The sequence below is a fragment of the Streptomyces rishiriensis genome, from assembly GCF_003112535.1.
In the GTDB taxonomy this organism is placed as follows: domain Bacteria; phylum Actinomycetota; class Actinomycetes; order Streptomycetales; family Streptomycetaceae; genus Streptomyces; species Streptomyces rishiriensis.
Genome location: NZ_BEWA01000008.1, coordinates 56,945 through 172,287 on the forward strand (window position 1 = coordinate 56,945; position 115,343 = coordinate 172,287).

Annotated in this window: 103 protein-coding genes, 2 tRNA genes, 1 pseudogene and 1 riboswitch (1 of these 107 cut by a window edge); of the genes and pseudogenes, 19 read left to right on the plus strand and 87 right to left on the minus strand. The window is 71.8% G+C overall.

Annotated features, from left to right (window positions below; translation table 11 throughout):
• The 8 genes from Sri02f_RS14505 to Sri02f_RS14540 all read right to left on the minus strand — a co-directional run.
• On the minus strand, positions 1–324 hold the start of the coding sequence (locus Sri02f_RS14505; RefSeq protein WP_109001588.1) for a hemolysin family protein. It extends 1,002 nt beyond the left edge of the window; the window shows 324 of its 1,326 coding nt (coding positions 1–324); it begins with the start codon at positions 322–324; its stop codon lies off the left edge, out of view.
• Between the two features lie 207 nt (positions 325–531).
• The gene (locus Sri02f_RS14510; protein ID WP_109001589.1) at positions 532–1,014 is read right to left on the minus strand and encodes a PH domain-containing protein; all 483 of its coding nucleotides are present in this window, start codon (positions 1,012–1,014) and stop codon (positions 532–534) included.
• 15 nt (positions 1,015–1,029) lie between these two features.
• The gene (gene hisG / locus Sri02f_RS14515; RefSeq protein ID WP_109001590.1) at positions 1,030–1,887 is read right to left on the minus strand and encodes an ATP phosphoribosyltransferase; all 858 of its coding nucleotides are present in this window, start codon (positions 1,885–1,887) and stop codon (positions 1,030–1,032) included.
• A gap of 69 nt (positions 1,888–1,956) precedes the next feature.
• Complete coding sequence (locus Sri02f_RS14520; RefSeq protein WP_018534786.1) at positions 1,957–2,229, minus strand: phosphoribosyl-ATP diphosphatase; 273 nt, start codon at positions 2,227–2,229, stop codon at positions 1,957–1,959.
• A gap of 33 nt (positions 2,230–2,262) precedes the next feature.
• Entirely contained in the window at positions 2,263–2,748 is a 486-nt protein-coding gene (gene ribH / locus Sri02f_RS14525) for a 6,7-dimethyl-8-ribityllumazine synthase (RefSeq protein ID WP_109001591.1), read from the minus strand.
• An 83-nt stretch (positions 2,749–2,831) separates the two neighbouring features.
• Entirely contained in the window at positions 2,832–4,121 is a 1,290-nt protein-coding gene (locus tag Sri02f_RS14530; protein ID WP_109001592.1) for a bifunctional 3,4-dihydroxy-2-butanone-4-phosphate synthase/GTP cyclohydrolase II, read from the minus strand.
• A complete protein-coding gene (gene pnuC / locus Sri02f_RS14535) occupies positions 4,118–4,759 on the minus strand; it encodes a nicotinamide riboside transporter PnuC (protein WP_109001593.1) in 642 nt (213 codons plus the stop codon). Before pnuC ends, Sri02f_RS14530 begins: the two co-directional genes overlap by 4 nt.
• A complete protein-coding gene (locus Sri02f_RS14540) occupies positions 4,756–5,379 on the minus strand; it encodes a riboflavin synthase (RefSeq protein WP_109001594.1) in 624 nt (207 codons plus the stop codon). The genes pnuC and Sri02f_RS14540 overlap by 4 nt, the downstream gene beginning before the upstream one ends.
• A 146-nt stretch (positions 5,380–5,525) precedes the next feature.
• Positions 5,526–5,656, minus strand: a riboswitch (FMN riboswitch).
• A gap of 261 nt (positions 5,657–5,917) precedes the next feature.
• Between Sri02f_RS14540 and Sri02f_RS14550 the strand changes: the two genes are divergently transcribed.
• On the plus strand, positions 5,918–6,898 hold the full coding sequence (locus Sri02f_RS14550; RefSeq protein ID WP_109001595.1) for an RNA polymerase sigma-70 factor: 981 nt from the start codon (positions 5,918–5,920) through the stop codon (positions 6,896–6,898).
• On the plus strand, positions 6,895–7,638 hold the full coding sequence (locus Sri02f_RS14555; RefSeq protein ID WP_109001596.1) for an SDR family oxidoreductase: 744 nt from the start codon (positions 6,895–6,897) through the stop codon (positions 7,636–7,638). The genes Sri02f_RS14550 and Sri02f_RS14555 overlap by 4 nt, the downstream gene beginning before the upstream one ends.
• On the opposite strand, the gene Sri02f_RS14560 is transcribed toward Sri02f_RS14555, so the two are convergent.
• Positions 7,611–9,059 carry an ROK family transcriptional regulator gene (locus tag Sri02f_RS14560; RefSeq protein WP_109001597.1) on the minus strand — a complete coding sequence of 483 codons (1,449 nt, stop codon included), beginning with the start codon at positions 9,057–9,059 and terminating at the stop codon, positions 7,611–7,613. The genes Sri02f_RS14555 and Sri02f_RS14560 overlap by 28 nt on opposite strands.
• 131 nt (positions 9,060–9,190) lie before the next feature.
• Here Sri02f_RS14560 and Sri02f_RS14565 point away from each other — a divergent pair, with 131 nt between their 5' ends.
• Positions 9,191–10,411: an MFS transporter gene (locus Sri02f_RS14565; RefSeq protein WP_109001598.1), complete on the plus strand. Its 1,221-nt coding sequence runs from the start codon at positions 9,191–9,193 to the stop codon at positions 10,409–10,411.
• On the opposite strand, the gene Sri02f_RS14570 is transcribed toward Sri02f_RS14565, so the two are convergent.
• Positions 10,371–10,829 carry an acyl-CoA thioesterase gene (locus tag Sri02f_RS14570; RefSeq protein WP_109001599.1) on the minus strand — a complete coding sequence of 153 codons (459 nt, stop codon included), beginning with the start codon at positions 10,827–10,829 and terminating at the stop codon, positions 10,371–10,373. The genes Sri02f_RS14565 and Sri02f_RS14570 overlap by 41 nt on opposite strands.
• A gap of 130 nt (positions 10,830–10,959) precedes the next feature.
• Here Sri02f_RS14570 and Sri02f_RS14575 point away from each other — a divergent pair, with 130 nt between their 5' ends.
• Positions 10,960–12,339, plus strand: a complete 1,380-nt coding sequence (locus tag Sri02f_RS14575) for a uracil-xanthine permease family protein (RefSeq protein ID WP_109001600.1) — start codon at positions 10,960–10,962, stop codon at positions 12,337–12,339.
• Between the two features lie 107 nt (positions 12,340–12,446).
• Entirely contained in the window at positions 12,447–13,169 is a 723-nt protein-coding gene (locus Sri02f_RS14580) for a DUF5995 family protein (RefSeq protein WP_281261892.1), read from the plus strand.
• Positions 13,170–13,188: 19 nt separating this feature from the next.
• On the opposite strand, the gene Sri02f_RS14585 is transcribed toward Sri02f_RS14580, so the two are convergent.
• The 8 genes from Sri02f_RS14585 to Sri02f_RS14620 form a co-directional block, all read right to left on the minus strand.
• The gene (locus Sri02f_RS14585) at positions 13,189–14,901 is read right to left on the minus strand and encodes a flavin monoamine oxidase family protein (RefSeq protein ID WP_109001601.1); all 1,713 of its coding nucleotides are present in this window, start codon (positions 14,899–14,901) and stop codon (positions 13,189–13,191) included.
• Between the two features lie 53 nt (positions 14,902–14,954).
• On the minus strand, positions 14,955–15,743 hold the full coding sequence (locus Sri02f_RS14590) for a carbon-nitrogen hydrolase family protein (RefSeq protein WP_109001602.1): 789 nt from the start codon (positions 15,741–15,743) through the stop codon (positions 14,955–14,957).
• A 183-nt stretch (positions 15,744–15,926) separates the two neighbouring features.
• Positions 15,927–17,078 (minus strand): MFS transporter, encoded by a 1,152-nt coding sequence (locus Sri02f_RS14595; protein ID WP_109001603.1) that lies wholly within the window; start codon positions 17,076–17,078, stop codon positions 15,927–15,929.
• Between the two features lie 64 nt (positions 17,079–17,142).
• Positions 17,143–18,606, minus strand: a complete 1,464-nt coding sequence (locus tag Sri02f_RS14600; protein ID WP_109001604.1) for an HAD-IA family hydrolase — start codon at positions 18,604–18,606, stop codon at positions 17,143–17,145.
• Between the two features lie 23 nt (positions 18,607–18,629).
• Positions 18,630–19,715 (minus strand): ABC transporter ATP-binding protein, encoded by a 1,086-nt coding sequence (locus Sri02f_RS14605; protein WP_109001605.1) that lies wholly within the window; start codon positions 19,713–19,715, stop codon positions 18,630–18,632.
• 3 nt (positions 19,716–19,718) lie between these two features.
• Positions 19,719–20,531: an ABC transporter permease gene (locus Sri02f_RS14610; RefSeq protein WP_109001606.1), complete on the minus strand. Its 813-nt coding sequence runs from the start codon at positions 20,529–20,531 to the stop codon at positions 19,719–19,721.
• Positions 20,519–21,415, minus strand: coding sequence for an ABC transporter permease (locus Sri02f_RS14615; protein WP_109001607.1), 897 nt, complete (start codon positions 21,413–21,415; stop codon positions 20,519–20,521). The genes Sri02f_RS14610 and Sri02f_RS14615 overlap by 13 nt, the downstream gene beginning before the upstream one ends.
• Entirely contained in the window at positions 21,412–22,572 is a 1,161-nt protein-coding gene (locus tag Sri02f_RS14620) for an ABC transporter substrate-binding protein (protein WP_109001608.1), read from the minus strand. The genes Sri02f_RS14615 and Sri02f_RS14620 overlap by 4 nt, the downstream gene beginning before the upstream one ends.
• Positions 22,573–22,783: 211 nt before the next feature.
• On the opposite strand from Sri02f_RS14620, the gene Sri02f_RS14625 reads away from it, so the two are divergent.
• Positions 22,784–23,524: a GntR family transcriptional regulator gene (locus Sri02f_RS14625; protein ID WP_109001609.1), complete on the plus strand. Its 741-nt coding sequence runs from the start codon at positions 22,784–22,786 to the stop codon at positions 23,522–23,524.
• Between the two features lie 79 nt (positions 23,525–23,603).
• Here Sri02f_RS14625 and Sri02f_RS14630 read toward each other — a convergent pair whose 3' ends face one another.
• The 6 genes from Sri02f_RS14630 to rpe all read right to left on the minus strand — a co-directional run bounded on the left by Sri02f_RS14630 (position 23,604) and on the right by rpe (position 29,779).
• Positions 23,604–24,056, minus strand: a complete 453-nt coding sequence (locus Sri02f_RS14630; RefSeq protein WP_109001610.1) for an Lrp/AsnC family transcriptional regulator — start codon at positions 24,054–24,056, stop codon at positions 23,604–23,606.
• A 10-nt stretch (positions 24,057–24,066) separates the two neighbouring features.
• Positions 24,067–25,542 carry an amino acid permease gene (locus Sri02f_RS14635; RefSeq protein WP_109001611.1) on the minus strand — a complete coding sequence of 492 codons (1,476 nt, stop codon included), beginning with the start codon at positions 25,540–25,542 and terminating at the stop codon, positions 24,067–24,069.
• Positions 25,543–25,958: 416 nt separating this feature from the next.
• Complete coding sequence (locus Sri02f_RS14640; protein WP_167467554.1) at positions 25,959–27,401, minus strand: GuaB1 family IMP dehydrogenase-related protein; 1,443 nt, start codon at positions 27,399–27,401, stop codon at positions 25,959–25,961.
• Positions 27,402–27,532: 131 nt separating this feature from the next.
• A complete protein-coding gene (locus Sri02f_RS14645) occupies positions 27,533–27,838 on the minus strand; it encodes a barstar family protein (RefSeq protein ID WP_109001613.1) in 306 nt (101 codons plus the stop codon).
• A 120-nt stretch (positions 27,839–27,958) separates the two neighbouring features.
• Entirely contained in the window at positions 27,959–29,002 is a 1,044-nt protein-coding gene (locus Sri02f_RS14650) for a sugar-binding transcriptional regulator (RefSeq protein WP_109001614.1), read from the minus strand.
• A 90-nt stretch (positions 29,003–29,092) separates the two neighbouring features.
• Positions 29,093–29,779 carry a ribulose-phosphate 3-epimerase gene (rpe, locus tag Sri02f_RS14655; RefSeq protein WP_109001615.1) on the minus strand — a complete coding sequence of 229 codons (687 nt, stop codon included), beginning with the start codon at positions 29,777–29,779 and terminating at the stop codon, positions 29,093–29,095.
• Positions 29,780–29,940: 161 nt separating this feature from the next.
• Between rpe and Sri02f_RS14660 the strand changes: the two genes are divergently transcribed.
• On the plus strand, positions 29,941–32,091 hold the full coding sequence (locus tag Sri02f_RS14660; RefSeq protein WP_109001616.1) for an MMPL family transporter: 2,151 nt from the start codon (positions 29,941–29,943) through the stop codon (positions 32,089–32,091).
• Between the two features lie 27 nt (positions 32,092–32,118).
• A complete protein-coding gene (gene argG, locus Sri02f_RS14665) occupies positions 32,119–33,573 on the plus strand; it encodes an argininosuccinate synthase (protein WP_109001617.1) in 1,455 nt (484 codons plus the stop codon).
• 133 nt (positions 33,574–33,706) lie between these two features.
• Here argG and Sri02f_RS14670 read toward each other — a convergent pair whose 3' ends face one another.
• Positions 33,707–35,134, minus strand: coding sequence for an RsmB/NOP family class I SAM-dependent RNA methyltransferase (locus tag Sri02f_RS14670; RefSeq protein ID WP_109001618.1), 1,428 nt, complete (start codon positions 35,132–35,134; stop codon positions 33,707–33,709).
• A gap of 291 nt (positions 35,135–35,425) precedes the next feature.
• Entirely contained in the window at positions 35,426–36,358 is a 933-nt protein-coding gene (fmt, locus tag Sri02f_RS14675; protein WP_109001619.1) for a methionyl-tRNA formyltransferase, read from the minus strand.
• A gap of 266 nt (positions 36,359–36,624) precedes the next feature.
• Between fmt and Sri02f_RS14680 the strand changes: the two genes are divergently transcribed.
• The gene (locus Sri02f_RS14680; RefSeq protein WP_109001979.1) at positions 36,625–37,212 is read left to right on the plus strand and encodes a hypothetical protein; all 588 of its coding nucleotides are present in this window, start codon (positions 36,625–36,627) and stop codon (positions 37,210–37,212) included.
• 103 nt (positions 37,213–37,315) lie between these two features.
• On the opposite strand, the gene Sri02f_RS14685 is transcribed toward Sri02f_RS14680, so the two are convergent.
• From Sri02f_RS14685 to pyrR, 14 genes are all read right to left on the minus strand, one after another.
• Positions 37,316–39,478, minus strand: a complete 2,163-nt coding sequence (locus Sri02f_RS14685) for a primosomal protein N' (RefSeq protein ID WP_109001620.1) — start codon at positions 39,476–39,478, stop codon at positions 37,316–37,318.
• 252 nt (positions 39,479–39,730) lie between these two features.
• Positions 39,731–40,939: a methionine adenosyltransferase gene (gene metK, locus Sri02f_RS14690; protein WP_109001621.1), complete on the minus strand. Its 1,209-nt coding sequence runs from the start codon at positions 40,937–40,939 to the stop codon at positions 39,731–39,733.
• 240 nt (positions 40,940–41,179) lie between these two features.
• Positions 41,180–42,382, minus strand: a complete 1,203-nt coding sequence (gene coaBC, locus Sri02f_RS14695) for a bifunctional phosphopantothenoylcysteine decarboxylase/phosphopantothenate--cysteine ligase CoaBC (RefSeq protein ID WP_109001622.1) — start codon at positions 42,380–42,382, stop codon at positions 41,180–41,182.
• 125 nt (positions 42,383–42,507) lie between these two features.
• Positions 42,508–42,780: a DNA-directed RNA polymerase subunit omega gene (rpoZ, locus tag Sri02f_RS14700; protein ID WP_003988945.1), complete on the minus strand. Its 273-nt coding sequence runs from the start codon at positions 42,778–42,780 to the stop codon at positions 42,508–42,510.
• A 70-nt stretch (positions 42,781–42,850) separates the two neighbouring features.
• Positions 42,851–43,444, minus strand: a complete 594-nt coding sequence (gmk, locus tag Sri02f_RS14705) for a guanylate kinase (protein ID WP_109001623.1) — start codon at positions 43,442–43,444, stop codon at positions 42,851–42,853.
• Positions 43,445–43,504: 60 nt separating this feature from the next.
• Positions 43,505–43,828: an integration host factor gene (locus tag Sri02f_RS14710; RefSeq protein ID WP_003977346.1), complete on the minus strand. Its 324-nt coding sequence runs from the start codon at positions 43,826–43,828 to the stop codon at positions 43,505–43,507.
• Positions 43,829–44,104: 276 nt separating this feature from the next.
• Positions 44,105–44,947: an orotidine-5'-phosphate decarboxylase gene (gene pyrF, locus Sri02f_RS14715; RefSeq protein ID WP_167467549.1), complete on the minus strand. Its 843-nt coding sequence runs from the start codon at positions 44,945–44,947 to the stop codon at positions 44,105–44,107.
• Positions 44,944–46,050 carry a quinone-dependent dihydroorotate dehydrogenase gene (locus Sri02f_RS14720; RefSeq protein ID WP_109001624.1) on the minus strand — a complete coding sequence of 369 codons (1,107 nt, stop codon included), beginning with the start codon at positions 46,048–46,050 and terminating at the stop codon, positions 44,944–44,946. The genes pyrF and Sri02f_RS14720 overlap by 4 nt, the downstream gene beginning before the upstream one ends.
• Positions 46,051–46,102: 52 nt before the next feature.
• Positions 46,103–49,417: a carbamoyl-phosphate synthase large subunit gene (gene carB, locus Sri02f_RS14725; RefSeq protein ID WP_109001625.1), complete on the minus strand. Its 3,315-nt coding sequence runs from the start codon at positions 49,415–49,417 to the stop codon at positions 46,103–46,105.
• Positions 49,410–50,564: a glutamine-hydrolyzing carbamoyl-phosphate synthase small subunit gene (gene carA / locus Sri02f_RS14730; protein WP_109001626.1), complete on the minus strand. Its 1,155-nt coding sequence runs from the start codon at positions 50,562–50,564 to the stop codon at positions 49,410–49,412. The genes carB and carA overlap by 8 nt, the downstream gene beginning before the upstream one ends.
• Entirely contained in the window at positions 50,561–51,151 is a 591-nt protein-coding gene (locus tag Sri02f_RS14735) for a PH-like domain-containing protein (protein WP_109001627.1), read from the minus strand. The genes carA and Sri02f_RS14735 overlap by 4 nt, the downstream gene beginning before the upstream one ends.
• Positions 51,148–52,434 (minus strand): dihydroorotase, encoded by a 1,287-nt coding sequence (locus Sri02f_RS14740; protein ID WP_109001628.1) that lies wholly within the window; start codon positions 52,432–52,434, stop codon positions 51,148–51,150. The genes Sri02f_RS14735 and Sri02f_RS14740 overlap by 4 nt, the downstream gene beginning before the upstream one ends.
• A 4-nt stretch (positions 52,435–52,438) precedes the next feature.
• On the minus strand, positions 52,439–53,419 hold the full coding sequence (locus tag Sri02f_RS14745) for an aspartate carbamoyltransferase catalytic subunit (RefSeq protein WP_109001629.1): 981 nt from the start codon (positions 53,417–53,419) through the stop codon (positions 52,439–52,441).
• 97 nt (positions 53,420–53,516) lie between these two features.
• Complete coding sequence (gene pyrR / locus Sri02f_RS14750; protein WP_109001630.1) at positions 53,517–54,107, minus strand: bifunctional pyr operon transcriptional regulator/uracil phosphoribosyltransferase PyrR; 591 nt, start codon at positions 54,105–54,107, stop codon at positions 53,517–53,519.
• Between the two features lie 240 nt (positions 54,108–54,347).
• Between pyrR and bldD the strand changes: the two genes are divergently transcribed.
• Positions 54,348–54,848 (plus strand): transcriptional regulator BldD, encoded by a 501-nt coding sequence (gene bldD / locus Sri02f_RS14755; RefSeq protein WP_030785871.1) that lies wholly within the window; start codon positions 54,348–54,350, stop codon positions 54,846–54,848.
• 226 nt (positions 54,849–55,074) lie between these two features.
• On the opposite strand, the gene nusB is transcribed toward bldD, so the two are convergent.
• The 18 genes from nusB to Sri02f_RS14850 form a co-directional block, all read right to left on the minus strand.
• Positions 55,075–55,503 carry a transcription antitermination factor NusB gene (nusB, locus tag Sri02f_RS14760; RefSeq protein ID WP_109001631.1) on the minus strand — a complete coding sequence of 143 codons (429 nt, stop codon included), beginning with the start codon at positions 55,501–55,503 and terminating at the stop codon, positions 55,075–55,077.
• A gap of 2 nt (positions 55,504–55,505) precedes the next feature.
• Positions 55,506–56,072, minus strand: a complete 567-nt coding sequence (gene efp, locus Sri02f_RS14765; protein ID WP_020117452.1) for an elongation factor P — start codon at positions 56,070–56,072, stop codon at positions 55,506–55,508.
• Positions 56,073–56,123: 51 nt separating this feature from the next.
• Entirely contained in the window at positions 56,124–57,230 is a 1,107-nt protein-coding gene (locus tag Sri02f_RS14770) for an aminopeptidase P family protein (RefSeq protein ID WP_109001632.1), read from the minus strand.
• Positions 57,231–57,377: 147 nt separating this feature from the next.
• Positions 57,378–58,256: a Pro-rich N-terminal domain-containing protein gene (locus Sri02f_RS14775; RefSeq protein ID WP_109001633.1), complete on the minus strand. Its 879-nt coding sequence runs from the start codon at positions 58,254–58,256 to the stop codon at positions 57,378–57,380.
• A gap of 225 nt (positions 58,257–58,481) precedes the next feature.
• Positions 58,482–59,576, minus strand: coding sequence for a 3-dehydroquinate synthase (gene aroB / locus Sri02f_RS14780; protein WP_109001634.1), 1,095 nt, complete (start codon positions 59,574–59,576; stop codon positions 58,482–58,484).
• Positions 59,573–60,088, minus strand: coding sequence for a shikimate kinase (locus tag Sri02f_RS14785; RefSeq protein WP_109001635.1), 516 nt, complete (start codon positions 60,086–60,088; stop codon positions 59,573–59,575). Before Sri02f_RS14785 ends, aroB begins: the two co-directional genes overlap by 4 nt.
• Positions 60,085–61,269: a chorismate synthase gene (gene aroC, locus Sri02f_RS14790; protein ID WP_109001636.1), complete on the minus strand. Its 1,185-nt coding sequence runs from the start codon at positions 61,267–61,269 to the stop codon at positions 60,085–60,087. The genes Sri02f_RS14785 and aroC overlap by 4 nt, the downstream gene beginning before the upstream one ends.
• A gap of 172 nt (positions 61,270–61,441) precedes the next feature.
• On the minus strand, positions 61,442–62,299 hold the full coding sequence (locus Sri02f_RS14795; protein WP_109001637.1) for a shikimate dehydrogenase: 858 nt from the start codon (positions 62,297–62,299) through the stop codon (positions 61,442–61,444).
• Positions 62,280–64,064, minus strand: a complete 1,785-nt coding sequence (gene mltG / locus Sri02f_RS14800; RefSeq protein ID WP_109001638.1) for an endolytic transglycosylase MltG — start codon at positions 64,062–64,064, stop codon at positions 62,280–62,282. The genes Sri02f_RS14795 and mltG overlap by 20 nt, the downstream gene beginning before the upstream one ends.
• A 123-nt stretch (positions 64,065–64,187) precedes the next feature.
• On the minus strand, positions 64,188–64,652 hold the full coding sequence (gene ruvX / locus Sri02f_RS14810; protein WP_109001981.1) for a Holliday junction resolvase RuvX: 465 nt from the start codon (positions 64,650–64,652) through the stop codon (positions 64,188–64,190).
• Between the two features lie 8 nt (positions 64,653–64,660).
• Positions 64,661–67,333 carry an alanine--tRNA ligase gene (gene alaS / locus Sri02f_RS14815; protein WP_109001639.1) on the minus strand — a complete coding sequence of 891 codons (2,673 nt, stop codon included), beginning with the start codon at positions 67,331–67,333 and terminating at the stop codon, positions 64,661–64,663.
• The gene (locus Sri02f_RS14820) at positions 67,333–67,665 is read right to left on the minus strand and encodes a hypothetical protein (protein ID WP_109001640.1); all 333 of its coding nucleotides are present in this window, start codon (positions 67,663–67,665) and stop codon (positions 67,333–67,335) included. Before Sri02f_RS14820 ends, alaS begins: the two co-directional genes overlap by 1 nt.
• A 9-nt stretch (positions 67,666–67,674) precedes the next feature.
• Positions 67,675–68,115, minus strand: coding sequence for a DUF948 domain-containing protein (locus tag Sri02f_RS14825; protein ID WP_109001641.1), 441 nt, complete (start codon positions 68,113–68,115; stop codon positions 67,675–67,677).
• A 202-nt stretch (positions 68,116–68,317) separates the two neighbouring features.
• Positions 68,318–68,932, minus strand: a complete 615-nt coding sequence (gene rpsD, locus Sri02f_RS14830) for a 30S ribosomal protein S4 (protein WP_019066381.1) — start codon at positions 68,930–68,932, stop codon at positions 68,318–68,320.
• Positions 68,933–69,231: 299 nt separating this feature from the next.
• Entirely contained in the window at positions 69,232–70,587 is a 1,356-nt protein-coding gene (locus Sri02f_RS14835; RefSeq protein WP_109001642.1) for a replication-associated recombination protein A, read from the minus strand.
• Positions 70,588–70,695: 108 nt separating this feature from the next.
• A complete protein-coding gene (locus tag Sri02f_RS14840; RefSeq protein WP_109001643.1) occupies positions 70,696–71,355 on the minus strand; it encodes a vitamin K epoxide reductase family protein in 660 nt (219 codons plus the stop codon).
• A gap of 202 nt (positions 71,356–71,557) precedes the next feature.
• On the minus strand, positions 71,558–72,820 hold the full coding sequence (gene hisS / locus Sri02f_RS14845; protein ID WP_109001644.1) for a histidine--tRNA ligase: 1,263 nt from the start codon (positions 72,818–72,820) through the stop codon (positions 71,558–71,560).
• A gap of 13 nt (positions 72,821–72,833) precedes the next feature.
• Positions 72,834–73,550, minus strand: coding sequence for an MBL fold metallo-hydrolase (locus Sri02f_RS14850; protein ID WP_109001645.1), 717 nt, complete (start codon positions 73,548–73,550; stop codon positions 72,834–72,836).
• Between the two features lie 179 nt (positions 73,551–73,729).
• Between Sri02f_RS14850 and Sri02f_RS14855 the strand changes: the two genes are divergently transcribed.
• Both Sri02f_RS14855 and Sri02f_RS14860 read left to right on the plus strand, forming a co-directional pair.
• On the plus strand, positions 73,730–74,548 hold the full coding sequence (locus Sri02f_RS14855; RefSeq protein WP_109001646.1) for a peptidylprolyl isomerase: 819 nt from the start codon (positions 73,730–73,732) through the stop codon (positions 74,546–74,548).
• Between the two features lie 167 nt (positions 74,549–74,715).
• Positions 74,716–75,945, plus strand: a complete 1,230-nt coding sequence (locus Sri02f_RS14860; RefSeq protein WP_109001647.1) for a DUF349 domain-containing protein — start codon at positions 74,716–74,718, stop codon at positions 75,943–75,945.
• 67 nt (positions 75,946–76,012) lie between these two features.
• Here Sri02f_RS14860 and Sri02f_RS14865 read toward each other — a convergent pair whose 3' ends face one another.
• The 15 genes and pseudogenes from Sri02f_RS14865 to pgsA form a co-directional block, all read right to left on the minus strand.
• Positions 76,013–78,547 (minus strand): RelA/SpoT family protein, encoded by a 2,535-nt coding sequence (locus tag Sri02f_RS14865; protein ID WP_109001648.1) that lies wholly within the window; start codon positions 78,545–78,547, stop codon positions 76,013–76,015.
• 171 nt (positions 78,548–78,718) lie between these two features.
• Positions 78,719–79,267, minus strand: a complete 549-nt coding sequence (locus tag Sri02f_RS14870) for an adenine phosphoribosyltransferase (RefSeq protein ID WP_109001649.1) — start codon at positions 79,265–79,267, stop codon at positions 78,719–78,721.
• Entirely contained in the window at positions 79,264–80,376 is a 1,113-nt protein-coding gene (secF, locus tag Sri02f_RS14875; protein WP_109001650.1) for a protein translocase subunit SecF, read from the minus strand. The genes Sri02f_RS14870 and secF overlap by 4 nt, the downstream gene beginning before the upstream one ends.
• Positions 80,377–80,379: 3 nt before the next feature.
• Entirely contained in the window at positions 80,380–82,161 is a 1,782-nt protein-coding gene (gene secD / locus Sri02f_RS14880; protein ID WP_174855652.1) for a protein translocase subunit SecD, read from the minus strand.
• Positions 82,162–82,295: 134 nt separating this feature from the next.
• The gene (gene yajC, locus Sri02f_RS14885; RefSeq protein WP_109001652.1) at positions 82,296–82,814 is read right to left on the minus strand and encodes a preprotein translocase subunit YajC; all 519 of its coding nucleotides are present in this window, start codon (positions 82,812–82,814) and stop codon (positions 82,296–82,298) included.
• Positions 82,815–82,989: 175 nt separating this feature from the next.
• Complete coding sequence (ruvB, locus tag Sri02f_RS14890) at positions 82,990–84,084, minus strand: Holliday junction branch migration DNA helicase RuvB (protein ID WP_109001653.1); 1,095 nt, start codon at positions 84,082–84,084, stop codon at positions 82,990–82,992.
• An 11-nt stretch (positions 84,085–84,095) separates the two neighbouring features.
• Positions 84,096–84,701 (minus strand): Holliday junction branch migration protein RuvA, encoded by a 606-nt coding sequence (ruvA, locus tag Sri02f_RS14895; RefSeq protein WP_109001654.1) that lies wholly within the window; start codon positions 84,699–84,701, stop codon positions 84,096–84,098.
• Complete coding sequence (ruvC, locus tag Sri02f_RS14900) at positions 84,698–85,246, minus strand: crossover junction endodeoxyribonuclease RuvC (protein WP_109001655.1); 549 nt, start codon at positions 85,244–85,246, stop codon at positions 84,698–84,700. The genes ruvA and ruvC overlap by 4 nt, the downstream gene beginning before the upstream one ends.
• Positions 85,247–85,407: 161 nt before the next feature.
• On the minus strand, positions 85,408–86,160 hold the full coding sequence (locus Sri02f_RS14905; protein WP_109001656.1) for a YebC/PmpR family DNA-binding transcriptional regulator: 753 nt from the start codon (positions 86,158–86,160) through the stop codon (positions 85,408–85,410).
• Between the two features lie 73 nt (positions 86,161–86,233).
• Entirely contained in the window at positions 86,234–86,845 is a 612-nt protein-coding gene (gene pdxT, locus Sri02f_RS14910) for a pyridoxal 5'-phosphate synthase glutaminase subunit PdxT (RefSeq protein ID WP_109001657.1), read from the minus strand.
• Positions 86,846–86,852: 7 nt separating this feature from the next.
• Positions 86,853–87,764 (minus strand): pyridoxal 5'-phosphate synthase lyase subunit PdxS, encoded by a 912-nt coding sequence (gene pdxS, locus Sri02f_RS14915; RefSeq protein ID WP_109001658.1) that lies wholly within the window; start codon positions 87,762–87,764, stop codon positions 86,853–86,855.
• A gap of 101 nt (positions 87,765–87,865) precedes the next feature.
• Positions 87,866–88,405 carry a LemA family protein gene (locus tag Sri02f_RS14920; protein WP_109001659.1) on the minus strand — a complete coding sequence of 180 codons (540 nt, stop codon included), beginning with the start codon at positions 88,403–88,405 and terminating at the stop codon, positions 87,866–87,868.
• 153 nt (positions 88,406–88,558) lie between these two features.
• The gene (locus tag Sri02f_RS14925; RefSeq protein WP_109001660.1) at positions 88,559–89,728 is read right to left on the minus strand and encodes a glycosyltransferase family 4 protein; all 1,170 of its coding nucleotides are present in this window, start codon (positions 89,726–89,728) and stop codon (positions 88,559–88,561) included.
• Entirely contained in the window at positions 89,725–90,642 is a 918-nt protein-coding gene (locus Sri02f_RS14930) for a phosphatidylinositol mannoside acyltransferase (protein WP_109001662.1), read from the minus strand. Before Sri02f_RS14930 ends, Sri02f_RS14925 begins: the two co-directional genes overlap by 4 nt.
• A pseudogene (gene pgsA, locus Sri02f_RS14935) lies at positions 90,639–91,407 on the minus strand (phosphatidylinositol phosphate synthase). The gene Sri02f_RS14930 and the pseudogene pgsA overlap by 4 nt, the downstream one beginning before the upstream one ends.
• Positions 91,408–91,628: 221 nt before the next feature.
• Between pgsA and Sri02f_RS14940 the strand changes: the two are divergent.
• Entirely contained in the window at positions 91,629–93,815 is a 2,187-nt protein-coding gene (locus tag Sri02f_RS14940) for an elongation factor G-like protein EF-G2 (RefSeq protein WP_109001664.1), read from the plus strand.
• A 207-nt stretch (positions 93,816–94,022) separates the two neighbouring features.
• Positions 94,023–95,684: an AbeC-like domain-containing protein gene (locus Sri02f_RS14945; protein WP_109001666.1), complete on the plus strand. Its 1,662-nt coding sequence runs from the start codon at positions 94,023–94,025 to the stop codon at positions 95,682–95,684.
• A gap of 156 nt (positions 95,685–95,840) precedes the next feature.
• Here the strand turns inward: Sri02f_RS14945 and Sri02f_RS14950 are convergent, their stop codons facing one another.
• Entirely contained in the window at positions 95,841–96,404 is a 564-nt protein-coding gene (locus Sri02f_RS14950; RefSeq protein ID WP_109001668.1) for an HIT family protein, read from the minus strand.
• Between the two features lie 67 nt (positions 96,405–96,471).
• Here Sri02f_RS14950 and Sri02f_RS14955 point away from each other — a divergent pair, with 67 nt between their 5' ends.
• Entirely contained in the window at positions 96,472–97,131 is a 660-nt protein-coding gene (locus Sri02f_RS14955; RefSeq protein ID WP_109001669.1) for a potassium channel family protein, read from the plus strand.
• A gap of 42 nt (positions 97,132–97,173) precedes the next feature.
• Here Sri02f_RS14955 and thrS read toward each other — a convergent pair whose 3' ends face one another.
• The 3 genes from thrS to Sri02f_RS14970 all read right to left on the minus strand — a co-directional run bounded on the left by thrS (position 97,174) and on the right by Sri02f_RS14970 (position 101,038).
• On the minus strand, positions 97,174–99,150 hold the full coding sequence (gene thrS / locus Sri02f_RS14960) for a threonine--tRNA ligase (RefSeq protein WP_109001671.1): 1,977 nt from the start codon (positions 99,148–99,150) through the stop codon (positions 97,174–97,176).
• An 89-nt stretch (positions 99,151–99,239) separates the two neighbouring features.
• A complete protein-coding gene (locus Sri02f_RS14965) occupies positions 99,240–100,475 on the minus strand; it encodes a hypothetical protein (RefSeq protein ID WP_109001672.1) in 1,236 nt (411 codons plus the stop codon).
• Positions 100,472–101,038, minus strand: coding sequence for a DUF4365 domain-containing protein (locus Sri02f_RS14970; protein ID WP_109001674.1), 567 nt, complete (start codon positions 101,036–101,038; stop codon positions 100,472–100,474). Before Sri02f_RS14970 ends, Sri02f_RS14965 begins: the two co-directional genes overlap by 4 nt.
• 168 nt (positions 101,039–101,206) lie before the next feature.
• Here Sri02f_RS14970 and Sri02f_RS14975 point away from each other — a divergent pair, with 168 nt between their 5' ends.
• On the plus strand, positions 101,207–101,932 hold the full coding sequence (locus Sri02f_RS14975; RefSeq protein WP_109001675.1) for a 3'-5' exonuclease: 726 nt from the start codon (positions 101,207–101,209) through the stop codon (positions 101,930–101,932).
• A 169-nt stretch (positions 101,933–102,101) separates the two neighbouring features.
• Here the strand turns inward: Sri02f_RS14975 and Sri02f_RS14980 are convergent.
• Positions 102,102–102,173 (minus strand) — tRNA-Val (locus tag Sri02f_RS14980).
• Between the two features lie 39 nt (positions 102,174–102,212).
• On the minus strand, positions 102,213–102,659 hold the full coding sequence (locus Sri02f_RS14985) for an SRPBCC family protein (RefSeq protein ID WP_109001983.1): 447 nt from the start codon (positions 102,657–102,659) through the stop codon (positions 102,213–102,215).
• Between the two features lie 100 nt (positions 102,660–102,759).
• Between Sri02f_RS14985 and Sri02f_RS14990 the strand changes: the two genes are divergently transcribed.
• Positions 102,760–105,147 carry an SCO7613 C-terminal domain-containing membrane protein gene (locus tag Sri02f_RS14990; RefSeq protein WP_245970638.1) on the plus strand — a complete coding sequence of 796 codons (2,388 nt, stop codon included), beginning with the start codon at positions 102,760–102,762 and terminating at the stop codon, positions 105,145–105,147.
• 7 nt (positions 105,148–105,154) lie between these two features.
• On the opposite strand, the gene Sri02f_RS14995 is transcribed toward Sri02f_RS14990, so the two are convergent.
• The 7 genes from Sri02f_RS14995 to Sri02f_RS15025 form a co-directional block, all read right to left on the minus strand.
• A complete protein-coding gene (locus Sri02f_RS14995; protein ID WP_109001678.1) occupies positions 105,155–107,890 on the minus strand; it encodes an exo-rhamnogalacturonan lyase family protein in 2,736 nt (911 codons plus the stop codon).
• Between the two features lie 106 nt (positions 107,891–107,996).
• Positions 107,997–108,596: a hypothetical protein gene (locus Sri02f_RS15000; protein ID WP_109001680.1), complete on the minus strand. Its 600-nt coding sequence runs from the start codon at positions 108,594–108,596 to the stop codon at positions 107,997–107,999.
• Between the two features lie 10 nt (positions 108,597–108,606).
• A complete protein-coding gene (locus Sri02f_RS15005) occupies positions 108,607–109,482 on the minus strand; it encodes a carbohydrate ABC transporter permease (RefSeq protein WP_109001682.1) in 876 nt (291 codons plus the stop codon).
• On the minus strand, positions 109,479–110,435 hold the full coding sequence (locus tag Sri02f_RS15010) for a carbohydrate ABC transporter permease (protein WP_109001683.1): 957 nt from the start codon (positions 110,433–110,435) through the stop codon (positions 109,479–109,481). Before Sri02f_RS15010 ends, Sri02f_RS15005 begins: the two co-directional genes overlap by 4 nt.
• A 14-nt stretch (positions 110,436–110,449) precedes the next feature.
• Positions 110,450–111,739, minus strand: a complete 1,290-nt coding sequence (locus Sri02f_RS15015; RefSeq protein WP_109001685.1) for an ABC transporter substrate-binding protein — start codon at positions 111,737–111,739, stop codon at positions 110,450–110,452.
• A 1,131-nt stretch (positions 111,740–112,870) separates the two neighbouring features.
• Positions 112,871–112,942: transfer RNA gene (locus Sri02f_RS15020), tRNA-Val, on the minus strand.
• Positions 112,943–113,032: 90 nt separating this feature from the next.
• Entirely contained in the window at positions 113,033–113,494 is a 462-nt protein-coding gene (locus Sri02f_RS15025) for a TIGR02611 family protein (RefSeq protein ID WP_109001686.1), read from the minus strand.
• Positions 113,495–113,685: 191 nt separating this feature from the next.
• On the opposite strand from Sri02f_RS15025, the gene Sri02f_RS15030 reads away from it, so the two are divergent.
• Positions 113,686–114,099 (plus strand): SsgA family sporulation/cell division regulator, encoded by a 414-nt coding sequence (locus Sri02f_RS15030; protein WP_004002642.1) that lies wholly within the window; start codon positions 113,686–113,688, stop codon positions 114,097–114,099.
• Positions 114,100–114,374: 275 nt separating this feature from the next.
• On the plus strand, positions 114,375–114,935 hold the full coding sequence (locus Sri02f_RS15035; RefSeq protein WP_109001688.1) for a CGNR zinc finger domain-containing protein: 561 nt from the start codon (positions 114,375–114,377) through the stop codon (positions 114,933–114,935).
• Positions 114,936–115,019: 84 nt separating this feature from the next.
• Here the strand turns inward: Sri02f_RS15035 and Sri02f_RS41710 are convergent, their stop codons facing one another.
• Positions 115,020–115,172: a hypothetical protein gene (locus tag Sri02f_RS41710; RefSeq protein ID WP_167467550.1), complete on the minus strand. Its 153-nt coding sequence runs from the start codon at positions 115,170–115,172 to the stop codon at positions 115,020–115,022.
• Positions 115,173–115,343: the final 171 nt, after the last annotated feature.

Consider the following 115,343-nt stretch of genomic DNA (forward strand, 5'->3'; position numbering starts at 1 on the left):
GACGACCACGGCGACACCGGAGACGGCGCCGCCGGGGATGCCGACCGCGGTGAACGGGCCGTGCAGCAGCTCCGCGAGCGCCGGTTCGGCGAGCATGCCGACGACGAGGGAGGTGATGGTGATGCCCAGCTGGGTGCCGGAGAGCTGGAAGGACAGCTCCTTCAGCGAGTCGACGACCGTACGGGCCCGTCGGTCGCCCTCGGCCGCGGCCTTCTCGGCGTCCGGGCGCTCGACCGTGACGAGGCCGAACTCGGCGGCGACGAAGAAGCCGTTGGCGAGGATGAGCAGGAACGCGGCTGCCAGGAGCAGCAAGGGATGGGTCATGATGCCGCCGCCTCCGAACCAGGTCGGACAGGGGCGGCGCAGGTACTACAGGACGAACCGTCCATCGCCGGAGGGAGTCACTCCTCGGGTAGCAGGAACCCCCCGTGAGCCCGGCAGGGCACGACGGGGGCGGAGGCGCAGGGGCAGCGCGTCCGTCACCAGATTAATCAAGACAGGGCCTCGAACGGCAGGGTGGACGGCCCCGAGTCAGCCCTGATCTTGTTCCGGGGGCGTCTCGGGGTCCCGGACCGACCGGGCTTCCGCGAGCACCCGCAGGCTGCGCGCGTCGGCGATGGCCTGCCGCTTGTCGATGCCGGGCTGGATGCCTAGGGCGGGCAGGCTGGTGCCGTCGCTGAGGTCGAGGAACACCCAGGGATCGCCCGGACGGAGGTTCACCCGGAGGATCTCCGCCCATGCCAGCCGCCGCCGGCCGGCGATGTTCACGACGGTGACGCCGGCGTCGTCGGCGACGACCCGCACCCGGGCGATCTGGGCCAGCACCCAGAAGATCAGGGCGCCGGTGAGGATGAAGCTGAGCCGCTCCCCCGGGCCGAGCTGCTCCAGCAGCATCGCCACGGCGGAGATGACGGCGAAGATCGCCACTCCTGCGGTGAGCAGCACCGCGCGGGTGCGGCCGGGCCGGAAGGTGACGGGGAGGGTGGGCAGGTCGCTACCCGTGAGATCGGACATGTTCCCGGGTGAGTTTCAGAGTCGGCAGGCGTGGATGGCCGTGGTCAGGATGGCGCGGGCGCCGATGTCGTACAGATCGTCCATGATCCGCTGGGCCTCCTTGGCGGGGACCATGGCGCGGACGGCGACCCAGCCCTCGTTGTGCAGCGGGGAGACGGTCGGCGACTCCAGGCCCGGGGTCAGCGCGACGGCCTTCTCCAACTGCTCGACGCGGCAGTCGTAGTCCATCATCACGTAGGTCCGCGCGACCAGGACGCCCTGCAGGCGGCGCAGGAACTGCTGGACCCTGGGCTCGGCGGCGTCCTCGGCGTCCGCGCCGGTGCGGCGGATGACGACGGCCTCGGACTGCATGATCGGGTCGCCGAACACCTCCAGGCCGGCGTTGCGCAGCGAGGTGCCGGTCTCCACGACGTCGGCGATGACCTCGGCGACGCCCAGTTCGATGGCCGTCTCTACCGCGCCGTCGAGGTGCACGACGGAGGCGTCGATGCCCTGTTCGGCCAGGTGCTTGCCGACGATCCCCTCGTAGGAGGTGGCGATCGTCCGGCCCTTGAGGTCTTCCAGGGTGTGCGCCGTGCCCGGCTTCGCGGCGAAGCGGAAGGTGGAGCGGGCGAAGCCGAGGGGGAGGATCTCCTCGGCTTCGGCGGCGGAGTCGACCAGCAGGTCTCGACCGGTGACGCCGATGTCGAGGCGGCCGGAGGAGACGTAGATCGCGATGTCGCGGGGACGGAGGTAGAAGAACTCGACGTCGTTGACCGGGTCGACGATCCGCAGTTCCTTGGACTCGCGGCGCTGCCGGTAGCCGGCCTCATGCAGCATCTCCCCCGCGGGGCCTGACAGGGAACCCTTGTTGGGGACGGCGATGCGCAGCATGAGGTCGGCTTCCTTCGCGTGGTACGTGGAGCAGGGGCGGGTGTGCGGAGCGGGGTCCGGAGAGCGTTTCTACAGGTGGGCGTACACGTCGTCCAGCGAGATTCCGCGGGCGACCATCATCACCTGAACGTGGTAGAGCAGCTGCGAGATCTCCTCGGCGGCCGCTTCCTTGCCCTCGTACTCGGCCGCCATCCAGACCTCGGCGGCCTCTTCGACGACCTTTTTCCCGATGGCATGGACGCCCTTCCCGACCAGTTCGGCGGTGCGGGACGTGGCGGGGTCGCCAGTGGCGGCCTTCTGCTGGAGCTCGGTGAAGAGCTCCTCGAAAGTCTTGTTCGACATGGTGAGGTCAGCCTAGCTCCAAGACCGGGTGGGTCAGTGCCAGGGTTCGGATACTGAGCGCAGGGTGGCCGCGGTCGCCACCGCCGCCGTCACCGCCTCGTGCCCCTTGTCCTCGTTGGAGCCCTCCAGGCCGGCCCGGTCCAGGGCCTGCTCCTCGGTGTCGCAGGTGAGCACGCCCATGCCGACGGGCACGCCGGTCTCCACGGAGACCTGGGTGAGGCCCTGGACGACGCCCTGGCACACGTACTCGAAGTGCGGCGTTCCGCCCCGGATGACGACGCCGAGGGCGACGATCGCGTCGTACCCGCGGCCGGCGAGCGCCTTGGCGACGACCGGGAGCTCCCAGCTGCCGGGGACCCGCAGCAGGGTCGGCTCGTCGATGCCGAGGTCGTGCAGGGCGCGCAGCGCGCCGTCGACCAGACCGTCCATCACCTTCTCGTGCCACTGCGCCGCGATGACGGCGACCCGGAGGTCACCCACATTGCGTACGGACAGTTCCGGTGCGCCCTTGCCGCTCACGTCTCTCCTCTGGTGCCGTGCTCGCTGGTCGTGCAGTGGGTCGTGCTACTGGTCGTGCTGTCGGTGTGCTCGCCGACCGCCGGTCACTGGTTGCCGCAGGGGGACACGGGGACCGCGTCCAGCCAGGGCAGGTCGTGTCCCATCCGGTCCCGCTTGGTGCGCAGGTAGCGGATGTTGTGCTCGCCCGCCTGGACGGGCATGGGCTCGCGCCGGGTGACCTCGATGCCGTGCCGGACGAGCGCCTGTGTCTTCTCGGGGTTGTTGGTCATCAGGCGGACGCTGCGCACCGCGAGGTCGTCGAGGATCTGCGCGCCGGCCGCGTAGTCGCGGGCGTCGGCGGGCAGGCCCAGTTCCAGGTTGGCGTCCAGGGTGTCGTGGCCCTGTTCCTGGAGCTCGTAGGCGCGCAGCTTGGACAGCAGGCCGATGCCCCGGCCCTCGTGGCCGCGCAGATAGACCACCACGCCCCGGCCCTCGCTCTGGATGCGCTCCAGGGACGCGTCGAGCTGGGGGCCGCAGTCGCAGCGCTGCGAGGCGAAGATGTCGCCGGTGAGGCACTCGGAGTGGAGGCGCACGAGGACGTCCTCGCCGTCGCCGATCTCGCCGTGGACGAGGGCGACGTGCTCGACGCCGTCGACGGCCGAGCGGTAGCCGTACGCGGTGAAGGTGCCGTGGACGGTGGGCAGCCGGGTCTCGGCCTCGCGGCGCACCGTGGGCTCGGAGCCGCGGCGGTAGGCGATCAGGTCCTCGATGGAGATGATCGTCAGGCCGTGCTTGCGGGCGAAGGGGATCAGCTCCGGCAGCCGGAGCATCCGGCCGTCCTCGCCGGCGATCTCGACGATCGCGCCGGCCGGCCGCAGGCCCGCGAGGCGGGCGAGGTCGACGGCGGCCTCGGTGTGGCCGTTGCGGGTCAGCACCCCGCCGGGCTTGGCCCGCAGCGGGAAGACGTGTCCGGGCCGGACGAAGTCGCCCGCCTGCGCCTGGCCGCCCGCCAGCAGCCGGAGGGTGGTGGCGCGGTCGGCGGCGGAGATGCCGGTGGTGACGCCGTGGGCGGCACTGGCGTCGACGGAGACCGTGAACGCGGTCTTCATCGACTCGGTGTTGTCCTCGACCATCTGCGGGAGCTCCAGCCGCTCCAGCTCGTCGCCCTCCATGGGGGCGCAGATCAGGCCGCGGCACTCGCTCATCATGAAGGCGACGATCTCGGGGGTGGCCTTCTCGGCGGCGACGACGAGATCGCCCTCGTTCTCGCGGTCCTCGTCGTCGACGACCAAGATGGGGCGGCCGGCCGCGATGTCGGCGATGGCCTGCTCGACCGGGTCGAGGGAGAAGTCCTCGACGCCCTCGGTGCTGTAGAGGATCGGTGCTGTGCTCATGCCGGCGCTCCTTCCAGAGCGGGTTGCGAGGCCTTGCGGGAGCGCAGCCACCAGTCGCGCATGCCCCACAGGACGAGCGCGCCGTAGATGACGTACACGAAGCCGGAGAAGGCGTAGCCGTTGGCGAAGTTGAGGGGGACGCCGACGACGTCCACGAGGAGCCAGGCGATCCAGAACTCGACCATGCCGCGCGCCTGGGCGTACATGGCGACGACGGTGCCGACGAAGATGTAGGCGTCCGGCCAGGGGTCCCAGGACAGCGACGGGTAGGCCTTGAAGAGCAGGGCGACGGCGACGGTGCCGAGGGCGGCGGCGCCGGCCATGGCAGCGCGCTCGGTCCAGGTGGCGAAGCGGGGGGTGATCTGCCCGTCCGCGGACCGCCCCTTGCTGCGGTTCCACTGCCACCAGCCGTACAGGGCGACGACCATCACGACGACCTGCTTGCCGGCGCTGCCGGCCAGATGACCGTAGAAGGCGACGAACAGGACGAGGCCGGAGAGGAACTGCACCGGCCAGGTCAGCAGCGAGCGGCGCCAGCCGAGCGCGAGCGTGATCAGGCCGAGGATGTTCCCGATCATGTCCGACCAGATGATGTGCTGGTCGAACAGGACGAAGGCCTGGGAGTTCAGCCAGTTCACAGCGCCGCTCCCCGCGTGCCGGCCGTGCCCTGCGTGCTCGCGAGCAGTCGCTCCACGTACTTGGCGACGATGTCCACCTCGAGGTTGACCGGGTCGCCGGGCTGCTTGATACCGAGCGTGGTCAGGGCGAGGGTGGTGGGGATGAGGCTGACGGTGAAGTGGTCGAGGCCGGCGTCGACGACCGTCAGGCTGATGCCGTCGACCGTGATCGAGCCCTTCTCGACGACGTACCGGGCGAGGCCGTCAGGCAGGGAGATCTTGATGATCTCCCAGTTCTCGGAGGGCTTGCGCTCCAACACCTCGCCGGTGCCGTCGACATGGCCCTGCACGATGTGCCCGCCGAGGCGGGCGCCGACGGCGGTGGGGCGTTCGAGGTTGACCGGGGAGCCGACGCCGAGCGCGCCGAGGCTGGAACGGTTCAGGGTCTCCGCCATGACGTCGGCGGTGAACTCGTCGCCCTCGTTCTCGACGACGGTGAGACAGACTCCGTTCACGGCGATGGAGTCGCCGTGCTTCGCGCCGTCGGTCACGACGGGGCCGCGGAGCCGGAAGCGAGAGGCGTCGCCGAGATTCTCGACGGCGGTGACCTCACCCAGCTCTTCGACGATTCCGGTGAACACTTCCCGGGTCCTCCTGCCTCTTCGGGCACGGACTCCGGGGCCTGTCGATGACGACAGCAGGTACGGGCGAGAGCACCGGGGGCGACGCCGGACAGACTCGTCCGCGGACGAGTACGTATACGGCGGCGCGCACGAATGCCCGCCCGCCGCGCACTGCCTCCCATCCGGACTTTAACCGTCGGTCCAGGAATTTCACCTGGTCAACCGGCCGCTGGAAGCGGCCGGGTCGCGGACTGTAACCGCCGGTTCGGACTTTCACCGACCCCGGAGTGCGCTGCTTTAGGTACAGGGCCAGTGTGCCACGCCCGATCGGGGTCCATACAGGTGAACTGTGTGGGGTGGCTCACAGAGCGTCGCGACGAAGCGCGCGTCCGTCACCACGGCGTTTCAGCCCTCGGCAATTGGTCCATACCTATTGACGCTTTGGTCTAGTCCTTTCTAGGGTCGAGGCGTGCGGCCCGGCGGCGGTGACGACGGCCCTTGCCCGCCGCCGGGTCCCCTCGTCCGGCCGCTCGCGCGGCTCTGGCAGGGTGACCCCATGACGACCGCGAGCGCCGACGAGTTCGAGGGCCACCGTCCCCGCCTGTTCGGGCTGGCCTATCGGATGCTCGGGTCGGCCCACGAGGCCGAGGACGCGGTCCAGGACGCCTATCTGCGGTTCAGCGGCGCCGACCGCGCGGGGATCGCGCACCCGGGGGCATGGCTGGCCAGGACCGTCGCCAACCTCTGCCTGAACCGGCTGACCTCGGCGCGGGCGCGCCGCGAGACCTACGTCGGCACCTGGCTGCCCGAGCCGGTGGTCACCTCCGACGGCACGCTCGGCCCCCTGGAGTCGGCGGAGCAGCGCGAGGCGGTCTCTCTGGCGATGCTGGTGCTGCTGGAGCGGCTCACGCCCACGGAGCGGGCGGTGTACGTGCTGCGGGAGGCGTTCGGGCACCCGCACCGCGAGATCGCCGAGGTCCTCGGTCTGAGCGAGGTCAACTGCCGCCAGCTGCACCGGCGGGCCGAGCATCGGCTCGCGGCCGCGGAACGGCGCTTCGAGGCTGCCCCCGCCCGCCGGGAGGAGCTGGTCTCCTCGTTCGTCACGGCCGCCCGGGACGGGGACCTGGACCGGCTGGAGAGACTGCTCGCCGAGGACGTGATCTGGTGGAGCGACGGCGGCGGCCGGGTCACGGCGGCCCTGCGGCCGATCCTCGGACGCGAGAAGGTGCTGCGCTTCCTGGCCGGCGTCTCCCGGGGCCTTCCGGCCGGCATCGCCTACGGCGTGGTCGAGCTCAACGGCACGCCCGGCGTGCTCGTCCGGGACGGCGACAAGCTCATGATGGCCCTCGGCTTCGAGATCCTCGACGGGGAGATCGCGGGGGTGCACGCGGTGCTGAATCCGGACAAGCTGGGCTTCGTGGAGCGCCAGTCGGGCCGGGCGCAGCGGCGGTTGTCACATTCCGTGGCGCCGCTCGGTCCCAGCTGCGAAGGGCGCTCCGACCGGGAGCGTCCGGCAACCGAAGGGACCGAACGATGACCACGATCCTGGTGACCGGCGGCACCGGCACCCTCGGCCGGCTCGTCACCGAGCGGCTGCGGGCCGACGGGCACGAGGTGCGGGTACTGAGCCGCCGCACCCCGCCCTACGCCGTCGACCTGCGCGAGGGCGGAGCGCTGCTGGACTCGGCCGTGGCGGGCGTGGACACCGTGGTGCACTGCGCGAGTTCGCCGCGCGGCGGTGACGAGCGGGCGGCCGGGCATCTGATCGCCGCCGCGCGCCGGGCCGGGGTGAGGCATCTGGTCTACATCTCGATCGTCGGGGTGGACCGGGTGCCGTACGGCTACTACCGGGCGAAGCTCGCCGTGGAGAAGCTGGTGGAGGAGTCGGGGCTGGGCTGGACGGTGCTGCGCGCCACCCAGTTCCACGACCTGCTGGTCCAGGCGTTCCAGGCGCTGGCCAGGGTGCCGGTCCTGCTGCTGCCCGCCGGGGTGAGCGCTCAGCCGGTGGAGGTGGCCGAGGTCGCCGACCGGCTCGCGGAACTGGCGGTCGGCGCGCCCGCCGGACGGGCCGAGGACATGGGCGGCCCCGAAGTGCGCACCGCGGAGTCGCTGGCCCGCGCGTTCCTGAAGGCGAGCGGCCGGCGGTGCGCCGTGCTGAACGTGCCCCTGTTCGGCGCTGCCTACCGGGGCTTTTGCTCGGGCGGTCATCTCGCCCCGGAGCGGGCCGTCGGCAAGGGCACGTTCGAGGACTACCTGGCGACGCGCATCCGTCGCTGAGCCGCCTCCGGCAGGCCGGGGGCTTCCCGCGCACCGCTGCCGAACAGTTCGTCCTGCGCGGACTCGCGGGCCGTGAGCAGCGCCCCGCGCAGGACCGCTCCGCCGCCGAGGGCGCTGGGGCGCACTTCCGTGGGCAGGGGAGCCATCAGGCGCAGCCGACGCGCCACCCGGAGCGCCAGCTCTTCGCCGCCGGCCTGGCCGACCTCCCCGCCGAGGACCACACAGCCGGGGTCGAGGACCGCGACGACGGAGGCGACGCCGAGGGTCAGACGGTCGGCGAGGGCGTCGAGGAACCGGTCGGCGCGCGCGTCCGGGCGCCGGTCGGCAGCGACGGGGCCGACAGCTACCGGGTCGGCGGGGTCGGCCCCGGGATCCGGGACGTCCGTGGCGTCCCGGAGCGGGTCGGCCCCGTCCTCCGGAGACCGGTCGGCGGGGGCAGCGTGCGGAGACCGGTCGGCGGGGGCAGCGTGCGGAGACCGGTCGGCGGGGGCGGGCGGAAGCCGGGGGGCCGGGGTGGTGCGGACCGTGTCCACCGCCCGGCGCACCAGCTCCGCCGCCACCGGCTCGTCGGCGCGCGCCCGTGCCGTCAGGCCGTGCTCCGCCGCCAGGGCGGTGATCGCCGCCGAGCCGGCCAGGGAGTGGAACCCGCCCTCGCACCCCGTGGCCGAGGGCAGGCCGTCGGTGCCGGGCACCGGCAGGAAGCCGATCTCGCCGGTGCCGCCGGAGGCTCCCCGGCGCAGGCCGCCGTCCAGCACGACGGCCGCGCCGATGCCGTGACCGAGCCACAGCAGGACGAAGGTGTCGCGGTCCCGGGCGCAGCCCTCGCGCTGCTCCGCGAGGGCTGCGAGGTTGGTCTCGTTCTCGACGTGTGCGCGGGCGTCCGGGAACCGTTCCTGCAGAGCGGCCACCAGCCGGCGGTGCCATTCGGGCAGCCCGCTGGAGTCGCGCAGTTCGCCGCTCACCGGGTCGATCAGACCGGGCGCGCCGATGCCCAGGGTGTGCAGCGGGTCGGCCCCGGCCTCCTTCGCCGCCCGCTCGACCAGGGTGACCGCCCGCTCGACGGCCGTCCCGGTGCCGGTGTCGCCGCCGATCGGCACGGACGCCTCGGCCAGCACCCTGCCGACGAGGTCGGAGACGAGCACCGCGACCCCCTCGGTGCGCACGTCCAGGGCGGCCAGATGGGCGCGCCCCGCGACGATGCCGTAGAGCTTCGCGTTCGGCCCGCGGCGCTGCTCGCCCGTCTCCCCCGCGACCTCGATCAGCCCGGAGGCGGTGAGGCGTTCGACGAGGTCGGCGACCGTGGGCCGGGACAGACCGGTGAGCTGTTTCAACTGCCCTGCCGTCAACGGGCCTTCGCGTTGCAGCAGCCGCAGGGCGAGCCGGTCGTTGATGACCCGGGCGGTGCTCGGGGATGCGGGCATGGCGGGAATCCTCCCACGGCCGGGGGGCTCGGCCGACGCGTCGCGACCAGGCCCTCTATTTATCAGGCAGGGTTCCTGATAGTTTACGTCGACGTCGCGACAAGGCCGCGCGGATCCGGAAAGGGCGAGGAATGAGCGGAGCGGGCGAGGTGGTCCACACCCCCACGGAGGTACGACGGGCCCGCTACGCCGTGGCGGCCGTGTTCACCGTGCACGGCGCGGTCACCGGTTCGTTCGCCACCCGGGTGCCGTGGATCCAGGACCACGCCGACGTCTCCACCGGGCAGCTCGGGTTCGCCCTGGCCTTCACCGCGTTCGGCGCGGCCTGCGCGATGCCGCTGGCCGGTTCGATCACCCATCGCTTCGGCAGCCGGGCCGCCCTGCGCGTGCTGCTGGCGCTGTGGACGCTGTCGCTGACCCTGCCCGCCCTCGCGCCGAACCTGCCGCTGCTGTGCCTGGCGATGTTCACGTACGGGGCCGCGGCGGGCATGGCGGACGTCGCGATGAACGCCCTCGGCGTCGAGGTGGAACGGCGGCTCGACCGGTCCATCATGTCGGGCCTGCACGGCATGTGGAGCGCGGGCGCCCTGGTCGGCTCGGCCGGCGGGACGCTCGCCGCGCACCTCGGCTCGGACGCACGGCTGCACCACACGCTGGCGGCGGCCGTCCTCACCGCGCTCGGACTCGTGGCCTGCCGATGGGTGCTGGACATCAGGCCCACCGAGGACGAGGAGCCGCCCCCGCGCTTCGCGCTGCCGCCCCGCTCGGCCCTGCTGATCGGAGCCGTCGGGTTCTGCGCGGTGTTCGCGGAGGGCGCCAGCCTGGACTGGTCGGCGGTGTATCTGCGCGACCGGCTCGCCTCCTCGGCCGGGGTCGCGGCCGCCTGCACGACCGGCTTCATGCTCACCATGGCGGTGGCCCGGATCGCGGGGGACGTGGTGGTGAACCGGTTCGGAGCGGTGCGCACCGTGCGCGCCGGGGGCGTCCTGGCCGCGCTGGGCGGTCTGCTGATCGTCGCCGCGGGGCATCCGGCGGTGGCGATCGGCGGGTTCGGGCTGATGGGGCTCGGCATCGCCGTCGTCGTACCGCTGTGCTTCGCCGCGGCCGGCCACAGCGGGCCCAACCCCAGCCAGGCCATCGCGGGCGTCGCGACCATCACGTACACCTCCGGACTGGTCGCGCCCAGCCTGATCGGCGGGGTGGCGCAGGCGACCAGCCTGACGGTGTCGTTCGTCGTCGTGACGGTGCTCACGTGCGGGCTGGTGGCCTTCGCCGGCGTGCTGCGCGGCGGCGAGCGCACGGGCGCGAAGGTCAGTCCGCGGGCCGAAGCAGTGCCCGGCCCCCGCTCCTGAGGGTCTCGCTCCACGGCGCGGGGCGCATGGTCGCCGCGTCCAGCCGGACGAGGACCCGTTCGCCGCGCGCGTAGGTCAGCGTCCCGTCCGTCGAGCAGAACCGGAAGCCGTACGTCAGCCCGGTGTTGCCGAGCCGCTCCAGCCACAGGTGCACGGCGTAGGCGCCCGGCTTGGTGACCGGGGCCTCGTAGCTGACGCGCAGCTCCTTGACGGCGTTGCAGGCGTCGCCGGCCGTGGCCCAGTCGCCCTCGAAGCGGACGCCGTACTCCTGCCACAGCTCGGTCCAGGCGCGTTCGACCATCAGCGGATAGCGGGCGTTGTGCAGCAGTCCGAGCGCGTCCAGGTCGTCGAAGTGGACGGTGACGGGGACGAGCCGGCCGTATGTCACAGCGGGGGCGGGCGGGGCTTCGGCGGTCACGGCGAGCACTCCTGGGCGTGTATGAGGAAACGACCACCATCCTAAGCCGCCCCTAAGCGGTCGCTCACCGCCCTCTCGCACGTGAGAATGACCGGGAGAGCCGCTCCCTCACGAAGGCGAACCCGCAACCATGGATCTCGGCGTCCGCTGGAAACTGCACGGCGACGGACGCACCCCTGCGCCCGGCGCGGTGGTCCGCCCCGACGAACGGCTGTCCTGGCCGCGCACGGCCGGCCTCGGCGCCCAGCACGTGGTGGCCATGTTCGGCGCGAGTTTCGTGGCGCCGGTCCTCATGGGCCTGGACCCCAACCTCGCCATCATGATGTCCGGCGTCGCCACCGTCGTCTTCCTGCTCGCGACCCGCGGCCGGGTGCCCAGTTATCTCGGGTGCTCCCTGTCCTTCGTGGGCGTGGCGGCGGTCATCCGGGCGCAGGGCGGGACGAGCGCCACGGTCACCGGAGCGGTGTTCGTCGTCGGGGTCGCGCTGTTCGCCGTCGGCCTGGCCGTGCAGCGCTTCGGGGCGCGGATCATCCACGCCGCGATGCCGCCGATCGTGACGGGCGCCGTGGTGATGCTGATCGGCTTCAACCTCGCGCCGGTCACCGCCTCGACCTACTGGCCGCAGGACCAGTGGACCGCGCTGCTGGTGATGGCGTTCACCGCCGCGGCCGTGGTGTGTCTGCGCGGGTTCTGGTCCCGCATCGCCATCTTCCTCGGGCTCGTCCTCGGATACGCCGTCTCCTGGGCGTTCGACCGGATCTTCGGCCGGATCCACTCCGCCGACGCGAGCGGCAAGGTCACCGACCACTGGCGGCTCGACCTGTCCGGCGTCGGTCACGCCGACTGGATCGGCCTGCCGCCCTTCCACGGCCCGTCCTTCGACTGGTCGGCTGCCCTGGTGGCCCTGCCCGTCGTCATCGCGCTGGTCGCGGAGAACGCCGGGCACGTCAAGGCGGTCGGCGAGATGACCGGCGACGACCTGGACGACCGGCTCGGCACGGCGATCTCCGCCGACGGCGTCGGCTCGATGCTGTCCACCGCCCTGGGCGGGCCGCCCAACACCACCTACTCCGAGAACATCGGCGTGATGGCCGCGACCCGCGTCTACTCGACGGCCGCCTACTGGGCCGCCGCCGGGTTCGCCCTCCTGTTCGGTCTGTGCCCGAAGTTCGGCGCGATCGTCGCCGCGGTCCCCGGCGGCGTCCTCGGCGGGATCACCGCCATCCTGTACGGCATGATCGGCCTGCTCGGCGCGCAGATCTGGATCAACGCCGGCGTCGACCTGCGCAACCCGCTGAACCTGGTGCCGGCCGCGGCGGGCATCATCATCGGCGTCGGCAACGTCACGATGACGTTCACCGACACGTTCTCGCTGAGCGGCATCGCGCTCGGCACCGTCGTCGTCATCACCGGCTACCACGCACTGCACGCGTTCGCGCCCGCCCATCTCACGACGCAGCGACCGCTGCTGGACGAAGGCACCAGCAGCTACGACGACGCCGGTTCGTAGGCGCGCGACGGGCCGAACCGGCCGGGGCGGCGGGCTCGTTCCCCCGTTCCGGGGAAGCGTCGGGCTCGCCGACCCGCGGGACCTCCCAGGACTGCGACCCTGCCCCCATGCCGCAATGGGAACAGTTCACGCCGCCCGTCGAGCCGGGCGCCGACACGGCCGGCCCGCTGGGCGCGAGCGTCGACGACGTGCTCGCCCGGATGCGCGCCCTCGACGCGACCCTGCCCGCCCAGGACGGGGTCGCGGTCTTCAACCGCGTCTACCTGGCGGTGACCCGGGAGGTGGACCGGCGCATCGACCGGGGCCGGTTCCCGGATCCGCGGGCCGCGACCACGCTGGACGTGCGGTTCGCGCAGCGCTATCTGGACGCCGTCGACCCGGTGCCGTCGGACCGGCGCGCGCCCGCCTGCTGGCGTCCGCTGCTGCAGTTCCGCCGCCATCCCGGCGTAAGGCCGCTGCAGTTCGCGCTCGCGGGCGTCAACGCGCACATCGGACACGACCTCGCGCTCGCCGTCGTGGACGCCTGTCACAGCCTCGGCTGCGAACCGGCCGAGCTGGAGGACGAGTTCGACCGCGTGGGCGATCTCCTCGTCTCGCTGGAGGAGCGCGTCCGCGAGGACCTGATGCCGGGCCCCGACCTGTTGCAGATCGCCGATCCCCTCACCCACCTGCTCGGCGCCTGGAGCCTGGAGCGCGCCCGGGACGCCACCTGGACGGCGGCCCGGGCCCTGTGGGCGCTGCGCCGGCTCCCGGGCGTGGCCCAGGAGTTCACCGAGCGGCTCGACACGGCCGTCGGCTTCGCGGGGCGGATGATGCTCACCCCGCTGTGAGGCCCCCGCAGGGCGGACCTCAGTCCTCCGGCAGCTCCACCGGCGCGATCTCGTCGTAGACGTCGCCGGGACCGGGGTTGGTCGCGTCCGTCGTCCCGCCGAAGTGGTGCATCACGCCCCAGACCGCGTTCAGCGCGGTCTGGACCGCGCCCTCGGCCCAGCCCGCCGTCCAGGAGATGTCGTCGCCGGCCAGGAAGATGCCCCGCTTGTCCTCGGGCAGACGGTCCTGCATGAAGTGCGTGAACAGGCGGCGCTGGTAGCGGTAGTGGCCGGGCAGGTTGGCCTTGAACGCGCCCATGAAGTAGGGCTCGTTCTCCCAGGAGACCGTCACCGGGTTGCCGATGACGTGCTTCCGGATGTCGACGTTCGGATAGATCTCGCCGAGCGACTTCAGCATGACCTCCATCCGTTCGTTCGCCGACAGCGGCAGCCACTTCAGGCTGTCGTCGCACCAGGTGTAGGACAGGCAGATGACCGCGGGCTTGTCGGGGCCGTCGTCGAGCAGGTACGTGCCGCGCGTCATGCGGTCGGTGAGCGTCATCGACATGACGTCCCGGCCGGTCGGGTTTCCCCTGTCGTCGACGGCCTTGTCCAGCCAGAAGGGCCGGTCGACCGGCACGAACAGCTTCGAGGACTCCATGTAGTGGGTGCGCTCGATGGCGGTCCAGTGGTCGATCGGGAAGAGCGAGTCGTCGCAGGCGATCTTCGACAGGAGCATCCAGGACTGGGCCGTGAAGATCGCCGCCCGGTAGGTGCGGATGTCGCCGGCCGCGTCCGTCACGGTGATCCGGTTGCCGGCGGTGCGGTGCAGCCGGGTCACGGCCGGGCGGGGCTCGCGGCCCTCGTGCAGGCTCGCCAGCGAGGTGCCGTGGGCCCAGTGGACGATCTTCGCCGGCTCGCGCTCCCAGAGCCGCAGCGGAAGCTGCTGGCTGCCGCCGACGATCCCGCGGTGATGGTCGTCGGCCTCGGTGTAGACGACCCGCAGGATCTCCAGGATGGAGTTGGGGAAGTCGGTGTCCCAGCCGCCCGTGCCGAAGCCGACCTGGCCGAAGATCTCGCGGTGGCGGAAGGACCGGAACGCCTCGGAGTCGCAGAGGAAGCCGTAGAAGGTCTGGTTGTCGAGCTTCTCGACGAGCTTCGCCCAGATCTCGCGGATGCGCGGCACGTCGCGCTCGCGCATGGCCTGATTCATGTCGGAGAAGTCCGCGCCCTCTTCCAGGCACTTGTTCCAGGCCGCGGCGACGTCACGGTAGACCTGCGGAAGGTCGTCGATCGTCTCGGCGTAGTGGGACTCGCCCTTGAGGTCGACGACCGTCGAAGGAGTCGCCTCGGCAAGGGGGTTGGGGAACGGCTCGGTCCGCAGACCCACCAGGTCGATGTAGTGCTGCAGCGCCGTGGAGGACGGCGGGAAGCGCATCGCGCCCATCTCGGCGATGAGGGAGGGGTCGCAGCCGTCGAAGCCGACGGTGCGCAGCCGCCCGCCGATCTTGTCGGCCTCGTAGACGACCGGCTTGAGGCCCATCTTCATCAGCTCGTAGGCGGCCACGATGCCCGACAGCCCGCCGCCGATGACGGCCACCTCGGCCCCGTGCTCGGTCGCGGGGATCTGGCCGAGCCCCGCCGGATGGGCGAGGAAGTCGTCGTACGCGTACGGGAAGTCCGGGCCGAACATGGTGATCGGCGGCTGCTGCTCGTCTGCGTGCTCGACGGCGTTGGGCACGGTGGACGTCATGGGGTGCGGACTCCTTGCGGCGAAGACGAACGGACTCGAAGGACGACGGGGCTTCAGACCAGGGACCCGTAGAGGCCGGGGCGACGGTCGTGCAGATACGGGTTGGCCGCTCGCGACGCCGCGAGCGCGACGGGGTCGACGTCGGCGAACACCAGTTCCTCGTCGCGTCCGGCGCGGGCCCGGACGACTCCGTCGGGCCCGGCCAGCGCGGACAGCCCGACGAACTCGTACTCGCCTTCCCGTCCGGCCCGGTTGACGTAGGCGACGTACATCTGGTTCTCGAAGGCGCGCACCGGGACCATCGACTCGGCGACGAACTGGAAGGGGTGCATCTGCGCGGTCGGCACGACGAGCAGGTCGGTGCCGGCCAGGGCGTGGGCGCGGACGTTCTCCGGGAACTCGACGTCGTAGCAGATCATCAGGCCCACGGTGAGGCCGTTCAGCTCGGCCTGGACCACCGGCTGCCCGCCCTCGCGGAAGTGGTCGCGCTCGAAGCAGCCGAAGAGGTGGGTCTTGCGGTAGTTCGCGAGCCGGACGCCCTCGGCGGAGATCAGCTGAGCGGAGTTGAGGACCGTCTCGCCGTCCCGCTCGGGGTAGCCGTACGCGATGGCGAGCCCGTGCCGTGTGGCGAGCCCGGCGATCGCGTCCGCGGAGTCGCCGTCGGCGGGCTCGGCGAGGCGGGCGACGTCGTCGCCGATCGCGTACCCCGTGAGGAACAGCTCCGGCGTGACCAGGAGCGCGGCGCCCGCGGCTGCGGCCCGCTCCGCGGCCTCGTCGAGCGCCTTGAGGTTCTCGACGACGGATCCGGGACGGCCGGAGCTCTGGAGCAGGGCGGTGCGCATGCGTGATCCTCACCGGGTACGAGGGGGGCGTGGGGGCCGCTGCGGGGGCCTCTGTGGAGGCGGTCGCGGGGGCCAGATAGACGGTACGGTCGGCCGCGCGGGCCGGACAAGGAGGAGCCGTTGCGCACCGGTGAGCGGAACGTTGCGTGCGCGGGGGCCCCGGCGGCGATTCGTTGCGCGCGCTCACCGCTTCCTCCCCCGGGCCGCCGCCAGGGCCACGGCCAGGGCCGTCGTCAGGTACGGCACCGCGCACAGGGCGAACGCGGCGCCGTGCCCGAAGGCGGACCCGAGGAACCCGTACGCGCCGTACACCGCGACGGTCACCAGCTCGGTGCCCAGGCCCGCGACCGAGGTCAGGGTGGCCCGGCCGGCGCCCTCGATGCGGCGCTGGAGCCGGACGTCCGCCAGGACCGTCGCGAGCTGGAAGCCGCCGAAGGCGAGGGCGACGAGGGCGATGCCCGCGGGCTTCCCGGTGAGGGCGCCGGCCGCCAGGGCGAGCGCCGCGCCCGCGAGGAGCGCGGCGAGCCCGGCGCGGCCCAGGCGTTCCGCCGGGCCGGACAGCAGGCTGCCGGCCGTGACGCCGGCCCAGACCAGCACGAGGAGGCGGGGGACGTCGGTGTCCGGGACGCCGGTCTCCTCGACCAGCAGCGGGGTGTACTCGTCGAGCGCCCCCCACACCGCCGTGACGGCCGGCACGAGCAGCAGGGCGCCGAGGACCGAACGGTCCCGGCGGACGTCGGCGAACCCCGCGCGCAGAGTGGCGGCCCAGCCGTCCTCGGACGGGGCGGCCGGGGCGCGGTGCTCGGGGAAGCGGGTGGCGACCGCGGCGCAGAGCAGGCTCGCCAGCACGCTGGCCGCGCCGACGGCCCGGTAGCCGCCGGCCGAGAGCACCGGCCCGGCCAGTGCCGTCGCCGCCATCACGGCCACCTGGCCCAGCGCATGGGCGCGGCCCATCACCCGGGCGTACCGGTCCGCCGCGCCGGCCCGTTCCAGCTCCTCGTAGACCAGCGCCTCCAGCGCGCCGGAACCCAGTGCGCCGCGCGCTCCCCACAGGACGAAGCCGGCCGCGAAGGCCCAGTACGACGGGACGAGCACCCACAGCGCGAAGCCGGCCGCGCCCAGCAGCGGGCCCAGCCACAGGAGCGTCCGTCGGGACACGGCGTCGGCCCAGGCCCCGGAAGGAACCTCCAGCAGGACGCCGGTCAGCGACCACAGGACGAAGAGGGAGGAGATCCGCCCGACGGACAGCCCGCTGTCCGCGAACAGCAGCACGTACACCGGGTACAGCAGCACGAACTCGTCGAGGAACGCGTACGCGTGGAGCGTGGCGGTCAGTCGACGGACGCCGGAGCCGGTCGTGGATCAATGTCGCCAGGTCATGCCACCGATGGTAGCCAGTTCAGGCCCCGCCGCCCACCGGTTTCCCGGCGAGCGCGAACGTGGTGATCACCGCCGCGTGGTCGGAGGGCCAGTCGTTGTCCTCGACGTCCGGCCAGGGCCGGGGGCGGCCGGTGACATGGGTGCGGGAGTCGAGCACCCTGAGGCCACGGTGGAGCACGAAGTCGATCCGGTCCTGCGGTTCGGGGCGGCCGCTGCCGTCCTCGTGCTCGGTGTGGACCGGCGACCAGGTGTGCCCGGGCTCGCGGACGGGATCGGGGTGCGCCTCGCGGTAGGAGTCGGCGAAGCCCGCCTCCTCGGCGGCCCGCGTCACCGGCCACGCCACGTCCGGCCGGTCCAGGTGGGAGGGGCTGTTGAAGTCGCCGACGAGGACGACCGGCACGCCCGGCGCGGCTCCGATCCGGCGCAGGGCGTCCCGCAGCCGGGCGAGCCGCACCCCCTCGTGGGCGATCAGTGCGTCCGCGCCGAGCCCGTCGAAGGCGGCCTCGTAGGGCCCGTACGGCGCGTAGTCCAGGTGGGCCGTCCACACGTCTACCTCGTGTCCGTCCGCCTCGATCCGGACGCCCGCCGCGCCGTAGAAGCCCACGCCGGGGTCGCCGAGGGCGGCCGTGATCGGGTGCCGGCTGATGATCCCGAGGTTGTCCCCGGCCCGGTGGTGGTGCCAGCCGAGGGCATCGGCGAGCTCCTCGGCCGCGGCGCCGTACGTCTCCTGGAGGCCGACGACGTCCACGTCGGTCTCGGTGAGGATCTTGAGCTGTTTGGCCCGGTGGTCGTGGACCTTCGTGCCGCCGTGCCAGAGGTTCCAGCTCATGACGCGGAGCCGGTGCGGCGTCAGGGAGCGCAGCCACTGCGGGGTGACGCCGTCCAGGCCGGCCACCACGGTCCGGCCGGGCGCCGTCCCGATCGGCGCGAGCGAGGGCACGGCGAGCACCGTGCACCCGGCGGCCTCGGCGGAGGCCACCCCGGTCTCGGTGTCCTCGACGGCCACACAGGCCGCCGGGTCGACGCCGAGGGCCCGGCAGGCGGCGAGGTAGGGGTCGGGGGCGGGCTTGGTGTGCTCGGTGTCGTCGGCGGTGACGGTGGCGGCGAAGCGGCTCGCGCCGAGCGCGTCGAGCACGACGCCGGCGACCGCCCGGGGCGACGCGGTCACCAGCGCCGTCGGCACGCCCTCCCGGGCCAGGGCGTCGAGCAGGGCGAGTGCACCGGGGCGCGGCACTATCCCGGCGCGGACACGGTCCGCGAAGTCCCGGTGGAGCGCCTCGGCGAGCTCCGGGGCGGGGCGGCCGGTGGCGGCGGCCAGCCAGTGCGCGGTGTGCTCGACGGGACGGCCGAGCACGTCCGGCCGGTCCGCCTCGGTCAGGGGTCGGCCGGCCGCCTCTTCCACCGCCTCCCACCACAGCCGCTCGGTGTCGACGAGCGTTCCGTCCATGTCGAACAGGACGGCCTGAAGGGGGAGTCGCGTCACGGTTGCCTCTTTCGGTGGGGGGATCAGGAAGTGCGTTCGGTGACGAGCACCGGGCGGTCGGGCAGCGACACGTCCACCGCGGCGCCGGCGGTGAGCCCGGCGGTCTCGTGCGCGGGCAGGTCGGCCTTGATCTCGGCGCCGTCGGCGAGCCGGACGGTGACCCGGACGGCGGCGCCCAGGAAGGAGGTGGCGACCACGCGCGCGTCCCCGTCGTCCGCGGCCCGCACCTGTACGGCCTCCGGCCGCACCAGGACGTCCACCTCGGTCACGGCGGGGATCCTGCCGTCGACGGGCAGTCGGCGCCCGAGCACGTCGACGGTCCCGCCGTCGAGGCGTCCCGGGATCCGGCTCGTCGTGCCCACGAACCCGGCGACGAAGGCCGTCGCGGGCCGTCCGTACAACTCGGCCGGGGCGGCGCACTGTTCGAGCCGTCCGGCGTGCATCACGGCGACCCGGTCCGCCATGGACAGGGCCTCTTCCTGATCGTGGGTGACGAACAGGGTGGTGATGCCGAGCTCCTGCTGGAGCCGCCGGATCTCCTCGCGCAGGGTCAGCCGCACCTTGGCGTCGAGCGCGGAGAGCGGCTCGTCCAGGAGCAGGACGCGTGGGCGCAGGGCGAGGGCGCGGGCCAGGGCGACCCGCTGCTGCTGACCGCCGGAGAGCTGGTGGGGGAAGCGTGCGCCCTTGTCGGCGAGGCCCACCAGGTCCAGCAGCTCGGCTGCCCGGGAGCGCCGTTGGGCGGTGCGCACCTTGCGCATCCGCAGCCCGAAGGCCACGTTGTCGAGCGCGTCGAGATGCGGGAAGAGGCTGTAGGACTGGAAGACCATCCCGGCGTCCCGGCGGTGGGCCGGGACCCGGGTGACGTCCTCGCCGTCGACCAGCACCTCGCCGGAGTCCGGGTGCTCGAACCCGGCGAGCATCCGCAGCGCGGTGGTCTTGCCGCAGCCGGAGGGGCCGAGCAGGGCGAGGAGTTCACCCGGCCGGACGGTGAGGTCGAGGCCGGCGAGGGCGACGGTCGGCCCGAACTCGCGCCGCAGGCGGCGGAATTCGACGGTCGCCGCCTGCGTCGCCGGCTGCGGCGTGGTCGCTGTGTTGTCGAGCACGGTCATGGTTCATCCCCGGGGAGTAGGACGGGTGCGCCCGCCGAAACCGGCGAGGACGAGGAGGAGCGCCCAGGTCACGAGCAGGCTGAGCACGGAGACGGCGACGGACAGCTGGGCCTGCGAACCGCTGACGTTGACGATCCAGACGGCGAACGGCTGGAAGCCGAGCAGCTGCGCCACGGTGAACTCGCCGAGCACCAGGGCCAGGGTGAGGAAGGAGGCGTTGAGCAGCGCGCCGCGCAGATTGGGCAGGACGGCCCGGATCAGCGCCTGCGGCCAGCCCGCCCCACAGCTGCGGGCGGCCTCGACGAGGGTGCCCACGTCGACGGAGCGCAGTCCCGCGTCCAGGGCCCGGTACACGAACGGCAGGGCCATGACGACGTAGGCCAGCACGAGGACCACGGGGAAGTCGGGGTTCTGGATGGCCACGAAGGTCTGGAACAGCGGGGTGCGCGACAGCTGCTCGGGTCCCCACTTCAGCACCGTCCCGATGCCCGCGACGAACGCGATCGGCGGGACGACCAGCGGCAGCGAGCACACCACCTCGACGACCGGCCGCAGGCGGGGCGAGCCCAGCCGCAGCGCCACCATGGCGGGCACCATCAGCAGCAGGACGACGGCGACGGTGACGGCGGCCAGTTCCAGCGAGAGCAGCGGACTGGAGCCGAAGCCGCCGGTGGAGAAGATCTGCGTGTAGGCGTCGAGGGTGACGCCCTGTCCGGGCACGTCGACGGTGAAGACGACCGACGCGGCGAGCGGCACCAGGAAGTACAGTCCGGCGAGGCCGAGGACCGCCCATCGCCACAGGTTCAGGCGAGCCATCGCGCGCTCCGTCGTTGCAGGGGCAGGTACACCGCCATGACCAGGCCCGCGACCAGGACCATGTCGAGGCTGAGCGCGAGGGCCACGTTCTCCTGGCCGACGAGCACGTTGCCCGAGAGGGCGTCGGCGATCTGGAGGGTGACCAGCGGGATGGAGCTGCCCACCATGGCGGCCGCGGTCGCGTACGCGGCGAAGGCGCTGCCGAAGAGGAGCACCAGGCCGCCGAGCAGCGAGGGCAGCAGGACGGGCAGGGCGACGTGCCGCCAGTACTGGGCGGGTGTCGCGCCGTTGTTCTGCGCCGCCTCGCGCCACTGGGAGCGCAGCCCCTCCAGGGCGGGGGTGATGGTGAGCACCATCAGCGGGAGCAGGAAGTACAGGTAGACGACCACCAGCCCCCAGAAGCTGTACAGGTCCCAGCCCTGGTCGGTGAGGCCGAACTGCCTGGTCAGCACACCGGCGTTGCCGAGCGTGGCGACGAAGGCGAAGGCCAGCGGGACGCCGCCGAAGTTGGCCAGCACGCCGGACGCGGTGAGCACGGCCTCGCGCAGCGCGCGGTGGCGGGAGGTCACCACGGCCTGGGCCAGCGGCAGCCCGAGCAGCGCTCCCAGTCCCGCGGACACGGCCGACAGCTTCACGCTGCCGAGCAGGGCCGTCAGATACGCGCCCCGCAGCGAGGCGGTCAGGTTGCCGGCCGTGTACGAGGTGGCGCCGGTGGCCGGGTCCCTGACGGTGAACGCGCCGTCGAGCATGGCCATGGCGGGCAGCCCGAAGGCGAGCGCGGTGAAGGCGAGCAGCGGGACGACGGCGAGCCAGCCCAGGGACCGGCGCCGCCGCTGGAGCCCGGCGGCGGGCGCCGTGTCGGCCCGTACGGCGACGGAGGTCATCCGGAGACGGCCTCGGCCCAGCCCTGCCCGAGGACCGTCTTGGCCTTGCTCTGCTGGGCCTCGGTCGGGAAGGAGGGCGTGCCGGAGACCTCGGGCAGCTTGGCCGCGGCCGTCTTGTCGAGGGTGCCGGCCTTCTCCATGGCGGTCATCAGGACCGGCCGCGCGTAGCCCTTGAGCCACAGGTTCTGGCCCTCGGCGCTGTAGAGGTACTCCTGCCACAGGCGGGCGGCCGCCGGGTGCGGGGCGTCCTTGTTGATCGCCTGGGAGTAGTACTGGGAGAACTGGCCGTCGCGGGGCACCGCCACCTTCCAGTCGACGCCCTTGGAGCCGAACTCGTCGGCGTATCCGGCGTTGAGGTAGTCCCAGTCGATGCTGATGGGCGTCTCGCCCTTCTCGACGGTGGCCGGCGTCGACTCGACGGGCGTGTAGTTGCCGTTCTTCTTCAGCTTGGCGAAGAAGTCGAGGCCGGGCTGGATGTCGTCGAAGGAGCCGCCGCTCGCGAGGGAGGCCGCGTAGACGCCGCCGAACGCGGAACCCGACTTGGTGGGGTTGCCGTTGAGGGCGACCTGGCCCTTGTACTGCGGCTTGAGCAGGTCCGCGAAGGTGGTCGGACAGACCTTCACGCGCTTGGCGTCGCAGCCTATGGAGAGGTAGCCGCCGTAGTCGTTGTACCAGCGGGCCCGGGCGTCCTTCTGCCCCTCGGGGATGTCGGCGTACGACGCCACCTTGTACGGCGCGAGCAGGCCCTGCTGCGCGGCGCTCAGCGCGAAGGAGCTGCCGAGGTCGAGGACGTCCGGTGCGCGGCCCTGGCCCTTGCGCGAGGTGACGGCGTTGATCTCGTCCTGGCTGGCGGCGTCGGGGTTCTCGACCGCGACCTTGACGCCGTACTTCTTCTGGAAGCCGTCGATCAGGGCGCCGTAGTTCGCCCAGTCGCGGGGCAGCGCGATGGCGTTCAGCGTGCCCTCCTTCCTGGCCGCCTTCACCAGGGCGTCGAGGCCGCCGAAGTCGGCGGCGGACGCGGCGGTGGCGGCGCTCTTGCCGTCGGCGGCGGCCGCGGCGCCGGTGTCGGGGGCGGCGCCACAGGCGCTCAGGGCGAGTACGGCGACGGCGGCGAGGGCGCCGCCACGAACGGCGGTTCTCGGCAGGGGCACGGTCACGGCTTCTCCAGGGGACGCGCTGGAATGCAGGAGGCGGGGTTGACTTGTCTGAACAAGTTGGCCCAAGTACGCCCGCCGTCGGTGTCCCCTTCGTGAACACCGGCGAAACCCTGAGCCCCTGTTTCCCGCACAGTTGTGGTCGTCACCGAACCGCGCCGCGAGTGGACTACGCTGGTCAGACTGTGTACAGCAGTCGAAGCAGAGGGGAATCATGGCCGCGCGACACGAGGAGATCGCCGACGAACTGCGCCGGGCGATCGACCGCGAGGAGTACGCGGTCGGCGCCCGGCTGCCCGCCGAGACCGACCTCGCCGCCCGGTACGGCGTCTCGCGCGGCACGGTCCGCCAGGCCGTCGCGGCGCTGACCGCCGAGGGCCTCATCGGCTCCCGCCAGGGCGCCCGCCGCGTGGTCCTGGCCAGTCATCGCAGCCAGAGCTTCGCCGAGCTGCGCAGCTTCGCCCAGTGGGCGCGCGCGATGGGCCGCCGGGCCACCGGCCGGGTCGTGCGGCAGGACTACCGACCGGCCGGCGCGGAGGACGCCGTGCGCCTCCAACTCCGCGAGGGGACACCGGTGTTGCACGTGCTGCGGCTGCGCGGCCTGGACGGTGAGCCGGTGCTTTTGGAGCGGACCGTGTACGCGGACTGGATCTCCCCGGCCGTCGAGTCGATCGAGCCGGACTGTCCCTCGGTGACCCAGCGCCTCCTCGACGACAGCGGCCTCGTCTTCGCCTACGGCGAGCACGTCATCGACGCGGTGGCCGCGGGCGCCCAGGACGCCGAGCTGCTCGGCGTGCGCCGTACGAGCCCGCTGCTGCGCGTCCGCCGGGTGACCACGACCCACGAGGGCCGCCCGGTGGAGTGGTCGGACGACCGCTACCGCTCCGACGCGGTCAGTTTCAGCGTGCACAACTCGATAGGCAACAACGCGCTGGCCCGCAAGACGGCCGAGTAGGACGCGCAACGGCCCGGGCCGGCCGCGGAGCGCGCGGGCAGGGGCGGGTGGGGGGCGGGTGGGGGGCGGGCGAACCGGCTCAGGCCGGCGAGCCCGAGGAGAAGCGGCGCAGGAGCGGGGACAGCACCAGGACCGACTTCGTGCGTTCCACGAAGGGCTCCCCCGCGATCCGTTCCAGGACGCGTTCGAAGTGGCGCATGTCGGCGGCGAATACCTGGGCGACCGCGTCCGCCTCGCCGGTGACGGTGGACGCCGCCACTACCTCCTGGTAGCGCTCCAGGCCCCGCTGGATGGTCTCCGGGGAGGTGTTGCGCCGGCAGTAGATCTCGACGAACCCCTCGGTCTCCCAGCCGAGGGCCGCCGGGTCGACCCGTACGGTGAAGCCGGTGATGGCTCCGGTGGCCCGCAGCCGGTCCACGCGCCGTTTCACGGCGGGCGCGGACAGGCCGACCAGGTGCCCGATGTCCGCGTAGGAGCGGCGGGCGTCCTCGGCGAGGGCGTGCACGATGCGTTCGTCGAGATCGTTCAGCACAGTGGGTCGATCACTTCTCAGATGGTGCGGGTGACGCGAGTCGGGAGCGGCGGTGGCCGTAGAGGAAGTAGACCACGAGCCCGACCGCCATCCAGACTCCGAAGACCACCCAGGTGACGGCCGACAGGCTGCCCATCATCCACACGCACAGGCCGAAGCCGACGGCCGGCAGGACCGGGGACAGCGGCACGCGGAAGGTACGGGGCATCTCCGGACGGGTCCGGCGCAGCACCACGACGGCGATGTTGACCAGCCCGAACGCGAACAGCGTGCCGATGCTGGTGGCGTCCGCCAGCTGGCCCAACGGGATCGCGGCGGCCAGGACGCCGCAGAAGAGGGACACGATGACCGTGTTGGCCCGCGGCGTGCCGGTCTTCGGGTGGACCTTGGAGAACACCTGGGGCACCAGGCCGTCCCGGGACATCGCGAAGAGGATGCGGGTCTGGCCGTACAGCACGGTCAGGACGACGCTCGCGATGGCGATGACCGCGCAGAAGGCGAGGAGGGTCCCCCAGAAGGACTGACCGGTCACCTCGCGCATGATCTGGGCGAGTGCGGCCTCGGAGTCCCCGAACCGCTGCCACGGCTTGGCGCCGACGGCCACGGCCGCGACGAGCACGTAGAGCGCGGTGACGATGACCAGCGACAGCATGATGGCCCGCGGCAGATCGCGCTGCGCGTTCTTCGCCTCCTCGCCGGCGGTGGAGGCGGCGTCGAAGCCGATGTACGAGAAGAACAGGGTCGCCCCGGCCGCGCTGACGCCCGCCATGCCCAGCGGCATGAAGTTCTCGTAGTTGCCGGAGCGGAAGCCCTGGACGCCGATGGCGCAGAACAGCACCAGCGCGGCGATCTTCACGGCCACCATGAACGTGTTGGCGCGGGCCGACTCGCGGGCGCCGCCCAGCAGGAAGGCCATCGCCAGCAGGACGACGATGAGGGCGGGCAGGTTGAAGACGCCCCCGTCGCCGGGCGGCGCCGACAGCGCGTCCGGGATGGTGACGCCGATGGTCCCGTCGAGCAGCTCGTTGAGGTACTCGCCCCAGCCGACGGCGACGGCGGCCACCGAGACGCCGTACTCCAGGACCAGACACCAGCCGCAGATCCAGGCGATCAGCTCGCCCATCGTCGCGTATGCGTACGAGTACGAGGACCCGGCGACCGGGATGGTGCCGGCCAGCTCCGCGTAGGAGAGCGCCGAGAAGAGCGCCGTGACGCCGGCGATCACGAAGGACAGGGTGACGGCCGGCCCGGCCTTGGGGACGGCCTCGCCGAGGACGACGAAGATGCCGGTGCCGAGCGTGGCGCCGATGCTGATCATGGTGAGCTGCCAGAGCCCGAGCGAGCGCCGCAGGGACCCGCCCTCGCCCTGGCCGCCCTCGGCGACCAGCCGTTCCACGGGCTTGCGCCGCATGAGGCGCGCGAACAGCCCCGGGGACGCGGGGGCGGTCCGACTTCTCTGGTGCGGGGGTGCGCCTTGGTCGAGCACGCGCTGACTCCTTCGTCGCTGCCTCTCGGCGCGGAGGGGACCGGCGGCGCGCCTGTGCGATCAGGGGCCCGCCGAGCGGGGTCCCCGCCACGCTACGTACAGCGCGTAACCCTACGAGCCCGGACGTTGCCGCTGTAATGCAGCAACCTTGCGCGTGCCCGCATGATCATTGCGTTCATCACGGCGCGGCGGGTGTTCGTTGCGCGCGCGCCGCCGGGTGTTGCACGGGCCCCGTCAGGAGAACTCCCCGACGAGGAGGACACAGGCGCCGGCGAACTCGTGCAGAGCCGATGTGCAGCTCCGGCAGCGGCAGGTCCGCCGACCCGCAGACGGTGATCTCCATGAGGCCGACCGCAGCGGCCGGGGCGGGCGCACGGCCCCCGGCTTCTCCGGGGGCCGTGCGGCGGGCGGGCGGCTCAGCTCCAGCTGGCGTGCAGCGGCTTGCCCTCGGCGTAGCCGGCCGCGCTCTGGACGCCCACGACGGCCTTCTCGGCGAACTCCTCCAGGGAGGCCGCGCCCGCGTACGTGCAGGACGAACGCACGCCCGCGACGATCGAGTCGACCAGGTCCTCGACGCCCGGGCGGGCCGGGTCGAGGAACATGCGGGAGGTGGAGATGCCCTCCTCGAACAGCGCCTTGCGGGCGCGGTCGTAGGAGGACTCCTCGGAGGTGCGGTTGCGCACGGCCCGCGCGGAGGCCATGCCGAACGACTCCTTGTACGGGCGACCCTGGGCATCCTGCTGGAGGTCGCCCGGGGACTCGAAGGTGCCCGCGAACCAGGACCCGACCATCACGTTGGACGCGCCGGCGGCGAGCGCCATGGCGACGTCACGGGGGTGGCGGACACCGCCGTCGGCCCACACGTGCTTGCCGTGCTTCCTCGCCTCGGCCGCGCACTCCAGAACGGCCGAGAACTGCGGCCGGCCCACGCCCGTCATCATGCGGGTGGTGCACATGGCGCCGGGGCCGACGCCGACCTTGATGATGTCGGCGCCCGCCTCGATCAGGTCCCTGACGCCCTCGGCGGAGACGATGTTGCCGGCCACGATCGGCACGCGGGGGTCGAGGGCGCGCACGGTGCGGATCGCGCTGATCATCGACTCCTGGTGGCCGTGCGCGGTGTCGATGACGAGGGTGTCCGCACCGGCGTCGAGCAGCTGCTTGGCCTTGCCCGCGACGTCGCCGTTGATGCCGACGGCCGCGGCGATGCGCAGCTTGCCCCGCGCGTCGACGGCCGGGGTGTACAGCGTGGCGCGCAGGGCGCCCTTGCGGGTGAGGATGCCGGCGAGCCGCCCCTCGGCGTCGACGGCGGGGGCGTAGCGCCGGTTGGCCGCGTCGAGGGTGTTGAAGGCCTCCCGCGGGTCGATCCCGGCGTCGAGCAGCAGCAGGTCACGGGACATGACGACCTCGAGCTGCGTGAAGCGGTCGACGCCGCTGAGGTCGGCGTCGGTGACGACGCCCACCGGGCGGAAGTCCTCGTCGACGACGACGCCGGCGTTGTGCGCGCGCTTGGGCAGCAGGGCCAGGGCGTCGGCCACCGTCTGGTGCGGGGCGAGCACGATCGGGGTGTCCAGCACCAGGTGGCGGCTCTTGACCCAGGTGACGACGTCGGTGACGACGTCGATCGGAATGTCCTGCGGGATCACCACGAGTCCGCCGCGGCGGGCCATGGTCTCGGCCATCCGGCGACCGGCGACGGCGGTCATGTTGGCGACGACCAGCGGGATCGTGGTGCCCGTGCCGTCCGGGGCGCTGAGGTCCACGGCCTGACGCGACCCGACCGCGCTGCGGCTCGGCACCATGAAGACGTCGTCGTAGGTGAGGTCGTAGGCGGGCTGGATGTCGTTGAGGAAACGCACGTGCTGCACATCCCAGTCGATCAGAGGTGACCCCCGGACAGGTCAGCCAGGGGGAGAAGCACGTACTTCATTCTCCCACGAAGGCCGGGATGCGATGCCCGGACGGAACGTCCAAGCAGCTCCTGGGAGTGCTAGGAGGATCCTCCGAGAGCGAGCACGACAGACAGCGCGGGCGCCCGGTCCACGGCGGCGGAGAACACCTCCTGGGCGATCTCCCACTCCTCGGGCCGGGACTTGGCGTACTGCCGCCAGTTCCGCACGACGACGAGCACCGGCCCGGACTCGGGTCCGTCGGGCAGGCCGGTGAGGCTGTCGGCGAGGGCGTCCCAGTTCCTGCCGAACCGGTCGGGCAGTTCGAGGTGGCGGGCGCAGCGGTCCATCAGGGCCGCCTTGTCCGTGACGCCGTCGAGGTCCAGTTCCAGCATGTGCTCCGTCATCCAGGCACCGTCCTGAGCGAGTCGTGGTCACGGCAGAGGGGGGCGGCCCGGAAGCCCGCCCCCCTCTCTGATCATCCGCCGGATCCCGCCGGATCCCGCCGGTACCCCGCCGGATCCCCGTCAGATCCCGTCGGGGTCCGACCGGTTGAGGGCGGGCTTGGGCGCCGGCCCGGCCGTCATCAGGTAGTCCGCCGCGGACGTGTCCGTCACCAGGCTGGTGACGAGCCCGGACCGCAGCACCGCGTCGATCGCGGCGGCCTTGCGCTGACCGCCCGCGATCGCGACGACCTCGGGGATCCGGCGCAGCTGGTCGGCCTTGACCGTGATGCACCGCTCGCCCAGGTCGCGTCCGACCCTGCGGCCCTCGGCGTCGAAGAGGTGGGCGGACATCTCAGCGGCGACGCCGAGCGAGGCGTAGTGACCCCGCTCCTCGTCGCTGAGCATGTCGTACACCGTCGAGATGCCCGGCTCCCAGGAGCCGATGGAGACACAGGCGACCGTGACCTTGTCGAAGTAGTCGAAGGCCCGGGCGATCCCGGTCTGATGGCGCAGCGCTATCGCGGTGGCCGCGTCCGGCAGCAGCATCGGCGCGTAGATGGGGTGCGCGTCGCCGCCGGACACCTGGGCGGCGCGGCGCACCGCCTCGACGGAGCCGCGCTCGGCGGTCCCGGCGTCGTACACGCCCGTCAGCTGCACGACCGTGCAGGGCGGCAGCCGGTCCAGCGCCGCCGCCATGTGAATCGTGGATCGGCCCCAGGCCAGTCCCAGTACGTCCCCCTCGTCGACCAGTTCGCCGAGCAGGTCGGCGGCCACTTCCCCCAGGTTCTCGGGGTCCGTGGTCTCCTCGGCCTCGGCCGGGGACTCGACCACGACGGCGTGCCTGAGGCCGTACCTGGCGCGGAGCGCGTCGGAGCGCTCGGCGTCCAGTTCGGCCGGCACGCGGATCTCGATCCGTACGAGATCCCGTTCGAGGGCGGTCTCCAGGACCCGGGCCACCTTGAAGCGGCTGACGCCGAACTCCTCGGCGATCTGGATCTTGGATTTCCCCTCGAGGTAGAAGCGGCGGGCCATGGCCGCCGCCTGCACCAGCTCAGCGGGTCCCATCCGCATGGCTGACCGGCCCGCCGACATACCCGACACGGCGATCTCCTCACTGCTGTTCACACTCTGGATACGCCGTTCATCCTCGCAGATCCGGCGCAGTTGATCAGCTCTGATGGGAGCCGTTCACATTCCTGTCGGTCAGCGGTCGGTTCAGTGTTCACAACCCCAGGTGGCGCCGGCGGTCGCCGCCTCCGCCTGAGCCCGCAGGCCACGGACCGCCTCGGCCGGGTCGTCGGCCCCGTACACGGCCGAGCCCGCCACGAAGACGTCCGCGCCCGCCTCGGCGCACCGCTCGATCGTCGCGGCCGAGACCCCGCCGTCGATCTGCAGCCACAGGTCGAGGCCGTGCTTGCTGATCAACTCGCGGGTGCGGCGGATCTTGGGGAGCATGATGTCGAGGAAGGCCTGGCCTCCGAAGCCCGGCTCGACCGTCATGATCAGCAGCATGTCCAGTTCGGGCAGCAGGTCCTCGTACGGCTCGATCGGCGTGGCGGGCCTGAGCGCCATGGAGGCGCGGGCGCCCTTCGCCCGGATCTCACGGGCGAGCCGCACGGGCGCGGCGGCGGCCTCGACGTGGAAGGTGACGGACGAGGCGCCCGCCTCGACGTACTGCGGGGCCCAGCGATCGGGGGCCTCGATCATCAGATGGCAGTCCAGCGGAGTGTCCGTCGCACGGGCCAGTGACTCTACGACCGGCACACCGAGCGTGAGGTTCGGGACGAAATGGTTGTCCATGACGTCGACGTGGAGCCAGTCGGCTCCTTCGACCGCCTTCGCCTCGTCCGCGAGGCGGGCGAAATCGGCGGACAGGATGCTGGGGTTGATCTGCACGGCCATGACCCAAGCCTGCCATGCTCCGCGGGGGTTGCGAGCACCGGTCCGAGAGGGCGAACACGGTTCGTCGTCCGCGGACCGGCCGGCGCCGATCGCGCGGTGACGCGCACCCCCCGGGCGACGCGGCCGCACCGGGCGTCGGCGGGCCGGCCCGGGGCATGGTCATGACGCAGCCGCGCGGGGTCGCGCACCTGGTCTGCGGGCGGCGGGCCAAGTGGCTGGTGCTGGGGTTGTGGGTGGTGGTGCTGTTCCTGACGGCGCCCTTCGCCTCGAAGCTCTCCGACGCCCAGGACAATGACGCGGCCTCCTGGCTGCCGGGATCGGCCGAGTCCACGCAGGTTCTGCAGATCTCACAGGGCTTCAGGCCCGAACAGATCCCCGCGGTCGTCGTCTACGCCCGCGAAGGCGGGCTGACGGCGAAGGACCGGGCCCGGATCGCCGAGGACGCCGCCGGACTCCGGAGGCTCACCGCCCACGGCATCCGGGGCGCCGAGACCCGCGGTCCCGTCTACGACCGCCCGAACGACCCCCGCGCCGCCCAGATCTACGTGCCGATCACCATGGACGCGAAGGGCTGGAAGCGCATCGCCCCGGCCGCCGACTCGATCCGGCACGTCGTCGGCGACGGCGGCGCAGGGCTCGCCGTGCACATCACGGGGCCCGGCGGCACCTCGGCGGACTTCTCCAAGGCGTTCAACGGCATCGACTCCACCCTGCTGGTGTCGGCGATGGCCGTGGTAGTGGTCATGCTCCTGATCACCTACCGCAGCCCGACGCTCCTGCTCGTCCCGGTGCTCGGCGTGGTCGCCGCGCTGCTCACCGCGCAGGCGCTGATCTACTACCTGGCCCAGCACGCCGGCCTGACGGTGAACGGTCAGAGCGCCGGCATCCTGACGGTGCTGGTGTTCGGCGCGGGCACGGACTACGCCCTGCTGCTCGTCGCGCGCTACCGGGAGGAGCTGCGCCGTCACGACGACCGGCACGAGGCGATGGCCCGTGCGCTGCACCGGGCGGGCCCGGCGGTGCTGGCCTCCGGCGCCACGGTCGTCCTGAGCATGCTCGTCCTGACCGTCGCCGAGATGAACTCCACCGCCGGCCTGGGCCCGGTCGCGGCCATCGGCGTGGCGGTGGCGCTGCTCGCGATGACGACGCTCTTCCCCGCACTGCTGGTGATCTTCGGCCGCTGGATCTTCTGGCCGGTGATCCCGCACTCCGGCTCGGCCGACCCGAGCGGGCAGGGCGTCTGGGCCCGCACCGGCCGGGGCATCGCCGGCCGCCCGCGCATGATCTGGGCCGTGACGACGCTCGTCCTGGCCGTCTGCTCCCTCGGCCTGCTCCAGCTGCGCGCCGAGGGCATCTCCAACGCGGACGCCTTCACCGGCAAGCCGGACTCGATCACGGGCCAGGAGGTGTCGGAGCGGTACTTCCCGGCGGGCAGCGGCGATCCGCTCGTGATCGTCTCCGACCAGGCACAGGCCCTGCAGGTGCGCCGGGCGGTGGCCGCCTCCGAGGGGGTCGTGCCGACGTCCCTGCGGGTGCCCCCGGGCACGAGGCCCGTGCACGACGGCAAGGTGCTGTTCGAGGCGACCATGACCGCCCCGTCGGACAGCGACGCCGCGAAGCGGACCGTGGAGCGGGTGCGCGACGCGGTGCACGCGGTGCCCGAAGCCGACGCCCGGGTCGGCGGCGGCACGGCGGCCCTGCTGGACATGGACGCGGCGACCACGCACGACAACCGCCTGATCATCCCGCTGGTCCTGGGCGTGGTCCTGCTGATCCTCTGCGGCCTGCTGCGCGCGCTGATCGCCCCGCTGATGCTGGTGGGCACCGTCATCCTGTCCTTCGCGGCGGCCCTGGGCATCAGCGCGCTGGCGTTCCGCCATGTCTTCGACTACGCGGGCGAGTCCACCGACTTCCCGCTGTTCGTCTTCGTCTTCCTGGTGGCCCTCGGCATCGACTACAACATCTTCCTGACCACCCGGATCCGCGAGGAGGCCGTCCACCAGGGCACCCGGCAGGGCGTGGTGACGGGCCTGGCGGCGACAGGCGCGGTGATCACCTCGGCGGGCCTGGTCCTGGCCGGAACCTTCGCGGCCCTCGGCACGCTCCCCATGGTCGCCTTCGCGGAGATCGGGTTCACGGTGGCCCTCGGCGTCCTCCTGGACACCTTCATCGTGCGCTCGATCCTGGTCACCTCGCTGTTCCTGGACGTCGGGCCGAAGGTGTGGTGGCCGCACCGGCTGTCCCGGGAGGACGACGCCGGCGGGCCGCGACCACCGTCGCGGCCGGAGGAGCAGAAAGAGCCCTTTGCATGACCATGCGAGTTCATGCATAATCTTCCTATGTCCAAGGTCCTCACCTCCCTCCCCGCCGGCGAGCGCGTCGGCATCGCCTTCTCCGGCGGGCTCGACACCTCGGTCGCGGTCGCGTGGATGCGTGACAAGGGCGCCGTCCCGTGCACCTACACCGCCGACATCGGCCAGTACGACGAGCCCGACATCGCCTCGGTGCCCGGCCGCGCGAAGACCTACGGCGCCGAGATCGCGCGCCTGGTCGACTGCCGCGCCGCGCTGGTCGAGGAGGGCCTGGCCGCGCTCACCTGCGGGGCGTTCCACATCCGCTCGGGCGGGCGCGCCTACTTCAACACCACGCCGCTCGGCCGTGCCGTCACCGGCACCCTCCTGGTCCGGGCGATGCTCGAGGACGACGTCCAGATCTGGGGCGACGGCTCGACCTTCAAGGGCAACGACATCGAGCGGTTCTACCGCTACGGTCTGCTCGCCAACCCACACCTGCGCATCTACAAGCCCTGGCTGGACGCGGACTTCGTGACCGAGCTCGGCGGGCGCAAGGAGATGTCGGAGTGGCTCGTCGCCCACGACCTGCCCTACCGGGACAGCACCGAGAAGGCGTACTCCACCGACGCCAACATCTGGGGCGCCACCCACGAGGCCAAGACCCTGGAGCACCTGGACACCGGCGTCGAGACCGTCGAGCCCATCATGGGCGTGCGGTTCTGGGACCCCGAGGTCGAGATCGCCGCCGAGGACGTGACGATCGGCTTCGACCAGGGCCGCCCGGTGACGGTCAACGGCAAGGAGTTCGCCTCCCCCGTCGACCTGGTGATGGAGGCCAACGCGATCGGCGGCCGGCACGGCCTGGGCATGTCCGACCAGATCGAGAACCGCATCATCGAGGCCAAGAGCCGCGGCATCTACGAGGCGCCCGGCATGGCCCTGCTGCACGCGGCCTACGAGCGCCTGGTCAACGCGATCCACAACGAGGACACCGTCGCCCAGTACCACAACGAGGGCCGGCGGCTGGGCCGCCTCATGTACGAGGGGCGCTGGCTGGACCCGCAGGCGCTGATGATCCGGGAGTCGCTGCAGCGCTGGGTCGGCGCGGCCGTGACCGGCGAGGTCACCCTGCGGCTGCGGCGCGGCGAGGACTACTCGATCCTCGACACCACCGGCCCCGCGTTCAGCTACCACCCGGACAAGCTGTCCATGGAGCGCACCGAGGACTCCGCGTTCGGTCCGGTGGACCGGATCGGCCAGCTCACCATGCGCAACCTCGACATCGCCGACTCGCGCGCCAAGCTGGAGCAGTACGCCGTGCTCGGTCTGATCGGCACCGGCAGCCCCGTCATCGGCGCGGCCCAGGCGGCCGCGACCGGTCTGATCGGCACCATGCCGGAGATGCCCGAGGGCGGCGCCGAGGCCATCGCCTCGCGCGGCGAGGTCTCCGAGGACGACGCGCTGCTGGACCGCGCCGCGATGGAGTTCGGCACGGACTGACCCCTACGGGACGACCCGCCCGCCGCCCTCGGCAGCGGCGGAAACCGTGGCTCCGTGAAGAAGGCCGGGCCGCACGCTGTTCGCGTGCGGCCCGGCCTTCTTCACGGTCCGGCGTGGAACTCCGTCGGGGGTCTCAGCCGGTCCTCTTGATCAACGCCAGGTACATCGCGTCGGTCCCGTGCACATGCGGCCACAGCTGGACGTCCGGGCCGTCCCCCAGCGCCGGCACACCCGGCAGCAGCGGCCGCGCGTCGATCAGCTCGGCCTGCGGGAACTGCTTGAGGACGTCGGAGACGACGGCCCTGGTCTCGGCGAGGTGCGGCGAGCAGGTGGCGTACCCGACGACGCCCCCGACCCGGACGGACTCGAGGGCCGTCCGCAGCAGCCCGCGCTGCAGCGGCCCGAACCCGTCGAGGTCCTCCGGCCGGCGCCGCCAGCGCGCCTCGGGCCGCCGGCGCAGGGCGCCGAGCCCGGTGCATGGCACGTCCATCAGGACCCGGTCGAAGGAGCCCGGCCGCCACGGCGGCCGCGTCCCGTCGGCGGCGATGACCCGGTAGGGCCCGGGGTTCCCGGCCAGCGCCCTGGCGACGAGGCCCGCCCGGTGCGGCTGCTTCTCCGAGGCCAGCAGGACGGCTCCGCGCTCGGCGGCGAGGGCGGCGAGCAGCGCGGCCTTGCCGCCCGGGCCGGCGCATCCGTCGAGCCACTTCGTGTCCGGCCCGTCGACCGGCGCGTTGGCCAGCGCGAGCGCCACGAGCTGGCTGCCCTCGTCCTGGACACCCGCACGCCCGTCCCGGACGGCGTCGATGGCGCCGGGCTCACCGCCCTCGGTGAGCCGGACGGCGTACGGCGACCAGCGCCCGGCGACCGCGGCCTCCTCCCGCAGGAGCTCCTCGGTCGTGGCCCGCCCCGGACGGGCGACCAGCGTCACCTCGGGCCGCTCGTTGTCGGCCTCCAGCAGGTCCTCGATGCCGGCCCGGCCGCCGCCGAGCGAGTCCCAGAGCGCGGAGACGACCCAGCGCGGGTGCGAGTGCACGACGGCGAGGTGGTCCTCGGGGTCGTCGTCGTAGGGCGGGGCGACCTTCTCGATCCACTCGTCCAGATCGTGCTGGGCGATCTTGCGCAGCACGGCGTTGACGAACTTGGCCCGCCCGTCGCCGAGCACCACCCGGGCGAGATCGACGGACGCGGACACGGCGGCGTGCGTCGGGATGCGCGTCCCCAGCAGCTGGTGCGCGCCGAGGCTCAGGACGTCGAGAACGGGCGGGTCGACCTCGCGCAGGGGCCGGTCGACGCACGCGGCGATGACGGCGTCGTACGTCCCCTGCCGGCGCAGCGTCCCGTAGACCAGCTCGGTGGCGAGGGCCGCGTCCCGCCCGTCGAACTTGTCGGGGCCCTCCTTCTCCCGTGCCTTGCGCAGCAGGGGCGGCAGCACGAGGTTGGCGTACGCGTCCCGCTCGTCCACGGCCCGCAGCGCCTCGAAGGCGAGGAGGCGGACGGGGTCCTTCTGGGGCCGACGGTAGGGCTTGCCCGGCTTGCGGGGACGCTGGGGCTGTTCGCTCACGAAAAGGTGCTCCGGATTGCAGGAGGGAAGACGCGCCCCAGCGTACGTCGACGCACACGCGGGCGGTTCAAGGGGCTGGGCGGGAGCCGGGTCGGTCCGGCCGGACGGGCGGGAGCCGTGCGGGAGCCGGGTCGGTCCGGCCGGACGGGCGGGAGCCGTGCGGGAGCCGGGTCGGTCCGGCCGGGCGGACGCGGCTCGGCTCGGCTCGGCCCGTCCCGCGCCCGCCCGCGCTGACGGTCGGACCGGCCGGGCCGCTTTCGGGGCGGGCCGGGCCGGGCCTGTGCAGGAGCGTTACGCCCCGACGGTCTCGCCGTCGCCGATCCGGACGCCGCGCGCCCAGTCGGCGGCCCGCATCGGCTTCTTGCCCTGGGCCTGCACCCACACCAGCTCGACCGCGTACGAGCCCGTGCCGACATGGACGCTGTTCTTGCCCGCGGACAGGGCGCCCGGCGCGAGATCGGTCCGCTCGGCCACGGGCCGGACCTGGATGAGCTTGAGCCGCTCGCCGCGGAACGTGGTCCACGCCCCCGGAGCCGGGGTGCAGCCGCGGACGACACGGTCGACGCGCAGGGCCGGTGTGGCCCAGTCGACCTGGGCGTCCTCGACGGTGATCTTCGGCGCGAGGGTGATCCCCTCCCCCGGCTGCGGCACGGCCTTCAGGGCGCCGTCCTCGATGCCGTCCATCGTCGCGGCGAGCAGCCCGCTGCCGGCGAAGGCCAGCCGGGTGAGCAGGTCGCCGCTGGTGTCGGTGGGCCGGATCTCCTCGGTCACCGTCCCGTACACCGGTCCCGAGTCGAGCCCCTCCTCGATGAGGAAGGTGGATGCGCCGGTGATCTCGTCCCCCGCCATGACGGCGTGCTGCACGGGAGCGGCCCCGCGCCAGGCCGGCAGCAGCGAGAAGTGCAGGTTGACCCAGCCGTGCGCCGGGATGTCGAGCGCCACCCGCGGCAGCAGCGCCCCGTAGGCGACGACCGGACAGCAGTCCGGCGCGATCTCCCTCAGCCGCTCCAGGAACTCCGGGTCCCGGGGCTTGGCGGGCCTCAGCACCTCGATGCCGGCCTCTTCGGCCCGCTGGGCGACGGGAGAGGCGACCAGCCTGCGCCCCCGGCCGGCCGGCGCGTCCGGGCGGGTGACGACGGCGGCCACCTCGTGCCGCCCGGAAGCGATCAGAGCGTCCAGTGCGGGAACGGCGACCTCGGGGGTGCCGGCGAAGACGAGCTTCATGAGTGGGCGGTGCCTCTCGGAGGGACGGACGGCGGGCAGCACACAAGTTTATGACGACCGCCGGAGCCGCCGCGGACGGCTTCCCGCCGACCGAAGGGGCCGGCCGCCGACGGCGGGAGCCCCACGGAAGCGGAGCCGCGCGCACCCTGTCCCAGGGGCGTACGCATATGCCCATACGCCCCCACACCGTGACCAGCGGAGCGAACCCGCGTTGTCAAGAAAGAGTTGACCACACCTTCTTCAACGCCGGTTCGAGAGGCTTGTTCATGGCCGACCATGCAACCCACGACGCCCAGGCCCGGGCCAGCCTGCACTTGCTGGTGCGGGACATCGAACGGGTCCGCCGGCAGGTGGACGCACTGCGCACCCTCACCGCCCAGCTGGGCAACGTCTACCGCCCGCGCCGTTCCGGCCCGTCCACGGGCTTCGTCGTCTACGGACGCGCCCCCGCCCCCACCGTCCGCCTCGCCCAGGAACTGCGCGACAGCGTCGAGACGCTGGTCACGGCGGCCGTGGACTTCGACCGTTCCCTCGGCTTCTCGTGGGACGCGGTGGGCTCCGCGCTCGGGGTCACCAAGCAGGCGGTCCACCGCCGCTACGGCGCCCGCCGCGCCACCGCACAGACCGCCGCGGCCACGGCCACGGCGACAGGCTCCGGCACCGCCACGGCCACGGCCGAGGCCGAGCGACCGACGGAGCGCGCGGACGCCCGCGCGCTCACCGTGAACACGGGCTTCCCGACCGTCCCCACGGTGCCGGCCGCCCGCTCGATGCCGACCCAGCCGACGGCCGGCAGCCCGGCCCTGCGCGACGAGGTGAGGCCGACCGCCTTCCCCAGCCCCCGCAACGGCTGAAGCCACCCCCGGACACCCCCCCATCTGCCCTCTCGGCCACCCCGAGAGGGCAGCCGCATGCCCCCACCCGAACCCGCAGGCCGCAGGCCGCAGGCCGCAGGGATTACCCGATGTCCGGTGGGTCGATCCTCACGCGTACCGCCTCCTCGCCGCCGCGGGCCATCCGGGCCGCCTGGGCCGCCTTCAACGCGGCGGCCAGCGCGGCGCCCCGGCCCGGCGGCACCCGGATCAGCGCACGCTCCCACTGCTCCCCCGGCGGCGGCGCCCCGGGCCGTCGGGGCCGGCCGGCGGGGGTGGGCGGGATCGGGACCGGTCCCAGCAGCTCTGCCTCCCGGGGCAGTTCGACCGCTCCCAGGAACGCGCTCACCGCCTCGGCGCTCCCCGACACCGACGCCATCCGCGACACCGGCGGGAAACCCAGTTCGGCCCGCTCGGCGAGCTCGCGCACCGCGTGCCCCACGGGATCCCACCGCACCAGCGCCTGCACGGGCCGCAGAGTCGGCTCCGCGACGACGACCACCGTCCCCCCGGCCTCCTGCGGGCGCACGAGCGCGGCGGCGGCGATCCAGCGACGCAGCGCGTCCTCCCCGGCCCGCAGGTCGGGACGTCCGAGCATGGCCCAGCCGTCCAGCAGCAGGGCGGCCGCGTACCCGCCCTCGGCGACGGGCTCGGCGCCGGGTGTGGACACGACGAGCGCGGGCGCCGCCGGCACCGTGTCCAGCACCTGCTCACGCCCCGACGTGCGCACCGGCACGGCCGGGAACGCCCGCCCCAGTTCCTCGGCGGTCCGTCGGGCCCCCACGATCTGGGCCCGCAGCCGGAACGAGCCGCACTCCGGGCAGTGCCAGGCGCTCTCCTCGCGCCCGCACCAGCCGCACCACAGCGCACCCCCGGCGTCCCCGTCGCGTGCCTCCAGCGGTCCGGAGCAGTGCCGGCAACGGGCCGCGGCCCGGCACTGCGCGCACGCCATCCGGGGCACGTATCCCCGGCGGGGCACCTGCACGAGCACCGGCCCGTGCCGCAGCCCCTCGCGGGCCGCCTGCCAGGCGAGGGTGGGCAGTCGGGCGGCCCGGGCCGCCTCGTCCCTCGCCAGGTCCTGGTCCCCCACCGTCCGCACCAGCGGCGCGGTCCGCCGCACCAGCTCCCGACCGGCGACCAGCGGTCGCGCCCACCCGCTCTCGACGAGCTGGGCGCCTTCCACCGTGCAGCTCCAACCCCCCAGCAGGAAGGCGCACTTGTCCTGCGCGGCCCGCAGCAGCAACACCTCCCGCGCATGCGGCTGCGGGGCGTGCTGCTCGCTGTGGCTGTCGTCGCCGTCGTCCCAGAGCGCGACCAGCCCGAGGTCCTGGACCGGCGCGAACATCGCGGCGCGCGTTCCGACGACCGCGCGCACGGACCCGCGCCGCACCGCCAGCCATTCCCGGTAGCGCTTCTCGGGTCCGGCGTCCGCGGTGAGCAGCGCGTGCCGCCCCTCCCCCAGCAACGCCGTCAGCGCGCCGTCGACCCGCGCGGCGGCCCGTCCGTCCGGCACGACGACCAGCGCCCCGCGCCCGGAGGCGAGCGTGGCGGCGACGGCCCGCGCCAGTTCCTCGCTCCACTCGGGCCCGGGCAGCGCGTTCCACACGGCCCGCGGCGTACCGCCGGACGCCAGCGACTCCAGGAACGCGCCTCCCTGCTCGTACCGGGCCCAGGTGCCGGTCCGAGGCGCCCCCGGCGGCGGCAGCGACGCCGGGGAGGGCCGCTGCTCGGCCCTGGCGTTGCGCGGTGGAACGGCCAGCTGCAGCACGTCGGCGAGGCTTCCCGCGTACCGGTCGGCGACGGCCCGGGCCAGGCCCAGGAGCTCCGGACCGAGCACCGGCTCGGGCGACACCACCTGGGCGAGCGCCGCGAGCGGTCCCGAGTAGTCCGACGCCGCGAGCCGCTCGACGAGGAACCCGTCGATCAGGCCGCCTCCCTCGCGCCGCCCGTCGCGCACCCGGCCGCGTCCGGCTCCGAACCGCACCCGGACCCGCACGCCGGGCTGCGCGTCCGCGTCCAGCTCGGCCGGGACGGCGTAGTCGAAGTAGCGGTCCAGATGCAGTACGCCCTTGTCGACGAGCACCCGCGCGACCGGCAGGTCCCCGGCCAGCGCGGCTCCCCGCCAGGTCCGGGGCTTGGCCCGGGGCGTCTTGGCCCGCCGCACGCTCTCCCGGATGAGCGCGAGCTGCTCCGGCGGCGCGCCCTCCCCGGCCGCCCCACCGCCCCCCTGCCCGTTCTCGCTGCTCACGCCTGCATTCTTACCAAACGCCACTGACATCGGTCGCGTGCGCGCCTGGCCCCTCGGCGGCTCCGGGGGTCGGTACCGGGCCGCCCGGGTGTCACGGTGGCGTCCGCCGGTCGCCCCGAGGAGGCGGACGCGACGCACGGGGCGGCCGTGGCACACGCAGGACGACGTCGGCTCCCGAGCCCGTCACCGGGTCTCGGGAGCCGACGTCCTGTACAGCCGGGCCGAGCGGACGGCTCGGCGCGGGTCGCGGTCCTACAGGCCCGCGGCCTTGCGCAGCGCGTCGACGCGGTCCGTGCGCTCCCAGGTGAAGTCGGGGAGCTCGCGGCCGAAGTGGCCGTAGGCGGCGGTCTGGGCGTAGATCGGGCGCAGCAGGTCGAGGTCGCGGATGATCGCGGCCGGGCGGAGGTCGAAGACCTCGTCGATGGCCTTCTCGATCTTCTCGGCGTCGATCTTGGCGGTGCCGAAGGTCTCGATGAAGAGACCGACCGGCTCGGCCTTGCCGATCGCGTAGGCGACCTGGACCTCGCAGCGGGCCGCCAGACCCGCCGCGACCACGTTCTTCGCCACCCAGCGCATCGCGTAGGCGGCCGAGCGGTCCACCTTGGACGGGTCCTTGCCCGAGAAGGCGCCGCCGCCGTGGCGGGCCATGCCGCCGTAGGTGTCGATGATGATCTTGCGGCCGGTGAGGCCGGCGTCGCCCATCGGGCCGCCGATCTCGAAGCGCCCGGTCGGGTTGACCAGCAGACGGTAGTTCTCGGTGTCGAGCTTGATGCCGTCGTCCAGCAGCGCCTTGAGCTCCGGCTCCACGACGAACTCGCGGATGTCGGGGGTCAGCAGCGAGTCCAGGTCGATGTCGGACGCGTGCTGCGAGGAGACGACGACGGTGTCCAGACGGACCGCCTTGTCGCCGTCGTACTCGATGGTGACCTGGGTCTTGCCGTCGGGACGCAGGTAGGGGATGGTCCCGTTCTTGCGGACGTCCGACAGGCGCTTCGACAGACGGTGCGCCAGGAAGATCGGCAGCGGCATCAGCGTCGGCGTCTCGTCGGACGCGTAGCCGAACATCAGGCCCTGGTCGCCCGCGCCCTGCCGGTCCAGCTCGTCCTCGTCGCCCTCGACGCGGTTCTCGTACGCCGTGTCGACGCCCTGGGCGATGTCCGGGGACTGCGCGCCGATGGACACCGACACACCGCAGGAGGCGCCGTCGAAGCCCTTCTTGGAGGAGTCGTAGCCGATCTCGAGGATCTTGTCGCGCACCAGCTGGGGGATCGGCGCGTAGGCCTTGGTGGTGACCTCGCCGGCCACATGGACCAGACCGGTCGTGATCAGGGTCTCGACGGCGACCCGGGAGGTCGGGTCCTCACGCAGCAGGGCATCGAGGATGGTGTCGCTGATCTGGTCAGCGATCTTGTCGGGGTGACCCTCGGTCACGGACTCCGAAGTGAAAAGGCGACGGGACACAACGCTCCCTGGGGTTGCAGCGGCTGCTGGCTGATCATGGGCGGACGCGACGGGAGCTGCGCCCGGCGTCGTCCGAGAACAGTTTATCGGTCATACCCCGCCACCGGCCCACCCGTCTCGCCTCTCGGGAGCGCTGTGACCTGCGGCACGGGCATTCTGCCGGAGGCCGAGCACGCTTGGCCAGGGGCGCCGCGCCGGAATCGAGCCGGGTGGGAGGCGACGACGAAGCGCATCAAACAGTCAGCTCAGCCGCCGCGTCACCAGGTCCCACACGATTTCGGCCAGGGCTTCCTTGGGGCCGTGGGGCACCGGCGTCTCACTGCCGTCGGCGCCCAGCACGACGGCCTCGTTCTCCTCGGAACCGAACGTTCTGCGCTCCCCCACCTCGTTCACCACCAGCAGATCACAGCCCTTGCGCCGCAGCTTCGTCCGGCCGTTCGCCAGGACGTCGTCGGTCTCGGCGGCGAAGCCGACGACCACCTGATCGGCGCGCACCCGGTCGGCGGACAGCTCCGCGAGGATGTCCGGATTTCGCACGAGGACGATCGGGTCCGGGTCCTTGCCGTCCTTCTTCTTGATCTTTCCGGCCGCGTAGGACTCCGGCCGGAAATCGGCCACGGCGGCCGCCATGACGACGGCGTCGGCGTCGGCGGCCGCCTTCAGGACCGCCTCGCGCAGCTGGACGGCCGTGCCCACCTGCACGACGTCGACGCCCGCCGGGTCGGGCAGGCCGGTGTTCGCCGCGACCAGGGTGACCCGGGCGCCTCGGGCGGCGGCGGTGCGGGCCAGGGCGTAGCCCTGCTTGCCGGAGGAGCGGTTGCCGAGGAAGCGGACCGGGTCGAGGGGTTCGCGGGTGCCGCCGGCGCTGACCACGACGTGCCGGCCGGCCAGGTCGGGTTCGCGCACGCCTCTGGCCAGGACACGGCGGCAGACCTCGAAGATCTCGCCGGGGTCGGGCAGCCGGCCCTTGCCGGTGTCGACGCCGGTGAGCCGGCCGACGGCCGGTTCGATCACGAGGGCGCCCCGGCGGCGCAGTGTCGCCACGTTCTCCTGGGTGGCCGGGTGCTCCCACATCTCGGTGTGCATCGCGGGAGCGAAGACGACCGGGCAGCGTGCCGTGAGGAGGGTGTTGGTGAGGAGGTCGTCGGCCAGGCCGTGGGCGGCCTTGGCGAGCATGTCGGCGGTGGCCGGGGCGACGACCACCAGGTCGGCGTGCTGGCCGATGCGGACGTGCGGGACCTCGTGGACGTCGTCCCAGACCTCGGTGGAGACCGGGTGGCCGGAGAGGGCGGACCAGGTGGCGGCGCCGACGAAGTGCAGCGCGGAGGCGGTGGGGACGACGCGCACGTCGTGACCCGACTCCGTCAGCCGGCGCAGCAGCTCACAGGCCTTGTAGGCGGCGATGCCACCGCTGACCCCCAGAACGACCTTCGGTGCGTCCACCGTCTCTCCCCGGACCTCGACGATTTCGTCCGCCGTGGGCTTCCGGCGTACGAGTCCATCACACACCACAGGCCCGGCAGTCGTGCTGCCGGGCCTGTGGAAAAACCAACTGCGAGCCGAAAATACTACTGGGCGGGGCCTTCGACGGCCTCGGACGTCAGCAGTCCGGCGTTGATCTCGCGGAGGGCGATCGAGAGCGGCTTCTCGTGGACGTGGGTGTCCACGAGCGGACCGACGTACTCGAGGAGGCCCTCGCCGAGCTGCGAGTAGTACGCGTTGATCTGGCGGGCCCGCTTGGCCGCGTAGATCACGAGGCTGTACTTCGAGTCGGTGGCCTCGAGGAGCTCGTCGATCGGCGGGTTGATGATGCCCTCGGGCGCGGAGATGGAAGAGGACACGCTCTACCTTCCGATGGATGGGAAAAGACCGGTCGTGATCACAGAGGCCGCGAAGAGCACGGATCCGCGATCACACAACATCCATCAAGGCTAGCAGCTCACGCGCCACGTCCTCGACGGAGGTGTTGACCAGGGTCTCGTCGAACTCCGGCTCGGCCGCGAGTTCGATCTTCGCCGCCGCCAGGCGGCGCTCGATGACCTCGGGCGGTTCGGTGCCCCGCCCGGTGAGCCGGCGCACCAGCTCCTCCCAGGACGGCGGAGCCAGGAACACCAGCTGGGCGTCGGACATGGACTCGCGGACCTGCCGGGCGCCCTGGAGGTCGATCTCCAGCAGGACCGGCTCGCCCGACTCCAGGCGTTCCAGGACGGCGGCGCGCGGAGTGCCGTAGCGGTTGCCGGCGAACTCGGCCCACTCCAGCAGCTCGCCGTTGGCGATCAGCTTGTCCATCTCCTCGTCGGTGACGAAGAAGTAGTGGACGCCGTGCCGCTCGCCGGGGCGGGGCTTGCGGGTCGTCGCCGACACCGAGAGCCAGACCTCGGGGTGTTCCTTGCGCATATGAGCGACGACCGTGCTCTTGCCGACCCCGGAGGGGCCGGAGAGCACGGTCAGCCGCGGACGTACGTCCGGGGGCTCGGGGGTCGTCCCCCGGAATGTTGCAGCCATGCAGCGATTATTCCAGCAATCCCGGAGTGCCCGGGACTCCCTACCGGCAAGACCCGGGAATCAGGAGCCGGTGCTGCCGAACTCCCGCTCCAGGGAGGCGATCTGGTTGGAACCGAGGCCGCGTACACGACGGCTCTCGGAGATGCCGAGTCGCTCCATGATCTGCTTGGCGCGGACCTTGCCCACGCCCGGGAGTGACTCCAGGAGGGCGGAGACCTTCATCTTGCCGATGACGTCGTTTTCCTGACCCTGCTTGATGACCTCGTGAAGAGAGGCGCCGGAGTGCTTGAGTCGATTCTTGACCTCGGCCCGCTCCCGGCGAGCCGCGGCGGCCTTTTCGAGCGCGGCTGCGCGCTGTTCGGGGGTAAGGGGCGGAAGAGCCACGCCTACGTCACCTCGGATGTCGAACTGTCGGATACGGACCGGTGAGGAACCTAGTCGCCCCTCACCAGGTGAGCCGGGCAACACGCTTGCCCGTTCACTCTCCGTCGGAGACTAGCGGCCAACTCCGCCAGAGTCAGCGAGAACAGAGGAAAAGTCCTGGTCAGCCTCCGTAGGGCCGGGCATTTAGGACATAGTGCCCCGGATTTGAGGATGTATCCAGGCTCAAGTCGACCGCCGGCCGCCCGACCGAGCCCCCGGTCGGGCGGCCGGCGCCCGTCAGACGGAGGTCACGGCCGTCCGCACTTCTCGCGCGAACCGCTCCACGCTGTCACGCAGAGCGACGATGTCGGGACCGTGACGCAACACACCCCGGCTCACGTTCGGCACCACGTTGCGCACCGCGGACCCGAAGACCCGCGGCAGATCGGCCGGAGTCGCCCCCTGGGCGCCGACGCCGGGCGCGAGGAGCGGCCCGTTGACGTCGAGGTCGTACGCCGAGAGATCGCCCAGCGTGGCGCCGACGACCGCCCCGAAGGAGCCCAGCGGCTCCTCCCCCGCGTTCTCCGCCGCCAGGTGCGCCAGCATGGTCGCGCCCACGTTCCGCCCGTCGGCGCGGACCGCGTGCTGCACCTCTCCGCCCTCCGGGTTGGAGGTGAGCGCCAGCACGAACAGTCCGGCGCCGCTCTCCCGGGCCAGCGCCACCGCCGGCGAGAGCGACCCGTAGCCGAGGTACGGCGAGACGGTGAGGGCGTCGGAGAACAACGGCGCGTCCTTGTGCAGGAAGGACTCGGCGTAGGCGGCCATGGTCGAGCCGATGTCGCCGCGTTTGGCGTCCATGACGACCAGCGCGCCGGCCGCCCGCGCCTCCCGCACCGTCTTCTCCAGAACGGCGACCCCCCGCGAGCCGAACCGCTCGAAGAAGGCGCTCTGCGGCTTCAGCAGGGCCACCCGGTCCGCCGTCGCCTCGACGACCGTGCGGCTGAACCGCTCCAGACCGGCGACGTCGTCGTTCAGACCCCACTCGGCGAGCAGGGACGCGTGCGGGTCGATGCCGACGCACAGCGGACCGCGCTCGTCCATGGCGCGGCGCAGTCGCGCGCCGAAGGGCTCCAGGGTCATGCCGTCTTCCTCACGTCGGCACCGACGGCGTCGGCGAGGGTGGCGTGCGGACTCGTCCGCAGGCGGGCGGCGAGCCCCTTGTGGACGGCGCGTCCCCAGAAGGGCCCTTCGTAGACGAAGGCGCTGTAGCCCTGGACCAGCGTGGCGCCGGCCAGGATGCGCTGCCAGGCGTCCTCGGCGTTCTCGACGCCGCCGACGCCCACCAGGGTGATGCGGTCGCCCACGCGCGCGTAGAGCCTGCGCAGCACCTCCAGGGAGCGTGCCTTGAGGGGCGCTCCGGACAGCCCGCCGGTCTCCTTCACCTGCGAGGGGCCGGACGTCAGCCCCAGGCCCTCGCGCGCGACGGTGGTGTTGGTGGCGATGATCCCGTCCAGGCCCAGCTCCACGGCCAGGTCGGCGACCGCGTCGACGTCCTCGTCGGCCAGGTCCGGGGCGATCTTCACCAGCAGCGGGACCCGACGTGTGCCCACCGCACGGTCGGCGGCCTCGCGCACGGCGCTCAGCAGCGGTCGCAGGGCCTCGGTGGCCTGGAGGTTGCGCAGCCCGGGCGTGTTCGGCGAGGAGACGTTCACGACCAGGTAGTCGGCGTAGGGGGCGAGCCGCTCGGCCGACTTCACGTAGTCGGCGACGGCCTCCTCCTCGGGCACGACCTTGGTCTTGCCGATGTTGACGCCGACCACGGGCCTGAAGACGGGGCTGCGGGAGGCCAGACGCGCGGCGACGGCCAGCGAGCCCTCGTTGTTGAAGCCCATCCGGTTGATGAGCGCCCGGTCCTTCACGAGGCGGAACAGCCGCCGCTTGGGATTGCCGGGCTGCGGCTCACCGGTGACCGTGCCGATCTCGACATGGTCGAAGCCGAGCATCGCCATGCCGTCGATCGCGACCGCGTTCTTGTCGAAGCCGGCCGCGAGCCCGAAGGGGCCGTGCATGCGCAGGCCGAAGGCCTCCGTGCGCAGCTCCTTGTAACGGGGGGCGAGGGCGGCGGCCACGAAGGTGCGCAGCACGGGGACGCGGACGGCGAGGCGGATCCAGCGGAAGGCCAGGTAGTGGGCCTGCTCCGGGTCCATCCGTGTGAAGACGAGCTTGAAGAAGATCTTGTACATGGTTCCCTCATGAAGAGGGGGACACCGTTTCCCGGTGTCCCCCTCAGGGCTGCTAGCCGCGGTCGCGGGCCGCGATCAGGTGTTCGGCGTGTTCCTGGAGCGAGCGCACGCCCACGTCGCCGTGGTTGAGCGCGTCGATGCCCTGGACGGCGGCGGCGAGCGCCTGGACGGTCGTCAGGCACGGCACGGACCGCGCCACGGCCGCCGTGCGGATCTCGTAGCCGTCGAGGCGGCCGCCGGTGCCGTACGGGGTGTTGACGATGAGGTCGACCTCGCCGTCGTGGATGCACTGGACGATGGTCTTCTCGCCGTTGGGTCCGGTGCCCTCCGACTGCTTGCGCACCACCGTGGCGTTGATGCCGTTGCGCCTGAGGACCTCGGCGGTGCCGGAGGTGGCGAGCAGCTCGAAGCCGTGGGCGACCAGCTCGCGCGCGGGGAAGATCATCGAGCGCTTGTCCCGGTTGGCGACCGAGATGAACGCGCGGCCCTTGGTGGGCAGCGGGCCGTAGGCGCCGGCCTGCGACTTGGCGTACGCGGTGCCGAAGACGGAGTCGATGCCCATGACCTCGCCGGTGGAGCGCATCTCCGGGCCGAGGACGGTGTCGACGCCGCGGCCGGAGGTGTCCCGGAAGCGGCTCCACGGCATGACGGCCTCCTTGACGGAGATCGGCGCGTCCAGCGGCAGCTCGCCGCCGTCGCCGGTCGCCGGGAGCAGGCCCTCCGCACGCAGCTCGGCCACGGTCGCGCCCAGGGAGATCCGGGCGGCGGCCTTCGCCAGCGGCACCGCCGTCGCCTTCGAGGTGAAGGGCACGGTGCGCGACGCGCGCGGGTTGGCTTCCAGCACGTAGAGGATGTCGCCGGCCATCGCGAACTGGATGTTGATGAGGCCGCGGACGCCGACGCCCTTGGCGATCGCCTCGGTGGAGGCCCGCAGGCGCTTGATGTCGAAGCCGCCGAGGGTGATGGGGGGCAGGGCGCAGGCCGAGTCGCCGGAGTGGATGCCGGCCTCCTCGATGTGCTCCATCACGCCGCCGAGATACAGCTCCTCGCCGTCGTACAGCGCGTCGACGTCGATCTCGATGGCGTCGTCGAGGAAGCGGTCGACGAGGACCGGCCGGGTGGGGCTGATCTCGGTCGACTCGGCGATGTAGGACGACAGCCGGGTCTCGTCGTAGACGATCTCCATGCCGCGGCCGCCGAGGACGTAGGACGGCCGGACGAGGACCGGGTAGCCGATCTCGTCCGCGATGGCCTTGGCCTCGGTGAAGGTGGTGGCGGTGCCGTGCTTGGGGGCCGGGAGGCCGGCCTCGGCGAGCACCCGGCCGAAGGCGCCCCGGTCCTCGGCCGCGTGGATGGCCTCGGGCGGGGTGCCGACGATCGGCACGCCGTTGTCCTTCAGCGCCTGCGCCAGGCCGAGCGGGGTCTGTCCGCCGAGCTGGACGACGACGCCGGCGATCGGGCCGGCCTGCGCCTCCGCGTGGACGATCTCCAGCACGTCCTCGAGCGTCAGCGGCTCGAAGTACAGGCGGTCGGAGGTGTCGTAGTCGGTGGAGACGGTCTCCGGGTTGCAGTTGACCATCACGGTCTCGTAGCCCGCGTCGCTCAGCGCGAAGGAGGCGTGGACGCAGGAGTAGTCGAACTCGATGCCCTGGCCGATGCGGTTCGGACCGGAGCCCAGGATGATGACGGCCGCCTTCTCGCGAGGGGCGACCTCGTTCTCCTCGTCGTAGGAGGAGTAGAAGTACGGCGTCTTCGCGGCGAACTCGGCGGCGCAGGTGTCGACCGTCTTGTAGACCGGCCGCACGCCCAGCGCGTGCCGGACCTCGCGCACCACGTCCTCGCGCAGCCCGCGGATCTCGGCGATCTGCACGTCGGAGAAGCCGTGCCGCTTGGCCTCGGCGAGCAGCTCGCCGTCGAGGCGGTCGGCGGCGGCCAGCTCGTCGGCGGTCTCCTTGATCAGGAAGAGCTGGTCGACGAACCAGGGGTCGATCTTGGTGAACTCGAAGACCTCGTCGGGCGTGGCGCCCGCGCGGATGGCCTGCATGACGGTGTTGATGCGGCCGTCGGTGGGGCGGACGGCCTCGCGCAGCAGCTCGTCCTTGTCGCCGGGCTCGCCGACGAACGTGAACTGGCTGCCCTTCTTCTCCAGCGAGCGCAGCGCCTTCTGGAAGGCCTCGGTGAAGTTGCGGCCGATGGCCATGGCCTCGCCGACCGACTTCATCGTCGTGGTCAGCGTGGAGTCGGCGCTCGGGAACTTCTCGAAGGCGAAGCGCGGGGCCTTGACGACCACGTAGTCGAGCGTGGGCTCGAAGGAGGCCGGGGTCTCCCGCGTGATGTCGTTGGGGATCTCGTCGAGGGTGTAGCCGACGGCCAGCTTGGCCGCGATCTTCGCGATCGGGAAGCCGGTCGCCTTGGAGGCGAGCGCCGAGGACCGCGACACGCGCGGGTTCATCTCGATGACGATGACGCGGCCGTCCTCGGGGTTCACCGCGAACTGGATGTTGCAGCCGCCCGTGTCGACGCCGACCTCGCGGATGATCGCGATGCCGACGTCGCGCAGCACCTGGTACTCGCGGTCGGTCAGCGTCATCGCCGGGGCGACGGTGATCGAGTCGCCGGTGTGCACGCCCATGGGGTCGAAGTTCTCGATGGAGCAGACGACCACGACGTTGTCGTGCTTGTCGCGCATCAGCTCCAGCTCGTACTCCTTCCAGCCGAGGATGGACTCCTCCAGGAGCACCTCGGTGGTCGGCGAGAGCGTGAGCCCCTGGCCGGCGATGCGGCGCAGCTCGTCCTCGTCGTGGGCGAAGCCGGAGCCGGCGCCGCCCATGGTGAAGGAGGGGCGCACGACGACCGGGTAGCCGCCGAGCTCGTCGACCCCGGCGATCACCTCGTCCATGGTGTGGCAGATGACCGAGCGGGCCGACTCGCCGTGCCCGATCTTGGCGCGGACGGCTTCCACGACGCCCTTGAACAGGTCGCGGTCCTCGCCCTTGTTGATGGCCTCGACGTTGGCGCCGATCAGTTCGACGCCGTACTTGTCGAGGACGCCGTTCTCGGCGAGGGAGATCGCCGTGTTGAGGGCCGTCTGGCCGCCCAGGGTGGGCAGCAGGGCGTCGGGCCGCTCCTTGGCGATGATCTTCTCGACGAACTCGGGGGTGATCGGCTCGACGTAGGTGGCGTCGGCGATCTCCGGGTCGGTCATGATCGTCGCCGGGTTGGAGTTGACCAGGACGACCCGCAGGCCCTCGGCGCGCAGGATGCGGCACGCCTGGGTGCCGGAGTAGTCGAACTCGGCGGCCTGGCCGATGACGATCGGGCCGGAGCCGATGACCAGGACGGACTGGATATCGGTGCGCTTAGGCACGCTGGCCCTCCATCAGGGATACGAAGCGGTCGAACAGGTAGGCGGCGTCGTGCGGGCCCGCTGCCGCTTCGGGGTGGTACTGGACGGAGAAGGCCGGCTGGTCGAGCAGCTGCAGCCCCTCCACGACGTCGTCGTTCAGGCAGACGTGCGAGACCTCGGCGCGGCCGAACTTCGTCTCGCTGACCTTGTCGAGCGGCGCGTCCACGGCGAAGCCGTGGTTGTGCGCGGTGACCTCGACCTTGCCGGTCGTGCGGTCCTGGACCGGCTGGTTGATGCCGCGGTGGCCGTACTTCAGCTTGTACGTGCCGAAGCCGAGGGCGCGGCCGAGGATCTGGTTGCCGAAGCAGATGCCGAACAGGGGCGTCCTGCGCTCCAGCACCTCGGTCATCAGCGCCACGGGGCCGTCGGCGGTCGCCGGGTCGCCCGGCCCGTTGGAGAAGAACACGCCGTCGGGGTTCACGGCGTACACCTCGTCCGCCGAGGCCGTCGCGGGCAGCACGTGCACCTCGATGCCGCGCTCGGCCATGCGGTGCGGGGTCATGCCCTTGATGCCGAGGTCGATGGCGGCGACGGTGAACCGCTTCTCGCCGACCGCCGGGACGACGTAAGCCTCCTTGGTGGCGACCTCCTCGTAGAGGCTCGCGCCCTTCATGTGCGGCTGGGCCTGCACGCGCGCGAGGAGCTCGCCGTCGGAGGCGATCGCCTCGCCGGAGAAGACGCCGGCGCGCATCGAGCCGCGCTCGCGCAGGTGGCGGGTGAGGGCGCGGGTGTCGACGCCGGAGATCCCGACGACGCCCTGCGCGACCAGCTCGTCGTCCAGCGAGCGCTTGGCCCGCCAGTTGGACGGCACGCGCGCGGGGTCGCGCACGACGTAGCCGGAGACCCAGATGCGGCCCGACTCGTCGTCCTCGTCGTTCCAGCCCGTGTTGCCGATCTGCGGGGCGGTCGCCACGACGATCTGGCGGTCGTACGACGGGTCGGTGAGGGTCTCCTGGTAGCCGGTCATACCGGTGGAGAACACCGCTTCGCCGAAGGTCTCCCCCACGGCCCCGTAGGCGCGGCCGCGGAAGATCCGGCCGTCCTCCAGGACGAGTACGGCGGGAAGCACCTTTTTCGCAAAAGCGATTCCCCTGGTGGAGGTCGTCATCGTGCGCCTTCCGTTTCCGTCGGAGTTTCCGTCTTGTCGGTCATTGAGTTGATGGCGGCGACCCAGGCGGCGTGCTCGGCCGCGTGGTCCGAGCGGAACCCGGAGTCGAGCAGCCGGTCACCGTGGGCCCACGTCACCACCAGCAGTCCGCCCTCGGTGAGGACCTTGCCGGCGATGCCCTTGTCGAGCCGGGCCTCGCGCAGTGCGGCGACCGGGACGAAGAAGTCGCTCGCGCCGGGACGGACGACGTCCAGTCCCGCGTCCGTGAGGGTCAGCTCGACCCGGCTGCGGGTGCCCAGGCCGTGCGCCACGATGCGGTCGAGCCACTGCCCCGCGGTGGTGGAGCCGTGGTAGCGGCCGCTCATCGACAGCACCGTCAGTCTGGCCTCGCCCGGCCCGGACGGCGCGGCGGGCAGCTCGGGCAGGTCGCCCTGGAGCGTGCCGCGCCACTTCCAGCCCTCCCGCATCAGCCAGTAGACGAGCGCGACGAACAGGCCGAGGCCGACCACCCAGCCGATCCGCGCGGCCCAGTCGGTCACGGCGGCCGATTCCTTCTCGGCCGCGAGCAGTAGTGCTGCAGATGTCACGTGAGCTTCCCGTCGACGAGCGTGGCCTTGCCCCTCAGCCAGGTGTGCGTGACACGGCCCGGCAGCTCACGCCCCTCGTACGGGGTGTTCCGGCTGCGCGAGGCGAAGCCGGCGGGGTCCACGGACCCACGGTATTCCGTGTCGACGAGTGTGAGGTTGGCGGGCTCACCAGCCGAGACGGGACGCCCGTGACCGCCGGCCCGCCCGATCCGGGCGGGCGTGAAGGACATGCGGTCGGCGACCCCGGCCCAGTCCAGCAGGCCCGTCTCCACCATGGTCTCCTGGACCACCGACAGCGCGGTCTCCAGGCCGACCATGCCCATGGCGGCCGCGGCCCACTCGCAGTCCTTGTCCTCGTGCGGGTGCGGGGCGTGGTCGGTGGCCACGATGTCGATGGTGCCGTCGGCGAGCGCCTCGCGCAGGGCGAGCACGTCCCGCTCGGTGCGCAGCGGCGGGTTCACCTTGTAGACCGGGTTGTAGGACCGGACCAGCTCGTCGGTGAGCAGCAGGTGGTGCGGGGTGACCTCGGCGGTGACGTCGATGCCGCGGGACTTGGCCCAGCGGACGATCTCGACCGAGCCGGCGGTGGAGAGGTGGCAGATGTGGACGCGGGAGCCGACGTGCTCGGCGAGCAGGACGTCCCGGGCGATGATCGACTCCTCGGCCACCGCGGGCCACCCGCCGAGCCCCAGCTCGGCGGAGACGACGCCCTCGTTCATCTGGGCGCCCTCGGTCAGCCGCGGCTCCTGCGCGTGCTGGGCGACGACCCCGCCGAAGGCCTTCACGTACTCCAGGGCCCGGCGCATGATCACGGCGTCGTCGACGCACTTGCCGTCGTCGGAGAAGACGGTGACGCCTGCGGCCGACTCGTGCATGGCGCCGAGCTCGGCGAGCTTCCTGCCCTCCAGGCCGACGGTGACCGCGCCGATGGGCTGCACGTCGCAGTAGCCGTGCTCCCGGCCGAGCCGGTAGACCTGCTCGACCACGCCGGCGGTGTCGGCGACGGGGAAGGTGTTGGCCATGGCGAAGACGGCCGTGTAGCCGCCGGAGGCGGCGGCGCGCGTGCCGGTCAGCACGGTCTCGGAGTCCTCGCGGCCCGGCTCGCGCAGATGGGTGTGCAGGTCGACCAGGCCCGGCAGCAGCACCTTCCCGGCGGCCTCGACGATCTCGGCGCCCTCGGCGGACAGGCCCGTGCCGACGGCCTCGACGACCGCGCCGTCGATCAGGACGTCCTGCGGCTCGCCGCCGAGCACCCTCGCACCACGGATCAGGATCTTGCTCATGGTCTTACTTCTCCTCGGTGGTGCGGGCGTGGCTGACGGCGGGTTCGTTGCCGCCCAGGAGCAGGTAGAGGACGGCCATCCGGATGGACACGCCGTTGGCGACCTGCTCGACGACGGTGCAGCGCTCGGAGTCGGCGACCTCGGCGGTGATCTCCATGCCGCGCACCATCGGGCCGGGGTGCATCACGATGGCGTGCTCGGGCATCCGCGCCATGCGGTCGCCGTCGAGGCCGTAGCGCCGCGAGTACTCGCGCTCGGTCGGGAAGAACGCGGCGTTCATGCGCTCGCGCTGCACGCGCAGCATCATCACCGCGTCGGACTTCGGCAGCGTGCTGTCCAGGTCGTAGGAGACGGCGCAGGGCCAGGTCTCGATGCCGACCGGCACCAGCGTGGGCGGGGCGACCAGGGTGACCTCGGCGCCGAGGGTGTGCAGCAGGTCGACGTTGGAGCGGGCGACGCGGCTGTGCAGGACGTCGCCGACGATCGTGATGCGCTTCCCGGCGAGGTCCTGGCCGATCCCGGCGTCCCGGCCGACGAGCCGGCGGCGCATGGTGAAGGCGTCCAGGAGGGCCTGGGTGGGGTGCTGGTGGGTGCCGTCGCCGGCGTTGACGACGACGGCGTCGATCCAGCCGGAGGTGGCCAGCCGGTAGGGGGCGCCGGAGGCCCCGTGCCGGATGACGACCGCGTCGACGCCCATGGCCTCCAGCGTCTGTGCGGTGTCCTTCAGGGACTCGCCCTTGGACACGCTGGAGCCCTTGGCGGAGAAGTTGATGACGTCCGCGGAGAGGCGCTTCTCGGCGGCCTCGAAGGAGATGCGGGTACGGGTGGAGTCCTCGAAGAAGAGGTTGACGATGGTGCGGCCGCGCAGGGTCGGCAGTTTCTTGATGGGCCGGTCGGCCACCCGGGCCATCTCCTCGGCGGTGTCGAGGATCAGGACGGCGTCGTCGCGGGTGAGGTCGGCGGCCGAGATGAGATGACGCTGCATCTGTCAGGCTCCGTAAGGCAGTTCAGGTTCGGGGAGATTCCGGGCAGGCGGAGGCGTGCCGAAGCGGCGTACGGCGGCGGCGTACGCGGTCCGTCCGCTACTGGGTCTGCTTCACGCCGAGCAGCACGGTGTCGCGACCGTCCTCCTCGGCGAGCTGGACCTTGACCGTCTCCCGCAGCGACGTGGGGAGGTTCTTGCCGACGTAGTCGGCGCGGATGGGCAGTTCGCGGTGGCCGCGGTCGACGAGGACCGCGAGCTGCACCGCGCGCGGGCGCCCGAGGTCGTTCAGCGCGTCGAGGGCGGCGCGGATGGTGCGTCCGGAGAAGAGCACGTCGTCGACGAGGACGACCAGCCTGCCGTCCAGGCCGTCGCCGGGGATCTCGGTGCGGGCCAGCGCGCGCGGCGGATGCATGCGCAGGTCGTCGCGGTACATGGTGATGTCGAGGGAGCCGACGGGGATCTTGCGGTCGGTGATCTGCTCCAGCTTGGCGCCGAGCCGCTGGGCGAGGAACACGCCGCGCGTCGGAATGCCCAGGAGGACCACGTCGTCGGCGCCTCTGGCGCGTTCGACGATCTCGTGGGCGATGCGGGTCAGCACGCGCGCGATGTCGGGGCCTTCGAGGACGGGCCGCGCGTCGGCCTGCCGGGGGTCCTGCTCGATGTCCTGCTCGATGGCACGCTTGTCCATACGAAACGGACCTCCTTCTCCGCCTCACGGGACGGACCTTAAAGGACGTCGGATTTGCGCCATCCACGGTAGCAGGCCGGGACGGCGTCCCGATCACCCCCTTGGCCTAATCGGCCGCCGCTACCACGGAAGAGTCGGTGTGGACCATTCGGCTTGACGCAGAAGAATCACGCTGCGTAACCTCACAGTGAGTTACCAGCACGCGGCTCGTGCCGCGTCGACCCAGTGCCGGGGAGCTATATGTCCAGCGAATACGCCAAACAGCTCGGGGCCAAGCTCCGGGCGATCCGCACCCAGCAGGGCCTTTCCCTCCACGGTGTCGAGGAGAAGTCCCAGGGACGCTGGAAGGCGGTCGTGGTCGGTTCGTACGAGCGCGGCGACCGCGCCGTGACCGTGCAGCGCCTTGCCGAGCTGGCGGACTTCTACGGCGTTCCCGTGCAGGAACTGCTGCCGGGCACCACCCCGGGCGGGGCGGCCGAGCCCCCGCCGAAGCTGGTCCTCGACCTGGAGCGACTGGCCCACGTGCCGGTCGAGAAGGCGGGCCCGCTGCAGCGCTACGCGGCCACGATCCAGTCGCAGCGCGGCGACTACAACGGCAAGGTGCTGTCGATCCGCCAGGACGACCTGCGCACCCTCGCCGTCATCTACGACCAGTCGCCCTCGGTCCTGACCGAGCAGCTGATCAGCTGGGGCGTCCTGGACGCGGACGCGCGTCGCGCCGTCTCCCACGAGGAGAACTAGCCGCTTCGCGGCTGAGCAGAAACGTACCCTCGCGGAAGTGGCCGGAACCCAGCGGTTCCGGCCGCTTCCGACGGGGGCGTGAACATGCCGGAGGGCCCACAGCGCGCGCTGTGGGCCCTCCGGCATGTTCACGCCCCCGCGAGTCGCGGAGCACCGCCACGAGCCGCTGACGGCCCGCAGACCGCCTGTGGCGGCCTGCGGTACGCGGGCCCGTCACCCGGCGGGGCTATTCGCGCCGCAGGGACGGCTTGAGCTCCTTGAGGCGGCCGAGCAGGCCGTTGACGAACGAGGGCGACTCGTCCGTCGAGAACTCCTTCGCCAGCTGCACCATCTCGTCGAGAACGACGGCGTCCGGGGTCTCGTCGACCCAGATCAGCTCGTAGGCGCCGAGCCGCAGGATGTTGCGGTCGACGACCGGCATCCGGTCCAGCGTCCAGCCGACCGAGTACTGGGAGATCAGGTCGTCGATGCGCCGCGCGTACTCCGCGTAGCCCTCGACCAGCTGCATCGTGTACTCGCTCACCGGCGGCTGCCGGGTGTCGGCCCGGGAGAGCCGGACCCAGTCCGCGAGGACCGTCAGGACGTCGGCTCCGCGCTGGTCGCCCTCGAAGAGGATCTGGAAGGCACGCTTGCGGGCCGTGTTGCGGGCAGCCACGGTTAGCTGTTCACCCGGCCGAGGTAGTCGCTGGTGCGGGTGTCGACCTTGATCTTCTCACCGGTGGTGATGAAGAGCGGGACCTGGATCTGGTGACCGGTCTCCAGGGTGGCGGGCTTGGTGCCGCCGGTGGAGCGGTCGCCCTGCAGGCCCGGCTCGGTCTCCTGGACCACGAGCTCGACGGCCGCCGGCAACTCGACGAAGAGCACCTCGCCCTCGTGCTGCGCGACGGTGGCCGTGAAGCCCTCGATCAGGAAGTTGGCGGCGTCGCCGACGGCCTTGCGGTCGACCATGAGCTGGTCGTAGGTCTCCATGTCCATGAAGACGAAGTACTCGCCGTCCATGTACGAGAACTGCATGTCGCGCTTGTCGACAGTGGCCGTCTCGACCTTGACGCCGGCGTTGAAGGTCTTGTCGACCACCTTGCCGGACAGCACGTTCTTGAGCTTGGTGCGCACGAAGGCCGGGCCCTTGCCGGGCTTGACGTGCTGGAACTCGACGACGGACCAGAGCTGGCCGCCTTCGAGCTTGAGCACCAGGCCGTTCTTGAGGTCGTTCGTGGAAGCCACGGTTGCGGAATCTCCTGGACTGACGTGGACGACCCCGGGGCACGCACCTGCCTACAGGGCGAGCAGCTCCTTGGTCGTGATGGTGAGTAGCTCGGGTCCGCCGTCCGCCTCGGGGCGCACGACGAGCGTGTCATCGATCCGGACGCCGCCCCGACCCGGGAGGTGGACCCCGGGTTCGACGGTGACCGGCACGCAAGCGTCCAGTTTACCCATGGCTGCGGGAGTCAACTGCGGGTCCTCGTCGATTTCGAGTCCGACACCGTGCCCGAGGAGCCCCGGGAGACCTTCACAGTGGCCCGCGGAACCCAGCACCTGCCGTGCCGCGTGATCGACGTCACGGCAGGCCACACCGGGCGCCAGGGCCTCGCGTCCGGCGCGCTGAGCGGCGAAGACGACGTCGTACAGCTCGATCTGCCAGTCGGCCGGGGAGGTGCCGATCACGAAGGTGCGGCCGATCTCGCAGCGGTAGCCGCGGTAGGCCGCTCCCAGGCAGACCGAGAGGAAGTCGCCCTCCTCCACCCGGCGGTCGGTCGGCCGGTGCCCGCGGCGGCCGGAGTTCGGGCCGGTGCCGACGGAGGTCGCGAAGGCGGGGCCGTCGGCGCCGTGGTCGACGAGGCGTCGCTCCAGTTCCAGGGCGAGATGGCGTTCCGTCCGCCCGACCAGGATGGACTCCAGGAGCTCCCCCAGGGCCTGGTCGGCGATCTCGGCGCCGATCCGCAGGCAGGAGATCTCCTCCTCGTCCTTCACCACCCGCGCCTGCTCCACCGCGCCGCCCAGGTCGACCATGCGCAGCCGGGGCGCGACGGAACGGATCTCGCGGTGCCGGGACACCGTGAGGTGATGCTCCTCGATCGCCAGGGAGTCGATGCCCCCTGCCACGAGGAGGTCGGCGGCGGCGACCGCGGGATCGCCTCCGGCGTGCGCCAGGGAGTGGACGCGCAGCGCGTCGTCCGGTCGGCCTTCGCCCGGCCGCTCGTCGAGCGGCCCGGAGCAGACGAGGAGGTCCTCCCGTCCGCCCAGCAGCAGAACGGCGCCGTTCGGGGCGGCGCCCGCGAGATACCTCACGTTGGCGGGACGGGAGATCAGCGCTGCCGCGCTGCCGGCCGCGCGGCAGCGTTCCCGTAGGCGGTTTCGGCGGGACTCGTGCACCTCTGACATGACACGAGCGTAGGAGCGCCGACCGGATCGCGCCGGTTGGGAAGGCGTTCGGGGGACGGGGCGCCACGCGCGGTCGGGCGTCGCCCCCGGCCCACGGGGTCCGCTCGCGCCGTCACCCGCGTCTGTGACGCCCCCCGGTCCCGCCGGCTACCACTTGGGCGGGCTGGCGATCGCCCGGGCCAGCACGTCGTCCAGGACTCTGGCCGTCGTCGGGACGTCCAGCTGCGAGTTGTCGATGATGGGCAGGCCGGAGCCGTACCAGCCGGCCATGCGGCCGTGGATGCGGGCGACCTCCTCGTCGGCGAGGCGGCGGTTGCCGGAACGCTCGGCGTTGCGCTCCAGGACGACTTCCAGACCGGGCAGCAGGACGACGGGCAGCAGGCCCGGGCCCACATGGCGTTTCCAGCCGCCCAGGCCCACGGCCGGGCGGTCGGGGAAGATCGCGTCGTCCAGGATGCACGAGATGCCGTTGGCCAGGAAGTTGCGGGCGGCGAAGCCGCAGGTGCGGCGGGCCAGCCGGTACTGGGCCTCGGAGTGGTCGTTCCATCCCGACTGCGGGTCGGCGAAGCCCGAGCGGACCCACTCGCGCACGTCGTCCAGGCTGACGTGGGCGGTGGGCACCCGGCGGTGGTCGGCCCAGAACTTGGCGACGCTGGTCTTCCCGGCGCCCGCCGGGCCGATCAGCAGCACCGCGAGCGTCGTGGCCGCCGGGTCGGGGACCGTCGGGGCGGGCGGCGCGCTGGGCATGGGGACGGGCGCGCCGGGCGGCAGCGGGACGTGCCCGGTGGTATCGGCGCTCTGCGGGACCGGGGCGTGCTGCGGGGCGGGCGGGGGCGGCACGGGCGGGACCGGCGGCTGGGGCGCGGGCGGGACGGGACCCGCGGGGGCGCCCAGGTGCCCCGGCTGGTGCGGGGCGCTGCCCGGCTGGTGCGGGCCCGGGTGTTGTGCGGCCGGCGACCAGCCGACGGCCGGACCGTGCCCCGGCTGGTGGGGCGGCGGCAGCGGAGAACCCACTGCGTGCTGCATCCGGTGCCACTCCGTCTCGTACAGGCAATGGGCGCTGGCTGTGGGGGCGCGGACCCCCGGTTCTCACCACAGCCTAAAGGGCGTGGGAGATGCCCCCGTCCGAACGGTATCGCCCCCGGCTGTCGTCGGGTGAACGGCCGGGGGCGGTCCGAAGTGCCCGGTGTGGACGGCGAATCGGGCGGAAGGGGGACCGGGCGGGCGGACTTACCCGGCCGGCCGCAGGTCCTACTCGCCCACCTCGCCGTACGCGGCGAGCAGAACGGCCGGGTCGGGTCCTTCGAGGACGGTCGGCTTGGCCAGGCCGTCCAGGACGATGAAGCGCAACAGGTCGCCGCGGGACTTCTTGTCGACCTTCATGTTCTCCAGCAGCTTGGGCCACTGGTCGTAGCGGTAGTGCAGCGGGAGGCCCACCGACTCCAGGACCGTGCGGTGCCGGTCGGCCGTGGCGTCGTCCAGCCGGCCCGCGAGGCGCCCCAGTTCGGCGGCGAAGTGCATGCCGACGGAGACGGCCGCGCCGTGCCGCCACTTGTAGCGCTCGTTCTTCTCGATGGCGTGCGCGAGGGTGTGGCCGTAGTTGAGGATCTCCCGCAGGCCGGACTCCTTGAGGTCGGAGGACACGACGTCCGCCTTGACCCTGATGGAGCGCTCGACGAGCTCGGCGGTGTGCGGGCCCTGCGGGGTGCGCGCGGCCTCCGGATCGGACTCGATGAGGTCCAGGATCACCGGGTCGGCGATGAAGCCGGCCTTGATGATCTCGGCCAGGCCCGAGACGTAGTCGTTGACCGGGAGGGAGTCCAGCGCGGCCAGGTCGCACAGCACCCCGGCCGGCGGGTGGAAGGAGCCGACGAGGTTCTTGCCCTCGGCGGTGTTGATGCCGGTCTTGCCGCCGACGGCCGCGTCGACCATGGCGAGCACGGTCGTCGGGACGGCGATCCAGCGCACCCCGCGCAGCCAGGTCGCGGCGACGAACCCGGCCAGGTCGGTGGTCGAGCCGCCGCCGACGCCGACGACGACGTCCGTGCGGGTGAACCCGGACTGACCGAGCGCCTTCCAGCAGTATGCGGCGACCTCGGCGGTCTTGGCCTCCTCCGCGTTGGGCACCTGGATGGCCACGGCCTCGAAGCCCTGCCCGGCCAAGTCGGCGCGGAGCGCGTCCCCGGTCTCGGCGAGCGCCTCGGGGTGGATCACGGCGACCCGCTTGACGCGGTCGCCGATCAGCCCGCCGAGCTCGCCGAGCAGCTGACGGCCGACCAGCACCTCGTAGGGGTCCGTCCCCGCACTGCCGCCGATCCGGATCCGCGTCACGGAATCGCTGCTCATGCTTCCTTCAACTCCAGTGCGTCCAGGGCTGCTTGGCTGACCTCTTCGGGCGTACGGCCGTCCGTGGCCACGACCGCGGTGGCGACGCCCTCGTAGAAATGACGACGGGCCTCCATCAACTCGCGCCACTGCTTGCGCGGGTTGACGGCGAGCAACGGACGGGCCGCGTTCAGGCCGGTGCGCTTGACCGCCTCCTCGACGTCCATGGCCAGGTACAGCACACGCTGACCGGCGAGCAGGTCGCGCGTGTCCGGGTCCAGGATCGAGCCGCCGCCGAGCGCCAGGACGCCGTCGTGCTCGGCCAGGGCGCGCCGCACGGCCCGCTTCTCCATCGCGCGGAAGGCGGCCTCGCCCTCGTCGACGAAGACCTCCGCGATGCTGCGGCCCGCCTCGGCGACGATGTCGTCGTCGGTGTCCCGGTAGGCGACGCCGAGCCGCTCGGCGAGCAGCTGCCCGACAGTGGACTTGCCGACGCCCATGGGGCCGACCAGGACGACGCGTGGCCCGGTCATCGGATGTGCAGGTTGTCGAGGTACGAGCGCACGTTGCGACGGGTCTCGACGACGCTGTCGCCGCCGAACTTCTCCGCCACCGCGTCCGCCAGCACCAGCGCGACCATGGCCTCGGCGACGATCCCGGCGGCCGGGACCGCGCACACGTCGGAGCGCTGGTGGTGCGCCTGGGTCGCCTCGCCCGTGGCGACGTCGACCGTCTGCAGGGCCCGCGGCACGGTCGCGATCGGCTTCATCGCGGCGCGCACGCGCAGCAGCTCGCCGGTGGTCAGTCCGCCCTCGGTGCCGCCGGAGCGACCGGAGGCGCGCTTGATGCCGTCGCCGGTGGCGAGGATCTCGTCATGCGCCTTCGAGCCCGGCACGCGCGCGAGGTCGAAGCCGTCACCGACCTCGACGCCCTTGATCGCCTGGATGCCCATCAGCGCGGCGGCCAGCCGGGCGTCCAGCCGGCGGTCCCAGTGCACATGGGAGCCGAGACCGACCGGGACGCCGTAGGACAGCACCTCGACGACGCCGCCCAGGGTGTCGCCGTCCTTGTGGGCCTGGTCGATCTCCGCGACCATCGCCTTCGACGCGTCCGCGTCCAGACAGCGGACCGGGTCCGCGTCCAGCTTCTCGACGTCGGCGGGGGTCGGCAGGACGCCGTAGGGCGCCTTGGCGGCGGCCAGCTCCACGACGTGGGAGACGATCTCGATGCCGGCCGTCTCCTTGAGGTACGACCGGGCGACCGCGCCGAGCGCGACCCGGGCGGCGGTCTCCCGCGCGGAGGCGCGCTCCAGGATCGGACGGGCCTCGTCGAAGCCGTACTTCTGCATCCCGGCGAGGTCGGCGTGGCCGGGGCGCGGCCGGGTGAGCGGGGCGTTGCGGGCGAGGCCCGCGAGGATCTCCGGGTCGACCGGATCGGCCGCCATGACCTGTTCCCACTTGGGCCATTCCGTGTTGCCCACCATGACGGCGACCGGGGAACCCATGGTCAGACCGTGCCGGACACCGCCGAGGAAGGTGACCTCGTCGCGCTCGAACTTCATCCGCGCACCGCGCCCATAGCCGAGCCGCCGCCGCGCGAGGTGGTCGGCGACCATCTCGGTGGTGATCGGCACGCCGGCGGGAAGGCCCTCCAGCGTCGCGACAAGTGCGGGACCGTGGGATTCCCCCGCGGTCAGCCAACGCAGCCTGCTCAACGATGCTCCTCAGTGCTCGCGCCCTGGTACTGCTCTGCGCACGCGCGTCCTTCGCGTACGTCGTCGGCGTGACCGGGTGCGCGGCCCTGGCCCGCCACCCCCGATCCTCCCACGTCCCGGCCCCGGTGCCGGTCGCCGGTCCAGCAAACGGACGGGAGGACGCCCGGGGCGCTCACGTGCGGTGCGGCGTCCGGCCGGAGGCGAGGGCCCGCTCGCCCGCCCGGCGCATGGCCTCCACCGGGGCCGGGGCACGGCCGGTCATCTGCTCCACCTGGAGCACGGCCTGGTGCACGAGCAGGTCGAGGCCGCCGACCACGGCGCCGCCGAACATGGACCAGCGCGCGGCCAGCTCGGTCGGCCAGGGGTCGTAGAGCACGTCGAAGAGCGTGGCGGGGCGCTCCGGCACCGACACGGCGAGGGCGTCCGTGGCCCCGGCCGGGGTGGTCGCCACGACCAGCGGGAAGCTCAGCGCGTCGCCGGCGTCCGCCCAGTCGGCGATCCGGACCTCGACGTCGAGCCGCTCGGCCCACTGCCGCATCTCGGCGGCGCGGGCCCCGCTGCGCACGTAGGCGACGATCTCGCCGGTGCAGACCCTGGCCAGCGCGGCGAGGGCGGAGGACGCGGTGGCTCCGGCGCCGAGGATCGCGGCCGACCCGACCTGTTCGATTCCGCGCTCGCGCAGGGCGGCGACCATGCCGGGGATGTCGGTGTTGTCGCCGACCCGCCGGCCGTCCTCGGCGAACACGAGAGTGTTGACCGCCTCGACGGAGGCCGCGGTCTCGCTGATCTCGTCGAGCAGCGGGATGACCGCGCGCTTCAGCGGCATGGTCAGCGACAGACCGGCCCACTCGGCGCCCAGCCCGTCGAGGAAGGCGGGCAGGGCCTCCTCGTCGACGTCGAAGCGGTCGTACGTCCAGCCGGTGAGGTCCAGCGCCTCGTACGCGGCACGGTGCAGCGCCGGGGAGAGGGAGTGGGCGATGGGGCTGCCGAGCACGGCGGCCCGGCGGGCGTCAGTTGCCCGAGCTGGCATCGAACTTTTCCTTGAGTCGCTGGAATTCGGCGTAGGTCTTGGCGAATTCGGTGTTGCTCTTGCCGTCGGTGGCCACGAAGTAGATCCAGCCGTCGGAGGTCGGACTCAGCGTGGCCTTCAGCGCGTCCTCACCGGGGTTGCCGATCGGACCGGGCGGCAGGCCTCTGTTGGTGTAGGTGTTGTACGGGTCCTTGTTGCTGTTGATCTCGGACTCGCTGATGTGGATCTTGCTCTCGCCCTTCAGGTAGTTGAAGGTCGAGTCGAACTGCAGCAGCTGGTTGGTCTGGTCGTTGGTGGGCTTGAGCCGGTTGTAGACGACCTCCGCCATCTTGCGGTAGTCGTCGTGCGTCTTGCCCTCGGCCTGGACCAGGCTGGCGACCGTGATGACCTGGAGCGGACTCTCCAGCTTGAGCGCCTTGGCCTTGGCCACGAAGTCGTAGGTGCCGTACACGTCGTTGGCGTGGTCGACCATCGCCTTGAGCACCGTCTCCGGCTTCATGCCCTTGGCGGCCCCGTAGGTGCCCGGGAACAGGAAACCCTCCAGCGGGTCCTTGATCTCCCTGTTGTCGTTCGCCCACTTGGGCAGCCCGAGCGAGGCGTACCGGCTCTCCGCGACCTTCCTGGTGGAGCCGGCGGCGAGGCCGAGTTTCGCGTCGATGCTCCGGTAGACCGCCACGTTCCGCTGCCCCGGCGTCACCAGCACGTTGGCCTGGCTCTTGGGGTCGAGCATCATGGCCACGGCGCTGCTCGCGGACATCTGCTTCCTCAGGATGTACGCGCCCGCCTGGATCTTGCCGCCGTCCGGATTGCTCGTGCACGCGGACACGAAGGCGTCGACGCTCTTGACGACGCCGGCCTCCTTCAGCAGACGGCCGATGTCCGCGCCGCCCGATCCTTTGGGGACCTGCACGCTGACGGTCTGGCCGGTGCCTCCGCCCGCGAAGTCCGGAGCCGCGCTGTAACGATTCTTGTAGTAGTGGTACCCGACGTAGCCGACGCCGCCGACGCCGCCGGCGAACACCAGGACGACGATCAGGCAGGCGCAGCCGTTGCGGCTCTTCTTGCTCTTCGTGCCCTTCGCGCCTTTGCCTCCGCGGCTTCGGCGGTTCCCGCGGTCCGACTCCTCGTCGTCCTCGTCGTCGGCGCCGCCGCCCGCGAAGAAGGCGTGCTCCCCCTGGTCGGGTCCCGGATCCCAGTCGGCGTTCTGCCCGGACCCGGACTCCGGCGCCGCCTCGGGCTCCGGTTCGGTTTCGGGCTCGGCCCGCCGCCGGGCGGGCGGCTCGGGCGGCGGATACGCGTCCGGGGTGTTGTAGAAGTCCGGCTGCTGCGCGCCGTAGGCGGTGGGCTGCTGCCCGTAGGGGTCACCGGGGTCGGCCGCGTAGGGGACGTGGGCGTGCGTGCCCGTCCCGTCCCAGCCGCCCTCCTGGTATCCCTCGTGGTTGCCGTGCTGCTGGTTCTGATGGGCGTACTGCTGCTGTTCCTGATCGGCGTACTGCTGCTGGCCGTAGCCCTGGTACTGCGGGTCGTACTGCGCCTGGTGCTGGTCGTACTGCTGCCCCTGCCCCTGGCTCCAGTCGCCGTACTCCGACTGCTGGGGGTGCTGGGCGTCCTGCGCATGCTGCTGCTGCGGGTAGGGGTGCTGCTGGCCGCCGTAGGCAGGCTGATGACCCGTGTGGGCCTGCTGCCCCTCCCATCCGCCGTCCCCGTACAACGGGTCCTCCGGATGCCACGGTTCGGAGCCTGGGCCCCGGCCATACTCAGTCATCGATCCCCTAGAGCCGCGAGGCGGCGATCACTCGGCCTTCCCGGACCCGTCACCGTTCCGCCTCTCTCTGTGCGGCGGCTGTTCGAACACCGCCGCATCGCGCGGAACGTTACCGTATCGCGATCAGATGACCACTTCGACGCCCTCGCCCGGTGCTTTGCCTGACACTCGTTCGGATTCCAGCGCCTGCTGCAGGATGATCACAGCGGCTGCCTGGTCGATCACCGACCGGCCCTTCTTCGCCTTCACGCCTGAGGCACGCAGTCCCTGACTGGCCGTCACGGTCGTCATCCGCTCGTCCACCAGACGTACGGATACGGGAGCGATTCTGTTCGCCAGCTCCTGCGCGAATCCGCGCACCTTCACCGCGGCGGGCCCCTCGCCCCCCTTGAGGGAGCGAGGGAGGCCGACGACGACCTCGATCGGCTCGTACTCCTCGACCAGCTGTGCCAGCCGGCGATGAGCCGCCGGGACGTCCCGGCCGGGGACCGTCTCCACCGGAGTGGCGAGGATCCCGTCGGGGTCGCACGAGGCGACCCCGATCCGGGCGTCCCCGACGTCGATCGCGAGTCGACGGCCCTTGCGCATCGGCTCGCTCACTTGGCCGTTTCCGCCACGAGCCGCTCGACGGCGTCCACGGCCTCGCCGACGGCGGCCGCGTTCTGGCCGCCGCCCTGGGCGACGTCCGGCTTGCCGCCACCGCCGCCGCCGAGCGTCTTGGCGGCCGCGCGGACCAGCTCGCCGGCCTTGAGGCCACGCTCACGGGCGGCCTCGTTGGTGGCGATGACCGTCAGCGGCTTGCCGTTGTTCACCGTGAAGAGGGCGACCACGGCGGCCCGGCCGCCCTGGATGCGGCCGCGCACGTCGAGAACCAGCCTGCGCAGGTCGTCCGGCGTGGTGCCGTCCGGGACCTGGCCGGTGACGACGGCGACGCCGCGGACGTCCTTGGCGGAGTCCACGAGACCGGCGGCGGCCTGCAGAACCTTCTCGGCGCGGAACTTCTCGATCTCCTTCTCGGCGTCCTTCAGCTTGCCGAGCATGGCGGAGACCTTCTCCGGGAGCTCCTCGGGGCGTCCCTTGATCAGCTCCTGGAGCTGGGCGACGACCGTGTGCTCACGGGCGAGGAAGTTGTAGGCGTCGACGCCGACGAGGGCCTCGATGCGGCGCACGCCGGAACCGATGGACGACTCGCCGAGCAGCTTGACCAGTCCGAGCTGAGCGGTGTTGTGCACATGCGTGCCGCCGCACAGCTCCTTGGAGAAGTCGCCGATGGTGACGACGCGGACCCGCTCGCCGTACTTCTCGCCGAACTCGGCGATGGCGCCCTGCTTCTTGGCCTCGTCGATGCCCATGACCTCGGCCTGGACGTCGAGTTCGCGGGCCAGCACCTCGTTGATCTTCTGCTCGACGTCGGTCATCACGGCCGTCGGAACGGCGGCCGGGGAGCCGAAGTCGAAGCGGAAGCGGCCGGGCTGGTTCTCGGAACCGGCCTGGGCGGCCGTCGGGCCGAGGGCGTCGCGCAGCGCCTGGTGGGTGAGGTGGGTGGCGGAGTGGGCGCGGGCGATGGCCGTGCGGCGGCGCCGGTCGATCGAGGCGTGGGCCTTCGCGCCGACCGTGACCTCGCCGACCTGGACGACGCCCTTGTGGACGTACACGCCGGGGACCGGCTTCTGGGTGTCGCGGATCTCGACGATCGCGCCGGTGTCCACCCTGATCCGGCCGGTGTCGCCGATCTGGCCGCCGCCCTCGGCATAGAACGGAGTGCGGTCGAGGACGATCTCGACCTCGTCGCCCTCGGTGGCGGCGGGCGAGGAGGCGCCGTCGACGAGGATGCCGACGATCGTCGACTCGCCCTCGGTGTCGGAGTACCCGATGAAGTCGGTCGCCCCGGCCTGGTCGGCGATCTCGCGGTAGGCGCCCACGCCGGCGTGGCCGGTCTTCTTGGCCTGGGCGTCGGCCTTGGCCTTGTCCCGCTGCTCCTTCATCAGGCGGCGGAAGCCGTCCTCGTCCACGGAGAGGCCCTGTTCGGCGGCCATCTCCAGCGTGAGGTCGATCGGGAAGCCCCAGGTGTCGTGGAGCAGGAAGGCCTTGTCGCCGGCGAGGACGGCGCCGCCGGACTGCTTCGTCTCGCTGATGGCCGTGTCGAGGATGTTCGTGCCGGCCTTCAGCGTCTTGAGGAAGGCGGCCTCCTCGGCGAGGGCCACCGTCTCGATGCGCTGCCGGTCGGTGACGAGCTCCGGGTACTGCTGGCCCATCATCTCGATGACGGTGTCGATGAGGTCCTTGACGACCGGGCCGGTGGCGCCGAGGAGGCGCATGTTGCGGATGGCGCGCCGCATGATGCGGCGCAGCACGTAACCGCGGCCCTCGTTGCCGGGGGTGACGCCGTCGCCGATGAGCATCACGGACGTGCGCATGTGGTCGGTGACCACGCGCAGGGAGACGTCCGAGTCGTGGGCCTCCCCGTACGCGACGCCGGTCAGCTCGGTGGCCTTCTTGATGACGGCCATGGAGGTGTCGATCTCGTACATGTTCTGCACGCCCTGCAGAATCATGGCGAGGCGCTCCAGGCCGAGGCCCGTGTCGATGTTCTTGCTCGGCAGCTCGCCCAGGATCTCGAAGTTGTCCTTGCCGATGCCCTCGCCGCGCTCGTACTGCATGAAGACGAGGTTCCAGATCTCCACGTACCGCTCGTCGTTGACGGCGGGGCCGCCCTCGACGCCGAACTCGGGGCCGCGGTCGTAGTTGATCTCGGAACACGGTCCGCAGGGGCCGGGGACGCCCATGGACCAGTAGTTGTCCTTCATGCCGAGGCGCTGGATGCGCTCCTTGGGCACGCCGACGACGTCGTGCCAGATGCGCTCGGCCTCGTCGTCGTCCTTGTAGACGGTGATCCAGAGCTTCTCCGGCTCCAGGCCGTAACCACCCTTGTCCTGGGGCGTGGTGAGCAGCTCCCAGGCGTACTTGACGGCGCCTTCCTTGAAGTAGTCGCCGAAGGAGAAGTTGCCGCACATCTGGAAGAACGTGCCGTGGCGGGTGGTCTTGCCGACCTCTTCGATGTCGGGCGTGCGCACGCACTTCTGCACGCTGGTGGCGCGCGACCACGGCGGCTTGACCTCGCCGAGGAAGTACGGCTTGAAGGGGACCATGCCGGCGGGGACCAGGAGCAGAGTCGGGTCGTCCGCGATGAGCGACGCCGAAGGGACGACGGTGTGCCCGCGCTCCTCGTAGAAGCTCAGCCAGCGGCGGCGAATCTCGGCCGACTCCATCAGTGGTCCTCATTCCGGTTGTACGGGTTCTTCTGCTGCGAGTACGTCGTGTTCTCGATGGCGGGATACCGCCTGGGCGCGGGGAGCGCGGGGTCCTCGTGGATCCCGAGCGCCTCCCCGAGTTCTGCCTCGCGCTGGGCCATGTTGTCGCGCACGTCGAGTGCGAAGCCGACCGCGCGGTCCTTGAGGCGTGCTCCCGCCTCGAGCGCCTTGTCGGCCGCGGCGGCGGCGAGGCTCTCGGGGGTCAGCTGCCTGAGCTTGCGGTTGACCTTGGTGGTGGCCCAGACACCGGCGGCGACGCCCGTGCTGAACCAGAAGGTGCGGCGGAACATCGCTGGCTCTCAGTCCCTCTTTCCACGGGGCTTGCGCTTCTCCCGCCGGGAGACCGTCCGGCCCACGATCACGGTACGTCGGGAGTCCCCGGCGGACACGTCGTCCTTGCGGCCGGCGAGGGCTCGCCGGACGCCGTAGCCGAAGGCGGCGACCTTCACCAAGGGGCCGCCGAAGGTGGAGGCGACCGTGGTGGACAACGCCGAGGCGTTCGACGTGACTTCCTGGACGTCGGTGGCGATCGCGTCGACCCGGTCGATCTGGGTCTGCGCGGAACGCACCGCCGCGGAGGCGTCGGCGAGCAGCGGGACGGCCTGTTCGGTCACGTCCGCGACGAGTCGGGTCGTCGCCCTGAGCGTCTGGGCCAGCCTCGCCAGCGCGACGGCGAGGAAGGAGACCAGGATCGCCCAGAACACGGCCACCAGGATGCCGGCCACCTCTCCACCGGACACTGCGCACCCGCTCCCTGTGCTGACGAACAGCTGTTTTTGGCAGCTTCTTCTCTGGAGGCGAGCCTATCGCGCCGACGCCGCCGGTCCGTACCGCATTAGGGGTGCGCGAAGGCCCGCCGCCCCACCCGCCCCGAAGGGCGGGAGGACGACGGGCCTTGAGCGCGAAAGCCCTACGACGGCCGCGGACCGATCCGGGTGGGGATCAGCGGGCGTAGTACTCGACGACGAGCTGCTCGTCGCAGATGACCGGGATCTCCTTGCGGTTCGGCTCGCGGTCCAGGCGGAACGCCAGCGCGCCGAGGTTCACCTGGAGGTAGCGCGGGGTCTCGCCGTCGGGGGCGAAGCCACCGGCGCGGGAGACCTCGAACAGCGTCTTGCTGCGGCTGCGCTCACGGACCATGACGACGTCGTCCGGCTTGACGCGGAAGGACGGCTTGTCGACCTTCTGGCCGTTGACCTCGATGTGGCCGTGGACGACCATCTGGCGGGCCTGGTAGATCGTGCGGGCGATGCCCGAACGCAGGACCAGCGCGTCGAGGCGGCGCTCGAGCTCGATGATCAGGGCCTCACCGGTCTTGCCCTGGACCTTGGAGGCACGCTCGTAGGCGCGGACGAGCTGACGCTCGGACACGTCGTACTGCGCGCGCAGACGCTGCTTCTCGAGCAGACGGACCTTGTAGTCCGAGTTCTGCTTGCGGCCACGGCCGTGCTCGCCCGGCGGGTAGGGACGGGCCTCGAAGTACTTGACGGCCTTCGGGGTGAGCGCGATGCCGAGGGCACGCGACTTCTTGACCTTGGGGCGGGACTGGTTCGCCACTGTCTCTCATTTCCTGGTTTCGGCTTGTCAGGGTGGAGGGAGGTCGCAATCCGCAGCCGGGGAAACCCGCCGGGTCCGCATGGGACCTGTCGGGCAGCCGCTCCCCTGGTCTGGGCACATACGTGCAGCACGCGAGTGGCCCACCGACCGGTCCCGGACTCCGGGTGGTGGTGGGCTGCCCGCGACACCTTCGACGGTGCGCGACGCTCCTTGGAGCCGGTCCGAAGAACCGGTGCTCCGGCTGACTGTCCCGTTCTGACTGCACGGGACGCAGCGCTTCGGGCGAGTCTACAGGGTGCTCAGGACCCCTTGCGACCGAGGCGCTGCCGGGTCCATTCGACGGCGTCCGCGTAGCGGGCCTCGGCTCCGTGCCGGGTGGGCGTGTAGTACTCCCGGCCGTGGACCGCGTCCGGGGCGTACTGCTGGGCGGCGATGCCCTCCGGCAGGTCGTGCGGATACACGTACCCCTGCGCGTGGCCCAGCTTGGCGGCGCCCTTGTAGTGCCCGTCCCGCAGGTGCGGCGGGACGGTCCCGGCCAGGCCCTTGCGGACGTCCTCCAGGGCGGCGCCGATCGCCGTCGTCGCGGCGTTGGACTTGGGGGCCAGGGCGAGGGCGATCGTGGTGTGGCTGAGCGTGAGAGCGGCTTCGGGGAAGCCGATCATCGCGACGGCCTGGGCTGCGGCGACCGCGAGGGGCAGGGCGTTCGGATCGGCCAGGCCGATGTCCTCGCTGGCGGAGATCATCAGGCGGCGGGCGATGAAGCGGGGGTCCTCGCCGGCCTCGATCATGCGGGCCAGATAGTGCAGGGCGGCGTCGACGTCGGAACCCCGGATGGACTTGATCAGGGCGCTGGCGACGTCGTAGTGCTGGTCGCCGTCGCGGTCGTACTTCACCGCCGCCCGGTCGACCGTCTGCTCCAGCGTCTGGAGGCTGATCTCCGCCTCGTCCTGGTCGAGGGCGGCGCCGGCGGCGGCCTCCAGGGCGGTCAGGGCCCGCCGGGCGTCGCCGCCGGCGATGCGCAGGAGGTGGGCCTCGGTCTCCTCCGGGAGGGTGACGGCGCCCTTGAGGCCGCGTTCGTCGGCCAGGGCACGGCGGACGAGGCCGCGCAGGTCGTCGTCCGTGAGGGGTTCGAGGGTCAGCAGGAGGGAGCGCGACAGCAGCGGGGAGATGACCGAGAAGTAGGGGTTCTCGGTGGTCGCCGCGATCAGCGTCACCCAGCGGTTCTCGACCGCCGGGAGGAGGGAGTCCTGCTGGGCCTTGCTGAAGCGGTGGATCTCGTCGAGGAAGAGGACGGTCTCCTTGCCGAAGCCGCCGATGGCGCGGCGGGCGCCGTCGATGACCGCGCGGACCTCCTTGACGCCGGCGGTGATGGCCGACAGTTCCACGAACCGCTTGTCGGTGGCCTTGGAGACGACGTACGCCAGGGTGGTCTTCCCGGTGCCGGGCGGCCCCCAGAGGATCACCGAGGAGGGGCCGGCCGGGCCCTTGGCGCCGTCGCCGACCAGGCGGCGCAGGGGGGAGCCCGGTTTCAGCAGGTGCTGCTGGCCCACCACCTCGTCGAGGGTGCGCGGGCGCATCCGGACCGCCAGGGGGCTCCCGGCGGGGTCCTTCTCCTGGCGGTCTTCCGCTGCGGCGGTGAACAGGTCGGGCTCCACACGTCGGAGCCTACGTCAGGGGTCCGACACTCCGGTCCGGCGTCGTGTCCGGCCGCCGGTCCGGCTTCCGGTCCGGTGCTGCGCGGACCGCCGGGCGCGGCGTGGGCCTCAGGCCCAGAGGTCGGCTCCCCAGCGGGTGAGGACCAGCATGGCGATGATGCCGACGTGGGTGGCCGGCAGGACCCAGGTGAACTCGCCGAAGAAGCGCTTGAGCCCGTCCGGCGCGGGCAGGAAGCCGTTGCGCAGGTTGAACGAGGTGACGTACCAGAACATGGTGATCGTCGCGACCCAGGCCAGCGAGCACCACAGGCACAGGGCGTTGATGTTGTACAGCGACTGGTACTGCAGCCAGGTGACGAAGCCCACGCCGAACAGCGTGCCGAAGTTGAAGGTCAGCCAGTACCAGCGGGGGAAGCGGGCGCCTGCCAGCAGGCTCATGCCGACGCAGATGACGATGCCGTAGGCGACCAGGCCGAGCATCGGGTTCGGGAACCCGAAGACGGAGGCCTGCTTGCTCTCCATGACGCTGCCGCAGCTGATGATCGGGTTGATGCTGCAGCTGGGCGTGAAGGTCTTGCCCTCGGCCTTGGCCTCGAGGATCTTCATCTTGTCGACCGTGATGACCCAGGCGGCGAGCAGGCCGGCCGCACCGGTGATCAGCAGCAGGATCGCGAACACACGGCTGCCGCCCACGGTCCGTGGCTCCGTCGCGGCGACGCGCTCGGGCTCGGACTCCGTGGAGACGTCTTTGACTGTCGTCTTGCTCATCACGCCGATCCGTCACTTGAGAGTTGGACCATCTTCGGGCAGGGCCATTGTGCCGCACCCGACCGGGTCTCCACCGTTCGGCGGACATAAGGAAGTACGTGCGGCGGGCCCGGAGCGTTCGGTTTCGGCCGATGGACGAACCGGGACAGCACACGCGAACGAAGGGTGCCGGACCGCACGACCCGGCACCCCCGGACGGGCCCTAGCCCAGCCTCGACTCCAGCTCGGCCACGATCTCGTTCACGCCGACCGCACGCTGCTCGCCGGACTCCATGTCCTTGAGCTGGACGACGCCCTCGGCGAGGTCGCGTTCGCCCGCGACGACCGTGTAGCGGGCGCCGCTGCGGTTGGCGTTCTTCATCGCGCCCTTGAGCCCCTTGGCGCCGTAGGAGAAGTCGGCCGCAACACCGAGCTTGCGCAGTTCGGTGACCTTGGCGAAGAGCACCCTGCGGGCCTCCTCGCCGAGCGGCACGGCGAACACCGAGGTCACGGCGGGCAGTTCCAGCTCCACGCCCTCCGCCTCCAGCGCCAGCACCGTGCGGTCGACGCCCAGCGCCCAGCCCACCGACGGCAGCGCGGGGCCGCCGATCATCTCGGAGAGCCCGTCGTAGCGGCCGCCGCCGCCCACCGCGGACTGCGAGCCCAGCCCGTCGTGGACGAACTCGAACGTCGTGCGCGTGTAGTAGTCGAGGCCGCGGACCAGCTTCGGGTCGTCCTCGAAGCCCACGCCCGCCGCCGTGACCAGCTCACGGAGCTCCTCGTGGTACGCCTTGCAGGCGTCGCAGAGGTAGTCGCGCAGGAGGGGTGCGTCCCCGAGCTGCTTCTGGACCGACTCGCGCTTGTCGTCGAGGACCCGCAGCGGGTTGATGTCCGCGCGGCGCAGCGTGTCCTCGTCGAGGTCGAGGCTCCGCAGGAAGTTCTGCAGCGCCTCCCGGTACACCGGACGGCACTCCTTGTCGCCGAGGCTGTTGAGCAGGATGCGGAAGTTCCGCAGCCCCAGCGACCGGTACGCCTGGTCCGCCAGGATGATCAGCTCGGCGTCCAGTGCCGGGTCCTCGGCGCCGATCGCCTCGGCGCCCACCTGCGAGAAGTGCCGGTAACGGCCCTTCTGGGGGCGCTCGTAGCGGTAGTACGAGCCGGAGTACCAGAGCTTGACCGGCAGGTTGCCCGCCTTGTGCAGGTTGGCCTCCAGCGCGGCGCGCAGCACGGACGCCGTGCCCTCGGGGCGCAGGGCGAGGCGGTCGCCGCCCTTGGTCTCGAAGGCGTACATCTCCTTCGTCACGATGTCGGTCGACTCGCCCACGCCGCGCGCGAAGAGCTCCACGTTCTCGAAGCCGGGCGTCTCGATGTAGCCGTAGCCGGAGTTGCGCAGCGGCGCGGCGATGGCCTCGCGGACGGCGAGGTACTTGGCGCTGTCCGGCGGGATCAGGTCGTACGTGCCCTTGGGGGCCTGGAAGCTGCTCACGGAAGGTCTCTCGTCACATTCCTCGTCGGGGAGGGGTGTGGGAACCCGCTCCCTGGCCGCCGGCCGCCACCTGCCGCAGATACGGGTTGGCGGCGCGCTCCTGGCCGATGGTCGTCTGGGGGCCGTGGCCCGACAGCACCACGGTCGAGTCCTCGAGCGGCAGGCACACGCGGGCCAGCGATTCGAGCATCTCGGCCATGTCGCCGCCGGGCAGGTCGGTGCGTCCGATGGAGCCGGCGAACAGCAGATCCCCGGAGAAGAAGACCGACGGGACGTCGGCCGCCTCGGGCATCCGGAAGGTCACCGACCCCTTGGTATGGCCCGGCGCGTGCGCGACGGAGAACTCCAGACCTGCCAGGTCCAGCTTCGCGCCGTCGGTCAGCTCACGGACGTCGTCCGGCTCCCCCACCGTCAGCTCGCCCATGAGCGGCATCCCGATGGACCGGCCGAGCGCCTTCTCCGGGTCGCTCATCATGAACCGGTCCTCGGGGTGGATCCAGGCCGGCACGTCGTGTGCACCGCAGACCGGGACGACCGAGGCCACATGGTCGATGTGGCCGTGGGTGAGGACGACGGCGACGGGCTTGAGCCGATGCTTTCGGACGGCTTCCTCGACTCCTGGGGCAGCCTGGTGGCCCGGGTCGATGATCACGCACTCCTCACCGGCGGCGGGGGCGACGAGATAACAGTTCGTCCCCCAGGCCCCGGCGGGGAACCCGGCAATGAGCACGATCGTCCTTCGTTTGTGTCGATACGCGTGGGCTTCTGGCGGCCGCGCCAGTGGTCAGAGCCTACCGGCGCTGCCGTTTCCTCAGCGAACCCATATACGGTACGGGGCACACGCAGGCGGTCGGCTCACAAGACGCACGCGTCCCAGTCGACGTACGAGACGCATGAGGAGAAAACCCGGTGGTCACCCAGGAACAGCGGAAGCGTCAGCTCGCCCGGGAGAAGTTCTTGCGGCAGCAGCAGCGGCGCACGAGCGCCCGGCGCAAGGCGCGCATGCGCAACTCGGTGATCGCGTCGGTGCTCGGCGTGATCGTCATCGGCAGCGTGGCGCTGTACACGACGGGTGTCCTCAAGGACGACGACAAGAAGGCGAACGCGAGTTCGCAGACCTCGCCGTCGGCCGCGCCCAGCGCCGCGAAGGACCCGTGCGAGAAGCCGGCCACCGGCTCGGTCAAGACGCAGACCTGGAAGAAGGAGCCGGCGGTCACGATCGACGAGTCGGCGAAGTACACGATGACGCTCTCGACGACCTGCGGCGACATCGGCGTAGCGCTCAAGGCGAAGGCCGCGCCGCACACGGTGAACTCCTTCAGCTTCCTCGCCGGCAAGGGCTTCTTCGACCACACCAAGTGCCACCGCCTGACCACCAACGGGATCTACGTGCTGCAGTGCGGCGACCCCACGGGCAGCGGCAGCGGCGGCCCCGGCTACACCATCCCGGACGAGAACCTGAAGGACGCCAGCCTCAAGGCCAACGTCTACCCGGCGGGCACGGTCGCGATGGCCAACACCGGCCAGGCGCACACCGGCGGCAGCCAGTTCTTCCTCGTCTACCAGGACAGCCAGCTGCCGCCCAGCTACACGCCGTTCGGGACGCTGACGGCCGACGGCATGAAGGTTCTGAAGAAGATCGCCGCCGCGGGCGAGCACACCGGCGCCGGTGACGGCGCCCCCAACGCGACGGTCGTGATCAACAAGGCGACGGTCACGAAGTCCTGACGACGACCTGGCGACAAGCCGACGACAAGGGGCGGTCAACCGCACAATTTCGGTCGCGCTGGATGCGGACAGGCGACCCGCCGGTCGCCTATGTTGGCCGTGACGAAACTGTGGACGATGCCCAGGGGCGCCGAAGCCCCTCGGAGGCATCATGTGGAGGAGGCGCTGTGAGCAGCGACCCGTGGGGCCGCGTCGACGAGACGGGCACCGTGTACGTGCGTACGGCCGACGGCGAGCAGGTGGTCGGTTCCTGGCAGGCAGGCTCCCCCGAGGAGGCGCTGGCCTACTTCGAGCGCAAGTACGAGGGCCTGGTTGTCGAGATCGGCCTCCTCGAGAAGCGAGTGCAGACCACCGATCTGTCGGCCAAGGACGCGCAGGTCGCCATCGACCACATCCGCGAGCAGGTCGACGCGCATCACGCGGTCGGCGATCTGCAGGCGCTGCGGGAGCGGCTGGACAAGCTGGTGGCGACCGTCGAGTCGCGGCGCGAGGAGCGCAAGCAGCAGCGGGCCAAGCAGTCCGACCAGGCCCGCAAGGCCAAGGAGGACCTCGTCACCGAGGCGGAGCAGCTGGCGCAGTCCGACCAGTGGCGGGCCGCCGGTGAACGCCTGAGGGCGCTGGTGGACACCTGGAAGGGCCTGCCCCGGCTGGACCGCAAGTCGGACGACGAGCTGTGGCACCGGTTCTCGCACGCGCGCTCGGCGTTCTCCAAGCGCCGCAAGGGGCACTTCGCGCAGCTGGACGCCCAGCGCGAGGAGGCCCGGCGCATCAAGGAGCGGCTGGTCTCGGAGGCCGAGGCGCTGTCCGGTTCGACGGACTGGGGTCCGACGGCGGCGCGCTACCGCGAGCTGATGGCGGAGTGGAAGGCGGCGGGCCGCGCCCAGCGCGAGCACGAGGACGACCTGTGGAACCGCTTCCGCGGCGCCCAGGACGTCTTCTTCGCCGCCCGCAGCTCGGTGTTCGCCGAGCGGGACGCGGAGCAGACGGAGAACCTCAAGCTCAAGGAGGAGCTGGCCGAGGAGGCCGAGAAGCTCCTGCCGGTCGGCGACCTGAAGGCGGCGCGCGCCTCGTTCCGCACGATCAACGAGCGCTGGGAGGCCATCGGTCATGTGCCGCGCGACGCCCGGCCGAAGATCGAGGGCCGGATGCACGCGGTGGAGCGGGCGATCCAGGAGTCCGAGGAGGCCGAGTGGCGCCGGACCAACCCGGAGGCACGCGCGCGTGCCGCGGGTCTGACCGGTCAGCTCCAGGCCGCCGTGGACAAGCTGAAGGGCCAGATCGAGCAGGCGCGCGCCCAGGGCAACTCCGCGCGGGCCGACAAGCTGGAGCGTGAGCTCGAAGGCCGTCAGGCGCTGCTGGACCAGGCGCTGAAGGGTCTGCAGGAGTTCGGCGGCTGATCTCCCGGCCGGCCGTACGACGACAAGGCCCCCGTACCTCGTGTACGGGGGCCTCTCGTGCGCTCGGCTACGGCCTGCGGGCCGATGTCACCCGGTACACGTCGTAGACGCCCTCGACCCCGCGTACGGCCTTCAGGACGTGCCCCAGGTGCTTGGGGTCGCCCATCTCGAAGGTGAAGCGGGAGGTCGCCACCCGGTCCCGGGAGGTCTGGACGGCCGCGGACAGGATGTTGACGTGCTGGTCGGAGAGCACCCGGGTGACGTCCGAGAGGAGCCGGGACCGGTCCAGGGCCTCGACCTGGATGGCGACCAGGAAGACCGAGGACTGCGTCGGCGCCCACTCGACGTCGAGGATGCGCTCCGGCTCCCGGGACAGTGACTCCACGTTGACGCAGTCGCTGCGGTGAACCGATACGCCGCTCCCGCGCGTGACGAAGCCGATGATCGGGTCGCCGGGGACCGGGGTGCAGCAGCGTGCCAGCTTGACCCAGACGTCGTCGACGCCCTTGACGACCACGCCCGGGTCCTGGTTGCTGCGCCGCTTGCGGCCACGGGCGCGGGACGGCGGGACCGCCTCGTCCATCTCCTCGGAGGCCGCCTCCTCGCCGCCGAGCGCCTGCACCAGCTTCTGCACCACGTTCTGCGCGGCCACATGGCCCTCGCCGATCGCCGCGTACAGCGAGGAGATGTCCGGGTAGCGCATCTCGTGCGCGAGGGTGACGAGGGAGTCGCCGGTGAGGATGCGCTGGATCGGCAGGTTCTGCTTGCGCATCGCGCGCGCGATGGCGTCCTTGCCCTGTTCGATCGCCTCGTCGCGGCGCTCCTTGGAGAACCAGGCCCGGATCTTGTTCCGGGCGCGCGGCGACTTGACGAAGTTCAGCCAGTCCCGGGAGGGGCCGGCCCCGGCCGCCTTGGAGGTGAAGACCTCCACCAGGTCGCCGTTGTCCAGGGTCGACTCCAGCGGCACCAGGCGCCCGTTGACGCGGGCTCCTATCGTGCGGTGGCCGACCTCGGTGTGGACCGCGTAGGAGAAGTCGACCGGCGTGGCCCCGGCCGGCAGCGCTATGACGTCGCCCTTGGGGGTGAAGACGAAGACCTCGTTGCGCGACAGGTCGAAGCGCAGGGACTCCAGGAACTCGCCCGGGTCCTCGGTCTCCTTCTGCCAGTCCAGGAGCTGGCGCAGCCAGGCCATGTCGTTGAGGTGGTCGTCCTTGCCGGTGGCCCTCGGCTGGTCCGAGCGCACCTTGGAGGCGCCGGCCACGGCCTCCTGCTTGTACTTCCAGTGCGCGGCGATGCCGTACTCGGCGCGGCGGTGCATGTCGAACGTGCGGATCTGGAGTTCGACGGGCTTGCCGTTGGGGCCGATGACCGTCGTGTGCAGCGACTGGTACATGTTGAACTTGGGCATCGCGATGTAGTCCTTGAACCGGCCGGGGACCGGGTTCCATCGCGCGTGCACGGTGCCGAGGGCCGCGTAGCAGTCGCGGACGGTGTCCACGAGGACGCGGATGCCCACCAGGTCGTAGATCTCCGCGAAGTCACGGCCGCGGACGATCATCTTCTGGTAGACGCTGTAGTAGTGCTTCGGGCGGCCGGTGACGGTCGCCTTGATGCGTGCGGCGCGCAGGTCGGCCTGGACCTCGTCGGTCACTATGGCCAGGTACTCGTCACGCTTCGGTGCTCTTTCGGCCACCAGCCGTACGATCTCGTCGTACATCTTGGGGTAGAGGATCGCGAAGGCGAGGTCCTCCAGTTCCCACTTGATGGTGTTCATGCCGAGACGGTGGGCGAGGGGCGCGTAGATCTCCAGCGTCTCGCGCGCCTTCTTCTCCTGCTTCTCGCGCTTGAGGTAACGCATGGTGCGCATGTTGTGCAGCCGGTCGGCGAGCTTGATGACCAGGACACGCGGGTCCTTGGCCATGGCGACGACCATCTTGCGCACGGTCTCGGCCTGCGCGGCCTCGCCGAACTTGACCTTGTCGAGCTTGGTGACGCCGTCGACCAGCAGGGCGACCTGGTCGCCGAAGTCGCGGCGCAGGTCCTCCAGGCCGTACTCGGTGTCCTCGACGGTGTCGTGTAGCAGGCCCGCCATGAGCGTCGCCGGGTCCATGCCCAGCTCGGCGAGGATCGTCGTCACGGCGAGCGGGTGCGTGATGTACGGGTCGCCGCTCTTGCGCTTCTGGCCGCGGTGCCAGCGCTCGGCGACCTGGTAGGACTTCTCGATCTGGCGCAGCGTCGCCGTCTCGATCTTGGGGTCGTTGCTGCGCACTATCCGCAGCAGCGGCTCCAGGACCGGGTTGTACGGGTTCTGGCGCTGGACGCCGAGCCGGGCGAGACGGGCGCGGACGCGGTTGGAGGAGCCGGAGCGGGCGGGCGGCTGCGCGGCGGCCGGGCGGGCGGGCGGCGCGGCCGAGGAGGGCTCGGGCGTGGCCGGCTTGGGGCGCGGCTGCTCGTCCGGCTTGTCGACGGGCGCGGAACGGTCGTGCTCGACCGGCCCGCGGCTGTCGTCCTGCGCGGGCGACGCGTGCGACGCGGGCGCGGCCGCGGGGCCCGAGGCGGACTCGGGCTTGGCGGCGGTCAGGTGCTGGGCCTCGTCTGGCAAGAGGACTCCTCGTGCGCGATCCGGGTCCCCGGTCAGGCTCCGGAGGACCCATCGTAGCGATCCTGGGCTCCGGGATCGCCTTCAGGCCGGTGAGAGGGCCGTCCACCCGGGGAAACGCAAGAGGCGGGCGCCGGATTCCTCCGGTGCCCGCCCGCTCGCGTACGGCGCTCGTCAGATGGTCAGCAGTGACTCCAGAGGAGCCCCGCCGAGGGCCGCCTCCAGCCTGGGCCGGCCGGCGAGGAAGCCCAGTTCCATGAGGACGGCGACGCCCGCGACCTCGGCGCCCGCCCGGTGGATGAGCTGGATCGACGCCTCGGCGGTGCCGCCGGTGGCCAGCACGTCGTCGACGATGAGCACCCGGTCGCCGGTGCTCAGGTCCTCCGCGTGCACCTCGATCTCGGCCGAGCCGTACTCCAGGTCGTAGGCCTGGCCGAGGGTCGCGCCGGGGAGCTTGCCCGCCTTGCGCACGGGGATGAAGCCCAGGCCCGCGCGGACGGCGACCGGGGCGCCCAGGATGAAGCCCCGGGCCTCCAGGCCGACGATCTTGGTGGCGCCGGTACGGACGGCGATGTCCGCGAAGGCGTCGGTGAGCGCGGTGAACGCCGTGGGGTCCGCCAGAAGCGGGGTGATGTCCTTGAACATCACGCCCGGCTCCGGGTAGTCGGCCACGTCACGTATGCGGCTGAGCAGCAGCGTCGTGATGTCGGTGGTCTCGGTCATCGGCGCTTCCCCGAGGGACGGCCGCGGCCGCGGCCACGGGACGAAGGCTGGTTGCGCGGTCCGACGACCGCCGGCGCGGCGTCCTCGGGCTCGTCGTCGTAGTCGTCGGCGCCGGGCGCCTCGACCGTCTGCGGCTCGTTGCCGCCCTGGGCGCGCTTGGCCAGGACACGCTTCCTCAGCGCCTTGATCTGCGGCTCGCGCTCCTTGAGGTCGGCGACGAGCGGCGTGGCGATGAAGATCGACGAGTAGGCGCCGGCGGCGAGACCGACGAACAGCGACAGCGAGATGTCGTTGAGCGTGCCCGCGCCGAGGAAGCCGCCGCCGATGAACAGCAGGCCCGCCACCGGGAGCAGGGCGACGACCGTGGTGTTGATGGAGCGGACCAGGGTGCCGTTGATCGAGCGGTTGGCGATCTCGCTGTAGGTGAAGCGGGTCTGCTTGGTGAGGTCCTTCGTCTGCTCCTTGAGGGAGTCGAAGACGACGACCGTGTCGTACAGCGAGTAACCGAGGATCGTCAGCAGACCGATCACCGTGCCGGGCGTGACCTCGAACCCGACGAGGGCGTAGATGCCCACGGTGATGGTGATGTCGTGGATCAGGGCGACGAGGGCCGCGATGGCCATGCGCCACTCGAAGGCGATCGCCAGGTAGATCACGACCAGCACCATGAAGATCGCCAGGCCCTGCCAGGCCTTGCTGGCGATCTGGTCGCCCCAGCTGGGGCCGACCAGTTCGGCGGTGATCGTCTCCGGGTCGGCCTTGAAGTCCTGGGCGAGGTCGGACTTGATCTTGTTGGACTGCTGGATGTCCATGCCGGCGATCTGGATGCGCAGCGTGCCGTTGCCCAGCTTCTGCACGACCGCGTCGTGGCCGGACGCCGTCTTCGCGTACTCCTCGGCCTGGGAGACGGAGACGCTGGTCTTCTCGGTGGTGAAGACGGCGCCGCCCTGGAAGTCGATGCCCATGTTCAGGCCGCGCACCGCCAGGCCGAGGACGGCCGTGATGGTGATCAGGATCGAGATGCCGTACCAGAGCTTGCGGTGGCCGATGAAGTCATAGCTGACCTCGCCACGGTGCAGTCGGGCGCCGAGATTGCCGAGTTTCGACATCGCTCACGCCTCCTTCGTCTCGACGGGGCCGGCGCCAGGACCGGAGGGACGGCGGGTGCGGCGGATCGGCGGTTTGGCGCCCAGGCCCTTCGGGTCGAGGCCGGACCACTTGTGGCCGTTCGCGAAGAACTTCCGCCGGGCGATGAGCGTCATCAGCGGCTTGGTGAAGAAGAAGACCACGACCACGTCGAGGACGGTGGTCAGGCCCAGCGTGAACGCGAAGCCCTGGACCTTGCCGACGGTGACGATGAAGAGCACCGCGGCGGCGAGGAACGACACGAAGTCGGAGACCAGGATGGTGCGCCGGGCGCGCGGCCAGGCGCGCTCGACGGCCGGGCGCAGGGTGCGGCCCTCGCGGATCTCGTCCCGGACCCGTTCGAAGTACACGATGAAGGAGTCCGCCGTGATGCCGATGGCGACGATGGCGCCGCAGACCGCCGGCAGGTTCAGCGCGAAGCCGATGGCCGGGCCCAGCAACGCCATGATCACGTAGGTGAGGGCGGCGGAGACCAGCAGCGAGGCCATCGCGATGAGCGACAGACCGCGGTAGTAGGCCACCAGGTACAGAACGACCAGGGCGAGACCGATGGCGCCCGCGAGCAGACCGGCGTGCAGCTGGTCGCCGCCGAGCGCCGCGGTCACGGTGGTGACGCTCTGCTCCTTGAAGGAGAGCGGGAGCGCACCGTACGACAGCATGTTGGCCAGGCTCTGGGCCTCGTCCTGCTTGAAGCTGCCGGAGATCTGGGCCTGGCCGCCGGTGATCGCGTTCTGCACGTACGGGCTGGAGACGACGTCGCCGTCGAGCACGATCGCGAACTCGTTCTGCGGCCGCTGGTTCTGCGCGAGCTGACCCGTGATCGTGGAGAACTTCTTGGCGCCGCCGGACGTGAAGGTCATGTTGACCTGCCAGCCGGCCGCGCCCTGCGTGTCGAAGACGGCCTGGGCCTTCTTGACGTCCGTACCGTCGACGGCGGCCGGGCCGAGGAGGTACTTGTACCAGACCTTGTCGACCTCACCGCATGCCACGGTCGCGTCGCCGGGCTTGACGCCCTCGCCGGCCTTGGTGCGCACGGCTGCCTTGGAGCAGTCCAGGGTCGCGTACTTGGCCTGCAGCGCGGCGTTCCCGCCGGTGGAGGCGCCGCCGCTCGGCGCGGCCGACGGGCTCGGGGAGGAGCCCGTCTTGCTGCCGGCGGAGGCCGACGGGGTGGCGTCGGCCTTCAGGCCGTCGGTGACGGCGCGGCCCTGCGCGGTGGGCGAGGCCGAGGGGGACGTCGAGGAGGTCGCCTTCTCGCCGGTGCCGGAGGCGCTCGCCGAAGGGCTCGGGGACGCGCTCGACGCACCGCTCGCGGAGGCGCTCGGCGACGGGGTGGCGGCGGCGGAGCCGGTGGGCTCCTGGGACAGGACCGGACGGAAGTACAGCTTGGCTGTGGTGCCCACCTGCTGGCGGGCTTCCTCGGAGTTGGTGCCCTTGGGGATGTTGACGATGATGTTGCGGTCGCCCTGCCTCTGCACCTCCGCCTCGGAGACGCCCAGCCCGTTGACACGGCGGTTCATGATGTCGACCGCGGTGTCCAAGTTGGCCTTGTTGATCGCGGATCCCTGGTCGGCCTTCGCCTCCAGCGTGATGCTGGTACCGCCGGCAAGGTCGATGCCGAGACGCGGAGTGGTGTGACCGGAGGCGAACATGCCTCCGGTGAGCCCCACGATGGCGATCAGGATCAGGGCCAGCGAGCGCCCTGGCTTGCTCTGGGCACTCGCGCTCCGGCCCTTCTTAGGTGCTGCCACCTTCTCGTACTCCCTCTCGGGCCGCCTCGCGCCGGGTCAGCGCGGCCGCGGCCATGACATGGTGTCGGGATCCCCTGGCGAGATGCGCGCGCCCCGGCGCGTACGGGTACGGCCCGTGTGCGCCGGGGACGGGGCTACTTCTTCGTGTCGGAGTCGCCGTCGGTCTTCTTCGGCTCTTCGTCGGCGTCGGCCTGCTCGGCCTCGGCGGCCTTCTCCCGGACCTCGTCGGGTCCGTCCTTCTTGCCGAGGTCGACAACCTTCTCGTCGGAGGCGGCGGCAGCTTCGTCGGCGGAGTCGTCGGTGTCGGCGGACTCGGTGAGGGAGGAGGCGTCGTCGGGGACGATGTCGGTGTCGGACTTCAGGTCGTGCTCGACGCCGTGCACGATGCGGTTGTACTCGTCGTCGGTCAGGACGGCGCCGATCGCGTTCTTCGCGAAGAGCAGTTCCACTCCCGGCCCCGCATCGAGGAGGAGGGTGTCGTCATTGACCTCCTTGACCGTCGCGTACATGCCCCCGATGGTGCGGACACCACTGCCGGGCTGCAGGTCGTTTCGCATGGCGGCCGCTTGCTGCTGCTTCTTCTTGGCCGACCGGGTCATCAGGAACATGGCCCCGATGAGCACGATGAACGGGAGGAGGGTCACAGGACTCACGGGTCGGAACTTCCTTCAAACGACCGCGACGCTTGAGCGGCCTCATGGATGGGGGTTGTGTGCTGCCGACAACGGCGGCATCGGCGGAGTCTAAGCGAGTCCGCGCGCAGTGAACAACGCTCAGCATGGCACCTGGGTTCCCCACCCGGCCAAAGCCCGGCCGCGGCCCCGCCCGTCACGTGCCGAACAGGCCGGGTTGTCCGCCCCCCAGCGCCTGGGGGCGCGTCGGGGTGAGCCCGAGATGCGTCCACGCCGCCGGAGTGGCCACCCTTCCCCGCGGCGTACGGGCCAGCAGGCCCTCCCTGACGAGGAACGGCTCGGCGACCTCCTCGACGGTCTCGCGCTCCTCCCCCACCGCCACGGCGAGGGTGGACAGGCCGACCGGCCCGCCGGCGAACAGCTTCAGCAGGGCTTCCAGGACCGCGCGGTCCAGGCGGTCCAGGCCGCGCTCGTCCACCTCGTAGACCTTGAGGGCCGCCGCCGCGATCTCACGGGTGACGCTCCCGTCGGCCTTGACCTGTGCGTAGTCGCGCACCCGGCGCAGCAGACGGTTGGCGATACGGGGGGTGCCGCGGGAGCGGCCGGCGATCTCGGCGGCGCCGGCCGGGTCGATCTCCACGTCGAGCAGGTCGGCGGAGCGGTGGATCACGCGCTGCAGTTCGCCGGGCTCGTAGAACTCCATGTGGGCGGTGAAGCCGAACCGGTCGCGCAGCGGGGGCGGCAGCAGGCCCGCGCGCGTGGTGGCGCCGACCAGGGTGAAGGGGGGCAGTTCGAGGGGGATGGCGGTGGCACCGGGCCCCTTGCCGACGATGACGTCGACGCGGAAGTCCTCCATCGCCATGTACAGCATCTCCTCGGCGGGCCGGGACATGCGGTGGATCTCGTCGAGGAAGAGGACCTCGCCCTCCTGCAGGGAGGACAGGATCGCCGCGAGGTCGCCCGCGTGCTGGATGGCGGGACCGCTGGTGATGCGGATCGGGGCGCCCATCTCGGCGGCGATGATCATCGACAGGGTGGTCTTGCCCAGGCCGGGTGCGCCCGAGAGCAGCACGTGGTCGGCGGTCGCGCCGCGCGCGCGTGCGGCGCGCAGGACGAGGTCGAGCTGTTCGCGGACCTTCTCCTGACCGATGAACTCGCCCAGGTCCTTGGGGCGCAGGGCGGCCTCGACCGCCTGGTCCTCCCCGTCGGCGACAGAGCCCACCAGCCGTTCCTCGGCGGGGCCGGCGAGCCGCTCGGGGGCGGTCTCGTCGCTCGTGTCGTCCCAGTTCACTGACGTTTCTCCTAGCGGGCGCGGTTCAGGGTCTGCAGGGCGGCCTTCAGCAGCTGGCCCACCTGGGGCGCGCCGCCGGCGGCCTCGGCCTGCGGGGTCACGGCGACGACCGCCTCGTCCGCCTCCCGGGTCGCGTAGCCGAGGCCGATCAGGGCGGCGTGCAGCTGATCGCGCCAGCCGCTGGTGACCGGCGCGCCGACCACGGGGGCGCCGACCGGCTCGCCCAGCCTGTCCTTGAGTTCGATCAGCAGCTTCTGGGCGCCCTTCTTGCCGATGCCCGGCACCGCGATCAGCGCCTTCTCGTCGCCCGTGGCCACGGCCCGGCGCAGCGCGTCCGGAGCGTGCACCGCCAGCATGGCCTGGGCCAGTCGCGGGCCGACGCCGCTCGCGGTCTGCAGCAGCTCGAAGACCTGGCGTTCGTCGTCGTCCACGAAGCCGTACAGGGTCAGCGAGTCCTCCCGTACGACGAGGGAGGTGGCGAGCTTGGCCGGGCGGCCGAGCCGGAGCGTGGACAGCGTGTTCGGCGAGCACTGCAGGGCCATGCCCACGCCGCCCACCTCGACCACCGCGGAGTCGGGGGCGAGTGCGGCGACCGTGCCGCTGACGAAGGCGATCATGCCGTACGGCCTTTCGAAGTGATCGGGGACCGGGTCGCGTGCAGGGCGACGGCCTGCTGGAGCCGGTTCTGGGCGGGGGCGCGCCAGATGTGGCAGATGGCGAGCGCCAGGGCGTCCGCGGCGTCGGCCGGCTTGGGGGGCGCGTCGAGCCGGAGCAGGCGCGTGACCATCGCGCCGACCTGGGCCTTGTCGGCGCGGCCGCTGCCGGTGACGGCGGCCTTGACCTCGCTGGGGGTGTGCAGGGCGACGGGGATGCCGCGGCGGGCCGCGCACAGCATCGCGACAGCGCTGGCCTGGGCGGTGCCCATGACGGTGCGCACGTTGTGCTGGCTGAACACCCGCTCCACGGCGACGAATTCAGGACGGTGCTCGTCCAGCCAGCGTTCGATGCCCTGCTCCACGGCGACCAGGCGCTGCCCCAACTCGGCGTCGCTCGGCGTCCGTACGACGCCCACGCCGAGCATGGTGAGCGGTCGGCCCGCGACTCCCTCGACCACGCCGACGCCGCACCGGGTCAGTCCGGGGTCCACACCCAGTACCCGCACGCACCCCTCCCCTTCACCGCTGGGCGGACGCCGCCCGGTGACCTCTGGCGTCGTCCGTCCGATCTCTGACGTCGTCAGGCTATCCGCTGGCACCGACAACGACGTCGGGCCGGTAGGACGTGTCCCACCGGCCCGACGGATCCGCTCAGTTCGCGGCGGCCCTACGCGTCGACCTTCTCCATGACCTCGTCGCTGACGTCGAAGTTGGCGAAGACGTTCTGCACGTCGTCGCTGTCCTCCAGCGCGTCGATCAGCTTGAAGATCTTGCGCGCGCCGTCCTCGTCCAGCTCGACCTGCATGGTCGGGACGAAGTTGGCGTCGGCGGAGTCGTAGTCGATGCCGGCGTCCTGGAGGGCCGTGCGGACCGCGACCAGGTCGGTGGCCTCGCTGAGCACCTCGAAGGACTCGCCGAGGTCGTTGACCTCCTCGGCGCCCGCGTCGAGCACCGCGCCCAGCACGTCGTCCTCGCCCAGCTCGCCCTTGGGGACGATCACGACGCCCTTGCGGTTGAAGAGGTACGACACGGAGCCCGGGTCGGCCATGGAGCCGCCGTTGCGGGTCATCGCGACGCGCACGTCGGAGGCGGCGCGGTTGCGGTTGTCCGTGAGGCACTCGATGAGCACGGCCACGCCGTTCGGGCCGTAGCCCTCGTACATGATCGTCTCGTAGTCGGCGCCGCCCGCTTCGAGACCGCCGCCGCGCTTGATCGCGGAGTCGATGTTCTTGTTCGGAACCGACGACTTCTTCGCCTTCTGCACGGCGTCGTACAGCGTGGGGTTGCCTTCCAGGTCCACGCCGCCCATGCGCGCCGCGACCTCGATGTTCTTGATCAGCTTCGCGAAGAGCTTGCCGCGCTTGGCGTCGATCACGGCCTTCTTGTGCTTCGTCGTAGCCCATTTAGAGTGGCCGGACATCTGCCTGTCTCCTTCGCGTAACCCGTCTCGTCCGAACGTCCCCGGACATCGAGAGCCTGGGGACCCCCGAATCCTACAAGGACTCGGCCGCCCGGTTCGCGCGGACCATGTCGACGAACAGCGCGTGCACGCGGTGGTCGCCGGTCAGCTCCGGGTGGAACGACGTGGCGAGCGCGTTGCCCTGACGGACCGCGACGATGTGACCGTCGTGCTCGGCGAGCACCTCGGCCGCCGCACCGACGGACTCCACCCAGGGGGCGCGGATGAACACGCCGTCCACGGGAGCGCCCGCGACGCCCTTGACGTCCACCGCCGCCTCGAAGGACTCGTTCTGCCGTCCGAAGGCGTTGCGCCGCACGATCATGTCGATGCCGCCGACGGTCTCCTGGCCGGAGCGCGGGTCGAGGATCTTGTCGGCGAGCAGGATCAGGCCCGCGCAGGTGCCGTAGACGGGCATCCCGGCGCGCACGCGCGCGCGGAGAGGCTCCATCACGTCGAAGAGGACGGCCAGCTTGGAGATGGTCGTGGACTCGCCGCCGGGCAGGACGAGGCCGTCGACCTCGGCCAGTTCCTCGGGGCGCCGCACCGGCCTGGCCACGGCGTCGGCCGCGGCCAGGGCGACGAGGTGCTCCCGTACGTCGCCCTGGAGGGCCAGGACGCCCACGACAGGGGCTTCGTTGCTCATGAGCTCGTTACCAGCCGCGGTTGGCGTAGCGCTCGGACTCGGGCAGGGTGTCGCAGTTGATGCCGACCATGGCCTCGCCGAGGTTGCGGGACGCGTCCGCGATGATCTTCGGGTCGTCGTAGAAGGTGGTGGCCTTCACGATGGCGGCGGCGCGCTTGGCCGGGTCGCCGGACTTGAAGATGCCGGAGCCGACGAAGACGCCCTCGGCGCCGAGCTGGCGCATCAGCGCGGCGTCGGCCGGGGTGGCCACGCCGCCGGCGGAGAACAGCACGACCGGGAGCTTGCCGAGTTCGGCGACCTCCTTGACGAGCTCGTAGGGGGCGCGCAGGTCCTTGGCGGCGGCGTACAGCTCGTTGTTGTCGAAGCCGCGCAGACGGGCGATCTCGTTCTTGATCTGACGCAGGTGGCGGACGGCCTCGACGACGTTGCCGGTGCCGGCCTCGCCCTTGGAGCGGATCATCGCGGCGCCCTCGGCGATGCGGCGCAGGGCCTCGCCCAGGTTGGTGGCGCCGCAGACGAACGGGGTCGTGAACGCGAACTTGTCGCTGTGGTTGACCTCGTCGGCCGGGGTGAGGACCTCGGACTCGTCGATGTAGTCCACGCCGAGCGACTGCAGCACCTGGGCCTCGACGAAGTGGCCGATGCGGGACTTGGCCATGACCGGGATCGACACGGCCTCGATGATGCCTTCGATCATGTCCGGGTCGGACATGCGGGCCACGCCGCCGTCCTTGCGGATGTCGGCCGGGACCCGCTCCAGCGCCATGACGGCGACGGCGCCCGCGTCCTCGGCGATCTTCGCCTGCTCCGGCGTGACGACGTCCATGATCACGCCGCCCTTGAGCTGCTCGGCCATGCCGCGCTTCACGCGCGCGGTGCCGGTCTCGGGGGTCTGGTTTTCGGAGATCGTGCTGGACACGGAGAGACCTCGCTCGTTTAAAAGAGGATTTGTGCAGCTGAGGAAACGCGAGTGGACCAGTCCACAGCAAGGGCCAATGAACAGCCGGTGGATCCTTTTCGTCAGGCTCGGTCCATCAGGGCGGCCGGCGGTTCGTCGTCCATCTCGAACGCCAGCGGGAACGGGGCGTGGCCGGCGAGCCGGAACCAGCGCACCTTGCGGTGTTGGCGCAGTCTGCGGGCCGCGCCCACGGCGTCGTTGTGGAAGCGACGGGCCATGGGGACCCGGCGGACGGCCTCCGTGAGCTCGCGGGCCGCCGCCTCTCCCCCGGGCGCCACGCGCACCGCCTCCAGCTGCTGGACGTCCGCGAAGACGGCCCGCAGGGCCTGGCTGAGCTCGCTCTCGGCGACCTCCCGCTGCTCCTCCTCGGCCTGCCGGGCGGCGTGCGCGGCCTCGTACAGCACGATCGAGGCCGCGGGATCGAGGACCTTGGAGGTGGCCAGCTCCTGCGCCACCGAGGCACGGCGCAGGAGCTGCGCGTCCAGCGCGGCGCGGGCGGCGTCGATGCGGGCGTGCAGCCGGTCCAGCCGTCCCGCCGTCCAGCTCAGGTAGAGGCCGATCGCGACGAGGACGGCCAGGGTCCAGATGAGGGTTGCGGTCACGGGCGGCAAGGCTACCCGTGCCTCCCGCGCGCGCGTGCTGCGCTCCCGGACGCCCCGCGGACGACGGGCGCCGGCCCGCGCGACTCACCGCGGCCCGGGGCGGTCACTCGCGCGCCCGGCCGAGTCCGGGCCGGGTCCGGGAGCGCGGGCGGGTCAGTCCCGGGCCAGGCCGAGTCTGGAGCGCAGGCCGGTCGGTCCCCGGTCGTCCTCGGCCGCCACCGCCGCCGCGCCGCCCGTGACCGTCTCGTACACCGAGAGGATGTCCGCGCCGACGGTCGACCAGTCGAAGCGGCGCACGTGGGCGCTGCCGCGCTCGCTCAGCTCCGCTCTGCGCCCGGGGTCGCCCAGGAGGCGCACCGCCGCCTCGGCCAGCGCGTCCGCGTCCTCGTTGGCGAACAGCTCGCCCGCCGCGCCTTGGTCGAGGACCTGGGCGAAGGCGTCGAGGTCGGAGGCGAGCACCGGGGCGCCGGCCGACATGGCCTCGACGAGGATGATGCCGAAGCTCTCGCCGCCCGTGTTGGGCGCGACGTAGACGTCGACGCTGCGCAGGAAACGCGCCTTGTCCTGGTCGCTGACCATGCCGAGGAACTCCACGCGGGCGCGCAGCTCCCTGGGCAGGTCCGCCACCGCCTCCTTCTCGTCGCCGCGGCCGGCGACCAGCAGCCGGGCGTCCGGCCGCTCGGCGAAGATCCGCGGCAGCGCCCTCATCAGCACCGGCAGGCCCTTGCGCGGCTCGTCGATGCGGCCGACGAAGCCGAGGGTCTCGCCCTGCCACGCGGGGTTGGGCTCGGCCTCGGCGAAGAAGTCGACGTCGACGCCGTTGGGGATGACGACCGCGTCCCCGCCGAGGTGCTCCACCAGCGTGCGCCGGGCGTACTCGCTGACGGCGATCCGCGCGCTGATCTTCTCCAGGGCCGCCTGCAGGATCGAGTAGGCGGCGATCATCGCGCGTGAGCGGGGGTTGGACGTGTGGAAGGTGGCCACTATCGGCCCCGACGCCGCCCAGCAGGTCAGCAGGCCCAGGGACGGCGAGGTCGGCTCGTGGATGTGGACGACGTCGAACGCGCCGTCGTGCAGCCAGCGCCGCACGCGCGCGGCGGACAGGAAGCCGAAGTTGAGGCGCGCGACCGATCCGTTGTAGGGCACCGGGACGGCACGGCCGGCCGAGACGACGTACGAGGGCAGCGGGGTGTCGTCGTCGGCCGGGGCCAGCACGGACACCTCGTGGCCGAGCCGGATGAAGTACTCGGCGAGGTCGCGGATGTGGAACTGGACGCCGCCGGGCACGTCCCAGGAGTAGGGGCAGACGATGCCGATTCTCACGCCGGGTCCCCGTCCGACGGGCGGGGTTCCAGGTCCGCGAGCCACAAGCGCTGGAGCATGTGCCAGTCCTCCGGGTGGTCGGCGATGCCGGTGGCGAAGGCATCCGCCAGCGCCTGTGTCATGACAGACGTCTTCTCGGCCCGGGTGCCTGACCCGGGCGTCTCGATCGGGGGGTGCACACGGCCCTGCATGACGGGCGAGTCGTCGTACCAGAGGGTGACGGGGAGCAGGAGCGCGCCGGTCTGCTGGGCGAGCAGGGCGGGGCCCGCCGGCATCCGCGTCCGGTCCCCGAAGAAGTCCACCTCGACGCCGGAGGCCGACAGGTCCCGCTCGGCGACCAGGCAGACCAGGCCGCCTTCCCGCAACCGCCGGGCCAGGGTGCCGAACGCGGCGCCGCCGGTGTGCGGCAGCACCTCCATGCCGAGGCCCTCCCGGTAGGCCACGAACCGGTCGTACAGCGTCTCCGGCTTCAGGCGCTCGGCGACGGTGGTGAACGGCGTCTTCAGCTCGGTGGTGACCCAGGCGCCGGCCAGGTCCCAGTTCGCCATGTGCGGCAGGGCGAGGACGACGCCCCGGCCGGAGGCGATGCCGTCCGTCAGATGGTGCAGGCCCTCGGGGGCGAAGCCGCCGCGCACGCGCTGGGCGCTCCAGGCCGGCAGCCGGAAGGACTCCATCCAGTACCGCAGGTAGGAGCGCATTCCCGCCCGCGAGAGCTCGGCCAGGCGCTGGGGGCCCGCGTCCGGCACCACGCGCGCGTAGTTGCTCTCCAGTCGCCGCACGCCCTTGCCGCGCCGCTTCCAGGCCAGGTCGGCGACAGTGCGGCCGAGTCGTACGGCGACCGGCTCGGGAAGCTTCTTGACGGTGCTCCAGCCGAGGCCGTACAACGCGTCGGTCAGGCGCTCCTGGACGCTCACTTCGCGGCCTCGCTCCCCCGGGTCTCGTCCTGAGTCTCGTCCTGGGCCTCGTGTCCCCCGGCTTCCCGGGCCGCGGCCGCCTCGGCCTCCGCCGACTCCCGCCGGACCGTGACGACGCGCTGGATCAGCGTGACCAGGCTGCCGACGGCGACGATCCACAGGGCGATCGGCAGCAGCACCTGGATGCCCGGCACGCCGAAGCCGTGCAGGCCGGCCAGGCCGGCGGCGACCAGGGAGATCACCAGACGCTCCGCGCGCTCCACGAGCCCGTTCACGGCGACCGGCAGGCCGATCGACTCGCCGCGCGCCTTGGTGTACGACACCACCTGGCCGCTGGCCAGGCAGAAGATCGAGACGGCGCACAGGACGTTGTCGTCGCCGTTGCCCGCGTACCAGAGCGCGAAGCCGCCGAAGATCGCGCCGTCGGCGACCCGGTCGAGCGTGGAGTCCAGGAACGCGCCCCAGCGGCTGCTGCGGCCGAGCTGACGGGCCATGTTGCCGTCGACCAGGTCGGAGAACACGAAGAGCGTGATCACGATCGTGCCCCAGAAGAACTCCCCCCTGGGATAGAAGACCAGCGCGCCCGCGATCACGCCGGCGGTGCCGAGGAGCGTGACCGTGTCGGGGCTCACGCCCCTGCGGATGAGAAACGCGGCGAACGGTGTGAGGACACGCGTGAAGAATGCACGCGCGTACTTGTTCAGCATGGCCTTCCCGAGGGTTCGGTGTGGCCGCGCGGCCCCTGCTGGCCACCGGCTGGCCCATCGTAGCCACGCGCGCGTATGTGCGACGGTCGGGCACCCGGCCCCCCGTGTCCCGTCGTGTCGGCATCGCCCGGGTCACGGGGCGCGTCACGTCCGTCGTATGGACGCGCGGTGACGGGAGTGGAAAGCTCGAAGGACCGCGGGCGTCCCGGAGCCGCCATCGCACGCGGGGCCGCCGTGCCCGCGCCCCCAGTGACCTCACCGTGTACGGGAGGCAAGGAAATGGGCGACAAGGCGAACGCACACCCCGGAGCCGCCGGCAGGGCTACAGCGGCCGACCACCCCGCGTCCGTGCGGAATGTGGTGCTGGTCGGCCACTGCGGATCGGGCAAGACGACATTGGTGGAGGCTCTCGCACTCACGGCGGGAGCGGTGAACCGGGCGGGCCGTGTGGAGGACGGCGGCACCGTCTCCGACTACGACGAGATCGAGCACCGGCAGCAGCGCTCGGTGCAGCTCTCCCTGGTGCCCGTCGAATGGGACGGCATCAAGATCAACCTCCTCGACACCCCCGGATACGCCGACTTCGTCGGGGAGCTCAGGGCCGGTCTGCGCGCCGCGGACGCGGCCCTCTTCGTCGTCTCGGCGGCGGACGGCGTGGACGGCTCGACCCGGATGGTGTGGGAGGAGTGCGCGGCCGTCGGCATGCCCCGCGCGATCGTCGTCACGCATCTGGAAGCGGCGCGCGCGGATTTCGAGGAGATGACCCGGATCTGCGCGCAGGCCTTCGGCGGCGACGACCCGGACGCCGTGCTGCCGCTGTACCTGCCGCTGCGCGGGCCCGAGGGTCCCGACGGGCACGCGCCCGTGACGGGGCTGACCGGGCTGCTCTCCCGGACGCTGTTCGACTACTCCTCCGGCGGGCGCGAGGAGTCCCAGCCGGGCGAGGAGCAGCTGGCGGGCCTGGAGGAGGCCCGCAACCGGCTGATCGAGGGGATCATCGCCGAGAGCGAGGACGAGACCCTCATGGACCGTTATCTCGGCGGCGAGCAGATCGACGTCAAGACCCTCGTCGAGGACCTGGAGCGGGCCGTCGCGCGCGGCACGTTCTTCCCCGTGCTGCCGGCGGCCCCCGCCGCCGAGGGCGCCCGGCAGGGCCTCGGCACGGTCGAGCTGCTGGAACTGGTCACCAGGGGTTTCCCGACGCCTCTGGAGCGCGAGGCGCCCCGGGTGACGACCGTCGACGGCGAGCCGCGCGAGCTGAAGCGCTGCGATCCCGGCGGCCCGCTCGTCGCGGAGGTCGTGAAGACCTCCTCCGACCCCTATGTCGGCCGGGTCTCGCTCGTGCGCGTCTTCTCCGGCACCCTGCAGCCCGACGCGACCGTCCACGTCTCGGGGCACGGCCTCGCCGACCGCGGCCACGAGGACCACGACGTCGACGAACGCGTCGGCGCCCTGTCCGCGCCGTTCGGCAAGCAGCAGCGGACCCTGACGCACTGCATCGCGGGCGATCTCGCGTGCGTGGCGAAACTCGGCCGCGCGGAGACCGGCGACACGCTCTCCGCCAAGGACGACCCGCTGCTCATGGAGCCCTGGCAGATGCCCGACCCGTTGCTGCCGCTGGCCATCCAGGCGCACAGCAAGGCCGACGAGGACAAGCTCTCGCAGGGCCTCGGCCGGCTGGTCGCCGAGGACCCGACGATGCGCCTGGAACAGAACCAGCACACCCACCAGGTGGTCCTGTGGTGCCTGGGCGAGGCCCACTCGGACGTCGCCCTGGAACGGCTGCGCTCCCGCTACGGCGTCCAGGTCGACGTCGTCCCGCACAAGGTCTCCCTGCGGGAGACGTTCGCGGCGCCGGCCGCCGGGCGCGGACGGCACGTGAAGCAGTCCGGCGGGCACGGACAGTACGCCGTGTGCGAGATCGAGGTGGAGCCGCTGCCGGGCGGCTCGGGCATCGAGTTCGTGGACAAGGTCGTGGGCGGCGCGGTGCCGCGCCAGTTCATCCCCTCCGTCGAGAAGGGCGTCCGGGCGCAGGCGGCCAGGGGCGTGGTGGCCGGGCATCCGCTGGTCGACGTCCGGATCACGCTGCTCGACGGCAAGGCGCACTCGGTGGACTCCTCCGACGCCGCGTTCCAGACGGCCGGCGCGCTCGCGCTGCGGGAGGCGGCGGCCGACGCGAAGATCCATCTGCTGGAGCCGGTGGCCGAGGTGTCCGTCCTGGTCGGCGACGAGTACGTGGGACCTGTGATGAGCGATCTGTCGGGGCGGCGGGGCCGGGTGCTGGGCACCGAGCAGATCAGCGGCGACCGCACCCTCGTGCGGGCCGAGGTGCCCGAGATCGAGATCGGGCGGTACGCGGTCGACCTGCGCTCGCTCTCGCACGGCACGGCGCGTTTCCAGCGTGCGTACGCCCGGCACGAGCCGATGCCCGCGCAGGTCGCCGAGAAGGTCCGGCAACAGGCCTAGGCCTGACCGCTTTCGATGCGGGACCGCCCTCAAGTGACCGGTGCGGCACCGTGGTGGAACAGTTCCTTCCGCTTCGGCGGGCGGCTTCGGCCGTCCGCCGACGGATGTCCGCGCCTGCGGATACGCTGATGACCTGATCAACAGGTGTGCGGAGTACGGAAGTCGGGAAGGCCGCAAGGGCGAGAGCAGCGGCGATCGGGGGCGGGAATGACCGTTGGCAGCGGTTACGCGGACATCTTCGGACCACAGGTGCCGCAGATGGGGGACGGCGGGCAGACGCCGACGTTCGGCCTGGCCTCGGCCGCCTACCGGGACAACCCGGTCGAGGACATCAAGAAGGCCGACAACGAGTGGCACCAGACGGCGGTCAGTACCGGCCGCAAATGGGCCCGGATCTTCCGGCCCAACCTCGGCGAGGCGTTCTCCCAGGCGGTGATCGACCGCATGCTCGGCGTCGGTCGCAAGCCGCTCATCCAGTCCTTCGGCAGCGAGCCGCAGGTGGTCGTCGAGCACTGCCTGGCGGCCACCCGCATCCGCCGGGAACGCGACAAGAAGCTCACCGGCGTCATGCTGCTGTGCGGCGTGCTCTTCCTGCCCGGACTCCTGGTGTGGCTGCTGGTCTTCCAGCTCCGGGCGACCATGGGCAGGCTGGACGACAAGCGGATGTCCGGCATCGGCACCGGTCTGCTCGTCGCCGTGGGGGCGCTCGCCGTCCTCTTCCTGGTCAAGATGCCGTTCGGCGGCCCGGTCGGCTGGTACGCGCGCGGGTGCGTCGTGGCGCCCGTGGCCGGCTGGTTCCTGGCCAAGCGGATCTGCGAGAGGACCGCGGCGGATCTGCGCGAGCGCTGGGACAGCCTGCTGTCGGGCGGCAGCGTCGGCGCGAAGGTCCCCGAGGCGGTGCCGACCAGCCCGAACCAGACCGCGGCCGAGCAACTGCGCCAGTCACTGGCCCGGCTCAGCGCCGAGCAGCAGTCCAACTCGGTCTTCTACGCCGGCCCCAAGGGCATACTCGGCATGGGCACGCGCTGGGGCGCGTGGCATCTCGCCGAGGAACTGGTGCCGACCGACCCGAACAAGGGCGTCCACGAGTTCCGCAGCTGGACCGTCATACGGGCCATCCACGACCAGCTCAGCGTGCTCAACCGGCAGAGCCTGAAGACCGGCGGCTTCCCGCCGCCCTCGGTCCGGCACTGGATCGTGACCCCGGTCGGCGAGAACGCCAAGGCGGTCGCCCGGCCGGAGGGCACCGATGTCGAGGCGTACCAGGTCAAGCCGAGGGCCATAGAGGACATCTGCAACAACCAGCAGTTCGGCGGCGGCGACCGGCATTACCTGGGCGTCCAGTGGCCGCTGTGGGACGGCCAGTTGATCATCACCATGCTGATCACGGTGACGGTGTTGCACGAGACGCTGCGCATCGAGGTCACCGGGCACGCCCTGGGCCCGGTCAACGGCCTGTTCACCACCAAGCCCGAGGCGCCCGTCAAAGAGGTCGCCAAGAGCGTCCGGTTCTGGGAGACGCGGACGGTCAAGCTTCCACTGGTCACGGCCGACGAGGTGGTCCGGCTGGCCGCGCGTGCCACGATCAGCTGGTATCCGCCGCTGCTGAAGTGGCTCGGCGGCGGCATCGGCCTGCCCGAGCCGTTCGGCCTGCGGCACGCCTGGGCCGACCAGCCCTGGCGCCACCGCTTCATGGCCGACGACGCGCTGCGGGCCGCCACCCCGGTGCTGCGCGTGGTGCACGCCGCGGCGCTCAAGGTGCTCAGGGAGCACGACGTGGACATCGAGAAGTTCAGCTCGCGCTCGTCGGCCCTGAGCGGGGCGGTGCAGGACGTCTCGCCGCGCAAGGCGGACACCTACGACGCGTGAGCCTGCGGCCGTCGGGCGGGTCTCACGGCGGGTGGCCGGTGTCGTGCGGTCGGTCGGCGTGACCGGTGCCGGGGGCTGCTGCCCCCGGACCCCCGCTTCGGCCTGGACGGCCTCGTCCTCGAGCGCCGGACGGGCCGGTTTTCCCGGCCGGGGTCGTCAGGCCGAGGCCGGCCAGGCGTCCGCGAGCATCTTCCTGGTGTCCGCGAGGAGTTGGGGCAGCACACGCGTGTGTCCCACCACCGGCATGAAGTTCGTGTCGCCGCCCCAGCGGGGCACGATGTGCTGGTGGAGGTGGGCGGCGATGCCGGCCCCCGCCACGCTCCCCTGGTTCATGCCGATGTTGAAGCCGTGCGCGCCGGACGCGGTGCGCAGAGCCGTCATCGCCTGCTTGGTCAGCTCGGCGAGCTCGGCGGTCTCCAGGACGGTCAGATCGGTGTAGTCGGCCACGTGCCGGTAGGGCACGGTCATCAGGTGGCCGCCGTTGTACGGGTACAGGTTGAGCACCGCGTACACGTGCTCGCCGCGTCGGACGATCAGGCCGTCCTCGTCGGACTTCGCCGGGATCGAGCAGAACGGGCAGCCGTCGTCGGCCCCCGGGCCGGTCGGCTTGTTCTCACCCTGGATGTAGGCCATCCGGTGGGGCGTCCACAGGCGCTGGAACGAGTCCTGCGTCCCCACTCCGATCTGCTGCTCCGGCTCACTCGTCATGACCGTCAGCATATGGCTTCGCCCGTTCGCGGCGTGTCGCCGGGGTTCGCGCGGAAGCCGCGCGGGCCAAGCTGGGCCGATGGACGACGACAGCCGCCACGCCCGCTGGGAGCAGCGCACCGAGATCCCGCTGTTCCTGGCGTCACTGCTGTTCCTGGCCGCCTATGCCGCGCGCGTCCTGGCCGAGGGCATGCCGTCCGCGTGGAAGAGCCTGTGCGGGTTCACGATGCTCGTGCTCTGGCTGGTGTTCGTGACGGACTACGTCGTCCGCTGGCGCCTCGGCGGGCAGCGCTTCACGCGTTTCGTCAGGACGCACTTCCTGCACACGGTGGTGGTCGTCCTGCCACTGCTGCGGCCGCTGCGGATCGTCCCGCTCTACGACGCGATCCAGCATCGCCAGGGGGAGCCGCGGCTCTCCCTGCACGCGCGCGTGATCGCCTACGCCGGGCTCTCGGCGCTGCTCCTCGGCTTCGCCGGGGCCCTCGCGGTCTACCAGCAGGAGCGGGGGGCGCCGGGCGCGTCCATGCGGACGTTCGGGGACGCGGTGTGGTGGGCCGCCGCGACCCTCAGCACGGTCGGCTACGGGGACATCACACCGGTGACCCCGGGCGGCCGGGCGATCGCGATGGGCATGATGGCCGGCGGGCTGGCTCTGCTCGGGGCCGTGACCGGGTCGTTCTCGTCGTGGCTGCTGCAGATCTTCTCGCGCGAGAGCGACCGCAGGCCCCCGGAAGGCTGAGCCTTCCGGGGGCCTGCGGGACTCAGCCTCCGGGCGTCCGGCTCAGACCTGCGCCCGCTCCTCGACGACCTTCGCGATCTTCGCGATGGCCTCGTCGAACGGGATGCCGTTCTCCTGCGAGCCGTCGCGGTAGCGGAAGGACACCGAACCGGCCGCCATGTCCTCGTCGCCCGCGATGACCATGAAGGGCACCTTCTGCTTCTGCGCGTTGCGGATCTTCTTCTGCATACGGTCCGAGGAGGAGTCCACCTCGACCCGCAGGCCCTTCTTCTTCGCGGCCGCGGCGAACTTCTCCAGGTACTCCACGTGGCCGTCGCCGATCGGGATGCCGAGCGCCTGGACCGGGGCCAGCCACGCCGGGAACGCGCCCGCGTAGTGCTCCAGGAGCACCGCGAAGAACCGCTCGATCGAGCCGAACAGCGCGCGGTGGATCATCACCGGGCGCTGCTTGGCGCCGTCCGGGCCGGTGTACTCCAGGTCGAAGCGCTCGGGCAGGTTGAAGTCGAGCTGGATGGTCGACATCTGCCAGGTCCGGCCGATGGCGTCCTTCGTCTGGACGGAGATCTTCGGCCCGTAGAAGGCGGCGCCGCCCGGGTCGGGCACCAGCGGCAGGCCCTGCTTCTCGGCGACCTGGCGCAGCGTCTCGGTCGCCTCGTCCCAGGCCTCGTCGGAGCCGACGAACTTCTCCGGGTCCTTCGTGGACAGCTCCAGGTAGAAGTCCTCCAGGCCGTAGTCGCGCAGCAGGCCGAGGACGAACGTGAGCGTCTTGTCGAGCTCCTCCGCCATCTGCTCACGGGTGCAGTAGATGTGCGCGTCGTCCTGGGTGAAGCCGCGGGCGCGGGTGAGGCCGTGCACGACGCCCGACTTCTCGTACCGGTACACGGTCCCGAACTCGAACAGACGCAGCGGCAGCTCGCGGTAGGAGCGGCCGCGCGCGTCGAAGATCAGGTTGTGCATCGGGCAGTTCATGGGCTTGAGGTAGTAGTCCACGCCCTCGTCGAGCTGCATGGGCGGGTACATGCCGTCGGCGTACCAGTCCAGGTGGCCGGACGTCTCGAAGAGCTTCCCCTTCGTCGCGTGCGGGGTGTAGACGAACTCGTAGCCCTCCTCCTCGTGCCGGCGGCGCGAGTAGTCCTCCATGACCCGGCGGATGATGCCGCCCCGCGGGTGGAAGACGGCGAGGCCGGAGCCGATCTGCTCGGGGATGGAGAACAGGTCGAGCTCGCTGCCCAGCTTGCGGTGGTCGCGCTTCTCGGCCTCGGCGAGGAAGTCGAGGTGGGCCTTCAGCTCCTCCTTGGAGGGCCAGGCGGTGCCGTAGATGCGCTGGAGCATGGGGTTCTTCTCGCTGCCGCGCCAGTAGGCGGCCGCGTTGCGCATCAGCTTGAACGCCGGGATGTTGCGAGTGGTGGGCAGGTGGGGACCGCGGCAGAGGTCCTTCCAGCACAGGTCGCCGGTCTTGGCGTCCAGGTTGTCGTAGATCGTCAGCTCGCCGGAGCCGACCTCCACGTCCGCGCCGTCCTCGCCGGAGGCCGAGCCCTTGAGGCCGATCAGCTCCAGCTTGTAGGGCTCGTCGGCGAGCTCCTCGCGGGCGGCCTCGTCGGTGACGACGCGCCGGGCGAACCGCTGCCCCCGCTTCTGGATCTCCTGCATCTTCTTCTCGACGGCCTTGAGGTCCTCGGGCGTGAACGGCCGCTCGACGTCGAAGTCGTAGTAGAAGCCGTCCTTGACCGGCGGGCCGATGCCCAGCTTGGCCTCGGGGAAGAGCTCCTGCACGGCCTGGGCCATCACATGCGCGGTGGAGTGGCGCAGGATGTTCAGGCCGTCCTCGGAGGAGATCTCGACGCCCTCGACCTCGTCGCCCTCGCGGACCGCGTACGACAGGTCCTTGAGCTCGCCGGCCACCCGCGCGGCGACGATCGAGCGCTCGCCGGCGAAGAGGTCGGCGGCCGTGGTGCCCGTCGTCACCGTGCGCTCTTCCCGCTCGGAATCGCGTTGGATGATCACACGGACGTCTGACACCGGTCTCTCCTGACTGAAGGGGGTGCGGCGCCATACCGTGAGCGCGCGCAAGAGGCGATCGTACCGACCCGCACCCGCCGACCGCGAAATCAGTCCCCCGGCTCCTCCCCTTCGCAGGCCTCGTCGAAGTAGTCCGCGCCCGCCGGGTTCCCCTGCATCGACTTCATCAGCCGGTCCCGCTCCGCCTCGTCGACCTGCACGGCCACGACCCCGCAGGCGCCGGTGAGCCGGCGGAACCCGCCCCGGCTCTCCAGCCGGCCCTGCACCCGCACCGGCAGTCCGACCAGGTGGGCCTGCCCGGCGATGCGGTAGTCCGCCTCGTCGAGGGTGAGCCGCAGGTGCGGGATGTCCGCGCCGGCCAGCACCCGCAGCCGTACGCTCCCGTCGCCGCGCGGTCCCGACCTGCGCAGGCGGACCACCGCGCCGGTGATCCGCACGTGCACGGAGGGCTCCTCGCGCAGATAGCGGGCGCCCGCCTCACGCAGCACGGACAGGTCGCCGGGCGAGAACTCCACCGGTTCCCCGCCGGCGGCGCAGTCCGCGGGGACGCCGGCCGCGGGCGACCACTCGACGGCGATCCGAGCGCCCTCGGCGCCGCGCACGAGCGCGATCAGCGCCTCGGTGAGCTCGCGGCTGGCGCCGGCCTCCACGGCGCTGTCGAAGGCGTCCATGCCGCCGGTGGCCCGCTGGTAGTCGACGGCCTCGCGGACGGCGTAGAGGGCCTGGTGGAGACGGACGGCGAGGTTGCGGGCGCGGGCGACCGGCACGAAGGCGGTCAGCCGGCGTCCGTTGGTCGCCGAGCCCACCAGGACGTCGTCCAGCGCCGCCAGGGCGGCACGCCGGTGCCGTGCGCCGTGGTAGCCCGCTCGCGCGCGGGTGGCGAGCGCGCCGGCCAGCAGCATCTGACGGGCGGCGGCGCGCAGTTGCTCCTCCACGGCCCAGGAGGCGGCCCCGGCGGGCCCGGTCGGCGAGTCCCGCCACCAGCGGATCTCGTCGCTGGGCACGGCCAGTCCGACGAGCACCTCGCGCGCGGCGGGCGTGCCGCTGCGGACGAGCGCCAGGAGCGCCTCGCCGAGCAGGTCGTCGCTGTCGGGAAAGGCGCGGCTCTCCGGCACGAGGAGGCTGATCCCGGCGCCGCCCGGTCCGGGCGGGGTCCAGCGGCCGTAGCGCCCCGCCGCCCCGCCGCGCCGCTGCCAGCCGTGCCGGCGCAGCAGGGCGCCGAGCACGGCGGGGTCCACCTCGGAGGGCTCCGGGGGGTGGTTCCAGGGGGCCTCGGGGTGCGGCCGCACCGGCCGCAGCGGCTCGTCGAGGGGGCGGTGGGTCATGGTCTGCCTCCCGTCCCGGCCCGCGTCATGATCTCGCACAGCGCCCGGTCGTCGAAGATGCGTGTGGTCGGTATCCGCACGGTGGTCCGGGTCCGGCCGGTGATCGGGTGGCCGGCGAGATTGACCCAGTAGCAGCAGTGCCGCAGGTCGAGGCGGTCATGACCGGCCCGCAGCCACTGGTCCTGCGACCGGGGGACGATCATCACGACGAGGATCTTGTGCACCGACACCGGGGTGCGGGCGAGCTTGCGCAGATGGGCGTTGTCGAGGGTGAAGGAGAAGAAGCGGCCCGGCGGGTCGGGGCGCACCTGATAGGTCGCCTTGAGCTGCACCTTGATGGTGACCTCGTCGTCGACGGTGTGTCCGGGTGCGCTGTGGCTGACGTGCCAGTCGATGCCGTTGTCCGGGAACGGCTGGGACAGCGAGCAGCCCGCGGCCGCCGCGACGGCGTGCAGATAGCCCACCTGCAGTGTCTCCATGCAGGCGGTGGTGGCGAGTGTGCCGCGGTGAACGCCCGCGCGTTCAGGCAGCAGCCCGCCCCGCTCGGGCTGCGCAATCGCCATGGCCAACAGCCTTCCCACCAGAGCCGATCCCCGTGACGGGCCGCTGAACTGCAAAGACCCGTACTCGTGTTGTGTCCTTCCGGCGTACGGCGCAAACAGCCCGGGTATCACCAAACAGGCAGAAGACGGTGCGTCAGCTGCCGTGGGTGAACGAGGGGTTGAGAAGGTATGGCGTACTGGTACGAGGGCCCTTTGGCCGCATTTGACACGGAGACGACGGGCGTCGACGTGGAGACCGACCGGATCGTGTCGGCCGCCCTCGTCGTCCAGGACGCGCCGGGCGCGAGGCCGCGGGTGAACCGGTGGCTGGTGAACCCGGGCGTCCCGGTGCCCGCCGGGGCGACGGACGTGCACGGGCTGACGGACGACCACCTGCAGCGCAACGGCCGCTGGCCGGCGCCGGTGATGTTCGAGATAGCCGAGCTGCTCGCCGAACAGGCGGCGGCCGGACGGCCGTTGGTGGTCATGAACGCGCCGTTCGACCTGACGCTGCTCGACCGTGAGCTGCGCAGGCACCGCGCCTCGTCGCTGGGCCACTGGCTGGACGCGACACCGCTGCGGGTGCTGGACCCGCGGGTGCTGGACAAGCACCTGGACCGCTACCGCAAGGGGCGGCGCACGCTCACCGACCTGTGCGCGCACTACGACGTGACGCTGGCGGAGGCGCACGACGCGGCGGCGGACGCGCTGGCCGCGCTGGAGGTCGTCAGGGCGCTGGGCCGCCGCTTCGCGGCCCGGCTGGAGCGGCTGTCCCCCGCCGAGCTGCACACGCTGCAGGCGACCTGGCACGCGGCGCAGGCGCGGGGGCTGCAGGCGTGGTTCGCCCGCAGCGGCACGCCGGAGACGGTGGACACGTCGTGGCCCCTGCGGCCGGAGCTGCCGGCGGCGGCTTAGGACCCCCAGGACGGACGCCCGGCGGACACGGCGTCACGACGGACACGGCGCACACGGCGCACGACGGACACCACACCCGCAACAGACGCAGCACACGCAACGCGACAGACGCACAGGCACGAGGGACACGAAAAAGCCGGTCCGCTCGACGCGGACCGGCCTCTCCCGGTGGGCGATACTGGGTTCGAACCAGTGACCTCTTCGGTGTGAACGAAGCGCTCTCCCACTGAGCTAATCGCCCGGGAACGCACTGAACCATACAGGGCCCCGCACGCTTCCTTCAAACCGCTTCCAGGTACGCCGCCAGACCGCGCCGTCCGGCACGCATCATCAGCCGGTGGTTCAGGCGGAACAGCGGCCGTCCCGGCACGGCGAGCCGCCTCAGCAGCGGCTTGTCCACGCGGACCTCCTGGTCGTAGCGGGCGACGGCGCCGGAGCCCTCGGCGGTGACCGTCCAGCGCGCCCAGCCGTCGAGATCGCCCGACAGGGCGACCTCCAGGACCCCGGCCGCGGAGTCGCCGCGCACGGCGCGCACCGTGAACGTCAGGTCGTACGGAAGGGCGGAGCGCACGCGGACGACGCCGGTCGTGTCATCGACGCGGCCCACCTCGCGCACCTGGGGCCACCAGCGCGGGTAGTCCTCGGGCCGGCCCAGCGCCTCGTACACGCGAGCGGGCGGCGCGGGCAGGGCCCATCGGCTGTGGAAGCGGTAGTGGGTCCAGTCCATGGGCAGAGTGTGCCCGCGCACGGCCCGACCAGTGCGGATGAGTACGTTCTGAGTACGGGCGCTCATGCCGGCGGCCGTGACGCGAACCACACTCCGAGGCATGACGCATTTCCCGCCCCCGGCCGAGGAGCTGCGGCTCCTCGACACCGAGCTGCGACAACTGGACGTCCGCCGGGCCCACTTGCTGGCCCGCCGCGCCTGGCTGGTCGCCGCGCTGCAGCAGGCGGCTCCGCCGGTCGCTCCGGGATGGCCGGCCCGGCCCGCGCCCGCGGCCTCGTCCCGCCGCCCCGAGACCGGCGCCGCCGGTGTGCAGAACGTTCTCCTCCTGCTCGGGGGGATCCTGCTCACCGTCGCGGCGATGGCCTTCACGCTGGTCAGCTGGGGCCATCTCGGGATCGCCGGGCGCAGCGCGGTGCTCGGCGCGGTCACGCTCGCGGTGCTCGGCGCGCCCGTGGCGCTTCTGCGGCGGAGGCTGCGTTCGACCGCCGAGTCGGTCGCCGGTCTCGGTCTCGCGCTGACGGCGCTGGACGCGTACGCCCTGCACGAGGTGGCGTTCACCGCGGCGGACGGCACGACGTACGCGGCGGCCGCCTCGACGCTGCTGGCGGCGCTCTGGGCGGCGTACGGCACGGCGCTCGCCGCGCTGCCGGGCACGGCCGCGCTGCGCCTGCCCGGCCCGGCCGCCTTGACGGTCGGCCAGCTCGCGCTGCCGCTCTGGGCGGTCGCAGCCGGCGGCGGGGCGCACTCGGTCACGGCGGCGGCGCTGCTGACGGCGGCGTTCGACGCGGCGGTCGCGCTGCGGATGGCGCAACGACCGGTGCGCACGGTGGCGGTGGTGTGCGCGCTCGCCACCGGCGGCTGGGGCGGGGCGGCGGCCGTGGGGCTGTCGCTGGACGCGACCGGTCCGGGTGAGGCGGCCCGTGCGGCCGCGCTCCTCGTCCTCGCGGCGGCGATCGCCCTGTGCGTGACCCGGTACGCCCCGCACCCCGGTTTCACGGCGGGCGGGGCGCTGACGGCAGCGCTGTGCGGGGTCGCCGGTCTGGGCGGTGTCCTGCGGGCGTCGACGCCCGGCGACTGGACCGTGCCCGGGTACCTGGCGTGCGGGATCGCGCTGTTGGCCGTCGTCCGGGGTCCGGAGCCGGTGCGCCGGGGTGTCGCCTGGGCCTCGGGTCTCGTCCAGGCGGGGGCGGTGCTGTGGGCGGTCCCGGCCGTCGCGGTCACTGTGCTGGGCCCCGTGGCCCGGCTCGGGCACATCTGGTCCGGGGCTCCGGCCGACGCCCGTGCCGCGGTGACGGTCGACGCCTTCTGGCCGCCGTACGCCGCCACGGCTCCCCTGCTCCTCGCCGCCGTCGCGGTGGTCCTGGCGACGGCGGTACGGGACGGCGAGTGGCGTGCGCAGGCGCGGACCGCCGCGTTCGCGCTGCTCTGCGCGGCGATGGTCGTGGTCCCCGTCGCCCTGGAACTCCCCTATGTGGTCAGCCTGTTCGTGCTGGGTGCCACCGCTGCTGCGCTGCTGGCGCCGACGAAGCCGACGACGCGCAGCCCGTGGACGGCCGCCGGACTCGCCCTGCTCGTCTCGCTCGGTCTCGCCTTCCTCTCCCTGGCCACCGAGACCGCGACGCTGACCGTTCTCGCGGTGCTGACCGCGATGTTCGCGGGGGCCGCGTGGCGCGGCCGTGCGGCGGCCGTGTCCGCCGGCGCGTCCCTGGGGTGGGCCACGGCCCTGGCCGTGGCCGCGGGCGCCGCCGCCGGATGGCGGCCGGAGCACATCGCCCTGCTGGTGCTCGTGGTCCCCGTGGTCGCGGCGCTGGTGGCGCCGCGGATCGGCGACCGGGTGACGACGGCCGTGGTGGAGGCCGTCGGCGCCGGCGCGGGCCTGCTGGCCGTCGGTCTCGCGGTGTTCGACCCGCCGCTGCTCGCCCTGGTCCTGGCCCTGTGCGCGGTGATCGCCGCGGGCACGGCCGTACGCCCGGACCGGCGTCGCGTCGGGTACGCGGCGGTCGCCCTGTTCGTGCTGGCCTCCTGGGTGCGGCTGACGTCCTGGCGGGTGGGGCTCGTGGAGGCGTACACCCTTCCGGTGACGGTCCCTGCGCTGCTCGTCGGGGCCCTGCGCCGGCGCCGGGACCCGGCGGCCTCCTCCTGGACCGCGTACGGTCCCGGTCTGACGGCCACGCTGCTGCCGAGCCTCGCCGTGGCCTGGGGCGACCCCGGGTGGACCCGCCCGCTGCTGCTGGGCGCGTCCGCGCTGCTGCTGACCCTGCTCGGGGCCCGGCACCGCCTGCGGGCGCCGCTCCTGCTGGGCGGGACGGTCCTCACGCTGGACGCGCTGCACGAACTCGCCCCGTATCTGGTCCAGATGACCGACGCGCTTCCGCGCTGGGCGCCGCCCGCACTCGCCGGACTGCTGCTGCTCGCGCTCGGGGCGACGTACGAGCAGCGGCTGCGGGATGTCCGGCGGGTGCGGGAGGTCCTGGAGAGGATGAACTAGCCGGGTGTCAGGGCATCTTGTCGCCGAGCAGCGCCAGGTTCTCGATCGCGGCGAGGCCGTAGAGCGCGGTGTCGTTGGTGGCGACCCAGGCGGCCTCGCTGCCCGCGACCAGGGTGGCGGGGCCGCTGAGCGGCTCCGTCTTCCACGGCGAGGACTCGGTGTAGCCGTCGGAGCCGTAGAACTTCGTCCACGCCCGCTTGGCGAGCGCCGCGTCGCCCGTCTGGACGGCGGCGTAGGCGTCGAGGCGCGAGTGGCCCTGGAACAGCAGCAGGGTGCCGAAGTGGGAGCCGTAGCGCGCCGCCTGTTCCGCCTTGGTGGCGTTGAAGTAGCGGCAGTAGTCGAAGTAGGCCTCGTTGAACTTCGGCATGTCGACCAGGTGGATGAGTTCGGCGCACAGTTCGTTCAGGCCGAAGACCGCCGACAGGTGGGACACGCTGACCGCCGGGGCACTGGCGACGGCGAACCTGCCGGTGTCCAGGTCGTACAGGCCGCTGCCCTGGACGAAGCCGTTGGGCTGGGCGGCGATCGTCTCCATCGTGGACAGCACGCGCGCCTTGGCCTTCTCCCACTTGGGTCCCTTGCGTTCCCACTCGGTGAGCCATGCCGACACCAGCCCGCTCCAGTCGGTGCCGAAGCCGATCGAGAGGGCGTGCCGGTCGGGCGTGTAGGGCTCGGTGCGGATCTTGCGCAGCGGGTCCAGCGCGAGGAACGTCTCGTCGGAGTCGACGTTGGCGTGCATGAGGTCGCCGACGCGTTCGTCGGCGGTGAGGAAGTAGTAGTACCGGCGGTAGGTGGTGTTGGCGATGCGCTGCTGCTTGGCGCTGTCGGCGTAGTGCTGGACGCCGTGCCGGGTGCCGAGCCCCGCCCACTGGCCGAGATGGTAGACGTCGACCTCCCCGGTGTGCCGGGTCATCGACTCGGCGAAGCGGAAGATGTCCGCGCGGCCGGACCGCAGGTACGCCATCCAGAGCCAGATGTCCGGCGACAGCTCGGAGTTGTCCCACGCGTAGCCGCCGATGTCGTACCGCCACTGGTGCCGTACGGCGTCGTAGGTGTGCATGATGTCGCCGTAGTCCCAGAAGCCGTACCAGCGCCGCTGTTCCACCTGGTCCTTGTAGTAGGTGAAGAGGAAGTCGAGGTGGTCCTCGATCCTGGCCTTGGCGGGGGTGGAGCGGTCGGGCTCGGAGTAGAGACCCGGGCCGAGGACCTTGGCCTTGATGAGCTGCCTGGGCGGCGCGGCGAGCTGCGGCAGCACCCGTACGGCCGCGACCTGTTCGGCCAGCTTCTCGGGCGACGGCGTCGACTCGTTGGCCCAGAACATCAGCTCGGAGGTACGGGCGATCCCGTAGGGGGTGCCGAAGCCGGGCTCGTAGTCCTCGTAGGTGATGTTGAGGCCTTCGAGCTGCTCGGGGTAGGTGTCCTGGCCCATGCCGTCGTGGTAGAAGCGCAGGTCCATGGGCTGTGCCTCGGGCGACCAGAGCCAGAGGGTGACCTCGGCCTCGTCGGTGTGCGCCTCGCGGACGTCGAGCTGGGCCGGGTGCTTCTCCCAGAAGTCCCTGAGGCCGAAGGAGAGGCCGCCGCTGACCCCGCCGACGTAGCCGAAGCCGGAGGCGCGCCTGCCGCCGCCGGCGGCGATCCAGCCGTGGCCCTTCTTGGTGCGCTTGCGCAGGGTGAAGCCGTCGGCGGAGAGCTGCGAGAGGGTGTAGTCCCCCCATTCCGGGATGTACTGGAGCCGGGTGGTCACCCGTTGGTCCCAGGTGGCCGGGTCGGGCAGCTTCCGGCCCGCGTACTGGGCCGCCTGGACCGCGGCGCCCGGGTCGCGGCGCAGTCCGGTGATGCCCTTGACCGCCTCGCGCAGCAGACCTGAGCCTTCGCCGCCGATGCGGATGTGGCGGTCGTAGGACTCGTCGCGCATCGGGACGGTGAAGCGGACGCCCAGGCCCCGGATGAAGTCGCCGCTCGCCTTGCCGGGCTCCTGCTTTCCGTCGTACGTGATCGTGTGGACCATGCGGAAGGAGTCGGCGCCCGCGTAGAAGTAGAGGCGGAGGGAGAAGGGCAGCCAGCTGCGGCTGCCCCTGCGGTGCTTGCCGTCGATGCGGACGACGGCGCGGACCGGGCCCGACTGCTCGACGGTGACGCCGTCGACGACCCCGTCGAAGCGCTCGGTCCGGACGGAGCCCTGGTCCTCGTCCTCGATCTCCGGCTGGCGGATCAGCACCAGCCGGCCGTTCCTGGCGATCTCGGTGGAGCCGCGGGTCACGGACTTGACGATCGTGGAGCCCGATTTGCCGATCTTCGCCGTGATGACGCCCGTCGAGACGTCGACGGTGCCGCCGCGCTTGTCGACGGTGACCTTCTCGGCGGGGGCGGCCGGGGCGCCGGCGGCGAGGGTGAGCTTGCCGGTGCCCGAACTCACGGCGTGGGCGGTCCACTTGAGGGAGCCGTCGGGCCAGTAGGCGATCGGCCAGGACTGTACGGGGACGTCCTTGCCGTCGGCGTCGGTCAGCGCGAAGGTCTGGTCCTCCCGGTAGGCGCCCATGGGCCAGGGCACGCCGAGCGTGGAGCCGGGGGCGGCGCCGAGACCGCCGTCCTCCAGCCAGTCCAGGGTGACGGGGTCGGCGTCCGCCGCCGCGCCTCTCGGCGCGGCCTCGGCGTCCTTGGCTCCTAGGGCCCAGCTGAACTGCGCGGCGGCGCCGGCGACGGCCGCCGCCTTGAGCAGGGACCTGCGGGGGATGGGAGACATGAGATGCAGCCTTCCTTTCCGTGCGGCTTGCGCAGCGGGATGGTCAGGGGCATGACAGAGAGAGGAACGACGCCCGAGGCGCCGTCCCCGGACGAGGGCGCCGCCGTCAGCGGTGCCGGTACCGCGCCTCGACGGCGACGGCCGCCGCGACGGCGGCCCCGAGGACGGGAACCGCCAGCGGCGGGACGAACCAGGCGGACAGGGCGACGACGGCGAGGCCGCAGACGATCAGGAAGGACCCGGCGGGATCGCGCACGGTGCGCCGCCCGGCGTCCGCGAGCAGCGCCCGCCAGCGGGAGCCGGGCGTCCAGACGGCCGCCGCCCGCAGCAGGGTCACGACGAGCCCGATCAGCGCGAAGACGCCCACCGCCCCGACGTACGGCCCGCCGGGCAGCCCGGCCCGGGAGGCCAGGACGTCCACCCGGACCGCGGCGGCCGCGGCCCAGCCGGCGAGCCCGACGACCCATCCCCCGCGCACGGCCGCCAGGAAGTCCGCGGCGAAGTCCCGCAGACCGCCCTCCTGATGGCTCGTACGCCGCCGCAGGTGCCGTGCGCCGGCCGCGAAGGCCGCGGGACAGGTGACGACGCCGAGGCTGGCGATCGCGATCCACACCCCGGTGAGCAGACACTCGGCGAAGACCGCGAAGCGCTCGCCGAACACCGACTCCCTGCGCGCGGAGCGGGCCCTCACCCGTGCTTGCGCCATGGTGACCGCCTCAGCCCTTCAGTCCGGAGGTCGCCATGCCGTCGATGAGATGGCGCTGGAAGGCCATGAAGAAGGCGATGACCGGAACGAGCGCCACCAGCGACATCGCGATCATGCTGCCGTAGTCGGAGATGCCCTCCTGGTCGCGGAACATCATCAGCCCGAGCGAGACCGTGTACTTGGAGGGGGTGTTCAGGTAGATCAACGGACCCATGAAGTCGTTCCACGCGTTGATGAAGGCGAAGATGGCGCTGGTGATGATCGCCGGACGGCTCAGCGGCAGCACGACGGACCAGTAGGTCCGCAGGTGCCCGCAGCCGTCCAGCTTGGCCGCCTCGTCCAGCTCGCGCGGCAGCCCGCGCATGAACTGGACCATCAGGAAGACGAAGAACGCCTCAGTGGCCAGGAACTTCCCCGCCACGAGCGGTACCAGCGTGTCGATGTAGCCGAGATTGCGGAACAGCACGTACTGCGGGATGAGCAGCACGTGGTACGGCAGCAGCAGCGTGCCGATCATCAGGGTGAAGAGCAGGTTCCGCCCGGCGAACCGGATCTTGGCGAAGGCGTACGCGGTGAGCGAGCTGGAGAGCACCACGCCGGCCACGGCCAGGACGGCGTACATGAGCGAGTTGGTGAAGAAGGTGCCGATGGAGATCCCGGAGATGCCGTCGGCGAGCCCGGAGAAGTTCGCCCAGACCGGCTTGGCTGGCAGCAGGTCGAGGCTGGCGACGATGTCCTTGCTCGGCTTGAACGAGGCCCCGAGCACCCAGACCACCGGGTAGAGGACGACGGCGAGCACGAGCAGCGCCCCCACGTGCCAGGCGAGGGAGCCGACGCGCCGCCGCTCGCTGGCGGCCCGTGCGACGGGGGTGGTGGCAGTGCTCACTTGGCGGCCTCCTCGTAGTGCACCCACTTCTTCTGCGACCAGAACAGGACCGCCGTGACGAGCGCCACCGCCACCACCAGCGTCCAGGCCATCGCGGAGGCGAAGCCCATCTGGGCCTCCTTGAAGCCCTTCTGGTACAGGTAGCAGGTATAGACCAACGTGGCGTCGGCCGGTCCGCACCGGGTGTCGGAGACGACGTACGCCGAGCCGAACACCTGGAACGCGTGGATCGACTCCAGCAGCACGTTGAAGAAGAGGACCGGGGAGATCATCGGCAGCGTGATGTTCCAGAACTGGCGGAACGGGCCGGCGCCGTCCATCTCGGCGGCCTCGTACAGTTCCTGCGGCACCTGTTTGAGCCCCGCCAGGAAGATGACCATCGGCGCGCCGAACTGCCAGATGCTCAGCGCCACCAGCGCGTACAGGACGTAGTCCGGGTTGCCGATCCAGCCGCCGACGTCGAGCCCGAAGATCTTCTGCGTACGGTCGACCACGGCGCCGTCGGAGAACAGCGCCCGCCACACGAAGCCCACGGAGACGCTGGCCCCGATGAGCGACGGCATGTAGAACGCGGCCCGGTACAGGGCCTGTCCGCGCCGCTTCTGCGCGAGCAGCAGCGCCACCCCGAGGGCGAGGAGCAGCTTCAGCGGTGTGGCCACGACGACGTACTTCAGCGTGACCTGCACCGACTTCTGCCAGCGCGGATCCTGGAACATCGTGGTGAAGTTGTCGAGACCCACCCACCTGGGCGGCGTGAACAGGTTGTAGCTCGTGAACGCGTAGTACAGCGAGGCGATCATCGGCCCGGCCGTGAGCAGCAGGAACCCCGCGATCCACGGCGACATGAAGAGATAGCCGGCGAGATTCTCGCGCCGCCGCCCGCGTCGCCCGGCGACCGGAGCGGCGGACCGCTCCTTCGCCGGGCGTGCGGGCGCTTCCTTGACGAGCGTCATGGTGGTACGTCCCCTCAGCCCGCGAACGCGGCCTTGGCCTCGCTGAACAGCGCCTTCGCGGCGTCGGCCGGCTTGGTCTTGCCCTGGGCGACCTCACCGCCGATGCGCAGGAAGGCCGCCTCGATGACGTCCGCGCCGGACGGGTGCGGGGTGATCTTCCCGAGCACGCCAGCCTTGGAGACCTCGTCCTCGTAGGCCGCGACGCCCTTGTTCTGGGCGTCGGCCGGCTTGAAGGCGTCGTACTGCTCGGTGGTGGCGAGGATGCCGCGGTCGTAGCCCATGATCTTGCCGACCTCGGGGTCGTGGACCATGAAGTCGATGAACTGGGCCGCTTCCTTCGGGTGCTTGGTCCCGGAGAAGGCGCTCAGCATCAGCGAGCCGAGGTACTGGCCGGTGTCCTTGCCGTTCGTGGTGGGAATGGGCGCGAGCCCGTAGTCCGACTCGCCCTCGCCCTCATAGCGGATGGAGAAGTTGTCCCAGGTGAACTCGGACGCGGCCAGGCCCGCCGAGAGTCCCGACTTCGGCTTGACCTGCTCGATCTTCTTGGGGTCGGCGACGAGTCCGGACTTGACGCGCTTGTAGCCGTCCTCCCACCACTGCGTCACGTCGTCCTCGGTGAAGCCGAGACCGGTCTCCGTGAAGAACGCCTTTCCGTTCTGACGCAGGTACAGGTCGTAGAGGTACATGATGTTGAAGTATCCGGTGTCACCGGCGATCTTCAGTTTGTCCTGGACGGTCTGCAGCGCGGCGAAGTAGTCGTCCCAGGTCCAGCCGAACTTCGCCGCCACGCCCGCCTTCTTGAAGGCCTTCAGGTCGATGACGAGCGCCATGGTGTTCGCGCCGACGGGTATGCCGATCTGCTTGCCGTCGACCTGACCGTTCGCCAGAACACCGTTGCGGAAGTTCTCCAGCTTCAGGTTTCCCGCGTCCGCCTGCGCCTTCAGATCCATCAGAACACCGCGCTTGTCGTACTTGCGCAGAAAGCCGACCGCATTCTGGAAAACGTCCGGCGGATTCCCGCCGGAAGCCTGGGTCTGGAACTTCTCCCAGAACGCCTCGTAGTCGGTGAATTCGGGCTTGATCTTGATCTTCGGGTACTTCTTCTCGAAGAGCGCGATCGTCTTCTTGATGGCGATGGTGCGCGGCTCGCCACCCCACCACGCATAACGGATCGTCACCGTCCCGTCGGCGGAGGTCCCACTGTCTCCCCCGCACCCGGTGGTCGCGGCCAGGCCCAGCGTGGCCGCCGTCGCCCCCGCGGCCTTGAGGATCGTTCGCCTCTCAACATTCCTGCTGGTTCCCACAGTCGGGCCCTCCCCGCAGCGTCACTGCCGCTTGCATGAATCGTTTCAAGAAAGCGCTTGCTGGCACAAGGTACGAGGGGGTTGAGAGAGCGTCAATGATTCGGACAGGAATTTCTTGTGCGGCGACTCCGCGGCGGGGCGGCCGTTCCCGGACCGTTTGGCACTCACCCGAACGTGAAGCTCCTGGTGAGGGGCTTCCGTTCGGCGCATCGAACCGAGGATCAGCTTTCGCGGGCAAGGGGCGAACGGCTGAAACCCGCGCCGGGACGGCGGCTTGGCCTGGGGGAGGACAGATCCCCATGGGAGGCAGGTGAATTGATGGAGTGTGAGGTGGTTGAGGGGCTTGCCTGTGGGGCGGGGGCGGCGCCAAGGGCGCGCGGGCGGCGGGGGCGGTGAGGGTTACGGGGTGTGACCGGATCCGACCGGAGGCGGGGCGCGCCCCGAAGGCAGGCCGCAAGACGAGCTGGAGCGTGGCGAGGCGTCCAGGGATCCGGCGGTGAGGACCGGGGGCGACCGGGAGGTAGGCCGCGCGGGGGAAGCGCTGCGCAACTGGTCGGGCGTGGCCGAGGAGAGTCGGGCGGAACCGGCGGCTGAGGCTGGCAGGGGGGCCGCGTAAGGGCCGGTCGCCGGGACCGGCAGGGCGCTGACCAGGGGCTGGCAGCAGCGGCCACTGGGACCGACGGGGGTGCCGGGACGAGCTGGCCTGTCGGGGGCTGGCAGGGGTCGGGCCGGTGTCGGCCGCGGAACCCCGTGTCGCCTCACGTCACCCCGGGCCGCGGGGATCGCGCCGGCCTCAGCGGCCGCCGTGGCCAGTACGGACGCAGGGGCCGCCGGACGAGCCGCACGGGCCGCACGGGCCTCACGGGCCGCACGGGCCGCACGGGCCGCATGGGCCGCATGGACCACGGGTCCCGAGGGGCCATGAGCGGCGGGGAGGGCGGTACGGGCCGTGAGCGGCGGGAAGGACGGCGCAGGGCGTGAGCGGCGAGGAGGACGGCGCAGGGCGTGAGCGGCGAGGAGGACGGCGCAGGCCGTGCGCGGCGGGGAGGGCGGTACGCGCCGTGCGTGGCCGGGGGGCGGTGAAACGGCGTCGGCCCGTCTGCTGTGTCGCAGACGGGCCGACGTTCCGGGTGGGCGATACTGGGTTCGAACCAGTGACCTCTTCGGTGTGAACGAAGCGCTCTCCCACTGAGCTAATCGCCCGGACGCAGGAAGAACATTACCCCAAGTCAGGGGGTGACTGTGACCATGTACGAAGGCGGACGGAGGCCCCCGCCCGCCGACCGCCGCGGATCACTGGTCCCTGATGTTCCAGGGCATCTCCAGGCCGAACTTCCACAGGTAGACCCCCAGCAACGCCCCGATGACCACCAGGCCGATCGAGGTCAGGATGATGTTGCGGCGCCGGACCTTCGGGTCCAGGGCACGCTGGGCCGCCTCGGTGACCTTGCGTTTGGTCCAGCGGAGCACCAGCTGGGCCCAGACGAACTCGGTCGCCCAGATCGCCATGCCGCCGAAGATCACGACCCAGCCGGGACCGGGCAGCGGCAGCATGACGATGCCGGCGCCCACCACGGCGAGGCCGATCACGAAGACGCCGACCTGCCAGCTCAGGTGCAGCATGCGGCGCGCCTTGACGAATTCGGGAGCCTTGGAGCCGAGCCCCTGCCCGCGCTGTTCCTGCGCCGCTCCGTCCGGTTTCGCCCCGTCCGCCGCCACGGACGCGTCGCCGGACTCGTCACTCCCCGTATTCATACAGCCAGACCCTACCCGAGAGATTCCGGTCACCGGAATGGTGGCACTCGGCGAACGAGGTGTCGGCCGGAAGAGTTACGTAAAGGCACGCAAAACACGCAGAGGGGTTTACAACGGCACCGTAGGTGGCATGTCGATTTCGCCGACGTGCGAATCCCCGAGCGCACACTGAGCGAAAGGCCCTGGCGCTTATGAACACCACGGTCAGCTGCGAGCTGCACCTGCGCCTCGTTGTGTCGAGCGAGTCCTCCCTGCCTGTCCCCGCAGGCCTGCGGTACGACACGGCCGACCCCTACGCCGTGCACGCCACCTTCCACACCGGAGCCGAAGAGACCGTCGAGTGGGTGTTCGCCCGCGACCTCCTCGCCGAAGGGCTGCACCGGCCCACGGGCACGGGCGACGTCCGAGTCTGGCCGTCGCGCAGCCACGGTCAGGGCGTCGTCTGCATCGCTCTGAGCTCTCCTGAGGGCGAAGCCCTGCTCGAGGCCCCGGCGCGAGCCCTGGAGTCCTTCCTGAAGCGGACGGACGCGGCCGTGCCTCCCGGCACGGAACACCGGCACTTCGATCTCGACCAAGAGCTCTCGCACATCCTGGCGGAGAGCTAGGGCGAGGCTCACACCGAGCCGCCCGGCGCCGTCCACTCGGGGAGACGGTTCGGGCTGATACAACCGCATAGGGCATGCGCCGACGCCGCGCCACGGGCTGCCGTGGGGCGGCGTCGGCGTGTCCGCGGCGGCCCCGGCGGCGCTCCCCGGGCCGTCCGTCGTTCCCGGCCGCCGGAATCCGGGTCCCCGTTCGACCGTGGTTCGGCGGCCCGGTGCGGCTACCATCGGCCAGCATCGGCGGGCACCCGCCCGACCTCCAGGCCAGGGAGCGAAACGTGCTGATCACCCACGACACCCGGTGTGCGCTCGACACCGTGGTGGATCTGGTGAACACCGCCCCGGAGGACGGCACGACCCCGGACGCGCTGCCGGATGTCGCCGCCCTCGAGGAGTTCGTGCGAAAGCACGACATAAGTGACGTCGGCGTGCTCTCCGAGTTCGACCTTTCCGCGGTGCGGAAGATCCGCGGACGGTTCGCCGGGATCTTCGCCGCGACGGACCCACGCGTCGCGGCCGGACTGATCAACGACCTGGTGGCCGCCGCGGGCACCACGCCTCGCCTCACCGACCACGACGGCTACGACTGGCATGTGCACTACTTCGCGCCCGGCGCGTCCGTCGCCGACCACCTGGCGGCCGACTGCGGGATGGCGCTGGCGTTCTTCGTGGTCGCCGGGGAAGAGGAGCGGCTGCGGCGATGCGAGGCCCCGGACTGCCGGCGCGCCTTCGTCGACCTCTCGCGCAACCGGTCCCGCAGGTACTGCGACAGCCGCACGTGCGGCAACCGGCTCCATGTGGCCGCCTACCGGGCGCGCCGCAAGGAGGCCGCGGGCTGACCTCCCGGCACGCGGAGGGGGCGCCGGCAGGGCGCTCGATGCCGACGGGCCCCGGCGGGTGACGCCGGGGACCGCGGGTACGGCTCACAGCAGCAGCAGATCATGCAGCGAAGCCATGAGCAGCAGACACCCGATCACCGCCAGGAAGATCATCAGCGGTGGCTGGGAAAGGGCGAAGAGGCACCCGCGCGGCTCGTCCTGAGGTGGCGCGTCGTCGCTCTGTGTCGTGTCCAGCATCTCGCGGGCGATGATGACGCAGGTGGCCTCCCCGGCGCGATCTACAGGCGCGGTTTGAGCGGGAGTTCGCCAGAATCCGTGACGTCGGTTTCAGGCCGTGATCGTTTCCGCGCACGCGCGGGCCGACTGTGTCGTTTCGAGGGTCGGCTCCGCTGCCGTGGTTCACGCGGC

Coding starts and splice junctions, on each gene's coding strand:
- pdxT (WP_109001657.1), bottom strand. CDS start 86,845: ATGAGCAACGAAGCCCCTGTCGTGGGCGTCCTGGCCCTCCAGGGCGAC.
- Sri02f_RS14970 (WP_109001674.1), bottom strand. CDS start 101,038: ATGGCGATTGCGCAGCCCGAGCGGGGCGGGCTGCTGCCTGAACGCGCG.
- Sri02f_RS14590 (WP_109001602.1), bottom strand. CDS start 15,743: ATGCGCACCGCCCTGCTCCAGAGCTCCGGCCGTCCCGGATCCGTCGTC.
- bldD (WP_030785871.1), top strand. CDS start 54,348: ATGTCCAGCGAATACGCCAAACAGCTCGGGGCCAAGCTCCGGGCGATC.
- Sri02f_RS14530 (WP_109001592.1), bottom strand. CDS start 4,121: ATGAGCACAGCACCGATCCTCTACAGCACCGAGGGCGTCGAGGACTTC.
- Sri02f_RS14840 (WP_109001643.1), bottom strand. CDS start 71,355: ATGAGCAAGACGACAGTCAAAGACGTCTCCACGGAGTCCGAGCCCGAG.
- fmt (WP_109001619.1), bottom strand. CDS start 36,358: ATGAAGCTCGTCTTCGCCGGCACCCCCGAGGTCGCCGTTCCCGCACTG.
- Sri02f_RS14580 (WP_281261892.1), top strand. CDS start 12,447: ATGCCGCAATGGGAACAGTTCACGCCGCCCGTCGAGCCGGGCGCCGAC.
- Sri02f_RS14565 (WP_109001598.1), top strand. CDS start 9,191: ATGAGCGGAGCGGGCGAGGTGGTCCACACCCCCACGGAGGTACGACGG.
- ruvX (WP_109001981.1), bottom strand. CDS start 64,652: ATGCGCAAGGGCCGTCGACTCGCGATCGACGTCGGGGACGCCCGGATC.
- Sri02f_RS14575 (WP_109001600.1), top strand. CDS start 10,960: ATGGATCTCGGCGTCCGCTGGAAACTGCACGGCGACGGACGCACCCCT.
- Sri02f_RS14905 (WP_109001656.1), bottom strand. CDS start 86,160: ATGTCCGGCCACTCTAAATGGGCTACGACGAAGCACAAGAAGGCCGTG.
- Sri02f_RS14605 (WP_109001605.1), bottom strand. CDS start 19,715: ATGACCGTGCTCGACAACACAGCGACCACGCCGCAGCCGGCGACGCAG.
- gmk (WP_109001623.1), bottom strand. CDS start 43,444: ATGGCTGCAACATTCCGGGGGACGACCCCCGAGCCCCCGGACGTACGT.
- Sri02f_RS14645 (WP_109001613.1), bottom strand. CDS start 27,838: ATGACGGAGCACATGCTGGAACTGGACCTCGACGGCGTCACGGACAAG.
- alaS (WP_109001639.1), bottom strand. CDS start 67,333: ATGGAGTCGGCCGAGATTCGCCGCCGCTGGCTGAGCTTCTACGAGGAG.
- Sri02f_RS14945 (WP_109001666.1), top strand. CDS start 94,023: ATGACCGTTGGCAGCGGTTACGCGGACATCTTCGGACCACAGGTGCCG.
- Sri02f_RS14550 (WP_109001595.1), top strand. CDS start 5,918: ATGACGACCGCGAGCGCCGACGAGTTCGAGGGCCACCGTCCCCGCCTG.
- Sri02f_RS41710 (WP_167467550.1), bottom strand. CDS start 115,172: ATGCTGGACACGACACAGAGCGACGACGCGCCACCTCAGGACGAGCCG.
- Sri02f_RS15010 (WP_109001683.1), bottom strand. CDS start 110,435: ATGACGCTCGTCAAGGAAGCGCCCGCACGCCCGGCGAAGGAGCGGTCC.
- Sri02f_RS14770 (WP_109001632.1), bottom strand. CDS start 57,230: ATGTCAGAGGTGCACGAGTCCCGCCGAAACCGCCTACGGGAACGCTGC.
- Sri02f_RS15000 (WP_109001680.1), bottom strand. CDS start 108,596: ATGGCGCAAGCACGGGTGAGGGCCCGCTCCGCGCGCAGGGAGTCGGTG.
- Sri02f_RS14560 (WP_109001597.1), bottom strand. CDS start 9,059: ATGCCCGCATCCCCGAGCACCGCCCGGGTCATCAACGACCGGCTCGCC.
- Sri02f_RS14660 (WP_109001616.1), top strand. CDS start 29,941: ATGACGCAGCCGCGCGGGGTCGCGCACCTGGTCTGCGGGCGGCGGGCC.
- Sri02f_RS15025 (WP_109001686.1), bottom strand. CDS start 113,494: ATGAATACGGGGAGTGACGAGTCCGGCGACGCGTCCGTGGCGGCGGAC.
- Sri02f_RS14625 (WP_109001609.1), top strand. CDS start 22,784: ATGGCCGCGCGACACGAGGAGATCGCCGACGAACTGCGCCGGGCGATC.
- Sri02f_RS14870 (WP_109001649.1), bottom strand. CDS start 79,267: ATGACCGAGACCACCGACATCACGACGCTGCTGCTCAGCCGCATACGT.
- secF (WP_109001650.1), bottom strand. CDS start 80,376: ATGTCGAAACTCGGCAATCTCGGCGCCCGACTGCACCGTGGCGAGGTC.
- Sri02f_RS14795 (WP_109001637.1), bottom strand. CDS start 62,299: ATGCCAGCTCGGGCAACTGACGCCCGCCGGGCCGCCGTGCTCGGCAGC.
- Sri02f_RS14520 (WP_018534786.1), bottom strand. CDS start 2,229: ATGTCGAACAAGACTTTCGAGGAGCTCTTCACCGAGCTCCAGCAGAAG.
- carA (WP_109001626.1), bottom strand. CDS start 50,564: ATGACGACCTCCACCAGGGGAATCGCTTTTGCGAAAAAGGTGCTTCCC.
- aroB (WP_109001634.1), bottom strand. CDS start 59,576: ATGAGCAGCGATTCCGTGACGCGGATCCGGATCGGCGGCAGTGCGGGG.
- Sri02f_RS15030 (WP_004002642.1), top strand. CDS start 113,686: ATGAACACCACGGTCAGCTGCGAGCTGCACCTGCGCCTCGTTGTGTCG.
- Sri02f_RS14740 (WP_109001628.1), bottom strand. CDS start 52,434: ATGAGCAAGATCCTGATCCGTGGTGCGAGGGTGCTCGGCGGCGAGCCG.
- Sri02f_RS14680 (WP_109001979.1), top strand. CDS start 36,625: ATGGCCGACCATGCAACCCACGACGCCCAGGCCCGGGCCAGCCTGCAC.
- Sri02f_RS14720 (WP_109001624.1), bottom strand. CDS start 46,050: ATGTACAAGATCTTCTTCAAGCTCGTCTTCACACGGATGGACCCGGAG.
- Sri02f_RS14775 (WP_109001633.1), bottom strand. CDS start 58,256: ATGCAGCACGCAGTGGGTTCTCCGCTGCCGCCGCCCCACCAGCCGGGG.
- pyrR (WP_109001630.1), bottom strand. CDS start 54,107: ATGGACAAGCGTGCCATCGAGCAGGACATCGAGCAGGACCCCCGGCAG.
- Sri02f_RS14955 (WP_109001669.1), top strand. CDS start 96,472: ATGGACGACGACAGCCGCCACGCCCGCTGGGAGCAGCGCACCGAGATC.
- Sri02f_RS14585 (WP_109001601.1), bottom strand. CDS start 14,901: ATGACGTCCACCGTGCCCAACGCCGTCGAGCACGCAGACGAGCAGCAG.
- Sri02f_RS14820 (WP_109001640.1), bottom strand. CDS start 67,665: ATGTTCCGCCGCACCTTCTGGTTCAGCACGGGCGTCGCCGCCGGTGTC.
- Sri02f_RS14965 (WP_109001672.1), bottom strand. CDS start 100,475: ATGACCCACCGCCCCCTCGACGAGCCGCTGCGGCCGGTGCGGCCGCAC.
- Sri02f_RS14940 (WP_109001664.1), top strand. CDS start 91,629: ATGGGCGACAAGGCGAACGCACACCCCGGAGCCGCCGGCAGGGCTACA.
- pyrF (WP_167467549.1), bottom strand. CDS start 44,947: ATGACCCTGGAGCCCTTCGGCGCGCGACTGCGCCGCGCCATGGACGAG.
- Sri02f_RS14950 (WP_109001668.1), bottom strand. CDS start 96,404: ATGCTGACGGTCATGACGAGTGAGCCGGAGCAGCAGATCGGAGTGGGG.
- ruvA (WP_109001654.1), bottom strand. CDS start 84,701: ATGATCGCCTTCGTCAGCGGCACGGTCGCCGCACTCGCCCCCGACTCC.
- Sri02f_RS14555 (WP_109001596.1), top strand. CDS start 6,895: ATGACCACGATCCTGGTGACCGGCGGCACCGGCACCCTCGGCCGGCTC.
- Sri02f_RS14995 (WP_109001678.1), bottom strand. CDS start 107,890: ATGTCTCCCATCCCCCGCAGGTCCCTGCTCAAGGCGGCGGCCGTCGCC.
- Sri02f_RS14615 (WP_109001607.1), bottom strand. CDS start 21,415: ATGACCTCCGTCGCCGTACGGGCCGACACGGCGCCCGCCGCCGGGCTC.
- Sri02f_RS14985 (WP_109001983.1), bottom strand. CDS start 102,659: ATGGACTGGACCCACTACCGCTTCCACAGCCGATGGGCCCTGCCCGCG.
- hisG (WP_109001590.1), bottom strand. CDS start 1,887: ATGCTGCGCATCGCCGTCCCCAACAAGGGTTCCCTGTCAGGCCCCGCG.
- rpe (WP_109001615.1), bottom strand. CDS start 29,779: ATGGCCGTGCAGATCAACCCCAGCATCCTGTCCGCCGATTTCGCCCGC.
- Sri02f_RS14610 (WP_109001606.1), bottom strand. CDS start 20,531: ATGGCTCGCCTGAACCTGTGGCGATGGGCGGTCCTCGGCCTCGCCGGA.
- Sri02f_RS14785 (WP_109001635.1), bottom strand. CDS start 60,088: ATGACCGGGCCACGCGTCGTCCTGGTCGGCCCCATGGGCGTCGGCAAG.
- Sri02f_RS14975 (WP_109001675.1), top strand. CDS start 101,207: ATGGCGTACTGGTACGAGGGCCCTTTGGCCGCATTTGACACGGAGACG.
- Sri02f_RS14510 (WP_109001589.1), bottom strand. CDS start 1,014: ATGTCCGATCTCACGGGTAGCGACCTGCCCACCCTCCCCGTCACCTTC.
- Sri02f_RS14745 (WP_109001629.1), bottom strand. CDS start 53,419: ATGCAGCGTCATCTCATCTCGGCCGCCGACCTCACCCGCGACGACGCC.
- mltG (WP_109001638.1), bottom strand. CDS start 64,064: ATGACTGAGTATGGCCGGGGCCCAGGCTCCGAACCGTGGCATCCGGAG.
- Sri02f_RS14990 (WP_245970638.1), top strand. CDS start 102,760: ATGACGCATTTCCCGCCCCCGGCCGAGGAGCTGCGGCTCCTCGACACC.
- argG (WP_109001617.1), top strand. CDS start 32,119: ATGTCCAAGGTCCTCACCTCCCTCCCCGCCGGCGAGCGCGTCGGCATC.